93 protein-coding genes and 2 rRNA genes (1 of these 95 only partly in view) are annotated in these 89,049 nt (G+C 67.7%); 37 read left to right on the top strand and 58 right to left on the bottom strand.

Annotated elements, in window-relative coordinates; all coding sequences use genetic code 11:
- The 17 genes from G579_RS0104225 to G579_RS15800 all read right to left on the bottom strand — a co-directional run.
- Nucleotides 1-392 carry the 5' portion of a ferritin-like domain-containing protein gene (locus G579_RS0104225; protein ID WP_028989179.1) on the bottom strand. Its footprint begins 412 nt before the window's first position, so 392 of the gene's 804 nt are visible here — the first part of the coding sequence; it begins with the start codon at nucleotides 390-392; its stop codon lies off the left edge, out of view.
- Between the two features lie 82 nt (nucleotides 393-474).
- Nucleotides 475-1,071, bottom strand: a complete 597-nt coding sequence (locus G579_RS0104230; protein ID WP_028989180.1) for a CBS domain-containing protein — start codon at nucleotides 1,069-1,071, stop codon at nucleotides 475-477.
- A 106-nt stretch (nucleotides 1,072-1,177) separates the two neighbouring features.
- Nucleotides 1,178-2,371 (bottom strand): O-succinylhomoserine sulfhydrylase, encoded by a 1,194-nt coding sequence (locus G579_RS0104235; RefSeq protein WP_028989181.1) that lies wholly within the window; start codon nucleotides 2,369-2,371, stop codon nucleotides 1,178-1,180.
- Nucleotides 2,372-3,829 carry an amidophosphoribosyltransferase gene (gene purF / locus G579_RS0104240; RefSeq protein ID WP_230973787.1) on the bottom strand — a complete coding sequence of 486 codons (1,458 nt, stop codon included), beginning with the start codon at nucleotides 3,827-3,829 and terminating at the stop codon, nucleotides 2,372-2,374.
- Nucleotides 3,826-4,335, bottom strand: coding sequence for a CvpA family protein (locus G579_RS0104245; protein WP_028989183.1), 510 nt, complete (start codon nucleotides 4,333-4,335; stop codon nucleotides 3,826-3,828). The genes purF and G579_RS0104245 overlap by 4 nt, the downstream gene beginning before the upstream one ends.
- 125 nt (nucleotides 4,336-4,460) lie before the next feature.
- The gene (locus G579_RS18115) at nucleotides 4,461-5,405 is read right to left on the bottom strand and encodes an SPOR domain-containing protein (RefSeq protein WP_051180822.1); all 945 of its coding nucleotides are present in this window, start codon (nucleotides 5,403-5,405) and stop codon (nucleotides 4,461-4,463) included.
- 1 nt (nucleotide 5,406) lies between these two features.
- Nucleotides 5,407-6,738, bottom strand: coding sequence for a bifunctional tetrahydrofolate synthase/dihydrofolate synthase (gene folC / locus G579_RS0104255; RefSeq protein WP_051180823.1), 1,332 nt, complete (start codon nucleotides 6,736-6,738; stop codon nucleotides 5,407-5,409).
- Complete coding sequence (gene accD, locus G579_RS0104260; protein ID WP_028989185.1) at nucleotides 6,738-7,622, bottom strand: acetyl-CoA carboxylase, carboxyltransferase subunit beta; 885 nt, start codon at nucleotides 7,620-7,622, stop codon at nucleotides 6,738-6,740. The genes folC and accD overlap by 1 nt, the downstream gene beginning before the upstream one ends.
- Nucleotides 7,619-8,446: a tryptophan synthase subunit alpha gene (trpA, locus tag G579_RS0104265; protein WP_028989186.1), complete on the bottom strand. Its 828-nt coding sequence runs from the start codon at nucleotides 8,444-8,446 to the stop codon at nucleotides 7,619-7,621. Before trpA ends, accD begins: the two co-directional genes overlap by 4 nt.
- Nucleotides 8,443-9,645: a tryptophan synthase subunit beta gene (trpB, locus tag G579_RS0104270; RefSeq protein ID WP_028989187.1), complete on the bottom strand. Its 1,203-nt coding sequence runs from the start codon at nucleotides 9,643-9,645 to the stop codon at nucleotides 8,443-8,445. Before trpB ends, trpA begins: the two co-directional genes overlap by 4 nt.
- Before the next feature lie 51 nt (nucleotides 9,646-9,696).
- Nucleotides 9,697-10,323: a phosphoribosylanthranilate isomerase gene (locus tag G579_RS0104275; RefSeq protein ID WP_028989188.1), complete on the bottom strand. Its 627-nt coding sequence runs from the start codon at nucleotides 10,321-10,323 to the stop codon at nucleotides 9,697-9,699.
- Nucleotides 10,324-10,435: 112 nt separating this feature from the next.
- The gene (truA, locus tag G579_RS0104280) at nucleotides 10,436-11,209 is read right to left on the bottom strand and encodes a tRNA pseudouridine(38-40) synthase TruA (RefSeq protein ID WP_028989189.1); all 774 of its coding nucleotides are present in this window, start codon (nucleotides 11,207-11,209) and stop codon (nucleotides 10,436-10,438) included.
- Nucleotides 11,210-11,211: 2 nt separating this feature from the next.
- Nucleotides 11,212-11,895, bottom strand: coding sequence for a hypothetical protein (locus G579_RS18975; RefSeq protein ID WP_155989739.1), 684 nt, complete (start codon nucleotides 11,893-11,895; stop codon nucleotides 11,212-11,214).
- Nucleotides 11,896-12,079: 184 nt separating this feature from the next.
- A complete protein-coding gene (locus G579_RS0104290) occupies nucleotides 12,080-14,485 on the bottom strand; it encodes a FimV/HubP family polar landmark protein (RefSeq protein ID WP_081662576.1) in 2,406 nt (801 codons plus the stop codon).
- Nucleotides 14,486-14,633: 148 nt separating this feature from the next.
- A complete protein-coding gene (locus G579_RS0104295; RefSeq protein ID WP_028989191.1) occupies nucleotides 14,634-15,656 on the bottom strand; it encodes an aspartate-semialdehyde dehydrogenase in 1,023 nt (340 codons plus the stop codon).
- 63 nt (nucleotides 15,657-15,719) lie between these two features.
- Nucleotides 15,720-16,811, bottom strand: a complete 1,092-nt coding sequence (leuB, locus tag G579_RS0104300; protein WP_028989192.1) for a 3-isopropylmalate dehydrogenase — start codon at nucleotides 16,809-16,811, stop codon at nucleotides 15,720-15,722.
- Nucleotides 16,812-16,918: 107 nt separating this feature from the next.
- Nucleotides 16,919-17,482, bottom strand: coding sequence for a hypothetical protein (locus G579_RS15800; RefSeq protein WP_230973788.1), 564 nt, complete (start codon nucleotides 17,480-17,482; stop codon nucleotides 16,919-16,921).
- 157 nt (nucleotides 17,483-17,639) lie between these two features.
- Here G579_RS15800 and G579_RS0104310 point away from each other — a divergent pair, with 157 nt between their 5' ends.
- From G579_RS0104310 to queG, 7 genes are all read left to right on the top strand, one after another.
- Nucleotides 17,640-17,846, top strand: a complete 207-nt coding sequence (locus G579_RS0104310; protein ID WP_028989193.1) for a ChaB family protein — start codon at nucleotides 17,640-17,642, stop codon at nucleotides 17,844-17,846.
- A 327-nt stretch (nucleotides 17,847-18,173) separates the two neighbouring features.
- Entirely contained in the window at nucleotides 18,174-18,380 is a 207-nt protein-coding gene (locus G579_RS0104315; RefSeq protein ID WP_028989194.1) for a cold-shock protein, read from the top strand.
- A gap of 253 nt (nucleotides 18,381-18,633) precedes the next feature.
- A complete protein-coding gene (gene mobA / locus G579_RS0104320) occupies nucleotides 18,634-19,212 on the top strand; it encodes a molybdenum cofactor guanylyltransferase MobA (RefSeq protein WP_028989195.1) in 579 nt (192 codons plus the stop codon).
- Nucleotides 19,209-19,712, top strand: coding sequence for a molybdopterin-guanine dinucleotide biosynthesis protein B (gene mobB, locus G579_RS0104325; protein ID WP_028989196.1), 504 nt, complete (start codon nucleotides 19,209-19,211; stop codon nucleotides 19,710-19,712). The genes mobA and mobB overlap by 4 nt, the downstream gene beginning before the upstream one ends.
- A complete protein-coding gene (gene moeA / locus G579_RS0104330; protein ID WP_028989197.1) occupies nucleotides 19,709-20,953 on the top strand; it encodes a molybdopterin molybdotransferase MoeA in 1,245 nt (414 codons plus the stop codon). Before mobB ends, moeA begins: the two co-directional genes overlap by 4 nt.
- A gap of 75 nt (nucleotides 20,954-21,028) precedes the next feature.
- On the top strand, nucleotides 21,029-21,757 hold the full coding sequence (locus G579_RS15805) for a DUF2249 domain-containing protein (protein ID WP_051180825.1): 729 nt from the start codon (nucleotides 21,029-21,031) through the stop codon (nucleotides 21,755-21,757).
- Between the two features lie 26 nt (nucleotides 21,758-21,783).
- A complete protein-coding gene (queG, locus tag G579_RS0104340; protein ID WP_028989198.1) occupies nucleotides 21,784-22,869 on the top strand; it encodes a tRNA epoxyqueuosine(34) reductase QueG in 1,086 nt (361 codons plus the stop codon).
- Between the two features lie 6 nt (nucleotides 22,870-22,875).
- Here queG and G579_RS0104345 read toward each other — a convergent pair whose 3' ends face one another.
- Nucleotides 22,876-23,478, bottom strand: coding sequence for a GTP-binding protein (locus G579_RS0104345; protein ID WP_051180828.1), 603 nt, complete (start codon nucleotides 23,476-23,478; stop codon nucleotides 22,876-22,878).
- Nucleotides 23,479-23,602: 124 nt separating this feature from the next.
- On the opposite strand from G579_RS0104345, the gene G579_RS0104350 reads away from it, so the two are divergent.
- Nucleotides 23,603-24,187: a macro domain-containing protein gene (locus G579_RS0104350; protein ID WP_028989200.1), complete on the top strand. Its 585-nt coding sequence runs from the start codon at nucleotides 23,603-23,605 to the stop codon at nucleotides 24,185-24,187.
- 296 nt (nucleotides 24,188-24,483) lie between these two features.
- Here G579_RS0104350 and sixA read toward each other — a convergent pair whose 3' ends face one another.
- From sixA to phoB, 14 genes are all read right to left on the bottom strand, one after another.
- Nucleotides 24,484-24,966: a phosphohistidine phosphatase SixA gene (gene sixA / locus G579_RS0104355; RefSeq protein WP_028989201.1), complete on the bottom strand. Its 483-nt coding sequence runs from the start codon at nucleotides 24,964-24,966 to the stop codon at nucleotides 24,484-24,486.
- Nucleotides 24,966-25,364 carry a hypothetical protein gene (locus tag G579_RS18980; RefSeq protein WP_051180830.1) on the bottom strand — a complete coding sequence of 133 codons (399 nt, stop codon included), beginning with the start codon at nucleotides 25,362-25,364 and terminating at the stop codon, nucleotides 24,966-24,968. Before G579_RS18980 ends, sixA begins: the two co-directional genes overlap by 1 nt.
- Before the next feature lie 57 nt (nucleotides 25,365-25,421).
- Entirely contained in the window at nucleotides 25,422-25,964 is a 543-nt protein-coding gene (locus G579_RS15815; RefSeq protein ID WP_051180832.1) for a phosphatase PAP2 family protein, read from the bottom strand.
- Nucleotides 25,961-27,121, bottom strand: a complete 1,161-nt coding sequence (locus G579_RS15820) for a glycosyltransferase family 4 protein (RefSeq protein WP_051180835.1) — start codon at nucleotides 27,119-27,121, stop codon at nucleotides 25,961-25,963. Before G579_RS15820 ends, G579_RS15815 begins: the two co-directional genes overlap by 4 nt.
- Complete coding sequence (locus G579_RS15825; protein WP_051180838.1) at nucleotides 27,112-27,999, bottom strand: diacylglycerol/lipid kinase family protein; 888 nt, start codon at nucleotides 27,997-27,999, stop codon at nucleotides 27,112-27,114. The genes G579_RS15820 and G579_RS15825 overlap by 10 nt, the downstream gene beginning before the upstream one ends.
- Nucleotides 28,000-28,149: 150 nt before the next feature.
- A complete protein-coding gene (locus tag G579_RS0104380) occupies nucleotides 28,150-29,661 on the bottom strand; it encodes a Ppx/GppA phosphatase family protein (protein WP_028989202.1) in 1,512 nt (503 codons plus the stop codon).
- Nucleotides 29,658-30,383, bottom strand: a complete 726-nt coding sequence (gene phoU / locus G579_RS0104385) for a phosphate signaling complex protein PhoU (protein ID WP_038018099.1) — start codon at nucleotides 30,381-30,383, stop codon at nucleotides 29,658-29,660. Before phoU ends, G579_RS0104380 begins: the two co-directional genes overlap by 4 nt.
- 9 nt (nucleotides 30,384-30,392) lie before the next feature.
- The gene (gene pstB, locus G579_RS0104390; RefSeq protein ID WP_028989204.1) at nucleotides 30,393-31,166 is read right to left on the bottom strand and encodes a phosphate ABC transporter ATP-binding protein PstB; all 774 of its coding nucleotides are present in this window, start codon (nucleotides 31,164-31,166) and stop codon (nucleotides 30,393-30,395) included.
- Entirely contained in the window at nucleotides 31,167-32,006 is an 840-nt protein-coding gene (gene pstA / locus G579_RS0104395) for a phosphate ABC transporter permease PstA (RefSeq protein ID WP_028989205.1), read from the bottom strand.
- Nucleotides 32,007-32,014: 8 nt separating this feature from the next.
- Nucleotides 32,015-32,974 (bottom strand): phosphate ABC transporter permease subunit PstC, encoded by a 960-nt coding sequence (gene pstC / locus G579_RS0104400; RefSeq protein WP_028989206.1) that lies wholly within the window; start codon nucleotides 32,972-32,974, stop codon nucleotides 32,015-32,017.
- 112 nt (nucleotides 32,975-33,086) lie between these two features.
- Nucleotides 33,087-34,121: a phosphate ABC transporter substrate-binding protein PstS gene (gene pstS, locus G579_RS0104405; protein WP_081662580.1), complete on the bottom strand. Its 1,035-nt coding sequence runs from the start codon at nucleotides 34,119-34,121 to the stop codon at nucleotides 33,087-33,089.
- Nucleotides 34,122-34,525: 404 nt separating this feature from the next.
- Complete coding sequence (gene pstS / locus G579_RS0104410) at nucleotides 34,526-35,569, bottom strand: phosphate ABC transporter substrate-binding protein PstS (RefSeq protein ID WP_028989208.1); 1,044 nt, start codon at nucleotides 35,567-35,569, stop codon at nucleotides 34,526-34,528.
- A gap of 42 nt (nucleotides 35,570-35,611) precedes the next feature.
- Entirely contained in the window at nucleotides 35,612-36,916 is a 1,305-nt protein-coding gene (gene phoR, locus G579_RS0104415; protein ID WP_028989209.1) for a phosphate regulon sensor histidine kinase PhoR, read from the bottom strand.
- A 103-nt stretch (nucleotides 36,917-37,019) separates the two neighbouring features.
- Complete coding sequence (phoB, locus tag G579_RS0104420; protein ID WP_028989210.1) at nucleotides 37,020-37,748, bottom strand: phosphate regulon transcriptional regulator PhoB; 729 nt, start codon at nucleotides 37,746-37,748, stop codon at nucleotides 37,020-37,022.
- Nucleotides 37,749-37,870: 122 nt separating this feature from the next.
- Here phoB and G579_RS0104425 point away from each other — a divergent pair, with 122 nt between their 5' ends.
- Entirely contained in the window at nucleotides 37,871-39,553 is a 1,683-nt protein-coding gene (locus tag G579_RS0104425; protein ID WP_211218650.1) for a hypothetical protein, read from the top strand.
- A 20-nt stretch (nucleotides 39,554-39,573) separates the two neighbouring features.
- Here G579_RS0104425 and G579_RS18125 read toward each other — a convergent pair whose 3' ends face one another.
- On the bottom strand, nucleotides 39,574-39,945 hold the full coding sequence (locus G579_RS18125) for a DUF4398 domain-containing protein (protein WP_051180841.1): 372 nt from the start codon (nucleotides 39,943-39,945) through the stop codon (nucleotides 39,574-39,576).
- Between the two features lie 123 nt (nucleotides 39,946-40,068).
- Between G579_RS18125 and arsC the strand changes: the two genes are divergently transcribed.
- Both arsC and G579_RS0104440 read left to right on the top strand, forming a co-directional pair.
- Nucleotides 40,069-40,428, top strand: coding sequence for an arsenate reductase (glutaredoxin) (gene arsC, locus G579_RS0104435; RefSeq protein ID WP_028989212.1), 360 nt, complete (start codon nucleotides 40,069-40,071; stop codon nucleotides 40,426-40,428).
- On the top strand, nucleotides 40,421-40,840 hold the full coding sequence (locus G579_RS0104440; protein ID WP_081662582.1) for a DUF2069 domain-containing protein: 420 nt from the start codon (nucleotides 40,421-40,423) through the stop codon (nucleotides 40,838-40,840). The genes arsC and G579_RS0104440 overlap by 8 nt, the downstream gene beginning before the upstream one ends.
- Here G579_RS0104440 and hda read toward each other — a convergent pair.
- Genes hda through pgsA form a run of 3 tightly spaced genes read right to left on the bottom strand, consistent with a single transcriptional unit; the run spans nucleotide 40,818 to nucleotide 43,170 of the window.
- Entirely contained in the window at nucleotides 40,818-41,540 is a 723-nt protein-coding gene (hda, locus tag G579_RS0104445) for a DnaA regulatory inactivator Hda (RefSeq protein ID WP_028989214.1), read from the bottom strand. The genes G579_RS0104440 and hda overlap by 23 nt on opposite strands.
- On the bottom strand, nucleotides 41,537-42,622 hold the full coding sequence (locus tag G579_RS15835; protein WP_051180843.1) for an AI-2E family transporter: 1,086 nt from the start codon (nucleotides 42,620-42,622) through the stop codon (nucleotides 41,537-41,539). The genes hda and G579_RS15835 overlap by 4 nt, the downstream gene beginning before the upstream one ends.
- Nucleotides 42,619-43,170 (bottom strand): CDP-diacylglycerol--glycerol-3-phosphate 3-phosphatidyltransferase, encoded by a 552-nt coding sequence (gene pgsA / locus G579_RS0104455; RefSeq protein ID WP_028989215.1) that lies wholly within the window; start codon nucleotides 43,168-43,170, stop codon nucleotides 42,619-42,621. Before pgsA ends, G579_RS15835 begins: the two co-directional genes overlap by 4 nt.
- A 113-nt stretch (nucleotides 43,171-43,283) precedes the next feature.
- On the opposite strand from pgsA, the gene purM reads away from it, so the two are divergent.
- The 5 genes from purM (at nucleotide 43,284) to G579_RS0104480 (ending at nucleotide 46,909) form a co-directional block, all read left to right on the top strand.
- Complete coding sequence (purM, locus tag G579_RS0104460; protein WP_028989216.1) at nucleotides 43,284-44,324, top strand: phosphoribosylformylglycinamidine cyclo-ligase; 1,041 nt, start codon at nucleotides 43,284-43,286, stop codon at nucleotides 44,322-44,324.
- A 15-nt stretch (nucleotides 44,325-44,339) separates the two neighbouring features.
- On the top strand, nucleotides 44,340-45,002 hold the full coding sequence (gene purN / locus G579_RS15840) for a phosphoribosylglycinamide formyltransferase (protein WP_038018106.1): 663 nt from the start codon (nucleotides 44,340-44,342) through the stop codon (nucleotides 45,000-45,002).
- Nucleotides 45,003-45,034: 32 nt separating this feature from the next.
- A complete protein-coding gene (locus G579_RS0104470; protein ID WP_028989217.1) occupies nucleotides 45,035-45,781 on the top strand; it encodes a DUF3108 domain-containing protein in 747 nt (248 codons plus the stop codon).
- Nucleotides 45,774-46,526 (top strand): competence/damage-inducible protein A, encoded by a 753-nt coding sequence (locus G579_RS0104475; RefSeq protein ID WP_028989218.1) that lies wholly within the window; start codon nucleotides 45,774-45,776, stop codon nucleotides 46,524-46,526. The genes G579_RS0104470 and G579_RS0104475 overlap by 8 nt, the downstream gene beginning before the upstream one ends.
- Nucleotides 46,527-46,630: 104 nt before the next feature.
- The gene (locus G579_RS0104480; protein WP_028989219.1) at nucleotides 46,631-46,909 is read left to right on the top strand and encodes a hypothetical protein; all 279 of its coding nucleotides are present in this window, start codon (nucleotides 46,631-46,633) and stop codon (nucleotides 46,907-46,909) included.
- A gap of 143 nt (nucleotides 46,910-47,052) precedes the next feature.
- On the opposite strand, the gene G579_RS0104485 is transcribed toward G579_RS0104480, so the two are convergent.
- Nucleotides 47,053-47,487 carry an NUDIX domain-containing protein gene (locus G579_RS0104485; protein ID WP_028989220.1) on the bottom strand — a complete coding sequence of 145 codons (435 nt, stop codon included), beginning with the start codon at nucleotides 47,485-47,487 and terminating at the stop codon, nucleotides 47,053-47,055.
- Between the two features lie 154 nt (nucleotides 47,488-47,641).
- Here G579_RS0104485 and acs point away from each other — a divergent pair, with 154 nt between their 5' ends.
- The 14 genes from acs (at nucleotide 47,642) to G579_RS0104555 (ending at nucleotide 64,264) form a co-directional block, all read left to right on the top strand.
- Complete coding sequence (gene acs, locus G579_RS0104490; protein WP_028989221.1) at nucleotides 47,642-49,600, top strand: acetate--CoA ligase; 1,959 nt, start codon at nucleotides 47,642-47,644, stop codon at nucleotides 49,598-49,600.
- A gap of 152 nt (nucleotides 49,601-49,752) precedes the next feature.
- Nucleotides 49,753-50,148: an NADH-quinone oxidoreductase subunit A gene (ndhC, locus tag G579_RS0104495; RefSeq protein WP_028989222.1), complete on the top strand. Its 396-nt coding sequence runs from the start codon at nucleotides 49,753-49,755 to the stop codon at nucleotides 50,146-50,148.
- An 84-nt stretch (nucleotides 50,149-50,232) separates the two neighbouring features.
- Nucleotides 50,233-50,805 (top strand): NADH-quinone oxidoreductase subunit B, encoded by a 573-nt coding sequence (locus tag G579_RS0104500; RefSeq protein ID WP_456243244.1) that lies wholly within the window; start codon nucleotides 50,233-50,235, stop codon nucleotides 50,803-50,805.
- Nucleotides 50,806-50,807: 2 nt separating this feature from the next.
- Nucleotides 50,808-52,592 carry an NADH-quinone oxidoreductase subunit C/D gene (gene nuoC, locus G579_RS0104505; RefSeq protein WP_038018111.1) on the top strand — a complete coding sequence of 595 codons (1,785 nt, stop codon included), beginning with the start codon at nucleotides 50,808-50,810 and terminating at the stop codon, nucleotides 52,590-52,592.
- A gap of 9 nt (nucleotides 52,593-52,601) precedes the next feature.
- Nucleotides 52,602-53,066 (top strand): NADH-quinone oxidoreductase subunit NuoE, encoded by a 465-nt coding sequence (nuoE, locus tag G579_RS0104510; RefSeq protein WP_028989225.1) that lies wholly within the window; start codon nucleotides 52,602-52,604, stop codon nucleotides 53,064-53,066.
- Nucleotides 53,067-53,076: 10 nt separating this feature from the next.
- Nucleotides 53,077-54,372 carry an NADH-quinone oxidoreductase subunit NuoF gene (nuoF, locus tag G579_RS0104515; RefSeq protein ID WP_028989226.1) on the top strand — a complete coding sequence of 432 codons (1,296 nt, stop codon included), beginning with the start codon at nucleotides 53,077-53,079 and terminating at the stop codon, nucleotides 54,370-54,372.
- Nucleotides 54,353-57,079 carry an NADH-quinone oxidoreductase subunit NuoG gene (gene nuoG, locus G579_RS0104520; protein WP_028989227.1) on the top strand — a complete coding sequence of 909 codons (2,727 nt, stop codon included), beginning with the start codon at nucleotides 54,353-54,355 and terminating at the stop codon, nucleotides 57,077-57,079. The genes nuoF and nuoG overlap by 20 nt, the downstream gene beginning before the upstream one ends.
- A complete protein-coding gene (gene nuoH, locus G579_RS0104525; protein WP_028989228.1) occupies nucleotides 57,076-58,035 on the top strand; it encodes an NADH-quinone oxidoreductase subunit NuoH in 960 nt (319 codons plus the stop codon). The genes nuoG and nuoH overlap by 4 nt, the downstream gene beginning before the upstream one ends.
- 10 nt (nucleotides 58,036-58,045) lie before the next feature.
- The gene (gene nuoI, locus G579_RS0104530) at nucleotides 58,046-58,561 is read left to right on the top strand and encodes an NADH-quinone oxidoreductase subunit NuoI (RefSeq protein WP_028989229.1); all 516 of its coding nucleotides are present in this window, start codon (nucleotides 58,046-58,048) and stop codon (nucleotides 58,559-58,561) included.
- Nucleotides 58,562-58,578: 17 nt separating this feature from the next.
- The gene (nuoJ, locus tag G579_RS0104535; protein ID WP_028989230.1) at nucleotides 58,579-59,103 is read left to right on the top strand and encodes an NADH-quinone oxidoreductase subunit J; all 525 of its coding nucleotides are present in this window, start codon (nucleotides 58,579-58,581) and stop codon (nucleotides 59,101-59,103) included.
- Nucleotides 59,100-59,408 carry an NADH-quinone oxidoreductase subunit NuoK gene (nuoK, locus tag G579_RS0104540; RefSeq protein WP_028989231.1) on the top strand — a complete coding sequence of 103 codons (309 nt, stop codon included), beginning with the start codon at nucleotides 59,100-59,102 and terminating at the stop codon, nucleotides 59,406-59,408. The genes nuoJ and nuoK overlap by 4 nt, the downstream gene beginning before the upstream one ends.
- Before the next feature lies 1 nt (nucleotide 59,409).
- On the top strand, nucleotides 59,410-61,299 hold the full coding sequence (gene nuoL / locus G579_RS0104545; protein WP_028989232.1) for an NADH-quinone oxidoreductase subunit L: 1,890 nt from the start codon (nucleotides 59,410-59,412) through the stop codon (nucleotides 61,297-61,299).
- Nucleotides 61,296-62,804 (top strand): NADH-quinone oxidoreductase subunit M, encoded by a 1,509-nt coding sequence (nuoM, locus tag G579_RS0104550; RefSeq protein WP_028989233.1) that lies wholly within the window; start codon nucleotides 61,296-61,298, stop codon nucleotides 62,802-62,804. Before nuoL ends, nuoM begins: the two co-directional genes overlap by 4 nt.
- Nucleotides 62,801-64,264: an NADH-quinone oxidoreductase subunit N gene (locus tag G579_RS0104555; RefSeq protein ID WP_028989234.1), complete on the top strand. Its 1,464-nt coding sequence runs from the start codon at nucleotides 62,801-62,803 to the stop codon at nucleotides 64,262-64,264. Before nuoM ends, G579_RS0104555 begins: the two co-directional genes overlap by 4 nt.
- Here G579_RS0104555 and corA read toward each other — a convergent pair.
- The 3 genes from corA to G579_RS15845 are packed head-to-tail and all read right to left on the bottom strand — an operon-like array spanning nucleotide 64,261 to nucleotide 68,006.
- Entirely contained in the window at nucleotides 64,261-65,340 is a 1,080-nt protein-coding gene (corA, locus tag G579_RS0104560; protein WP_028989235.1) for a magnesium/cobalt transporter CorA, read from the bottom strand. The two genes, G579_RS0104555 and corA, sit on opposite strands and share 4 nt — an antisense overlap.
- 39 nt (nucleotides 65,341-65,379) lie before the next feature.
- On the bottom strand, nucleotides 65,380-65,586 hold the full coding sequence (locus G579_RS0104565; protein WP_028989236.1) for a heavy-metal-associated domain-containing protein: 207 nt from the start codon (nucleotides 65,584-65,586) through the stop codon (nucleotides 65,380-65,382).
- On the bottom strand, nucleotides 65,562-68,006 hold the full coding sequence (locus G579_RS15845; RefSeq protein WP_155989740.1) for a heavy metal translocating P-type ATPase: 2,445 nt from the start codon (nucleotides 68,004-68,006) through the stop codon (nucleotides 65,562-65,564). The genes G579_RS0104565 and G579_RS15845 overlap by 25 nt, the downstream gene beginning before the upstream one ends.
- Before the next feature lie 209 nt (nucleotides 68,007-68,215).
- On the opposite strand from G579_RS15845, the gene tal reads away from it, so the two are divergent.
- The 6 genes from tal (at nucleotide 68,216) to G579_RS0104600 (ending at nucleotide 72,319) form a co-directional block, all read left to right on the top strand.
- Nucleotides 68,216-69,304 (top strand): transaldolase, encoded by a 1,089-nt coding sequence (gene tal / locus G579_RS0104575; RefSeq protein WP_028989237.1) that lies wholly within the window; start codon nucleotides 68,216-68,218, stop codon nucleotides 69,302-69,304.
- 18 nt (nucleotides 69,305-69,322) lie between these two features.
- A complete protein-coding gene (locus G579_RS0104580) occupies nucleotides 69,323-69,787 on the top strand; it encodes a CBS domain-containing protein (RefSeq protein WP_155989741.1) in 465 nt (154 codons plus the stop codon).
- Nucleotides 69,788-69,840: 53 nt separating this feature from the next.
- Nucleotides 69,841-71,184, top strand: a complete 1,344-nt coding sequence (locus tag G579_RS0104585; protein WP_051180844.1) for an ArsB/NhaD family transporter — start codon at nucleotides 69,841-69,843, stop codon at nucleotides 71,182-71,184.
- 161 nt (nucleotides 71,185-71,345) lie between these two features.
- Complete coding sequence (locus tag G579_RS0104590) at nucleotides 71,346-71,741, top strand: hypothetical protein (protein ID WP_028989240.1); 396 nt, start codon at nucleotides 71,346-71,348, stop codon at nucleotides 71,739-71,741.
- On the top strand, nucleotides 71,738-72,001 hold the full coding sequence (locus G579_RS0104595; protein ID WP_211218651.1) for a DUF5985 family protein: 264 nt from the start codon (nucleotides 71,738-71,740) through the stop codon (nucleotides 71,999-72,001). The genes G579_RS0104590 and G579_RS0104595 overlap by 4 nt, the downstream gene beginning before the upstream one ends.
- 54 nt (nucleotides 72,002-72,055) lie before the next feature.
- Entirely contained in the window at nucleotides 72,056-72,319 is a 264-nt protein-coding gene (locus G579_RS0104600) for a DUF5985 family protein (RefSeq protein WP_211218652.1), read from the top strand.
- Here the strand turns inward: G579_RS0104600 and G579_RS15850 are convergent.
- The 7 genes from G579_RS15850 to G579_RS15855 all read right to left on the bottom strand — a co-directional run bounded on the left by G579_RS15850 (nucleotide 72,316) and on the right by G579_RS15855 (nucleotide 76,831).
- Nucleotides 72,316-73,059, bottom strand: coding sequence for an MIP/aquaporin family protein (locus G579_RS15850; RefSeq protein ID WP_051180846.1), 744 nt, complete (start codon nucleotides 73,057-73,059; stop codon nucleotides 72,316-72,318). The genes G579_RS0104600 and G579_RS15850 overlap by 4 nt on opposite strands.
- Before the next feature lie 26 nt (nucleotides 73,060-73,085).
- Nucleotides 73,086-73,748 (bottom strand): endonuclease III domain-containing protein, encoded by a 663-nt coding sequence (locus G579_RS0104610; RefSeq protein WP_038018116.1) that lies wholly within the window; start codon nucleotides 73,746-73,748, stop codon nucleotides 73,086-73,088.
- 105 nt (nucleotides 73,749-73,853) lie between these two features.
- A complete protein-coding gene (locus G579_RS0104615; protein ID WP_028989244.1) occupies nucleotides 73,854-74,339 on the bottom strand; it encodes a gluconokinase in 486 nt (161 codons plus the stop codon).
- Nucleotides 74,340-74,373: 34 nt separating this feature from the next.
- A complete protein-coding gene (locus G579_RS0104620) occupies nucleotides 74,374-74,796 on the bottom strand; it encodes a GNAT family N-acetyltransferase (RefSeq protein WP_028989245.1) in 423 nt (140 codons plus the stop codon).
- Between the two features lie 16 nt (nucleotides 74,797-74,812).
- Nucleotides 74,813-75,553: a DNA polymerase III subunit epsilon gene (dnaQ, locus tag G579_RS0104625; RefSeq protein ID WP_230973789.1), complete on the bottom strand. Its 741-nt coding sequence runs from the start codon at nucleotides 75,551-75,553 to the stop codon at nucleotides 74,813-74,815.
- A complete protein-coding gene (gene rnhA / locus G579_RS0104630) occupies nucleotides 75,550-76,047 on the bottom strand; it encodes a ribonuclease HI (protein ID WP_038018119.1) in 498 nt (165 codons plus the stop codon). Before rnhA ends, dnaQ begins: the two co-directional genes overlap by 4 nt.
- Nucleotides 76,001-76,831, bottom strand: a complete 831-nt coding sequence (locus G579_RS15855; protein WP_155989743.1) for a class I SAM-dependent methyltransferase — start codon at nucleotides 76,829-76,831, stop codon at nucleotides 76,001-76,003. The genes rnhA and G579_RS15855 overlap by 47 nt, the downstream gene beginning before the upstream one ends.
- Nucleotides 76,832-76,861: 30 nt before the next feature.
- Here G579_RS15855 and gloB point away from each other — a divergent pair, with 30 nt between their 5' ends.
- On the top strand, nucleotides 76,862-77,620 hold the full coding sequence (gene gloB, locus G579_RS0104640; protein ID WP_230973790.1) for a hydroxyacylglutathione hydrolase: 759 nt from the start codon (nucleotides 76,862-76,864) through the stop codon (nucleotides 77,618-77,620).
- 285 nt (nucleotides 77,621-77,905) lie between these two features.
- Here the strand turns inward: gloB and G579_RS0104645 are convergent, their stop codons facing one another.
- The 11 genes from G579_RS0104645 to G579_RS0104695 all read right to left on the bottom strand — a co-directional run.
- Nucleotides 77,906-79,171: a M16 family metallopeptidase gene (locus G579_RS0104645; protein WP_051180850.1), complete on the bottom strand. Its 1,266-nt coding sequence runs from the start codon at nucleotides 79,169-79,171 to the stop codon at nucleotides 77,906-77,908.
- Between the two features lie 80 nt (nucleotides 79,172-79,251).
- Nucleotides 79,252-81,276 (bottom strand): polyribonucleotide nucleotidyltransferase, encoded by a 2,025-nt coding sequence (gene pnp / locus G579_RS0104650; protein ID WP_051180869.1) that lies wholly within the window; start codon nucleotides 81,274-81,276, stop codon nucleotides 79,252-79,254.
- A 75-nt stretch (nucleotides 81,277-81,351) separates the two neighbouring features.
- Entirely contained in the window at nucleotides 81,352-81,621 is a 270-nt protein-coding gene (gene rpsO / locus G579_RS0104655) for a 30S ribosomal protein S15 (RefSeq protein ID WP_028989251.1), read from the bottom strand.
- A 68-nt stretch (nucleotides 81,622-81,689) separates the two neighbouring features.
- Nucleotides 81,690-82,583: a tRNA pseudouridine(55) synthase TruB gene (gene truB / locus G579_RS0104660; RefSeq protein ID WP_028989252.1), complete on the bottom strand. Its 894-nt coding sequence runs from the start codon at nucleotides 82,581-82,583 to the stop codon at nucleotides 81,690-81,692.
- 7 nt (nucleotides 82,584-82,590) lie between these two features.
- Complete coding sequence (locus G579_RS15860; RefSeq protein ID WP_051180853.1) at nucleotides 82,591-83,559, bottom strand: DHH family phosphoesterase; 969 nt, start codon at nucleotides 83,557-83,559, stop codon at nucleotides 82,591-82,593.
- A complete protein-coding gene (gene rbfA / locus G579_RS15865; protein WP_038018125.1) occupies nucleotides 83,546-83,938 on the bottom strand; it encodes a 30S ribosome-binding factor RbfA in 393 nt (130 codons plus the stop codon). The genes G579_RS15860 and rbfA overlap by 14 nt, the downstream gene beginning before the upstream one ends.
- Before the next feature lies 1 nt (nucleotide 83,939).
- A complete protein-coding gene (gene infB / locus G579_RS0104675) occupies nucleotides 83,940-86,516 on the bottom strand; it encodes a translation initiation factor IF-2 (RefSeq protein ID WP_028989253.1) in 2,577 nt (858 codons plus the stop codon).
- Nucleotides 86,517-86,575: 59 nt separating this feature from the next.
- A complete protein-coding gene (gene nusA, locus G579_RS0104680) occupies nucleotides 86,576-88,084 on the bottom strand; it encodes a transcription termination factor NusA (RefSeq protein ID WP_028989254.1) in 1,509 nt (502 codons plus the stop codon).
- A gap of 30 nt (nucleotides 88,085-88,114) precedes the next feature.
- Nucleotides 88,115-88,576 carry a ribosome maturation factor RimP gene (rimP, locus tag G579_RS0104685; protein ID WP_051180854.1) on the bottom strand — a complete coding sequence of 154 codons (462 nt, stop codon included), beginning with the start codon at nucleotides 88,574-88,576 and terminating at the stop codon, nucleotides 88,115-88,117.
- Nucleotides 88,577-88,721: 145 nt separating this feature from the next.
- A 5S ribosomal RNA gene (gene rrf / locus G579_RS0104690) occupies nucleotides 88,722-88,837 on the bottom strand.
- A 70-nt stretch (nucleotides 88,838-88,907) separates the two neighbouring features.
- Nucleotides 88,908-89,049: ribosomal RNA gene (locus G579_RS0104695) — 23S ribosomal RNA — on the bottom strand; the annotation flags it as partial.

Here is an 89,049-nt window from a genome sequence, read left to right on the forward strand (position 1 = left end):
ATGTGGTCGCGCAGCAGCTCGAAGTGTCGGGCCTCCTCCCGTGCCACGTTCAGCCAATCGTGATAGTAGTCGCGCGGCAGGTCCCGGAAGCGGTAAACCGCGTCCAGGGCCAGGTTGACGGCGTTGAACTCGATGTGGGCCAAGGCATGCAGCAGCACGGCGCGGCCCGCGGGCGTGTGCAGCCGGTTGCGCTTGGGCAGTTCCTTGGGCGGCACCAGCGGCGGGCGGGCCGGGCGGCCCGGCGCCGGCAGGGGCGCAATCTCGCCGCCGCCGGCCAGGGACAAGGCGCCGGCCGTCCACTGCGCCCACAGGGCCTGGGTACGGGCGCATTTCTGCGCGGGATCGGCGGTCAACAATGCACCGAGCGCCTGCTCGAAGAGGGATTCGCTCATGGATCAAGATCTGAGGGAGGTCAAACTGCCCGGCTCCTGCGGCACCCCACCAGGGACGGCACCGCAGGCCGGTCCTGGTGGGCTAGTGGTTTAGCACGGCTTCCAACTGGGCGAAATTCTGCACGATGCCGGTGGGCTGGATCTCCATCCCGAGCTGCCGGCCGATCTGCGTGGTGGAGAAGATGCCGCGGATCACCTGGCTCTTGTCCAGACCGTCGGGCTCCACCACCAAGGCGTGCTGGCGCCCGGCCTCGCGCAGGGTCATGATGATGTCCCCCACGCGGCTATGCAGCACATCCTCCATGTGCAGCACCTGAATGTCGGGCTGCGGCGTCATGATGTGCTCCACCAGGATGCGCTCGCGCGGCAGGCGCTCCTGGGAGGCGAAGTGCACCGGCTTTTCGCCCATGAGGTCGCGCGCGGTAATGAGGCCGACCACCTCGTGCTTTTGGTCGGTGACCAGCAGCATGCGCACCTCGGCATGGATCATCTTCTGCAGCGCCGCGTCGATGGGCACGTCCGGCGCGATGGTCACGGCGGTGACGCGCTTCAGGTCCGTCATCACGTCGATGGCCGGACTGTCCGGCGTCACGATCTTGGGAAGCTCCTGGGAAAACCGGTAAAAGCTGATGCCCTTGTCCAGCGTGCCAGAGCGCAGCACTTTGTATCTCTCGGCCATGGTCGCTCCTCCTGCGGAGAAAAGTGGTTCCTCTATTAGGAGTAATAGACCACGAACGGCGGCCATGCCTAGCCGGCCTTCGACCGAGCCGGCACGCCTCGCCCGTTCAGGTGCCGATGGCTGCCAGGCCGCGGGCGAGGTCCTGCCGCAGGTCCTCCACGTCCTCCAGCCCCACGCTGATGCGCACCAGGCCGTCGGTAATGCCGGCAGCGGCGCGGGCCTCGGGACTGACCCGGCTGTGGGTGGTGCTGGCGGCATGGGTGACCGTGGTCTTGGCGTCGCCGAGATTGGCGGTCAGGGAGCAGATCCGGAGGGCGTCCAGGAACGCCCACGCCGCCGGCTGACCGCCCTTGAGATCGAAGGACAGGATGCCGCCGGGCCCCTTCTGCTGCCGCTGGGCCAATGCGTGCTGCGGATGGCTGGCGAGGCCGGGATAGAACACCCGGTTGACCTGCGGCTGCGCCTCCAGCCATTCGGCCAGTGCCTGGGCCGAGGCGTTATGGCGGGCCATGCGCAGGGACAAGGTCTCCAGGCCCTTCAGGAAGACCCAGGCGTTGAAGGGGCTCATGCTCGGGCCGGCGGTGCGCAGAAAGCCGCGCGGCCCCTCCATCAACTCCCGGGAACCGAGCACGGCGCCGCCCAGGCAGCGGCCGTGGCCGTCGATGTACTTGGTGGCGGACTGGATGACCACGTCGGCACCAAAGTCCAGAGGCCGCTGCAGGACCGGCGTGCAGAAGGTGTTGTCCACCACCAGCCGGGCACCGGCCTCGTGGGCGATGGCGGCCAGCGCCGCCAGGTCGCCGATCTCGGTCATGGGGTTGCTCGGCGTTTCCAGGAAGAGCATGCGGGTGTTGGGGCGGATGGCGGCGCGCCAGGCGCCCAGGTCCGTCAGGTCCACGAAGGTGGTTTCCAGGCCGAAGCGGCCCAGAATGTTGCTTAGGAGCTGGACGGTGGTGCCGAAGATGGCGCGCGAGGCGACCACGTGGTCGCCCGCCTTCAAAAGGGCCATGAAGGTGGCCAGGCAGGCGGCCATGCCGGAGCCGGTGGCCACGCAGCTTTCCGCGCCTTCCAAGGCCGCCAGCCGCTCCTCGAAGGCGCGCACGGTGGGATTGGTGTAGCGGCTGTAGACGTTGCCGGGCTGGCCGGCGAAGCGCGCCGCCGCTTCGGCGGCGCTTTGGAACACGTAGGACGAGGTGGGAAAGATGGGCTCGCTGTGCTCACCCTCGGGCGTGGTGTGCACGCCGGCGCGCACGGCCAGCGTATCCGGTTGCCAGTCCTCCCAATTGTTGTCGTTGTCCACTCAACCCTCCTTGATCAGCCGCAGTTGGCGCTCCTCCGCACCGATTTCCTTGAAGATGGGGTAATCCCCGGAAAAGCAGGCATCGCAATATCCCGTCTCGCGGCTGCCCATGGCCCGGTAGAGGGCGTCCATGGTGAGGTAGCCCAGCGAGTCGGCATTGATCAGCTTGCGGATCTGCTCTTCCGAATGCTGAGCGGCGATCAGGTGCGAGCGGTCGGGGGTGTTGATGCCGTAATGGCAGGGGCCAGTGGTCGGCGGCGAGCTGACCAGGAAGTGCACCTCGCGGGCGCCGGCGTCACGCACCAGGTTGACGATCTTGGCGCTGGTGGTGCCGCGCACGATGGAATCGTCCACCAGCACCACGCGCTTGCCCTTGAGCACCGACGGCATGGCGTTCAGCTTGACCTTGACGCCGAAGTCGCGCACCGACTGGGCGGGCTGGATGAAGGTGCGGCCCACGTAATGGTTGCGGATCAGCCCCAGCTCGAAGGGAATGCCGGTGGCCTCGGCGTAGCCCATGGCCGCCGCCACGCCCGAATCGGGCACAGGCACGACGATGTCCGCGTCCTTGGGATAGAGCTTGGCCAGCTCATGGCCGATGCGCTTGCGCGCGTTGTAGACGTTGATGCCGTCCAGATTGCTGTCGGGCCGGGCGAAATAGATGTATTCGAAGACGCACATGCGCCGGCCGACGGGCGCAAAGGGGCGGCGGGATTCAATGCCTTTTTCGGAGATGATGACCATTTCGCCGGCTTCGATGTCGCGCACGAACTCGGCGCCGATCAGGTCGAGGGCACAGGTCTCCGAAGCCAGCACGTAACCGCCGGATTCCACCAGCCGGCCCAGCACCAGGGGCCGAAAGCCCAAGGGGTCTCGCACGCCGATCAGGCGGGTCTCCGTGAGCGCGACGATGGAGTAGGCGCCCTTGGCCTGGCTCAGGGCTGCGGCCAGGCGCTCGCCAGCGTCCTTGCCGTCCACCCGGGCGGCCAAGTGCAGGATGACCTCGGTATCCATGTCCGTGTGGAAGATGGAGCCGGCACGCTCCAGTTCCTCGCGCAGTTCGCGGGCATTCACCAGGTTGCCGTTGTGGGCCAGGGACAGGGCGCCGTGCCGGTAGTTGATGACCAGCGGCTGGGTGTTGCGCAGCACCGAGTCGCCGGTGGTGGAGTAACGCACGTGGCCGATGGCGCGGTTGCCCTTCAGCCGCTTGATGTCCTTGGCGCTGAAGACATCGGCGACGCGGCCCATGCCGCGGTGGTTGTAGAACTCCTGGCCGTCCGTGGACACCACGCCCGCCGCCTCCTGGCCGCGATGCTGCAGCGCGTAGAGGCCGAGATAGGCGAGATTGCTGGCTTCGGGATGCTCGAAGATGCCGACGACGCCGCACTCGTCGTGAAAGTGGTCATCGTCCAGCAGGGAGGAAAGCGGCTTCAAAGGATGGGCAGTGGAAGCGTTCAATGTGACTCCGCCTGTGATTTCGGTCGCAAATACTTAGACAACGACTTGGGCAAATAATTATACAACTTGGAAGCCACCGGGGTGAACCACGGCACGGTCATGGATTTGTGCCACCAGGGGTCCTTGGCCATGGGCGTGGCCTGGGCGATCAGGACCAGGAGGCCGGCCAGCAGCACGGCGCGCAGCAGGCCGAAACCGCCGCCCAGGGCGCGGTCCACGGTGGATAGGCCGGCCTTGTGCAGGATCTGCTGCAGCAGCAAGGCAAAGAGATTGCCGATGATCACGGTCACCAGGAAGAGCGCCAGGAAGGCGGCCACGATGCGCAGCGAGGGCGTGTCGATGAAGGGCTTGAGCAACTGGGCTGCCGGCGGGCTGTAGTGGATGGCCACCACGAAGCCCAGCAGCCACAGGAAGAGCGAGAACACTTCGCGCACCAGGCCCCGCAGCAGGCCCACGATCGTGGACACCAGCAGGATGGCGAAAATCAGACAATCAAACCACACCATTTTCGCGCTCCCGCCGCGCCCGGCTTCCGTACTGCCAACTCAACGTCTTCTCTCCAAAGATACGGCTGCAACAGAGAATGGGCGCCGGCCGCAAACGCTCCCCTGCCTCGCGGCCCTGCCGGTCGTCACTTGGCCGGCACGATGATCGCGGCCACCTGCGCCTTGCTCTGCACCGCGCTGCGGAACTGTTTGGCCTGCTCGTAGTTGGCGTAGGGGCGGCTTTGCACCTTGTACACGCCGCCGCCCTCCACCACCCGCAGCGCCAAGCCGGTCCCGCTCATTTCGGTGACGAGGTGATCGGCGTTGGCGCGAGTCTTGAAGGCACCCAGCTGCACCACGTAGGGTCCGGGGCCCGGCGCCGGCTCCGGCCGCGCCGCCTCGGCGCTGGCCGCGGGCTTGGCGGCAGCGGGTTGATGCGGCTGGGACGCGACCGCTGTTTTGGCGGCCGGCGCGGCCTCGGGGCCAGCGGGCTTGGCCGCTTGCTGCTCCTGGGCCAGTCTGGCCTGCAAGGCCTGTTCGCGCTCCGCCTGTCGTGCAGCTTCATCCTGGCCTTGGGGCGCGGCCGGGCTGGCTGCCCGCGGCGCCGGCGCCGCGGGTGCGGCGGGCTTCGGCACGGGCGGACTCACCCGGGTTTCAGCCGGCGGCGCCTCAGGCGCAACCGCCACCGGGGCCGGCTTGCCCGGCGCAGCGGCCTTGACGTCCATGGCGGACTGCTGGCCGGCGGGCGCGGCCGCCACCGGCTCGTCGCTGGGCGGGTAGACCGGACCGGTCTCGGCAGCCGGCGGCGTCACCGGTTCCAGCACCGGCACATTGTCCGCCATGGCGGGAGCCGGCTCGTCTTCCAGCGGAATCTTCAGCTGCACCGCGTCCTTTTCCTTCGGCACCTCCGGCGGCTGGCGGTCGCTGAACATGAAAACCAGGATCAGCACCACCACAATGGCCAGCACGCCGCCGATGATGATGCGATGGAGGTGCCCCTGGCGGGCACCGGACACTTCTTCGTAGTCCGCATCGCTCCAGGCGTTGTCCAACTCGTCGCTCAGTACGTCTTCCCGCTTGCGTTCGTCCACGTCACTCCTCCAGGAAACTCCGCATGGCAACCGCTTCCGGCAGGGCCGCCACGGTGTGAAACGATCCGAATACCAGCACAAGATCTTCCGGCCCGGCGCTGGCATCGGCGGCTTGCAGCGCCTCCATCACGCCGGCATGGGCGCTCACCCGCTGCGCACCCAGGTCCTCGAGCACCCCGGCCAGGGTGCCCGCATCGGTGCCGCGCGGCCCCGGCAGGCTGGCGCAGAACCAGGCCGTCACCTCGTCCAGCAGGGGCCGCAGCGTCGCTCGATGATCCTTGTCGGCCAGCATGCCCACCACCGCCAGCACCCGTCCCCGGGTGCCGCATTCGCGCAGGCCGGCCGCCAATGCCCGCGCCGCGTCCGGGTTGTGGGCCACGTCCAGCAGCCAGGCCGGTCCCTGATCCCGTTGCGGCGGCAGCAGCTGAAAGCGGCCCGGCACGCGGGCCCGACGCAGGCCCTCCCGCAGTGCCGCCTCGGGCAGCGGCGGCAGCACCCGCTGCGCGCGCAGGGCGGCGATGCTGGCCGCCGCGTTGTGGAGCTGATGCCCGCCGCGCAGGCTGGGCATGGGCAGCCCGCGCAGCACGCCGTCCGGTCCGAGCCAATCCCAGCGCGCCGCGTCGATGGGCGCGGCCCGGAAGTCCCGCCCCGCCTGCCACAGCGGCACTCCCAACCTGGCCGCCTCCGCCCCGATGACGGCGGGCGGGTCGAGATCGGCGCAGACCGCCGGCACGCCCGGCCGGAAGATGCCGGCCTTCTCGCGGGCGATGCTCTCGCGGTCGGGCCCGAGCCAGGCGCTGTGGTCCACGTCCAGGCGCATGATCAGGCTCAGGTCCGGCGTGAAGGCGTTCACCGCATCCAGCCGCCCGCCCAGGCCCACCTCCAGCACGGCCACCTCCACCCGCGCCTGCAGAAAGGCATGCACCGCCGCCAGGGTGCCGAATTCGAAGTAGGTCAGCGGCACCTCGCGACGGCCGGCTTCCACCGCCTCGAAGGCGGCCACCAGGACTTCGTCGGCTGCCGGCCGGCCGCCGATGCGCACCCGCTCGTTGTAACGCCACAGGTGCGGGCTGGTGTACGCGCCCACCCGCAGCCCGGCAGCCGCCAGGATGGCTTCCAGATAGGCGACGGCCGAGCCCTTGCCATTGGTGCCCGCCACCAGGATGGTCGGCATGGGCAGGCGCGCCGGCAGCGCCATGGCCGCCATCACCGTCCGCACGCGCTCCAGCCCGAGCTCGATGCGCTCGGGCTGCAACGCCTCCAGGCGGGCCAGCCAGGCAGCCAAAGGCCCAGCGGCGCCGCCCGGCGGCGACACGGAGGCAGCAGGGTCCATCAGGCGTTGGAAACGTGCTGGTGGGTCATGGTCGCCAGCAGGCTGGCAATGGTGTCGCGCATCTGGCGCCGGTCCACGATCATGTCGATGGCGCCGTGCTCCAGGAGGTACTCGGAACGCTGGAAGCCCTCGGGCAGCTTTTCCCGAATGGTCTGCTCGATCACCCGCGGGCCGGCGAAGCCGATGAGCGCCTTGGGCTCGGCGATCTGGATGTCGCCCAGCATGGCCAGACTGGCGGACACGCCGCCCATGGTCGGATCGGTCAGCACGGAAATGTAGGGCACGCCCGCCTTGGCCAGGCGCTCCAGCACCGCGGAGGTCTTGGCCATCTGCATGAGCGACAGCAGCGCCTCCTGCATGCGGGCGCCGCCGCTGGCGCTGAAGCAGACCAGGGGAATGCGGTATTCGAGGGCGGTTTCGGCCGCCTTGACGAAACGCGCGCCGACCACCGATCCCATGCTGCCGCCCATGAAGCCGAATTCGAAGGCGGCTGCCACCACGGGCACCCCCTTCACCTGGCCGCGCATGGCCACCAGGGCGTCGCGCTCGCCCGTGCTGTTCTGGGCGGCGGTCAGGCGGTCCTTGTATTTTTTCTGGTCACGAAAGCGCAGCGGATCCACGGGCACGTAGTTGGCCCCCAGTTCCAGGCGCGGCTCCGGGTCGAGGAAAAGATCCAGGCGGCGACGCGCGCCGATGCGGTGGTGGTGATCGCACTTGGGGCAGACCTCCAGGTTTTCCTCCAACTCGGTGCGGTACAGCACGCTCTGGCAGGTCGGGCACTTGGACCACAGCCCTTCCGGCACGGCGCGCTTGCTTTCCTTTTCCTCGCCCGCGGCCTTTTCCTTCTTGATCTTGGGCGGCAACAGCTTCTCGAACCAGCTCATACGGACTCCTGCAACGGCTCGCGCGCACCATGCACGGCGGCGGCCAGCCCCTTGACCAGGGCGCTCGCCCGGCGCACCGCGTCGTTGGCATCCCGGGCGGCGGCGATTTCCTTCACCACGGCGCTGCCCACCACCACGGCGTCGGCCATGCGGGCCACGGCGGCGGCGGTTTCGGCATCCTGGATGCCGAAACCCACGCCCACCGGCAGCGTCGTTTGACGGCGCACCGCCTCCAGCTTGGCCGCGACGGCGGCGGTGTCCAGGCCGCCCGCCCCGGTCACGCCGCGCATCGAGACATAATAGACGAAGCCGCTGGCCTGCTGCGCCACCAGTTGGATGCGCTCCTCGCTGCTGGTGGGCGCCAGCAGGAAAATGGGATCGATGTCGCGCTGGCGCAGCTCGCGCACCAGGTCATCCGCCTCTTCCGGCGGCAGGTCCACGGTGATCACGCCGTCCACGCCCGCCTGCGCGGCGGCTTCGGCGAAGGCGGCGTAGCCCATCACCTCGACCGGATTGAGATAGCCCATCAGCACCACGGGCGTGTCCTGGTCGCCCTGGCGGAAGGCCGCCACGGCGCCCAGCACCTGGCGCAGGTTGACGTGGTGGCGCAGGGCGCGCTCGTTGGCCTGCTGGATGGTGGGACCGTCCGCCATGGGATCGGAAAAGGGCACGCCCACCTCGATGATGTCGGCGCCGGCGGCCGCCAACGCCTGGAGCATGGGGACCGTCACGCCCGGCTCCGGATCGCCGGCGGTGAAAAACGGGATCATGGCGGCGCGGCGGCTCGCCCGCAGCCGGTCGAAAGTGTGCTTCAGGCGGCTCATTGCTTGTGCTTCTCCATGTATTCGGCGACCGTGTGGATGTCCTTGTCGCCGCGTCCGGACAGGCTCACCACGATGCTCTGCTCGGGCCGCAGAGTGGGCGCCAGCTGGAAGGCGTAGGCCAGGGCATGGGCCGTCTCCAGGGCGGGCATGATGCCCTCGGTGCGGGTCAGCAGGTGGAAGGCCGCCAGCGCCTCCTCGTCGGTCATGGCCACGTACTCGGCGCGGCCGATGTCCTTCAGGTAGGCATGCTCCGGCCCGACGCCGGGATAGTCCAGGCCGGCGGAGATGGAGTGGGTCTCGATGATCTGCCCGTCGGCGTCCTCCATGAGATAGGTGCGGTTGCCGTGCAGCACGCCCGGGCGCCCGGCGGTCAAGGGCGCGGCGTGCCTGCCCGAAGCCACGCCGCTGCCCGCCGCCTCTACGCCCACCAGGCGCACGCCCTCATCCTCGATGAAGGGATAAAAGAGGCCGATGGCATTGCTGCCGCCGCCCACGCAGGCCACGCACACGTCCGGCAGACGGCCGGTCTGCTCCACGCACTGGGCCCGCGCCTCCTCGCCGATCACCTTGTGGAAGTCGCGCACCATCATGGGATAGGGATGGGGACCGGCGACGGTGCCGATGATGTAGAAGGTGTCGTCCACGTTGGTGACCCAGTCGCGCATGGCCTCGTTCAGGGCATCCTTGAGGGTGCGCGAGCCGCTCGACACCGGCCGCACCTCGGCGCCCAGGAGGCGCATGCGGAACACGTTGATGGACTGGCGGCGCACGTCCTCCTCGCCCATGTAGACCACGCACTCCATGCCGTAGCGCGCGGCCACGGTGGCGGTGGCCACGCCGTGCTGGCCGGCGCCGGTCTCGGCGATGACGCGCCGCTTGCCCATGCGCCGCGCCAGCAGCGCCTGGCCCACCGTGTTGTTGATCTTGTGGGCACCGGTGTGGTTGAGATCCTCGCGCTTCAGGTAGATCTGCGCGCCGCCCAGTTGCCGCGACAGGCGCGCGGCGTGGTAGAGCGGGTTGGGCCGACCCACGAACTGGGCCAGATCCGCCTTCAATTCCGCCTGGAAGGCCGGATCCACCTGCGCCGCCGCATAGGCGCGGGTCAGCTCCTGCAGGGGCGCCATCAGGGTTTCCGCCGCGAATACGCCGCCGTAGGGGCCGAAATGGCCGCGGGCATCGGGCATATCGTATTTGGACATTACGCTTTCCTCAGCACTTGCTACGAATTCCGTGCCGCCACACGGCGGCTCTCAAACGTCTTCCGCGGCGCGACGCGCATTGGCCACGAAGGCCTGGATCAGCGCGGCATCCTTGATGCCCGGCGCCGCCTCCACCCCGCTGCTCACGTCCAGGGCATAGGGCCGCACCCGGCGCACCGCCTCGGCCACATTGCCCGGATGCAGTCCGCCGGCCAGCACGAGCGGGCGGGCCAGTCCACCCGGGATCAAGGACCAGTCGAAGGTCAGGCCCGTGCCGCCCGCGGCCGCCGGCGCGTAGGCGTCCAGGAGCAGTCCGCGCGCATCGTGATAGGCTCGCGCCAGCGCCTCGAGGTCCAGCGGCCCGCGCATGCGGATGGCCTTGATGTAGGGCCGTCCGAAAGCGCCACAGTAGGCCGGCGCCTCGTCGCCGTGGAACTGCAGCAGGTCCAGCGGGCAACGGGCCAGCACCCCGGCCACCGCCTCCGGCGCGGTGTCCACGAAAAGCCCGACGCTGGTCACGAAAGGCGGCAACGCCTCCAGGATCGCGCACGCCTGCGCCACGCTCACGGCCCGCGGGCTGGCCGGGTGGAACACCAGGCCGATGGCGTCCGCCCCCGCCGCCGCGGCCGCCCGCGCGTCCTCGGGCCGGGTAATCCCGCAAATTTTCACACGAATCATAGGGGTAAGCCAGCAATGCGTCACGAGTGACGAGTATAAACGCAAACTGCGCAAAATCTGCCAACAATTTCGCCAAAAGCGTGGAAGCGCCCTTCCCTGCTTTGCCCGCCACTCACCACGGTTCCGCCGGCTGGCACGGCAATCCGAAATGCGCCGGGTAGGTCACGCCGGTCAAATACAGGCCCTCCGGCGGGGCGGTAACGCCGGCCAGGCGCCGGTCCCGGCCTTCCAGCACCTCGCGGGCCCAGGCGGGCGGCTGCTTGCCGCTGCCCACGGCGATCAGGACGCCGGCCAGGTTGCGCACCATGTGATGCAGAAAGGCGTTGGCCTCGGCATCGATGGCCAGCAGCTCGCCCTGGCGGCGCACCTGCAGGCGGCGCAGTTCGCGCACGGGGTGCTTGGCCTGGCAGGCGCTGGCGCGGAAGGCGGAGAAATCGTGGCGGCCGATGAGCAGCTCCGCCGCCGCCTGCATGCGCGCCTCGTCCAGCGGCGGGTACACCCAGCTCACGAAGTGGCGACGCACGGCGGGACGCTGGGGGCGGTTCAGGATGAGATAGCGGTAGGCGCGGCCGGTGGCGGAAAAACGGGCATGAAAGTCCTCGGACACCGGCATGGCCCAGCGCAGGCTCACCGCCTTGGGCAGATTGGCGTTGGCGCCCATCACCCAGGCATGGACACTGCGTTGCGCCCCGGTATCGAAATGCGCCACCTGTCCCAGGCCGTGCACGCCCGTGTCGGTGCGCCCCGCCACCACCACCTCAATGGGCGCGTCGGCGACGCGGGACAGGGCCTCCTCCACCGCCGCCTGCACGCTCGGCTGGCCGTGCTGGCGCTGCCAGCCGCAGAAGGCCGATCCGTCGTATTCCACCCCTATCGCTATGCGCATCACTATCCGAGATTCCAATAAGCCAGCGTCAACGCCAGCAGCACTGCCATCAGAAAAAGCCGGTCCCGCCACCGCCACGCCGGCAAGGGCGACAGCGGCAGCGCGGACGCCGGCGCCGGCGCCTGCTCCGCCTCCTGGAACAAGCGCAACAACACCTCCGCCCGCAGGCGCAGCCCTTCCCCCCAGCTCCGCGGCGGCGCGGCCTGCAAGAGTTCCATGCGCAGGACGCGCGCACGCTCGCCGACCTGCTCCACCGCCTGCAGGGTGAGCGACAGGCGCCGGCCGAGGCGATCCGCGGGAAAACCCAAGGCCGCAAGGGGCCGCAGCATGGCCGTAATGGCCGCAGCCATCGCGGATGGGCTGACGTCCTGCATCAGCCAGACGGCCCAGGTCACCATGATCAGGAGCATGGCCGCGCGCTGCAGGCCGTTTTCCAGCCCGATGCTGCTGGGTGAGAGTTCGCCGAGGAGCGGCCAGGCCGCCTCTCCGGGCGTCAGGTAGCCGTGCAGCAGGACGATGGACAGCAGCAGCCAGCGCACGCGCCGCAGGGCCCGGCCCAGGGACGCCAGCTGCGGCACGTCGCACAGCAGAAGCAGCAACGTCACCAATGCCGCGCCCGGCAACAGCGGCCGCAGGCTCAGCGCCAGCCCTAGGCTGACGGCGATGACCGCCAGCAGTTTGGCCATGGGATGCAACGGTCGCATCCAGGTGCAGCGCATGATCAACAGATCCACCGGGCGGCAGGGAATTTATCGGAACAAGGGCGCATTTGCACGCGCGACCCAATAAAAAAGAGTGCCCGCCGTGGCACGGGGGCACTCCGCGAATGTATGCGAAATCAACGAAAATATAAAGGGCGGCCTTGCTCTGTCAGCCCAGAGCCGCCAGGAGCTCCTGGGCCTCGGCGCGAAGGCGGCCATCGCCCTGCTGGGCCACCTCCTCCAGCAGCTCCTTGGCGGATTCGCTGTCGCCCATGTCGACGTAGGCCTTGGCCAGGTCCAGCTTGGTACCCAGCATGTCCCACTCCATGGCGGAAGCCTGGTCCTCCTGCGGGGCATCCGCAGGCGCACTCTCCGTCGCCGTCGCGGCGGAAAACGCACTGAAGTCGAAGGACACCACGTTGTCCGCGGCCGCGGCCGGGGCGACCGCTTCAGGCGCCTCCTCCAAGGCCCGGAACTCCTTGTCCAGGGCGGCGAAGACCTCATCCCGCAACGCTTCGTTGTCCTGCTCCAGGGTGAAGTCCAGATCCATGCCTTCGGGCGCCGAAGCAAGCTCCGGCTGCTCCAGCGCCGCGGCCGGCAGCTCCGGGGCGGCCTCTTCCGCCGCCGGCTCGGGGCTGGTCACGGCCCGCCCGCCGCTGGCGAAGCTGCCATCGAAGGAGAGACCGCCGAAATCGAAGTCCATGAGATTGGACTCCTCTTCCGCTTTTTGCGGCTGAGCACCATCCAGGGACAAATCCAGCATGGGCTCTGCCGTTTCCAGCGCGGCGGCAGCCTGCGGCGCTGCAGTTTCCACGGCAGCGGTATCGGCCGCCTCATCCTGGAAGAGCGGATTGTCGGGGAAGAGCATCATGCCCTGGGCGGCCACGGCGCGCCAAGCGGCGTTGTCCTTGCCGAAACGGCCGCGCATGCGTTCGGCCAAGTCGAGATAATCGTCCATCTTGCCCTGCTGGGCATAGAGATCGAGCAGCTTGACGTAGATCTCCTTGCGGCTGGCCTGGCTGGTGAGGGCAGCCTCCAGCACCTCCTGGGCCTGCTGCACCCGGCCGTAGGTGAGATAGAGGTCTGCTTGATCCAACACGTCGACCTCGGCCGCTTCCGGGACCGGGGCTGGCTTGGCGGCGGGCGCTGCCGGGCTCGAGGCAGCCGGCGCGAAGGCTGCGCTCTCGCGGGCCGGCGCCGGGGTGGACGCGACGGTGATCGGCTGCACGGTATCCATGGACGCGGGCTCGGCCCGGGCACGCAGCAATCCCTCGTCCTCCATGGTTCGCAGCATGGCCTGGGTCAGGGCGACGTCCTCATTGGTCCGACGCACGCGCAGGAGCAGCCAGACCACCAGAAGCAAGGCCAGGGCATTGCTGCCCAGCATGAGCAGCATCAGGGGATTCTTGAGCAGCGAACTTTGCACCGAAGCGGCCATGGCATCGGCGCTCTGATTCTGAAGCTCCAGCAGCATCCGTTGCTGCTCCTGCACCTGCTTGCTCAGACTGGCCATGGACTTGGCCAGCAGCTCGCTTTCCTTCTTGTTGGCCAGATTGGCTTCCTGGAGGGATTGGAGCTGCTCGGTCAGCTCGGGGCTGGCGGCATTCGCCTGCGCATGGGAAGCAGCCGGCGCGGTGATGTACAGGGCGGGCTTGTCGGCGGCCGACGGGTGGCTCGGCGCCGCCGGCTGCATCCGGGCTTGGGAAGACGGCGCAGACTTGGCGGCGGCCGGCAACGGCTGCGCCCTGGCGCCATTTGGCTGGGCCGCCTGCTTGGCCTGGGCATTGGCGGCTGCCCCTGGCGACTGCACCCGGTTGCTCAGAATGCGCCCCGCCTCGGCCTCGCTGATGGCCGCCACCACGCTGCGCGGCGGCGCCGTCAGCACCGCGCCAGGCTTCAGGCTGTCCGGGTTGCCGGCGTTGAAGGCGCCCGGATTGCTCTGGTACAGGGCGGCCATGACCCGGCTGATGCTGAGGCTGCTGTCGCCACGCATGCGCGCGGCGATGCGGTAGAGATTGTCCTTGGCCGTTATCGGGCCGTAGGCGGGCACCCGCGCCCAGCTTTGCGCGGGCGTGGCGGGCGCCACCGCCGGCCGGTTGCCGCGCGGCGCGGCCGCCGGCGCCGGTTGCGGCACGAAGACGGGTGTGGATGCTGCGGGCAGGCTCACCACGGCGGGCCGATGGCCCTCGGGCGCATCCACGGCCGCCACGTATTCCTTGACCAGCTTGCCCCCGCCCCACTCCAGTTCCAGCAGGAAGCGCAGGGTGCCCTCCTGCAGCGGCCGGCTGCTGCTGACCAGCACCATGGGGGTGGGGCCGGGCTTGATGCGGAGATTCAGGGCATCGAGGCTGGCGGTACGGGGAATGCCGACGATTTCGAAGGCGGACGGCGATGCCAGATGCACCTGCAGGTCCGCCATCTGGTCCGGATTGACGGACCGCAAGGGAATCTGGGCACGAAAGGGCTCGCCAGGCCTCGACAGTACGCTGATATCGCCCAGGCCGAGAGCCCAGCCAGCCATCGGAGCCATGGCGCCCAGGCCCAGCAGGGCTCCTCCCAACCACTTCTTACGCATGCCGCCTCCAAATGATGGTGTGTTCCGAGGGCTTGGGATCGCCGCGCGGCGCCGAGACGAGGCCCTCCATCTTCTTATAGTTATCCCATATAGTCGCTGGCCCGGCGCAACGCAAGCAATGCCAAGGACGGAAATCGCGCAGGCTTGCTTACAAGTAGTCGCGGATCAGGATTTCGGCAATCTGGATGCTGTTCAAGGCCGCGCCCTTGCGCACGTTGTCGGCCACCACCCAGAGATTGATGCCGCGCTCGTGGGAGACATCCTCGCGAATGCGGCCCACGTAGACGGGATCGGCATTGGCGGCCTCGATGGCCGTCGGATAGCCGCCCGGCTTGCGCTCGTCCATGACCTGCACGCCCGGCGCCGCGGCCAGGAGTTCGCGCACCTGCTCGGCCGTCAGCTTCTTTTGGGTGACGATGTTGACCGCCTCGGAATGACCGTAGAAAACCGGCACGCGCACGCAGGTGGCGGTCAGATGGATGCCGGGATCCTCCATGATCTTCTGGGTCTCCCAGGTCATCTTCATCTCTTCCTTGGTATAGCCGTTGTCCTGGAAGACATCGATCTGCGGCAGGCAGTTGAAGGCGATGCGCTTTGGGTAGACCTTTGCCTCCACGGGCTTTTGATTGAAGATCGCCACGGTCTGGCTGGCCAGCTCCTCAATGGCCGCCTTGCCGGTGCCGGAGACGGCCTGGTAGGTGGCGACCACCACCCGCTCGATCCGGGCGGCGTCGTGGATAGGCTTCAACGCCAGCAGCATCTGGATGGTGGAGCAGTTGGGGTTGGCGATGATGCCGCGATTCGTGTACCGGGCGACGGCATGGGCGTTGACCTCGGGCACCACCAGCGGGATGTCGGGTTCATAGCGGAAGTGGGCAGTGTTGTCGATCACCACGCAGCCGGCGGCGGCCGCCTTGGGCGCGTACTCGGCGCTCACCGAGCCGCCGGCGGAGAAGAGTCCGATGTCCGCCTGGGACCAGTCGAAGTCGGCGGCGTTGCCGACGGTGTAATGCTTGCCCTTGAACTGGATCTTGCTGCCGGCGGAGCGCTCGCTGCCCAACGGATACAGCTCGCCCACGGGGAAGTCGCGGGATTCGAGGATGGACAGCATGGTTTCGCCGACGGCGCCGGTGGCGCCCAGGACGGCAACGTTGTATGCGGACTTCTTCACGATATGCTCCTCAAAGCAAATGGATGCATGCTGCAGCGAGGCGGAAGCTCGACTCCCGTCCCATTACCCCTGGCCGCCTTGGCGCAGGGCGGCCAGAATGGCGTCGCCCATTTCCGCGGTGCCGACCTTGCGCGTACCCTCCGCGTAAATGTCCGGCGTGCGCAGGCCCTGGTCCAGCACCCGGCTGACCGCCGCCTCGATGCGCTCCGCCCAGACCGGCTCGTTCAGGGAATAGCGCAGCATCATGGCGGCGGACAGGATGGTGGCGATGGGATTGGCGATGCCCTGGCCGGCGATGTCCGGGGCGGAGCCGTGGATGGGCTCGTACATGCCGTATTTGTCGCCCAGCGAGGCCGATGGCAGCATGCCGATGGAGCCGGTGAGCTGGCTGGCCTCGTCGGACAGGATGTCGCCGAAGATGTTGCCGGTCACGATCACGTCGAACTGGCGCGGCCAGCGGATGAGCTGCATGGCGGCGTTGTCCACGTACATGTGGCTCAGTTCCACGTCCGGGTAATCGCGGCGGCCGATCTCGGTGACCACCTCGCGCCACAGCTCGGTGGTCTCCAGCACGTTGGCCTTGTCCACGGAGCAGACCTTCTTCTGACGGCCGCGCGCCGCCTTGAAGGCCACGTGGGCGATGCGCGCGATCTCCGCCTCGGAGTACACCATCGTGTTGTAGCCGCGCCGGCTGCCGTCGGGAAGCCGCTCCACCCCGCGCGGCTCACCGAAATAGATGTCGCCGGTGAGCTCGCGCACCACCAGGATGTCGATGCCGGACACCAGCTCGGGCTTCAGGGGCGAGGCGGCCACCAATTGCGGATAGACCGTGGCCGGACGCAGGTTGGCGAAGAGATCGAGCCGCTTGCGCAGGCCCAGCAGGCCGCGCTCGGGACGCACGGCGTGCGGCAGCGGCTCCCACTTGGGCCCGCCCACGGCGCCCAGCAGCACGGCGTCGGCGTTGAGCGCCAGCTGCAGGGTGCTGTCCGGCAGCGGCACGCCGGTGGCGTCGATGGCCGCGCCGCCCACGGGCGCTTCCGCCATGCTGATGTCCAGGCCCTGCTCGTCGCGCAAATAGGCCAGCACCTTGACCGCCTCGGCCACGATCTCGGGGCCGATGCCGTCGCCGGGCAACACTGCGATTTTCTTGCTCATGGATCTCGTTCCAGTCAGGAGATGAAGCGGGCGCCGCGCCCGCCGGGGCGATCAAAACCAGCAAGCATAACCCAAATGCCCGCAAGCGAAAACAGCGGCGCCGCCGCTCAGGCCCGCTCGTCCAGGATCACGCGCACGTAGTATTTGGCGGCTCGGCCGGGATGGGGATTTTCCGGCAGTGCCTCGAAGGGATAGCCGCCCGGCCCGAGGCCGTGGAGGTCCGCTTCCACGATGGCCTGCTCCTCCGGACTGGCCGCCGCGCCCGCCGGCAGGTGGAAGCGGATGCCGCGCGCGCGCGCTCGCCGGCGGGCCGAATCGATGTACATCTGCCGGGTGATCTCGCCGTGCATCACGCCCAGGAAGCGCAGCAGGGCGTCCGGATCGACCGCCGCGCCGGCAAGCGGGCCGCCCGGGGCGAGCAGCTTGTGCAAAGTGCCGCGCGGCAGATCCGCCAGGAAGTCCGGATGGCGCAGCGCCTGCAGCAGCAACGAGCGCAAGCCCGCATCGTCCGGCAAGCCGCCAAAGCCATGGTAGTGGCGCAGGAACTGCGCCTCGGGCAGGGGCAGCTCATCCACCCGCTCCTCGGGCGGAATGCCCGCTTCCAGCACCAGCCCCTTGCGGGGGGAGGCGGATGCTTTGGCGGGCTTTTTCTTGAACCAGTCTTTGAACATGGCAGGCCGTGGGACGCGGATATGCGGCAAAAACCTCATTTTATCGGCTTTCGCCCGCCGTGTCTGCCTGGCCGCGGGCATCCGACCTTGGCTACATGCCGCCGGCCGGCTCAAGGCATGAAATGAACCCATCCGATGCAATGGCCAGGAGGAGCACATGCCTTACCGCAGCACGACGGACCTGCCGGACCGGGTCAAAAGCCACCTGCCCGCCCACGCCCAGGAGATTTACATGAAGGCCTTCAACCACGCCTGGGAGGAATACGCCCACAAGGAAGACCGGGAGGCCACGGCCCATCGGGTCGCCTGGTCGGCGGTGGAGAAGGCGTACAGGAAGGCGGGGGAACGCTGGGTGCCAAAGTAGGCGACGGACGCCGATCCGCTCATCGCCCCTGCCCCGCCCCCACCCAACTCCGACCTTGGACACATGCCACGGCCTGCGGACGGTAGTTAAATGGGCTCTGCACGGCATCGGCTGAAGGGAAATGGCTCTGATCCTGCGATACTGCGATGCTTGCTTTGTTTGAGGTCGTGTTCCATAATGGCGATGCAGGATTTTCAGGCAATGATTTGGCTCGTTCGTTGTAACCCTTCTACAGGTACTTCAGTTCGTCAGCTCCTCTTCCTTGATTCTCGTGCAAGCGGGCTTTCGCCCTATTTTTCAACATTCTCATATTAGGGTGCTTTAAACATGGCAACTGGTACTGTCAAGTGGTTCAACGAATCCAAGGGCTTCGGCTTCATCACCCCCGATGACGGCGGTGAGGACCTGTTCGCGCATTTCTCCGCCATCCAGGCACAGGGCTTCAAAACCCTCCGTGAAGGCCAGAAGGTATCCTTCGACGTCACCACGGGGCCCAAGGGCAAACAGGCTTCGAACATTCGCCCCCTGGACTGAAGGCTCCAGGACGCGAAAACAGAAAGCCCGGCTACGCCGGGCTTTTTGCATTTCAGGACTGGCGCACGCCCTTTCAACCACCCCCAACCCGGTCGAGCCGGCACATTGTAAAAATGCCCCGTCCGCCGCCCAGGTTGCGCGCACCGGCCGTTGCACCAGGCCGCCAGCCGCTCACCTCGCCATTCCCGAGCACGGTCCCGCCAGGCTGCGGCTGGTGCTGGAGAAGCCGGCACCGGCACGCTAGAATGCTTCCATGCCAGACGATGCCCATTCCCCGCCCCGCCCCATCACCGGCCTGATCCTGGCCGGCGGCGCGGGTCGGCGGATGGGGGGGCAGGACAAGGGGTGGCTGCCATGGCATGGCATGCCGCTGGTTCACCATGCCGTGGCATGCCTGCAGGATCAGGTGACGGAACTGCTGATCAGCGCCAACCGCCATCTGGGGGATTACGCCGCCCTCGGCTTTCCGGTGCTCGCCGACGAGACTCCCGACTACGGCGGTCCGCTCATGGGACTGCGGCAAGGTCTGGCGGCGGCCCGGCAACCCTGGCTGCTGAGCGTGCCGGTGGACGCACCCCGGCTGCCCGATGACTTGGTGCCGCGCCTGTGGGCACAGCACGAGGCGGCGCCCCTGGTGCTGGCACGCACGCCGGGCGGGCCGCAGCCGGTGGTCTGCCTGTGCCGCCGGGACCTGCTGCCCCATCTGGAAAGCTACCTGGCCGCCGGCGGCCGCCAGGTGCAGGGCTGGTACCGGGACCTGCCCCACGTCTGGGTCGACTTTGACGAGGACGCCTTCTTCAACTGTAATTATCCCGAGGATTTGCAAGCGTGATCGTACTGGGCATCGCCGGCTTCAGCGGCAGCGGCAAGACCACCCTGCTGACCCGGGTCATCCCCCTGCTGGTGCAGCGCGGCGTGCGCATCGCAGTGATCAAGCATGCCCATCATGATTTCGACGCGGACACGCCCGGCAAGGACAGCTACCGCCTGCGCCACGCGGGCGCGAGCCAGACGCTGGTGGCTTCGCACCGGCGCTGGGCGCTCTTCACCGAGTTGCCCGAGCCGCAGGAGCCGGCGCTCGAGGTGCTGCTGGCTCAGCTCGATCCGGCGCGCAGCGACCTCGTGTTGGTGGAGGGCATGCGCCACGGGGGACATGCGAAGCTTGAGGTGCACCGCCCCGCGCTGGGCCACCGCCTGCTGGCGGCAGAGGACGACTGGATCGTCGCGGTGGCCAGCGACGCGCCGGTGGCCAGCGGGCGCCCGCGCCTGGATCTCAACGACATCCCCGCCGTGGCCGATTTCATTTACCGTTTTTGGGAAGGACAACGATGAGCAAAGCGCCGAGCTGCTGTGATGATTTCGATCCGCAAGCCCAGACCGTGGACAGCGCCCTGGCCCGCATCCTGGAGGCGCTGACGCCCGTCGCGGGCCGCGAGCAGGTGCCGCTGCTGGGCGCCTACGACCGGGTGCTGGCCGCGGATCTGCTCTCGCCCGTGGACGTGCCGGCCTGGGCCAACTCGGCCATGGACGGCTATGCCTTGCGCGCGGTCGACGGCGACGCCCCGCGCCGGGTGGTCGGCACGAGCTTGGCTGGTCACCCCTTCGCGGGCATGGTGGATGCCGGCGAATGCGTGCGCATCATGACCGGCGCGCCCATGCCCGCAGGCGCCGACACGGTGGTGATGCAGGAGCACGTGACCCGCGACGGCGATCAGGTCCGGCTGAGCGGCGCGCCCAAGGCGGGCGACAATGTCCGTCATGCGGGCGAGGACTTGCGCCATGGCAGCTTGGCGGTGCCCGCCGGCACCCTGCTGCGGCCGGCCACGGTCGGCGTGCTCGCCTCGCTCGGGATCGGCGAAATCAGCGTTTACCGCCGCCTGCGAGTGGCTTTCTTCTCCACCGGCGACGAACTGCAGCCGGTAGGCGCGCCGCTCGCCCCCGGCCAGATCTACGACAGCAACCGCTATACCCTGCACGGCATGCTGCGCCGCCTGGGTGCCCAACCGCTGGATCTGGGGCGCGTGCCGGATGACCCCGCCGCCCTGGAGCAGGCGCTGCGGGAGGCGAGCAGCATGGCGGACGTGGTGATCACGAGCGGCGGCGTGTCCGTGGGCGAGGCGGACTTCGTCAAGGACCTGCTGGAACGCCTGGGCCGGGTCAATTTCTGGAAAATCAACATGAAGCCGGGCCGGCCGCTGGCCTTCGGCGAGATCAACGGCGCCACCTTCTTCGGGCTGCCGGGCAACCCGGTCTCGGTGATGGCCACCTTCTATCAATTCGTGCGCCCGGCCCTGCTCAAGCGCATGGGCATGGCGCAGGTGGAGCCGCTGCCGCTTTTGCGGGTGCGCTGCCTGGACACGCTGAAAAAGCGCCCCGGCCGCGTGGAGTTCCAGCGTGGCCGTCTGCAACGCGATGCGAACGGCGAATGGGTGGTGCGCAGCACCGGCAGCCAGGGCTCGCACGTGCTGAGCTCCATGAGCAGCGCCAACTGCTTCATCGTCCTGCCGCAGGAAAGCCCGGGAGTGGAAGCGGGCGGCGTGGTGGAAGTGCAGCTCTGGGAGGGGCTGGTGTAGCGGCACGCCGCCAGCGCCCTGCACAGAACGACAACCGGCGCTCAGCGCGCCCCCTGTTTGAGCCAAAGGACCCGCATGCAACTCATCGGCACTTTCGATCTCCGCAGCGAACCCAGCGCCACCCGGCAGACCCGCCTCTATTACCTGGCGGAGGATCTGCAGCCCGGCCAGTATTTCGAAATCCAGACCGACGACGATCCCGGCATCATCATGGAAAGTGTGGCGCTGCAGCTGCGCCACAAAATCATCTGGGAGATCCTGTCGGCCGCGCCGGGCGACTGGCGGATCAAGGTGCAGCACCGCGACGATGCCGAAAGTCTGAGCCTCACCGATTTCCTGCGCCAGGCCCAGGAGCGCCTCGACCGCACCCTGGCCAAGGCCATGCACGCCTGCAACGAGGGCCGGGTGGAACTGGCCCCGCCCTTCGTGCGCGAATACGACCAGGGCTTTCGCCGCTTCATGCACCTGGAATCCCGCTTCCTGCCCCAGCAGATCCCCCTGCCCGACGATCCGCGCATCCGTGACGCCGTCAGCGGCATCCTGGCCGAATATCCCAGGCTCCTGGAGGACTTCCTGGCGGTCGAAGCCGCCTTCGAGGAGGATAGCCTGCCGGAAGCCTGGGAAGTCGCACCCTTTTTCAGCCTGCTCTCCGGCGCACTGGCCAAGCACGAGGCGCGCAAGGAAAAATTCCTGTATCCGGTGTGGGAATCCATGCTGAACCGGCCTGAGAACGCGGCACTCAAGGCGCAGCTGGTGGAGCGCTGCAAGGAGATCCTGGCCGGCGCGGAGGACGCCCGGCAGTAACGCAGACGCCCCATGGGGGTGCCGCCATGCATACGATCGATCCATCCGCCTACGCCACCATGGACCTCCTCCGCCTCGCGCGCGACATCAAGGCCTGGGCCCGGGAGCTCGGCTTCCAGGCCGCTGCCATCAGCGACACGGAACTCGGGGAGGCGGAAGCCCGCCTGCTGGACTGGCTCGCCAAGGGCTATCACGGCGAAATGGATTACATGGCCCGGCACGGCGCCAAGCGCGCCCGGCCCGCCGAACTGCAACCGGGCACCCTGCGCGTCATCTCCGTGCGCATGAACTACCGCCCGCCCCATGCCCGGGACGGCTGGGAAGTGCTGGCGGACGGCAGCCGGGCCCACATCGCCCGCTATGCCCTCGGCCGCGACTACCACAAGGTGCTGCGCCGGCGCCTGCAGCAGCTTGCCGACCGCATCCAGGACGCCGTCGGGCCCTTCAGCTATCGCGTCTTCACCGACAGCGCGCCGGTGATGGAGGTGGAGCTGGCGCAGAAGGCGGGGCTCGGCTGGCGCGGCAAGCACACCCTGCTCTTGAGCCGCGAGGCCGGCTCCTGGTTCTTCCTCGGCGAGCTCTTCACGGACCTGCCGCTGCCCGTCGACCCGCCGGACGGGAGCTACTGCGGCTCCTGCCAAGCCTGCTTGGACATCTGTCCCACCCAGGCCATCGTGGCGCCCTTTGAGCTCGATGCCCGGCGCTGCATCTCCTATCTCACCATCGAGCACCCGGGCGCCATCCCGGAAGCCTTTCGCCCGCTCATCGGCAACCGGGTCTACGGCTGCGACGATTGTCAGCTCGCCTGCCCCTGGAACAAGTTCGCCCAGGACACGGGCGAGGCGGATTTCCGGGTGCGCCATGGCCTGGACGACGTCAGCCTTGTCGAGCTCTTCGCCTGGAGCGAGGAAGAATTCCACCGCAAGCTCGCCGGCAACGCCATTCACCGCATCGGCTACGAGCGCTGGCTGCGCAACTTGGCGGTGGGGCTGGGCAATGCGCCCGCTGGTCCCGAGGTGATCGGCGCCCTGGCGGCGCGGGCTGCGCACCCTTCGGCGCTCGTGCGCGAGCACGTGGCCTGGGCGCTGGCGCGCCAGCGGCGCCGCACCTAGGCCCGCTCAGGCGCCGGCGGCGACCTGGAGCAGGCGGGGATCGACGGCCCGCAACAGGGTGAGAATCAGCCGTTTGACGTGAATGGGATTGCGCACGTCCACCGTTTCCGCGCGCAGGGGCTGGCCGTGCGCCCGGACGCAGTCCCGGATGCCCTGCACCTGATCGAAGCCATGGCCGTCGGACTTGTTGATGCCGACGATGGTCGGCACGGGGCCGACGAGCGCGTGGAAACGGTCGAGAAAAAAGCGCAAATCCGCTTGCGGGTCCGGGCGGGTGGCGTCCACCAGCAGCACCAATCCCGTGCAATGCTGGCTCAGGATCTCCCACATGAAGGAAAAGCGCTCCTGGCCGGGTGCGGCGTAGAGGTCCACCTTGGCGCCCGAGTTCAGGACGAAGTAGCCGTAGTCCAGCGCCACCGTGGTGCTTTCCTTGAAATAGCGGATGTCCAACTCCGAGCTGCGGGCTTCGGTGCTGACCGGTGGAATGCTGCTGAAAGCCTTGATCGCGGTGGTCTTGCCCGCTCCCGGACTGCCGACCAGCAACAGCTTGGGACGCTTGCGTGGCGACTGCGGCGCTGCGAGCACAGCCTCGCCGGCCGAGAAATGCATGCGTTTACAACCCTTTCTTATTCAGCGTGGGATTCACGGACTATAGTTCTATAGTTCGCGCCGGCGGACTTGTCAAAATGAGCGGGTGCGCGGGAGATCCGCAGGCGACGAAGAGGAGCTTGGCATGAGCACGCTCAGGGCGGAACACCACACCGACGCCGGCCAGGCCATCCAGGTCCGGCAGGGGGATCTGACCCGGGAAACGGTCGATGCCGTCGTCAACGCCGCCAATGCCCATCTGGCCCACGGTGGCGGGGTGGCGGCGGCGATCGTGCGGGCCGGCGGCCAGGCAATCCAGGACGAGAGCGACCGCTGGGTGGCGGAGAACGGGCCGGTGCCGACCGGCCAGGTGGCGGTCACCGGGGCCGGCGCCCTGCCCGCCCGCCATGTCATCCATGCGGTCGGCCCGATCTGGGAAGGCGGCGACGCCGATGAGGACACCCTGCTGCACTCGGCGGTCTGGCAAAGCCTCCTCAAGGCCCACGCGCTGCGGCTCGCCAGCATCGCCCTGCCGGCCATCAGCAGCGGCATCTTCGGCTTCCCGAAGGCGCGCTGCGCGGCGATCCTGATCGGGACTGCCCTCGAGTTTTGCGAACGGAATCCGGACAGTCCCTTGCGCCAAATCCGCTTCGTGCTGCGCGATGCGGAAAGCGTCAGCCTCTTCGAAGCTCAGCTGCGCCGGCAAGGCAGCTCCAGGCCCGCCGAGTAGTCTGCTCCATCTTTCGGCCGCAGGCACAGGCATCGTCCTGGAAGAGCATGGACACTGGGACATGCAGAAACAGGAGGTTTTTATGTCAGGGAAAGACCAGGAAGTGCGCCACGGCGAACTATCGGCCCCTGCCGCAGATGCCCGGACGGACGAGCCCGATCATCCCCGGGGCTGGGGCGCGTGCTCCGTTTCCGGCTGTCCATGCAGCGGCTTTGTGCAGACCTGGGGCTCGGAACTCTGCAACAACTGCGGCCACAAGTACACCGACCACTGGTAGGCACGGATGCCGCAGCGACTCAGCCTCCCAAGCGCGCGAGCACGTCCGGATGCGCAAACCAGCGCAGCTTGCCCTCCTGGGGCTTGTCCGCCCTGACCTCCAGTCCCGCCACGGCGGCGGGCTTCATGGGCAGGACCACGCCGGCCATACGCGCCACCCAATGGCTCAGGTGCGGCTCATGGCCGACGATGAGCAGTTGCGCATCCTCGTCCAAGGCCGACCAGGCGCGCACCAGGCCGCTGAAGTCGCCGGCCGGGATGAGTTCGTTCAAGTCCACGGTCACGTCGCCCAATGCTTCGGCGACGAGTTCGGCCGTTTGCCGGGCGCGCGGCAACGGGCTGGACCAAATGCGCAGGTGCTGGGCGCCCAGCAGGCAACGCGCCAAGCCCCGGGCCGCCGCCTTCACCTTCTGGCGCCCCTCGGCGGTGAGTTCGCGCTCGAAGTCCGAGGGCCGGCTGGCGGGGTCCTCCGCCTTGCCGTGGCGCATGAAGATGATTTCCATCAGGGTTTTCCTCCGCCTGCGGTGTCGTGACGCGGCAAGCCCAGCCAGGGCGCACGCCACGACAGAGGCAAAACGCGCGCCAGGATCGCCACCAGCGCCAGCCCGATCAGCGCCGCCATCCATTCGTCGATGACGAACTTAAGTCCCAACTGGCGCGACCAGGCACCCACCTCGGCGGCGGCCAGGGCGCCGCCCAAAAGCAGCATGACCGGCCGCCAGATGAAGGGACCGGCCTCGGGCCGCCAGCGGGCCAGCGCCCCGAGCAGCACCACCGCCCAAACGCCATACTCCGCCATGCGCAGCCAGACCGGCGGCTGCGGCATGGCCAGCGCCAGATTGAGGACAACGATGACGAGATACACGAGCAAGGCCGCCACGCCCCATGGGCCGAACTTCATGCTGCTTCTCCTTCTATGCGGGCAAAGGCGGCTATTCTACACCGGGAAGCGGTCCCGTCAGTAGGGAAAGAGACTCAGCACGGCGTAGCTGCTGGCGCCCGCGATCAGCGCGCCGAGCGCCGCGCCCACCACCACGTCCGATGGATAATGCAGGCCCAGCGCCACCCGCGACACGGCGATCAGCACCGCCAGCGGCCAGATGACGAGCGCCAGGGCCGGGAAGAAGATCTGCACCACCACCGCGGCGCTGAAAGCATTCATGGCATGGCCGGAGGGGAAGGACCAGTCGTCCAGGGGCGGCAGGGCGGTATGCAGATCGGCCATCACCTCGAACGGGCGCGGGCGCGAGGTGCGCCGCTTCACCAGCTTGAAAAGGGCGATGCAGACGCCGGTGGCGATGCTGGCGGCCAGCAGGCCGCGCCAGGCCGCCAGGCCCTGCCACCAGAGCACCACCATGACCAGCGTATACCAGGCCACGCCGTCGCCCAGGCGGCTGGCGAAAACCATGGTACTGCAAAACAGGCTGCGCTCCAGCCCGTGGTTGAGCCAACGCAGGATGCGGCACTCGTGCAGAATCACCCGTTCTCCCAAGGCACTCATTTCGACGCTCCTTGCATGGTGGCGAAAGCATCCGGATCTTGCGTCAAGAGATGCAGGTACCGCTGTTCCAGACCATCAAACACGTGCTCCCAGCTCTGGCGCTCCGCCTGGCGGCGGGCGGCGAAGCCCAGGGCGCGGCGGCGCGACGGGTCCTGACAAAGCGCGGCCAAGGGTTCGGCCAGATCCGCCGACGGGGGCACCAGCAGGCCGTCCTGGCCGTGCGCCACCCGCTCGTTGACGCCGGGGCTGTCGAAAGCCACCACCGGCAGGCCGCTGGCCTGCGCTTCCAGCACCACGTTGCCGAAGGTCTCGCTGCAGGACGGAAAGGCGAAAATGTCGGCGCTGGCGTACCAGCGGCTCAGATCGGCGCCCCGCTGCACCCCCGCCAGCACCACGCCGGCGGGCGTGGCGGCCTGCAGGCGTGCCAGCAGCGGCCCGCCGCCCACCAGGGCCAAACGCAACTTGTCCCGCTGCGGTGCCGGCAGGCGTTCGCGCAGGCGCTGGAAAGCATCCAGCAGCACCGGCAGGTTTTTCTCGTAGGCGAGACGCCCCACATAAAGCAGCAGCGGGTCGTCAGGCCCCAGCCCCAGGCTGGCCCGCAGCGCCGCATCTCGGTGACGCGGATGGTAGAGCGCGCCGTCCACCCCGCGCGACCAGATCTCCACGCGCTGGAAGCCCTGGGACAGCAGGCGCGCGCGGGTGCTCTCGCTGGGCACGAGAGTGACCTCGGTGCGGTTGTGGAAGTGGCGCAGATAGGTGCGGGCCAGGGTTTCGAAGGAACCCAGTCGGTAGTGGCCCGCGTAGTGATCGAAATTGGTATGGAAACTGCTGGCGATGGACAGACCCAAACGCTCGGCGGCGCGCAGGGCGGCCCAGCCCAGGGGGCCCTCGGTGGCGATGTGCACGAGCTCCGTGGATGCCTGCGCCAGAAGACGGCGGAGGTGGCCCGCGCCGGCCAAGCCAATGCGCACCTCACGATAAAAGGGCAACGCCAAGCCGGGCACGAGCGTCGGCGCGGCCGCTTCGCCCGCCTGCCGGGGACGGATCACCTGGACGGCGTGGCCGCGCGCGCGGAATGCTTCCACCCAGCGCCCCAGCGTCATGGCAACGCCATTGACTTCCGGCGGAAAGGTTTCCGTCACCAGCGTCAGGCGCATTCCGCAGTACCCCCCTTTGCTTGTTCTTGCGGCAAAAATATAGTTATCGCATCAGGGCAGACAGCAATTCGACAGGGCGTGCGGCCCAGGAGTTCACCGTCCACCTGCACGTAGGCCGGCGGTTTGGCCTCTACTTCGAGCTCGGCGCAACGCAGGTAGGTGACCTCGGGATCCCGCAGGTGAACCCCCCGCATGATCTCCCATGCGTATTTCAACATTTTAAGCGGGCCTTGTCCCGAGAAGATACATACATCCAGCAAGGCGTCGTGGGTATCAGCCCTAGGTGTGATGGAGAACGGCCCGCCGTAGAGGCGCGCATTGCCCGCCACCAAGGCTCCCGCCGACCAGCAGTGCCCGTCGGCGATCACGCGCAGCGCATGCCCCTTGTAGCCCGCCAGGGTGCGCAGGCCCACCAGCACGTAAGCCCAGCGGCCCAGACGGCGCTTCAAGCCGAGGCTGACCCGGGATACGACCTCGGCGTCAAAGCCGATGCCCGCCATCAGCATGAAGTAGCGGCCGTTGATGCGCCCCAGGCTCAGTGCCCGCGCGCGCCCCTGCTCCAGCAGCGCCAAGGCCGCCAGCGGATCGCCGGGCAGCGCCATCTCGCGGGCGAAGACATTGGTGGTGCCGGCCGGAATGATCAGCAGGGGCACGCCGCTGCCGGCCAACCCGTTGATCACCTCATTGACCGTGCCATCGCCGCCGACGACGATCACCGCGCGCACCCCGAGGGCGGCGGCCTCGCGGGCGAAGGCGGTGGCCGCGCCGCGACTGCCGGTCTGCCGGCAAAGGCATGTCTCCCGGGATTCGAGATGGCGCCGGACCTGCTCGCCCACCTGCCGGGCGTGCCGGCCGGCCACCGGGTTGACGATCAGCATGACAAGCCCCGGGGTGGGATGAGGTTCAAGCCGCGCCGCAGTTTGCATGGGAAGATGTTAGCGCCTGGACGCTACATTTTTATGACAGGCGCATGAAGAATAAGTGACAAGCGGACACCTGCGCATGGACCACATGCCTGCGCGGCCAGCTTACCAGCGCAGTGCGAAATGGGGTGCCAGCAGTTCCCGCTCGGCGGCCAGGTCGGCGGCCAGCAGGGGCATCTGCGCCTCCCAATTGGAAGGCAGGTGGAGCCGCAGGCTGCGTTTGTCCGACAGACGCAGGCCGGGCTGAAAGGGCAGCACCCGCTGCCCGCGATGAAAGAGGATGCCCAGGCGCAGCAACACCGCCAGACGCTGCACGACGACGGCATCGGCCGCCGACAGCTCGCTGAAAACGTCGCTGTGCAGAGGCGGCAACGCCTTGCGCTGCAGGCGCGCCAGGGTCGCCAGCACTGCTTGTTCACGCCGCGAGAAGCCGGCCAGATCCGCGTGGCGCAGGATGTACTCGCTGTGGCGGTGAAACCCCGAATGGGCGATGTCCAGCCCGATATCGTGGGTCGCCGCCGCCCAGCGCAGCCAGTCCCAGTGCACCGGCTGCAGATCCCAGCGGTCGGCGGCATCGAAAAAGCCCCTCAGCGTGCCGACGATTTCCGCATTCCGGGCCGCATCGACGTGGAAACGCTTCTGCAGCGCCTGGACGCTGCTTTCGCGGGCATCCTCGTGATGGATGCGGCCGAGCAGGTCGTAAAGCACCCCTTCGCGCAGGGCGCCGTCGGCGATCTGCAGCTCCGCGAGCCCGAGCATCTGCATGAGACCATTCAGGATGCCGAAGCCGCCGGCCAGGACCGGCACGCGCTCCGCCTTCAGGCCCTTGAGCTCGGCCAAGCGCGCGAAGTGCCGGCTGCCCAGCAGCCGCTCCCGCAGCCAGTCCATTCCAGCCCGGGTGATGCACGGACCGAAGCCGTTCGCCTCCAACACCCGCCCGATGGCGCGCACCGTGCCGGAAGCGCCGATCGCCTGCTCCCAGCCCACGGCCTGCAGGCGCAGCAGGTAAGGCTCGACCGTCACCCGCACGCGGTCCTCCAGACTGCTCAGGGACTTGGCGGTGACTTCCGCCTGCGGGAAGTAATGCCGGGTGGCGGTCACGCAGCCGAGATGAAAGCTCTCCGCCTCGATGGGGGTAAAGCCGCGGCCCGCCACGATCTCCGTGCTGCCGCCGCCGATGTCGATCACCAGGCGCCGCTCGGCGGGCATTACCGCCAGGCTGTGCGCCACCCCCAGGTAAATCAGCCGCGCTTCCTCGCGGCCGCTGATGATCTCGATGGGGAAGCCCAGAGCCTGCTCGGCCTTGTCGATGAAACCCTCGGCCCGGGAGGCGACGCGCAGGGTATTGGTGCCCACCACCCGCACCCGGGCCGGCGACAGACCGCACAAGCGCTGGCCGAAGCGGCTCAGGGCCGCCAGGGCTTGCTCCGCCACGGCGGCGTCGATGCGGCCGTCGCCGGTGAGCCCGGCCGCCAAGCGCACGCCCTCGCGCAGCCGATCCACCAGCCGCAATCCCGCCGGTCCTTCCACCGCCAGCACCATGTGGAAGGAATTGGAGCCCAGATCGACGGCAGCGAGGGGCTCCGCGGACTCGGGGGCGCCCGGCGCGCTGCTCAACCCTCTTCCAGCGCCTCGTGGGTCAGGCGGTCCAGGGTCACGTGCCGCACATCCTTGCCCTTGACCAGATAGATCACGTACTCGGCCATGTTCTTGGCATGATCGCCGATGCGCTCCAGGGCCTTGACCACGAAGAGCACATCGATGGCCCGCCCGATGGTGCGCGGGTCCTCCATCATGAAGGTGACCAGGTGGCGCAGGGCGGAACGGAACTCCGCATCCAGCGCCGCGTCGCCTTTGGCCACCTCCACCGCCACCGCCACGTCCAGGCGGGCGAAGGCATCCAGGGCGTCGCGCACCATGCGCCGCGCCCGCTCGGCCATGATGCCGACCTCGCGGAGCAGATCCGGCGTGATGATGGCCTGGTTCTGCTCGCTGACGAGCAGGGTCATGCGGGCGATCTTCTCCGCCTCGTCGCCGATGCGCTCCAGATCCGTGATGGTCTTGATCACCGCCACGATCAGCCGCAGGTCGCTGGCCATGGGCTGGCGGCGCGCCACCACCATGGTGCATTCCTCGTCGATGCGCACCTCCAGCCCATTGACCCGATGGTCGTTGGCGATCACGGTGCCCGCCAGTTCCGTATCGCCCTCGCGCAGGGCCTGGGCCGCCATGGCGATCTGCTCTTCCACCAGGCCGCCCATCTCGAGCACCAGGCTGCGGATCCCCGCCAGCTCCGCGTCGTACCGCTGATACGTGTGTTCGCTCTCGCTGATAGTCATGGCGTCCCCCTAGCCGTAACGGCCGGTAATGTAATCTTCCGTCTGCTTCTTGCTTGGATTGGTGAAAATCGTGCCGGTTTCACCGAACTCCACCAATTCGCCCAGATACATGAAGGCAGTATAGTCCGAGACGCGCGCGGCCTGCTGCATGTTGTGGGTCACGATGATAATCGTGAACTTCTCGCGCAGCTCGCTCACCAGCTCCTCGATCTTGAGGGTGGCGATGGGGTCCAGAGCCGAGGTGGGCTCGTCCAGCAGAATCACTTCCGGCTGCACCGCGATGGCGCGGGCGATGCAAAGGCGCTGCTGCTGGCCGCCGGACAGGCTCAGGCCGCTGCGCTTCAGGATGTCCTTGACCTCGTCCCACAGGGCCGCCTGGCGCAGGGCCTGCTCCACGCGCTCGTCCATTTCCGCCTTGCGCAGCCGCTCGTAGAGCTTCACGCCGAAGGCGATATTGTCATAGATGGACATGGGAAACGGCGTGGGCTTCTGGAACACCATGCCGACGCGGGCCCGCAGGCGGTTGAGGTCCTGCCGCGGATCCAGAATGTTCTGGCCATCCAGCAGCACTTCGCCCGTGGCCTTCTGCCCCGGGTAAAGGGCATACATGCGGTTGAAGACGCGCAGCAGCGTCGACTTGCCACAGCCGGACGGCCCGATGAAGGCGGTGACCTTCTGCGCGGGAATGTCCAGGTTGATGTCCTTCAGCGCCTGGGACTTGCCATAGTGGAAGTCCAGATTGCGGATGCTGATCTTGGGGGTGTCCACAGCAGAAGCGTTCATCTAAATCTTACCTTTGCTGATGATGAAGCGGGAAAGAATGCTGAGCAGCAGAACCACCATCGTGATGACCAGGGCCCCGGCCCAGGCCAGGGCGTGCCAGTCCTCATAGGGGCTCATGGCGAACTGAAAGATCACCACCGGGACGTTGGCCATGGGTGCAAAGAGATTCGTGCTCCAGAACTGGTTGTTGAGGGCGGTGAACAACAGGGGCGCGGTCTCGCCGCTGATGCGCGCCAGCGCCAGCAGCACGCCGGTGAGAATGCCGGACATGGCGGCGCGGTAAGTCACCTTGGTAACCACGAGCCAGTATGGCGCTCCCAAGGCCAGAGCCGCCTCGCGCATGGTGCTCGGCACCAGCCGCAGCATTTCGTCGGTGGTGCGCAGCACCACCGGAATCAGGATGATGGCCAGCGCCAGCCCGCCCGCCAGGCCGGAGAAATGGCCGAGCTGCTTGACCACCAGAGTGTAGACGAACAGGCCGATGATGATGGAGGGCGCGCTCAGCAGGATGTCGTTGATGAAGCGGATGACGCCGCCGATGCGCTGCCGGCCGGCGAACTCGCCCAGGTAAGTGCCGGCCAGGATGCCGATGGGCGTACCCACCAGGACCGCCAGCCCGATCATGATCAGGCTGCCGACGAAGGCGTTGGCCAGACCACCCGGGCTGCCGGGCGGCGGCGTGATCTCGCTGATGAGCTGCCAGTTGATGGCCTCGATGCCGTAGTCGAAGGTGGTCCACAGAATCCAGACCAGCCAAAAAAGGCCAAACAGAGTGGTCAGCACCGAAATGGACAGGTTGAAGGCGTTGAAAAAGCGCCGCCGCAGATAAAGCCAGCTCATGGGATCTCCTAACTCTCCTCGCCCGCTCTCCGCCCCAGGCGCAGCAGCAATACTTTGGCAAGCGCCAACACAATGAAGGTGATCACGAAGAGGACGAAGCCCAAGGCGATCAGGGCGGACAGGTACATCTCCGAATCCGCCTCGGCAAACTCGTTGGCCAGGGTGGAGGCGATGGAGTTGCCGGGATTCAGCAGGGACAGGCTGAAGTCGTGCGCGTTGCCGATGACGAAGGTCACTGCCATGGTTTCGCCCAGCGCGCGCCCGAGGCCGAGAAAGATGCCGCCGACCACGGCGGTGCGGGTGTAAGGCAGCACTACGCTCCACACCACCTCCCAGGTGGTGGCCCCGAGGCCGTAGGCGGATTCCTTGAGCATGGCCGGCGTGACCAGGAAAACGTCGCGCATGATGGCGGCGATGAAGGGGATGATCATGATGGCCAGAATGATGCCGGCGGTGAGCATGCCGATGCCGAAGGGCGGCCCCTGGAACAGGATGCCGATACCCGGAATGGCGCCCAGACGCTCGTCCATCCATGGCTCCACGTGATCGGCGAAAAACGGTGCGAAGACAAAGAGGCCCCACATGCCGTAAATGATGCTGGGAATGGCTGCCAGCAGCTCGATGGCGGTGCCGATGGGCTGGCGCAGCCAGGTGGGCGCCAGTTCGGAAATGAACAGCGCAATGCCGAAGCTCACGGGCACGGCGATGAGCAGAGCGATGAGCGAGCTGACCAGCGTGCCGTAGATGGGGATCAGCGCACCGAAGTCCTGCGCGACGGGATCCCAGCTCTTGCTGACGAAGAAGTGCCAGCCGAATTGCTGCAGGGCATCCCAGCCCCCCCAGACCAGGGAAGCGGCAATGGCCAGCAACAGAATCAGTACGAAGTAAGCCGCGAAGCTCGTCATCCCGAGGAAAAACTTGTCCCCCACGGCTGCGCGGGATGAACCGGTGTTGCCTTCTGCTTGCACGCGACCTCCGAAACCGCAGAATTTCTTATGAGCTATGAATGCAAACTGAAACGGGGCCACAAGGGCCCCGCAAGTGTACCTCAAGTCTCCCGCAGGAGCCATGAGGCCGAGATCAGATTTTCAGTTCGGCCTTCCAGTAGCCTTCGATCTGCTTGACCGTCGTCGCCGGGAAAGGCACGTAGTCCAGGCTCTTGGCGATCTGCTGGCCGTTGTTCAGGAACCAGCGGGCAAAGTCGATGACCTCCTTGTTCTGCGCCGCCGGAGCATCCTTGCGCACCAGCAGCCAGGTGGTCGCGGTGATGGGCCAGCTGTCCTTGCCGGGCTGATCGGTCATGACCAGGAAGAAGTCGCGGGTCTTGGACCAGTCGGCGTTGGCGGCGGCCGCCTGGAAGGTGGTGTCATCCGGCCGCACCACGTTGCCCGCCTTGTTCTTCATCAGACCATAGGCAATCTTGTTCTGCAGGGCGTAGGCGTATTCCACGTAGCCGATGGCGCCCTTGATCTTCTGCACGTAGGCGGCCACGCCGGCGTTGCCCTTGCCGCCCACCCCGGTCGGCCAGGACACGGCGGTGCCTTCGCCGACCTTGCTCTTCCACTCCGGGCTCACCTTGGACAGGTAGTTGGTGAAGTTGAAGGTGGTGCCGGAGCCGTCGGAGCGGTGCACCACGTTGATCCGCATGTCGGGCAAGGGCAGGCGGGGGTTCAGGGCCTTGAGGGCGGGATCGTTCCATTGGGTGATCTTGCCCAGATAGATGTCGGCCAGCACCTGGCCATTGAACACCATGCTGCCGGGCGCGATGCCGGGCACGTTCATGACGGGCACGATGCCGATGATCACGCCGGGGAACTGGGCCAGGTTGTTCTTGTCCAGCTCGGCCGGCTCCAGGGGCATGTCGGTCGCGCCGAACGCCACGGTTTTGGCTTTGATCTGCGCAATACCGCCGCCGGAACCGATGGACTGGTAGTTGACGCTGTTGCCCGTGTTGGCTTTGTAGGTCTCCGCCCACTTGGACAGCACCGGGTAAATGGCGCTGCTGCCGGCGCCGGTCACCTCGGCGGCCTGCGCCAGGGAAACTGTGGCACCCAGGGTCAGGGCCACCGCGCCCATGCTCAGCGTGCGAACGATGTACTGCGTTGCTTTAGCCATGAAACATCTCCCTTGAAGAAGCAAGAATTTAAGTCGAAGGACGCTCCCTGAGCCGTTCGGGCTTCCTCCGGCAGGCGTATCCTATCCAAAACTTGTTACATTTTTATGACAGTTCAAAACTTTTTGCGCATCATCAGCGCCGCCTGCGCATGCGTCGCGCGCGCCGGGCGCGGCGCTGGGCGCAGGCGTTGGACAAATAAGGCATGGTCGGGATCTGGGGAGTCGGATCGGTGGAAGGCATGGGCGCGGTTCTCCTGGAGCGGTTTGCCGCACCACCCTATTCCGAAGATGTGTCAGCCTGATGACGGGTCTATTAAAGTTTTGTGACGAAAGCCCGGCTGGGCGCAAGGCGGGAATGGCCCGCCACGGTGCGCTGGACCCGGGCGGGCGACGACCAAGGGGGATTAGGCAGGCGACTGACCGGCTTTGAGCTCCGTCTTCCAGTAGTTTTCGATCAACTGCACCGCCGCGGGCGGCAGGGGCACGTAATCGAGCTGCGTCGCGATCGGCGCACCGTTGGCCAGGGACCAGCGGAAGAAGTCCAGCACGGCCCTCGTTTTTTCCGCGTTGCCCTGCCGGGGCACCAGAATCCAGGTGGCGGCCGTGATGGGCCAGCTGTCCTTGCCGGCCTGATCGGTCAGGATCAGATAGAAGTCGCGGGTCTTGGCCCAGTCGGCGTTGGCGGCGGCCGCCTGGAAGGTGGCCTGGCTGGGGGCGACCACCTGCCCCGCCTGATTTTGCATCTTGCCGTGCACCATCTTGTTCTGCAGGGCGTAGGCGTATTCCACGTAGCCGATGGAGCCGTTCAGGCGCTGCACGTAGGCGGCCACGCCCTCGTTGCCCTTGCCGCCGACGCCACCCGGCCAGGACACGGCGGTGCCTTCGCCGACCTTGCTCTTCCACTCCGGGCTCACCTTGGACAGGTAGTTGGTGAAGTTGAAGGTGGTGCCGGAGCCGTCGGAGCGGTGCACCACATTGATCCGCAGATCAGGCAACGGCAGGCGGGGGTTCAGGGCCTTGAGGGCGGGATCGTTCCATTGGGTGATCTTGCCCAGATAGATGTCGGCCAGCACCTGGCCATTGAAGGTGATGCCGCCGGGCTGGACGCCGGGCAGGTTGACCACCGGCACGATGCCGATGATGACCGCCGGGAACTGGGCCAGCTTGTCCTTGGCCAGCTCCTCGGGCGCGAGCGGCTTGTCCGTGGCGCCGAAGTCCACGGTGCCGGCCTTGACCTGCGCAATGCCGGCGCCGGAGCCGATGGATTGGTAGTTGACATTTGTCTTGGCTTGGGATTTGTACGCCTCGGTCCACTTGGACAGCACGGGGTAGATGGCGGTGGAGCCGGCGCCGTTGATCTGGGTGGCCCGCCCGCCGCAACCGACGAGACCTGCGCCGACGGCCAGCACACCGAAACCGTAAAGCAGGATTTGCTTCTTCTTATCCATGGTGCCTCTCCTTGCTGAGAAATGAACAGAATGCGGCGTCGATCAAGCCTGGCCCAGGCGCTGTGCCGGGAAATGCACGCTGAAGCGGCTGCCCCGACCTGGGGCACTTTCCAGCTCGAGCCGGCCATCATAGCGCGCGGCCGCATGCTTGACGATGGACAGTCCCAACCCTGTGCCGCCGCTGGCGCGGGAGCGCCCTTTGTCCACCCGATAGAAACGCTCCGTCAACCGGTGCAGGTGCTCGGGCGGAATCCCCTCACCCGTATCCTCCACGATAAAAACCGCCTCTTCGCCCTGCCGCCGCCAGACCACGTGGATGCGCTCGCCGGCAGGTGTGTATTTGACCGCATTTTCGATCAGATTGCGCACGATGCTGGTAATGTCGAGGCTGTGCGCCTGCAGGCAGAGCGCCCGATCCAGATCCGTGCTGAGCCGCAGCTGCTTGCTCTGCACCTGCTCTTGCATGGCCGACAGAGTCTGCTCCACCAAGCCGGCCGGACAGACGGCCTCACCCGGCTGGGGGGGCGCACCGGCCTCCAAACGCGCCAGCGTCAGCAGATCATCGACCAGATCCTGCATGCGCGCCGTCTGCTGCGCCATCAATTGCAGGTAGCCCAGTGCTTCGTCGTTGCCGCAGCCTGGCGTGTCCTGCAGGGTTTCGATGAAGCCGCTGACCACCGTGAGCGGACTGCGCAGCTCGTGCGACACATTGGCCACGAAGTCCCGGCGCACCTGCTCGAGCTGCAGCAGACGACTGATGTCGCGAAAGACCATGAGGCTATGGCCGTTGGGCAGCATATAGCGGTTGCCTTCCAGGGTGCGTTCCGGCAAGGCCGGTGCCGGCAGCTGGATGGTGCCGGGCGCGCCTGCCTCGAAAAAGGCCAGGAAGCGGGGATTGCGCACCAGATAGCTCAGGGGCTGACCCCGGTCCGTCGGCCAGCGCAGGCCGAGCAAGCGGGCGCAGGCGCGGTTGGCCCACAGGATCTGGCCAGCGGGATCCAGCAGCAAGAGGACATCCGGCAGGATGTCGATGGCCTCGCGGAACTGGGACATGGCCTCGTTCAACTGCTGGCGCTGCTGCTCTTCCCCTTTGCGCCAGCGATAGCCGAGGGAGAAGATCTCCTCCCATTGGCCGCTGGCGGGCGGCGGCAGGACGTTGTCCGGCGAGGCGAACCATTGGCGCAGCTTGTGCACTTGGCTGCGATGCCAGGCAACCCAGAAGACGAGCACCAACAGGGCAAGGATGGCCATGGCCCGGCAGATCGGATGCGCGCAGCCAAGCCATACGGGCGCAGCGCCCAGCCCCGCCAGCAGCGCCGGCGCCAGCCAGTTCCGCACGCTCAGCATGGCCGCCGGTGATGCGCGGAGCGCAAAATGTGGGAACGGGCCAGAAAACGGTGCCGCTGGCGACCGGCCCCCGCGCCGGTCGCCTCACGCCTGAGCGGTGGGGTCATGGTGCGGAGGACAGCAACGGGGTCTCGGCCCGGAAGCGATAGCCCGAGCCGCGCACGGTTTCAATGTAGTTTTCGCAGCCAAAGGGCTCCAGCGCCTTGCGCAAACGCCGGATGTGCACATCCACGGTGCGCTCCTCGACATAAACCTGCTGGCCCCAGACCCGGTCCAGCAGGGCGTTGCGAGTAAAGACCCGCTCGGGATGGGACATGAGAAAGCGCAACAGCTTGAACTCGGTCGGTCCCAGATGCAGCTCCACGTTGCCGGCGAAGACCCGATGCGATTGCAGCTCCAAGCGCAGGATGCCCACATTCAACGTGCGCTGATCCTGGCCCTTGTACGCGCGGCGCAGCACAGCCTTGACCCGCGCCACCATTTCCTTGGGCGAAAAGGGCTTGCTGATGTAGTCGTCGGCGCCCGACTCCAGGCCGCGCACCCGGTCGCTCTCCTCGCCGCGGGCCGTGATGAGCATGATCGGCAAGTGCTCGCTGTCCTCGTCCCGCCGCAAGGTCCTGCACCAAGCGAGCCCGCTCTCGCCGGGCAGCATCCAATCGAGGATGAGCAGCTGCGGGTGCCAACTCTTCAGGATGGGATCGGCCGCCTCCACGCTGTCCACGCACTGGACCACGTACCCTTGGCGCACCAGGGAAACCCGGATCAATTCCTGAATGCCCGGTTCGTCCTCCACCACCAGGATGCGAAAGGGCTGCTCCGTTTTTTCTTCCATGGCCACGTCCTGCTTTAGGCTTTCCACACGATTTCAGAGACTTGCGCGGCTCATATTAGCCTACCCTTCGGCCGACTGGCAAAGCTACTCTGCGCTTTCCCTTTTATATATACTTTTTGATCATGAAACACGTGCTGTCCGAGCCACGCATCTTCATCCCGCCCCAGCGCAGCGACTGGATACCCAGCCGCCTGCACATGCAGACCTTTCTGAACATGCGCCCCGGCGGCACGCCTCCCTACGCAGGCGACATGGACCGCTTCGCGGCGGCCGCGGCGGAAGCCAACCGCACGCGCCTGAAGGCCGCCCACCGCTTGGCGGTGGCGACGCATTTCCACAAGTGGTTCAGGGAGCGGCTCAACTACTGGTACGAATACGCCTGCGCCCAGGAAGCAAAGGGCCAGAACCAGGCGCGCTGGGACCTCATCCGCAGCGTGGAGGAATTGGCGACCGCCTTCAAGATCGTGGTCGCCCAGGGCGAGCAGGAGGAATCCCGGAACCGGCCGGGCATCCTGGCGACGGCCGTTCTGAACGCTCTGGAGATCCACGTGCTGCTCATGCGCCTGCTGGTGGAGCGCTACCGGGAAGTGCCGCCGCGCCTGTGGAAGGAAAGCCACGCGCTTTTCAGCATTGCCCGCGAGCACGGGCTGGCCTTGCGCGCGCAGGGCTCCAGCAGCGGGGACACGGTTTGCATCCAGCAGATCTATACCCAGCTGTGCCTCATCGGCATCGTCGACGCCTACCGCCAAGCCCCCGGCCTGCTGCCCTGGATGGTCGCCTACCTGCACAAGTATGCCGCCGCCCTGTCCCTCACCCCTTACCGGGAGCGCCCCATCCCGGTGGGCGCGGACAGCCTGCCCGCCATCTTCCTGATCGATCCGGACGCCGAGCGCGGGCCGATCGCGCCCTGGCATATGTACAGCGAGCACGGCTGGCTGTCCGAGGACCGGCTGCCGCACTGCCTGGTGCTGGACGCGGAGCCGCTGGAGGAACTGCTGCCGGAACACCTGCGCCTGCTCAACGAGGGCGAGGACCCGGCACTCATCCACGAAACCCTGGCGCAACTGCCGGCCGCCCAGCGGCAGGAACTGGTGGAGCAGATCTGGTCCGCGCTGTTGCCGGATGTCCGGGAGGCGGCGCGCAAGGACGTCTGGGGCATTCCGGTGCGCCTGTATCCGCAGATCCAGAACATCGTCCTGCGCCTGCGCCAGGGCGATGCCCCGCGATCCGACTACGCCCTGGCCGATGCCGCCGACGCGCAACCGGCGGAGTTCCGCACCGCCACCCAGGCCGCCTGCAGCTGGCAACTGGTGGATGTGAGCAACACCGGCATGCGCATCGTCTGCGATTATGCCACGGCCCCGGAAATCGAGGTGGGCCAGGTGGTGGGCATCGAGCCGGCCGACCCGGCCGACGTCGACTGGGATGCGGTGCTGAACGGGTTCGCCGGCGACCTCCCGCCCCTCACCCAGGTGACGGTCACCCAGGTGCGCTGGGTGCGCCAAAACCTGCGCGGCGGCATTCAGATGGGACTGCGCAAGCTGGGCAAGCAGGTGCGGGCGGCCGCCCTGGCGCTCGACGAGAGCCCCGTGGAAGGGGAAAGCATTCCCATCGTCCTGCTGCAGCAAGGCGGGCGGCACCACCTGCTGCTGCCCGGCACGGTCAACCCGCAGGGGGGCGCGACCGGCCTGCTCACGGAAACGGCAGACGGCGTGGCCGGTGCGCGACGCATCCGGCTCGGTCCGGTGGTCATCAAGACCCGCTATTTTCGGCAAATCGAGTTCACCTATCTGCCGCCGGCCTGAGCGCGGCAGGATCGCCGGCTCTAGAGCTGCTGCTCGCCGGCGGGCGGGGTCTGGCGTTGGATCGGCGCGTGCGGCTGCGCCGGTGCCTGGGTCTGGGTCTGCACTTGTGCCTTGATGCGGGCCTGCAAGGCGGCGTCCTTGGCACGCTGGGCGTAGTCCCGCGCACCGCTGTAGTTATGGATCTCCATCTCCACCTGCGCCTTGTTGAGCCAAGCTTCCGCCTGCCGGAAGGTATCCGGCGCCTTCTGCTCGGCGCCCGCGCGCTGAGCGGCAGCCAAGGCTGAACGCGCGTCGCTCATCTCCTGGACCGGCGCGCCGGCGCAGGCGGACAGGCCCAGGGCGACGGTTACGACAACAAGGGCGGCGGAAAAGGCGGATCGCCAGGCTGACATAGGCCGAGACTCCTGAAATACGGTATCATCCATCTTTTGCGGCGGCTGCTGATCGTGATTATTATAAGCCGCCGTGGGCGGAATTGTAAGAAACGCTCCGGTTGCTTGCGAAAAGGACTATCCATGCAGGTCAAGATCTATCATAACCCGCGCTGCTCGAAATCCCGGGAAGCGCTGCGGCTCATCCGCGAGCGGGGCATCGAGCCCACCGTGATCGAATACCAGAAAACCCCGCCGAGCGCCGAAGAGCTGGAGCGCCTCCTCACGCTGCTGGGCAAAGAGCCGCGGGAAATCATGCGCACCCAGGACGCCCTCTACCAGGAGGCCAGCCTGGATGACCCCGGCTTGGTGAGGGAAACGCTGGTGCGCGCCCTGGCCCAGCGGCCCGCCCTGCTCGAACGCCCGATCGTCGTCGTCGACGACCGGCAGGCGGTGCTGGCGCGTCCGCCGGAGAAAGTGCTGGACGTGCTGCCCGATGTCTGAGCCTGTCGCCGCCGGGCGGCCTGCGCCGCAGCTGAGCTCGCCCTCGCGCCTGGAGCACGCCGCCCAGGCGGCCGCCCTAGGCGGCTATCTTGGCCTGATCGCCCTCACCCTGGTCTGGGAGACCTGGTGGGCGCCCTCCCCCTATGCCCCGCCGGGCCTTTGGCTGACCCTCAAAGCCGTGCCGCTGCTCTTTCCCCTGCGCGGCATGCTGCACGGTCGCCTATACACCTATGCCTGGGCCAGCATGCTGTCGCTGGCCTACCTGGCGGAGGGCGTGACGCTGGCTCTCGCCGATCCCTACCAGCGCGCGCCCGCCATCCTGGAGATCGTGCTGGCCGGCGCCTGGTTCACCGGCTGCAATCTATACACCCGCGTGAAGGCGCGCCGGCTCAGAAGCGCAGCACCGATCTGACGAAGGGAATGGTCAGCCGGCGCGAGGCGGCCAGGGCGGCGCGGTCCAGTTGGTCCAGCATCCGGTTGAGGGACTGGATGTCGCGCGGACAGCGCTGCAGCAGGAATTCTCCCACCTCCCGGGGCAGCTCCAGACCACGAGCGCGGGCGCGCATCTGCAGAATCGCCAGCCGGTCCGCGTCCTGCAGGGACGGCAGTTGCAAGACCAGGCCCCAGTTGGCGCGGCTGCCCCAGTCCGGCAGCGCCCAGGCACTGGCACCCGGCGCCTGACGGCCAGCCATGAGCAGGCTGCCGCCCTGCAGCTGCAGGCGATTGTAGAGATGGAACAGCGCTTCCTCCCAGGCGCGGTCGCCAGTCACCGCCTCCATGCGGTCGAGGCAGAGCAGCCCGGCCCGTTCCAACCCCGCGAGCCACTGGTCCGGCGCACCGGCCGGCGTGCTCGCGCTCAACTCCAGCAGATCCAGATACGGCGCCCAGACCCGTTCGCTGGCTTGACGCGCGGCGGCCACCAGCAAGTGGGTCTTGCCGGTGCCTGCCGCGCCCCACAGGTAAAGATTCTGGGCCGCTGCCGTGCCCGCCGCCAGATTGCTGACCGCGGCAAAAGCCTCCGCATGCTGTGGCGAACGATAGAAGCCCTCCAGACGCAGCTCGTCCGGAAACGCCAAGTCCAGAGCCAGTTGGTGGCACGCCTGAAAGGTCATCGCGGCCCTTCGCTGCCGCCAGCGCCGGCCTCCCCCGCCGCAGCCGGATCGCCGTAGAGGCGGCTGGCGCGATAACGGGCGATGACCGGCCGCCACCAGACGGTGAGCACCGCCGCCAGGGGCAAGGCCAGCAGCATGCCCGCCACCCCATAGAGCCGTTCGCCGGCCAGCACGGCAAAGATGACGCCAACCGGATGCACGCCGATGCGGTCGCCAACCAGCAAGGGCGTCAGCAGCGTCGCCTCCACCACCTGGGCGCCGGCGAACACGCCCAGGACCAGCAGGGGATGATAGAAGTCGTGAAACTGGATGGCGGCCATGAGCAGGGCGGCCCCGCCGCCCAGGATCAGGCCTAGGTAGGGAATGAAGCTGACCAGTCCTGCGAAGATGCCGATGGGCAGCGCCAGATTGAGGCCCATCAGGCTCAGGCCGATGGAATACATGGTCCCCAGTCCCAGCATGACCAGCAGCTGGCCGCGCAGGAACTCGCCCAGCACCCGGTCGGACTCGGCGAAGAGCGCGCGCAGCCGCGGGGCTTGGGCGCGCGGCAGCAGGGAATCGGCGAGCTCCATCAGGCGGTGCCAGTCCTTGAGAAAGTAAAAGGCGATCACCGGCACCAGCACCACGTTGAGCAGCCAGGAAAAGAGCGTCATGCCCGAGCTCCAGAGGCTGCCCAGGCCGGCCGCCAGCCACTGGCCGATGCGGCCGATCTGGCCTTGCAGCTCCCGCAGCAGGGTCGAGGAGGACACCGGCCGGCCCAGCAGCCCGTACAGCTCGGCGAAGCGGCTCTCCAGGGCGGCCTGATAACGCGGCCAGTTGGCGATGAAGACCTGGACCTGCTCGCCGATGACCGGAACCAGCAGCATGACCGCGCCGGCCACGATGGCGACGAAGAGCCCGAAGACGATGCTCACCGCCAGCCAGCGCGGCAGGAAGCGGGCCAGCTTGTCCACCGGCGGCAGCAGCAGGTAGGCCAGCAGCGCCGCCACGACGAAGAGCGTCAGGATGGGCGCCAGCAGATAGACCAGCCAGGCCCCGAGGGCCAGCAGCGCCAGGTAGAGCAGCCGTTTCCAGTTCGTCATTGCGGGCCTTCTTTGTGGTACAGGGCGGCGCGGCGGCTCCAGCGCCAGACGTAATCCAGGCCGGACAGCACCGTGCTGGCGAAGACCAGGACGAAGCCGGCCGTCAGCACCGGTCCCAGCGCCAGCCAGCGAGCCGCCTCCGCCAGGACCAGCACGATCAGGATGAACTGGGCGGCGGTGTTGAATTTGCTGAGATAGCTGGGCTTGACCTCGACCGGGCCGATGAGCTTGTGATAGGCCAGGGCGCCGCTGACGATGACCAGATCGCGCAGGAGGATGGCCGCGGTCAGCCAATAGGGCAGCCAGCCGAGCCAGGTCAGCAGGATGACCACGGCCGCCACCAGCAGCTTGTCCGCCAGCGGATCCAGGATGGCCCCCAGGCGAGTATGGAGATTAAAGCGGCGGGCGATGTAGCCGTCCAGGGCATCGCTGATGCTCGCCACCAGGAAAATGGCCACGGCCCAGGAGTAGTTCTGGCGCAGCAGCGCGTAGATCATGGCCGGCACGAGCAGGATGCGGAATATCGTTATTATATTGGGCAGATTCATAGGCTTGACGCTAGGCCAGAGCCGCGCGCAAGTCAAGCCGCCGCGCGGGCGCGTTTTGACAGCAACCCTGCAGCCCCCTACCATTGGCGCAAGCATTCCTGAAGGAGCAATCCGTGGCCGAAGACAAGACCTCCCTTTCCTATCGCGACGCCGGCGTGGACATCGATGCCGGCAATGCCCTGGTCGAGCGCATCAAGCCCATCGCCCGCCGCACCCGGCGTCCGGGCGTGCTGGGCGGCCTGGGCGGTTTCGGCGGCTTTTTCGAGCTGCCCACGGAGCGCTATCGCCAGCCCGTGCTGGTCTCCGGCACCGACGGCGTCGGCACCAAGCTGCTGCTGGCCCAGCAGATGGACCGGCATGACAGCATCGGCATCGACTTGGTGGCCATGTGCGTCAACGACCTGCTCGTCACCGGCGCCGAGCCCCTCTATTTTCTGGATTACTTCGCCTGCGGCAAGCTGGACGTGGATGTCGCCGCCAGCGTCATCGACGGCATCGGCCGGGGCTGCGAGCAGGCCGGCTGCGCCCTGATCGGCGGCGAGACGGCGGAGATGCCCGGCATGTATCAGCCCGGCGAATATGATCTGGCCGGCTTCGCCGTGGGCGTGGTGGAAAAGGATGCCATCATCGACGGCAGCCAGGTGCGGGCCGGCGACGTGGTCCTCGGCCTCGCCTCCAGCGGGCTGCACTCCAATGGCTATTCCCTAGCCCGCAAGGTGCTGGAGCGCAGCGGCCTGGGCCTGGACAGTCCCTTCGGTGACGGCACCCTGGGAATGACGCTGCTGACGCCCACCCGCATCTATGCCAAATCCCTGCAGTCCCTGCTCCAGAGCGTGCCGGTCAAGGCCATGGCCCACATCACCGGCGGCGGGCTGCCCGAGAACCTGCCGCGCGTCCTGCCCGACGGCTTGGCCGCCCGCATCCAGACCAAGGCATGGCCGCGCCCGGCAATCTTCGACTGGCTGCAGGCGGAAGGCCGCATCGACGATGCCGAGATGTACCGCACCTTCAACTGCGGCATCGGCATGGCCCTGGTGGTGGCGGCCGAGCAGGCCGAGCCGGCCCTGGCCGTGCTGCAGAGCGCCGGCGAGACGGCCTTTCGGCTCGGCGAGATCGTGCCGCACCAGGGCAGCGCCGTGGAACTCGTGGCCTGACGGAGTCCGACGCCCTTGCGCATCGTCGCTCTGGTCTCCGGCCGCGGCAGCAACCTGCAGGCCATTCTGGACGCCGTCGCCGACGGCGCAGTGCCGGCGGAACTGGCCGCCGTCGTCAGCAACGTCCCCGGCGCCTATGCCCTGGAGCGCGCCGCGCGCAGCGGCGTGCCCACGGCCGTCCTGCGGCACCGCAATTTTCCCGACCGGGCGGCCTACGACGCCGCCCTGGCCGAACTGATCGACGGCTACCGGCCGGACCTGGTGGTGCTGGCCGGCTTCATGCGCCTGCTCACCCCGGCCTTCGTGGCCCGCTATCATGGCCGCCTGGTGAACATCCATCCCTCCCTGCTGCCCGCTTTTCCGGGCCTGCATACCCACCGGCGGGCGCTGGAGCAGGGCGTGAAACTCCACGGCGCCACGGTGCACTTCGTGAGCGAGGACGTGGACGCCGGCCCCATCATCATCCAGGCCGCGGTGCCGGTGCTGGACGATGACACGCCGGAGAGCCTGGCCGAGCGGGTGCTGGCCCAGGAACATCGCATCTATCCGCAGGCCCTGGCTTGGATCGGCCAGGGCCTGGTGCGCCTGGAAGGCACCCGCGTCCGCTTCGCCCGTCCCCTGGAGGCGGATTGCGCGCTGATCTGGCCGCCGTCAACAATAGCCGCGCCCGTGCGTTAAGCAAACAGCACTTTCAGCGAAAGGAGACAGAAATGCCCGGACTGCGCCGATCCCCCTCCCTGCAGCGGCTTACCTTTATCGCCCTCGGCCTGGCGCTGGCCGGCCAGGCCGCCGCGGTCTCCCTGCCCCGCTCGGAAACGCTGACCTACCAGGTCACCTGGAACGGCATTCCGGCCGGCACCATCCAGCAAACCCTGGAACGCCAGGGCGACGGCACCTACCGGCTGACGGCCAATGCCGAGACCAATCGCGTGGTCAACGTCTTCTACCGCCTGGACAGCGATCAGCAGTCCTTGTTCAAGGTCAACGACGAGCGCCTTCAGGTGCTGCGCTACGAGCACGTGAACCAGGGCAAGGAGCCATTCCCGCGCTCGGCCCGCTTCGACTGGAACGACAAGGTGGCACACCTGGACAACGAGGACGGCCGCAAGGACGTGCCCATCAACGCCTATACCTATGACCCCAACACCCTGATCCAGCAGCTGCGCTTCTTCCCGGACAGCATCCGCCACCCCTTCGTGGTGGTGGACGGCAAGAACAGCAAGAAGCTGCAGATCAAGGACCTGGGCACGGCCAGCATCAGCACCCGGGCCGGGAATTTCGAGGCGCAATGCGTGCAGCAGGTGGACCTGCAGCAGAACGACCCCAACAAGAAGCGGGTGGCCAGCGTGTGCTACAGCAACGACGCCCGCCGCCTGCCGGTGGAGCTGCGCTATCACACCAAGTACGGCGACATCATCGCCCGCCTGAGTTCGGTGAAAAGCCAGCCCGGTGAGTAGCGACAAGCCGGGCGCCGCTTTCGGCGCCGTCGTCATCGGCACCGAGATCCTGCGCGGCAAGCGCGAGGACCGGCACGTGGCCCACCTGCGCGCGGTGGCGGCGGCCCGCGGCTACGAGCTGGCCTACGCCCTCGTCCTGGCGGACCAAGCTGAGCAGATCACCGGCCAGCTGCGCTGGGCCTATGCCCGCCCGGAACCGCTCTTCTGCTACGGCGGCCTGGGCGCCACGCCGGACGACCTGACCCGCGCCTGCGCCGCCGCGGCCGCGGACCTGCCGCTGGCCCGTCACCCGGAAGCGGCGCAACTGATCCGCACGCGTTTCGGCGCAGGCGCCGAGCCGGTGCGCATCCGCATGGCGGACCTGCCCGCCGGGGCGGCGCTCATTCCCAACCCGGTCAACCAGATCCCCGGCTTCAGCCTGGGCAAGCATCATTTTTTCCCGGGCTTTCCGCAGATGGCCCAGCCCATGACCGAGTGGGTACTGGAGCAGCATTACCCGCCCCGCCCCGCCCGGATCGAGGCGCGCCTCCTGCTGCCCGGCAGCCGCGAAGGCGATCTGGTGCCGCTGATGGAGGCCTTCGTGGCCGCGCATCCGGCGGTGGACTTCTCCAGCCTGCCCCACTTCGCGGACAGCGGACCGCAAATCGAGCTGGGCGTCGCAGGCGAGGCGGCGGCCGTGGCCGCGGCCGCGGCGGATCTCAAGCAACGCCTGATCGGGGCAGGCGTGCCGTTTCGCGAGCTGTAGCCCCCCGCACCTCGCCTTTCCCGGCATTTGTACTATTTCCTCGGCTAGGTCCCGTGCGGGCCGCAAGACGATCCGATTTCAAGCAGTCAAGGTGTCAGCAGTCGATGCAGAACGTCATTCAGCTCAAAGAAGGCCCCGATCAGCACATCCGGGCCGCCCTCCGCCGCTCCGGCCTCGCAGAACAGTGGCTGGCCGAATTGAAATACGCCACCTTCCTCATGTTCGAGCCGGGCGAAGTCCAGATCCACCTGCCCCAAAGCCGCCTCGACCTGGCCAAGAACGCCGCCTTCCTGAAGGCGCTGGAACAGGCGCTGGACAACTACTTCGGCCGCTACACGCGGCTGGTGGTGACGGCGACGGTGGACAAGCGCAAGATGCACTGAGGACCAGAGGCCGTCATCGCGCACACCGGCGTTCGGCCCGCCGCCCTCACCTTCCCGCTCCCGCAGGGAGAAGCAGGGAGAAGGTATTCGGGGCTGGCCTACGCATTGTCCCGGGTGCAGGTCAGGCGTTCCGCACCAGCCTCTCAAGCACAGCCCGGCTGCGGCAGCTCTCCCCGCTCGCGAAAGCGCAGGTAATCCCCCAGAATCCGCGCGTGATCGAAGACCAGGTCGTCCGGCCAGGCCCCGGCCGCGTACCACTGCACGGACTTGGCGTCGTCGGCGGCCTGGGCCTCGCCGCGCGCGCTGGCGATGAAGACGGCGCTGATGGTATGGCCGCGGGGGTCGCGGCGCGGATCGGAGTAGCAGTAGAGCAGCCGCTCCAGCTGCACCGCCAGCCCCGTTTCCTCGGCCGCTTCGCGGCAGGCGGCGTGCTCCAGGGTCTCGCCGTAGTCCACGAAGCCGCCGGGGATGGCGTGGCCATGCGGCTCGTAGTGGCGTTCGATGAGCAGCACCGGGCGCGCCGGATCGTCGGCCTTTTCGATGATGATGTCGACGCTGATTCTGGGCCCTTTTTCCATGTCGCCTCCTGCTGAAATGTGGCGACCAGCATAACCGAAAACCGTCCGGCCGGGGGATCGGGCTTATGGGCGCGGCGTCCTGTCGAGGCTTGGCGAAAGCGCCCCGGCGCCTTAAGATGGACCCAAGCATAACCGCCAGCCCGAGGAGAGATTCATGAGCGGCATTCAACTGGAATCCATTTTGACGGAGGCGCGCGTCTTCCCCGTGCACGAGGACTTCGCCCGGCAGGCCAACCTGAACAGCGAGCAGTACGCCGCCCTGTGCCGGCGCGCGGAGGAGGACCCGTCCGGCTTCTGGGGCGACCTGGCCCGCCAGGAGCTCGCCTGGGACAAGCCCTTCACGCAGGTGCTGGACGACAGCCGGGCGCCCTTCTACCGCTGGTTCGCCGACGGCGAGCTGAACGTCGCCGCCAACTGCCTGGACCGCCACCTGAGCAGCCCGACCCGCAACAAGGCCGCGCTGATCTGGGAAGGCGAGGATGGCGAGGTGCGGACCTTCACCTACGGCCAGTTGCACCGCGAAGTCAGCCGCTTCGCCAATGTGCTGAAGAAGCTCGGCATCACCACCGGCGACCGGGTGGCCATCTACATGCCCATGGTGCCGGAAGCAGCCGTCGCCATGCTGGCCTGCGCCCGCCTCGGCGCCATCCACAGCGTGGTCTTCGGCGGCTTTTCCGCCGAGGCCCTCAAGGACCGCATCGAGGACACCCAGGCCAAGCTGCTGATCACCGCCGACGGCGGCTTCCGCGCCGGCCGGGTGGTGCACCTCAAGCAGCACGCCGACCAAGCCCTCATGCGCGACGGCCATTCGGTGGACAAAGTGGTGGTGCTGCGCCGCACCGGCCAGGAGGTGGACATGCTGGACGGCCGCGACCTGTGGTGGCACGAGCTGATGCAGGACGCCGAGCCCCAATGCCCCGCCGTGTCCGTGAACGCCGAGCATCCCCTCTTCGTGCTTTACACCTCCGGCTCCACCGGCAAGCCCAAGGGCATCGTGCACAGCAGCGGCGGCTATCTGCTCTGGTCCGCGCTGACCATGCGCTGGGTCTTCGACATCAAGCCCGAGGACGTGTACTGGTGCACCGCCGACATCGGCTGGGTCACCGGCCACACCTACGCCCTCTATGGCCCGCTGGCGGTGGGCGCCACCGTGCTCCTGTTCGAGGGCGTGCCCACCTATCCGGACGCCGGCCGCTTCTGGGCCATGATCGAGCGCCACGGCGTCAGCGTCTTCTACACCGCGCCCACCGCCGTCCGCGCCCTGATGAAGCTGGGCGAGGAGTGGCCGGGCAAGTACGATCTCAGCTCCCTGCGCCTGCTGGGCACCGTGGGCGAGCCCATCAACCCCGAGGCCTGGATGTGGTACTACCGGGTGATCGGCAAGGAGCGCTGCCCGGTGGTGGACACCTGGTGGCAGACGGAAACGGGCGGCCACCTGATCGCCCCGCTGCCCGGCGTGACGCCGCTCAAGCCGGGCTCTTGCACCCGTCCCCTGCCCGGCATCTTCCCCGACATCGTCGACGAGGAGGGCGATCCGGTGCAGGGCACGGAGGCGGGCGGCTATCTGGTGGTCAAGCGGCCGTGGCCGGGCATGCTGCGCACCGTCTGGGGCAACGACGCGCGCTACCTGGAAACCTACTGGGCCAAGTTCCAGAATCGCTACTACGTGGCCGGCGACAGCGCGCACCGCGACGCCGACGGCTATTACTGGATCATGGGGCGCATCGACGACGTGCTGAACGTATCCGGCCATCGCCTGGGCACCATGGAGATCGAGTCCGCCCTGGTCTCCCACCCGGCCGTGGCCGAGGCGGCGGTGGTGGGCCGCCCGCACGAGATCAAGGGCGAGGCCATCACCGCCTTCGTCATCCTGCGCCAGTCCCACGTGCAGGATGACCGCGACCGCTTGACCGAAGCCCTGCGCCAGCACGTGAGCGAGGCCATCGGCCCCATCGCCAAGCCCGACGACATCCGCTTCACGGACAACCTGCCCAAGACCCGCTCGGGCAAGATCATGCGTCGGCTGTTGCGCGCCATTGCCCGCGGCGAGGAGATCACCCAGGACACCTCCACCCTGGAAAACGAGGAGACGGTGCGGCAGCTGGGCCGCTGATCCCCGCCCCTCCATCCGCCCGTCGGCCGCCCGGGCCGACGGGCTTTTTCACGTCCGCAGCCAGCCTCGACTAACCTTAGGCTGATTGTTCCCCCCGCCGCCCTGTTCAAGTATGAGCCCTCGGCAGTCTTCTCCTCGGACGGGAGGCGGACATGGAATCGAACGGTCTGTGGCCCCTGGTGCTGTACGCCGCCATCGTGCTGGTCCTGGTGGCCGCCATGCTGAGCCTGTCCCACATGCTGGGTGCGCGCCATCCGGGCCCGCCGCCCCGGGCGACGGTGGAGCCCTTCGAATCCGGCGTCCTGCCGGTGGGCACGGCGCGCCTGCGCCTGTCCGCCAAGTTCTACCTGATCGCCATGTTCTTCGTGATCTTCGATCTGGAGGCGGTCTACCTCTTCGCCTGGGCCATCGCCGTGCGCGAGGCGGGCTGGGCCGGCTTCATCGAGGCTGCCGTCTTCGTCTTCATCCTGGTTGCCGCCCTCGTCTACCTGTGGCGCCTGGGCGCCCTGGACTGGGCGCCGCCGCGCAGCCGCACGCGCACCCGCTAGGCACAGGAGACCGATATGATCTGGTGGCTGAGCAATGCATCGGAATCTGCTCCCCGCCCGGCCGACGGCGATCTGGACGAGGACCTGCGCCGCAACGTGCTGCTGGCCAATCTGCAGGAACTGGTTTCCTGGGGCCGCAAGCACTCCCTCTGGCCCTTCAACTTCGGCCTGTCCTGCTGCTACGTGGAGATGGCCACCGCCTTCACCAGCCCCTATGACATCGCCCGCTTCGGCGCGGAAGTGATCCGCGCCACGCCGCGGCAGGCGGATCTCATCGTCATTTCCGGCACCGTCTTCATCAAGATGGCGCCGGTGATCCAGCGCCTCTACGAGCAGATGCTGGAGCCGCGCTGGGTGATCTCCATGGGCTCCTGCGCCAACTCCGGCGGCATGTACGACATCTACAGCGTGGTCCAGGGCGTGGACAAGTTCCTGCCGGTGGACGTCTACGTGCAGGGCTGCCCGCCGCGCCCGGACACCCTGCTGCAGGGCCTGATGCTGCTGCAGGACGCCATCGGCAAGGAGCGGCGCCCCTTGGGCTGGATGATCGGCCCACAGGGCGTGGAACGCCTGCCGAAGCCGCCCGGGAGCGTGCGCGAGCAAAAACGCGCGCTCAACCAGCGGACCACCGTATTGCGCAGCCCGGACGAGGTCTAGCCATGGCAATCCAGGAGCGCCAAGCGGCTGTGGCGGAGGCAGACGGCGCTCCGGACATCGCCGGCGAGCTCCACGCCCGCTTCGGGACGGCCGCTTTCACGGCCCAACCTACCCGCGACGCCATTCCCACCTTCTGGGTGGGCAAGGACCAGGTGCGCGCGGTGCTGCGCTATCTGAAGCGGGAGGCGCAGCCGCCCTACCAGGTGCTCTACGATCTCACCGCCATCGACGAGCGCATCCGCAGCCACCGCGAGGGCCAGCCGCCCAGCGATTTCACCGTTGTCTATCATCTGCTGTCCTACGAACGCAACGCCGACATCCGCCTGAAGGTGGCGCTGCACGGCGAGGCGCCGGCCATCCCGACCGTGACCGACCTGTGGCCGGCGGCCAACTGGTACGAGCTGGAAATCTGGGATATGTTCGGCATCCGCGTCGAGGGCCATCCGCACCTGCGCCGCATCCTGATGCCGCCGACCTGGGTGGGACACCCGCTGCGCAAGGACCACCCGGCGCGCGCCACCGAGATGGGGCCGTTCACGCTGTCGCCCGAGCGCTACGCGGCCGAGCAGGAGGCGCTGCGCTTCAAGCCCGAGGCATGGGGCATGCGGCGCGCCAGCGACGGCACCGATTTCATGTTCCTGAACCTGGGACCGAACCACCCCAGCGTGCACGGCGTCTTTCGCGTCATTCTGCAGCTCGACGGCGAGGAGATCATCGACGCGGTGCCGGACATCGGCTATCACCATCGCGGCGCAGAGAAGATGGGCGAGCGCCAGTCCTGGCACACCTACATCCCCTACACCGACCGGATCGATTACCTGGGCGGGGTGATGAACAACCTGCCCTACGTGCTGGCGGTCGAACGGCTCGCCGGCATCGAGGTGCCCGACCGGGTGAAGGTGATCCGCATCATGCTGGCGGAGTTCTTCCGCATCGGCAGCCACCTGCTCTTCTACGGCACCCTTGCCCAGGACGTGGGCGCCCTGTCGCCGGTCTTCTACATGTTCACCGACCGTGAGCGCGTCTACGACGTGGTCGAGGCCATCACCGGCTTTCGCATGCATCCGGCCTGGTACCGCATCGGCGGCGTGGCGGCGGACCTGCCGCGGGGTTGGGACCGGCTGGTGCGCGAATTCCTGGATTACCTGCCTGGGCGCCTGGACGAGTACGAGCGCATGGTCATGCAGAACCGCATCTTCAAGAAACGCACCCAGGGCATCGGCGCCTATACCCTGGACGAAGCCATCGAGTGGGGCGTGACCGGCCCCAACCTGCGCGCCTGCGGCTTTGCCTGGGACTTCCGCAAGCGGCGCCCCTACTCGGGCTACGAGCATTTCGACTTCGAAATCCCCACCGCCGCGCACGGCGACTGCTACGACCGGGCGGTGGTGCGCATCGCCGAGATGCGCCAGAGCCTGCGCATCATCGAGCAGTGCCTGGAGCAGATGCCGGACGGCCCCCACAAGGCCGATCATCCGCTGACCACGCCGCCGCTCAAGGGCTACACCATGCACGACATCGAGACCCTCATCACGCACTTTCTGAACGTGAGCTGGGGGCCGGTGATTCCGCCGGGCGAGGCCAGCATCGGCATCGAGGCCACCAAGGGCAACAACAGCTACTATCTGATCAGCGACGGCAGCACCATGTCCTACCGCACCCGCATCCGCACGCCGTCCTTCCCGCACCTGCAGACCATCCCGCTCTTGAGCCGCGGGCTGATGGTGCCGGATCTCGTCGCCATTCTGGGCAGCCTGGATTTCGTGATGGCAGACGTGGACCGCTAGGGGGCCAAAATGCTGAGCGCCGAGGAGCGAGAGGAAATCGAGGCCGAACTGCAGCGCTACCCCGACCGGCAGGCGGTGTGCATCGATGCCCTGCTCATCGTGCAGCGGCATCGCGGCTGGGTATCCGACGAGGCGGTGCGCGACATCGCCGAGGCGCTGGCCATGTCGCCGGCGGAGGTGGACGCAGTGGCGACCTTCTACAACCGGGTGTTCCGCCGCCCGGTCGGCCGGCACGTGATCTTTCTCTGCGACAGCGTGAGCTGCTGGATCATGGGCTACGGGCGCGTGCGCGCGCAACTGGCGGCGCGGCTCGGCATCGGCTTCGGCGAGACCAGCGCCGACGGGCGCTTCACGCTGCTGCCCGCCCCTTGTCTCGGCGCCTGCGATCACGCGCCGGCGATGATGATCGACGACACGCTGCACGGGGACCTCGATCCCGAGCGGCTCGACGCCCTTCTGGACCGATACTCCTAGCGGAGCGCCCATGGACACGCCGCTCACCCAGCACATCCGCCCGGACCGGGAGCCTTTGGACCTGCGGAGCTATGAGCAGGCCGGCGGCTACCAGGCCCTGCGCCAGGCGCTCACCCTGGCGCCACAGGCCATCACCCGCCTGGTCACCGAAGCCGGGCTGCGCGGCATGGGCGGCGCCGGCTTCCCCACCGGGCGCAAGTGGAGCGCCGTGCCCATGGGGCCGGACGCCCCGCGGCCCAAGTATCTCGTGGTCAACGCCGACGAGATGGAGCCCGGCACCTTCAAGGACCGCCTGCTGCTGGAAGGCGACCCGCATCAGATGGTCGAGGCCATCGTCGTGAGCGCCTACGCCATCCAGGCCGACGTGGCCTACATCTTCCTGCGCGGCGAGTATGTGCTGGCGGCGCAACGATTGCAGCGGGCCATCGCCGAAGCCTACGCCGGGGGCTACCTCGGCCGCGACATCCTCCATTCGGGCTACCATCTCGAGCTTTACCTGCACATCAGCGCCGGGCGCTACATCTGCGGCGAGGCCAGCGCCCTTTTGAATGCCCTGGAGGGGCGGCGCGCCATCCCGCGCGCCAAGGGGGTGCGCACGGCGGTGAGCGGCCTCTGGGGCAGGCCGACCATCGTCAACAACGTGGAAACCCTGTGCAACGTGCCGCACATCGTGCTGCATGGGGCCGAGTGGTTCAAGGCCCTCGGGCGCGGCCAGGCGGGCGGCACCAAGATCTACGGCGTGAGCGGCAAGGTGCGGCGGCCCGGCACCTGGGAGCTGCCCATGGGCACGCCCATGCGCGAGATCCTGGAAGCGCACGCCGGCGGCCTGCGCGACGGCCTCGCCCTGCGCGGGGTGCTGCCGGGCGGCGCCTCCACCGAGTTCGTGCTGCCGGAGCAGCTGGACGTGGCCATGGACTTCGATTCCATGGCCACGGTGGGCAGCCGCCTAGGCACCGGCACCATGATCGTGCTCGATGACCAGACCTGCCCCGTGGGCCTGCTCGCCAACCTGGAGCACTTCTTCGCACGGGAGTCCTGCGGCTGGTGCACGCCCTGCCGCGACGGCCTGCCCTGGGTGCAGCAGACCCTGGCGGCCATCGACGCCGGCCGCGGCGCGCCCGAAGATCTGGAGCTCCTGGCCATGCACACCCGCTTCCTCGGTCCGGGCTACACCTTCTGCGGCCTGGCGCCGGGCGCCATGGAGCCGCTGCAAAGCGGACTGCGCCACTTCCGGGAGGATTTCGAGCGGCACATCCGCGAGCGACGCTGTCCCTGGGGGGCCGACCATGGCGACCATCTACATTGACGGCCGGCCCTACGAGGCCGATCCGGCGGACAACCTGCTGCACGCTTGCCTGTCGCTCGGCTTCGACCTGCCCTACTTCTGTTGGCATCCGGCGCTGGGCTCGGTGGGCGCCTGCCGCCAGTGCGCGGTCAAGCAGTACCGGGATGAGCAGGACACCCGCGGGCGGATTGTCATGGCCTGCATGACCCCGGCCGCCGACGGCACGCGCATCGCCATCGACGAGCCCGAAGCCAAGGCCTTCCGCGCCGGCGTGATCGAGTGGCTGATGACCAATCATCCCCACGACTGCCCGGTCTGCGAGGAAGGCGGCGAGTGCCATCTGCAGGACATGACGGTCATGACCGGCCACGTCTACCGCCGCTACCGCTTCCGCAAGCGCACCTTCCGCAACCAGTACCTGGGCCCCTTCATCAATCACGAGATGAACCGCTGCATCGCCTGCTACCGCTGCGTGCGCTTCTACGGCGATTATGCCGGCGGCCACGACCTGCAAGCCCTCGGCATGCATAATCACGTCTACTTCGGCCGCCAGGCTGACGGCGTGCTGGAAAACGAGTTCAGCGGCAATCTGGTGGAGGTCTGCCCGACCGGCGTCTTCACCGACAAGACCCTGGGCAAGCGCTACGCCCGCAAGTGGGACCTGCGCGGCGCGCCGTCCGTGTGCGTGCACTGCGGCCTGGGCTGCAACACCCATCCCAACGAGCGCGGCAACGCCGTGCGGCGCATCCTCAACCGCTACAACGGCGAGGTCAACGGCTATTTTCTCTGCGACCGCGGACGCTTCGGCTACGGCTTCGTCAACGGCGACCGGCGCCTGCGCCAGTCCCGGCTGCGCCGGCCGGGAGAAACAGAGGCCCTGGCGGTGACCCGGGGAATGGCGGTGCAGCACGCCGCCCAGTTGATCGCCGGGCGCCGCGTCATCGGCATCGGCTCGCCGCGCGCCTCGCTGGAGGCCAATTTCGCCCTGTACCGCCTGGTGGGCGCGGAACATTTTTACAGCGGCCTCGCCGCCCGGGAGCAGCGCCTCCTGGCCCGCATGCTGGACATTCTGCGCCAGGGCCCGGCCCGCACGCCGTCCCTGCGCGACGCCGAGCAGGCCGATGCCGTCCTCGTGCTGGGCGAGGACCTTCTGAACACCGCCCCGCGCCTGGCCCTGAGCCTGCGTCAGGCGGTGCGCCATGCCGCCTGGGACATTGCCGACCATCTGCGCATCGACCGCTGGAACGACGCGGTGGTGCGCAACGCCAGCAAGGACGCCAAGAGCCCGCTCTACATCGCCTGCTTCGCCGCCACCCGCCTCGACGACATCGCGACCGGCACCTACCACGGCAGCCCGGACGAACTGGCGCGCTTCGGCCTGGCGGTGGCCCACGCCCTGGACCCGGCCGCCCCCGCCGTGCCGGATCTGCCGGACGCGGTGCAACAGCTGGCCCGCCAAGTGGCCCAGGCCCTGCAATCCGCCCGGCGCCCGCTCATCATCGCCGGCCCGAGCAGCGGCAGCGAGGCGCTGATCCAGGCGGCGGCCAACGTGGCCTGGGCCCTGTGCCGGGACGGCTGCGATGCCGCGCTGTGCTTCACCGCGCCCGAGTGCAACAGCTTCGGGCTCGCGCTCATGGGCGGCCGCCCGCTCGACGCCGCCCTCCAAGCCCTGCGCACGGGGGAGGCGGACACGCTGATCGTGTTGGAGAACGACCTGTACCGGCGCATGGACCGGGACAGCGTGGATGCCGGCCTGGGCGCGGCACGCCACGTCATCGCCATCGATTGCCTGACGCACGGGACCACGGAAGATGCCGAACTGGTGCTGCCGGCCGGCACCTTCGCCGAGGCGGACGGCACGCTGGTGAGCAGCGAAGGACGCATGCAGCGCTTCTTCCAGGTCTTCACGCCGGTGCCGCCCGCCGGCGACGTGCAGGAGAGCTGGCGCTGGCTGCGCGACCTGGGGGCGGCCGCCGGAGATGCGCGGGCCGCGGCCTGGCAGAATCTGGACGACGTCATCGCCGCCTGCGCCGAGGCGCTGCCCCAGTTCGCCCCGATCACCCAGGTGGCGCCCTCGGCCCGCTTCCGAATCGCGGGCATGAAGCTCGAACGGGAGCCGCACCGCTACAGCGGCCGCACCGCAGTCCTGGCCGACCTCACCGTCCACGAGCCCAAGCCGCCGCAGGATCCCGACTCGCCGCTGTCCTTCACCATGGAAGGCTACTACGGGCCCGAGCCGGCACCCCTCATCCCCTTTTTCTGGGCGCCGGGCTGGAACTCCATCCAGTCCGTGAACAAGTTCCAGGACGAGGTAGGCGAGTCGCTGCGCGGCGGCGACCCCGGGCGGCGCCTGATCGAGCCGGCCGCCGACGCCGTCCCGCCCTACTTCGCCGACGTGCCGCCGGCATTCCGGCGCCGCCCGAGGGAATGGCTGCTGGTGCCGCTTTACCATCTCTTCGGCTCGGAGGAGCTGAGCGCACTCGCGCCGGCCGTGGCCGAGCGCGCGCCGGCGCCCTATCTGGCGCTGAACGCGGCGGATGCGGCCGCGCTCGGCATCGGCGACGGCGGCCTGGCGACCGTGCGGCTTGCCAGCGGCCCGCAACGCCTGCCGGTGCGCATCCGGCCCGAACTGCCCGCGGGCCTGGCCGGCCTGCCTCCGGGCCTGCCGGGCCTGGTCGGAATCACCCTGCCGGCTTGGGCCCGCATCGAGGGAGGTCAAGCGCCATGAGCGAAAACGTGCGCGCCCTGCTGAACATCGGCGGCATCCTGCTGGTGATCCTGACGCTGGCGGCGCTGCTCATCTGGGTGGAGCGCCGCCTGCTCGGCCTGTGGCAGGACCGCTACGGCCCCAACCGCGTCGGCCCCTTCGGCCTCCTGCAGGTGGTGGCCGACATGATCAAGATCTTCACCAAGGAGGACTGGACGCCGCCCTTCGCCGACCGGGCGGTCTTCATCCTCGCCCCGGCGGTGGTGGTCGCCGTGACCCTGCTCGCCTTCGCCGTGCTGCCCTTCGCTCCGGGCGTCTGGATCGTCGACCTCAACATCGGCCTGCTCTTCTTCCTGGCCATGGGCTCGTTGGCCGTCTACAGCGCCATGCTGGCCGGCTGGGCCTCCAACAACAAGTACGCGCTGCTGGGCAGCCTGCGCGCCTCGGCCCAGACGCTGACCTACGAGGTCTTCATGGGCCTGTCCATCATGGGCGTGGTCATGCTGGCCGGCTCCTTCAACCTGCGCGAGATCGTCGAGGCGCAGCGGCATCTGTGGTTCGCCGTGCCCCAGTTCCTGGGCCTGCTGCTCTTCATCATCGCCAGCGTCGCCGAGACCCACCGTCTGCCCTTCGACCTGCCCGAATCGGAGGCAGAACTGGTGGCGGGCTATCACACCGAATATTCGGGCTTGAAGTTCGGCATGTTCTTCGTCGGCGAATACCTTGGCATTCTCCTGAGTTCAGCCATGATCGTGGTGCTGTTCTTCGGCGGCTGGCAGGGACCGCTGCTGCCGCCCCTGCTCTGGTTCGCCCTCAAGACCGCCGTGTTCGTGGGGCTTTTCATCCTGCTGCGGGCCTCGCTGCCGCGCCCGCGCTACGATCAGCTCATGGCCTTCGGCTGGAAGCTGATGCTGCCCTTGGCGCTGCTCAACCTCGTGGTGACGGGCGGGCTGGTGCTCGCGCGCGGGACGCCCTAGGAGGTCGCCGATGTGGAGTCAATTGCGCACCATGTGGGACATCTTCCTGCACCTCTTCCGCAAGCGCGTGACGGTGCAGTATCCCGAGGAAAAGCCCTACCTGCCGCCGCGCTGGCGCGGCCGCATCATCCTCTCCCGCGATCCCGACGGCGAGGAGCGCTGCGTGGCCTGCTATCTCTGCGCGGTGGCCTGTCCGGTGGACTGCATCGCCCTGCAGAAAGCCGAGCGCGAGGACGGCCGCTGGTATCCCGAGTTCTTCCGCATCAATTTCTCGCGCTGCATCTTCTGCGGCTTCTGCGAGGAAGCCTGTCCTACCTACGCCATCCAGCTCACCCCGGACTACGAGATGTGCGAGTACGATCGCCGCAATCTGGTCTACGAGAAGGAGGACCTGCTCATCAACGGCCCCGGCAAGTACCCCGACTACAGCTTCTACCGGGTCTCGGGGCTGGCCATCCGGGGCAAGGACAAGGGCGAGGCCGAAAACGAGGCGCCGCCCGTGGACGTGCACAGCCTGCTGCCGTGAACCCCGGAGAGGACACCATGGACATCGCCTTCTATCTTGCCGCGCTGGTTGCCATCCTGGCCACGGTGATGATGATCACCCGCCTGGACGCCGTGCACGCTCTCCTTTACCTGATCGTCTCGCTGCTGGCGGTGGCGCTCATTTTCTACATCCTCGGCGCTCCCTTCGCCGCAGCCCTGGAGGTGATCATCTACGCGGGCGCCATCGTGGTGCTCTTCGTCTTCGTGGTGATGATGCTCAACCTGGGCCGCGCCGCCACCGAGCAGGAACGGCGCTGGCTGCGGCCCGGCATCTGGGCGGGTCCGGCGCTGCTGTCCTTCATCCTGCTCGATGAGTTGCTGTACCTGCTGCTGCAGGAGCACGGCGGGCTGACGGGCACGCGGGTGGTGGAGGCCCGGGAGGTGGGCATCCTGCTCTACGGCCCCTATCTGCTGGCCGTCGAGCTCGCCTCGCTGCTGCTCACCGCCGGCCTGGTGGCCGCCTACCACCTGGGCCGACGCGACGAGCCGGACCAGCGCATGGACCAGGAGGCGCGCCGATGAGCGCCGTCCCCCTGGAGCACGGTCTCCTGCTCGCCGCCCTGCTTTTCGTCCTCGGCCTGGCGGCCGTGCTGGTGCGCCGCAATCTCATCTTCATCCTCATGGGCCTCGAGGTCATGTTCAATGCCGCCGGGCTTGCCTTCGTGGTGGCCGGCTCGCGCTGGGGCCAGGCCGACGGCCAGATCATGTTCATCCTGGTGATCACCCTGGCGGCGGCGGAGGCGGCGGTCGGCCTGGCCCTGATCCTGCAGTTGGACCACCGCTTCCGGACGCTGGACGCCGACAGCGCCAGCCGGATGCGAGGTTGAGATGCTGCGCCTCCTGTGGCTGGTGCCCGCCCTGCCCCTGCTCGGCTATCTCGTGCTGGTGCTGGCCGGCGGGCGCCTGACGCGGCGCGGCATCCAGCTCGTCGGCGTCGGCGCGGTGGGCCTGGCCGCGCTGGTCACCCTGCTCATCGCCGTCGACTTTCTCAACGCGCCGCCGCCGGAGCACGCCTACACGCAGGTCCTGTGGACCTGGATGGCGCTGGGGGAACTCGCGCCGCGCATCGCCTTTCATCTCGACCCGCTGGCGCTGGTGATGATGGGGGTGATCACAGGCGTGGGCTTTTTGATCCACCTCTACTCCACCGAGTACATGGCCGACGACCCCGGCCATGCCCGCTTCTTCGCCTACATGAACCTCTTCGTGGCGGCCATGCTGGTGCTGGTGCTGGCCGACAATCTGCTGCTCCTTTACCTCGGCTGGGAGGGCGTAGGGCTGTGCAGCTATCTCCTGATCGGCTTCTGGTATCAGGACCCGGCCAACGGCCTGGCCGCGCGCAAGGCCTTCGTGGTGACCCGGGTCGGCGACGTGGCCTTCATCATCGGCCTCTTTCTGCTCTTTACCCAGCTCGGCACCCTGGACATCCAGGCCCTGCTGGAGCGCGCGGCGCAGCAGTGGCCGGCGGGCTCGGGCCTGGCGGTGGCGGCGGCCTTGCTGCTCCTGGGCGGCGCGGTGGGCAAGTCGGCGCAACTGCCCCTGCAGACCTGGCTGCCCGACGCCATGGCCGGCCCCACGCCGGTGAGCGCGCTGATCCATGCCGCCACCATGGTCACGGCGGGCGTCTACCTCATCGCCCGCACCCACGTGCTCTTCACCCTGGCGCCCGACGTGCAGTTCCTGGTTGCCGTCATCGGCGCCGCCACCCTGCTGCTCGCCGGCTTCACCGCCCTGGTCCAGTGGGACATCAAGCGCATCCTGGCCTACTCCACCATGAGCCAGATCGGCTACATGTTCCTGGCCCTCGGCGTCGGCGCCTGGTCGGCGGCCATCTTCCACCTCATGACCCACGCTTTCTTCAAGGCGCTGCTCTTCCTGGCGGCCGGCTCGGTGATCCACGCCATGCACCACGAGCAGGACATCCGCAGGATGGGCGGCCTGCGCCAGCGCCTGCCGCTGGTGTTCTGGACCTTTCTCATCGGCAGCGCCGCGCTCGCCGCCCTGCCGCTCGTCACCGCCGGCTTCTACAGCAAGGACCTCATCCTGACGGCGGCCTGGGCCGCGCCCCGGGCCGGCCCCTGGCTGTGGGCGACGGGCTGGTTCGGCGCCTTCATTACCGGGGCCTACAGCTTCCGGCTGGTCTTCATCGCCTTCTTCGGCGAAGCGCGCGGTACGCTGGGCCATTCGCCGGGCCCGGCGATGCGCATCCCGCTCGTGCTGCTCGCCGTCCTGTCGCTGGTCGGCGGCTTCGTGGAGCTGCCGCCGACCCTGGGCGACCGGCCGCTCCTGTCCGATTTCCTGCGCCCGGTCCTGCCGGCGACCGCCGGGCACGTGGGACCGGGGCTCGAACTCACCTTGCAGCTGCTCTCTGGCGCAGCGGCCCTGGCCGGCATCGGGCTCGCCTATCTTCTCTTCCTGCGCCGCCCGCAGCGCGCCGCCGTCCTCGCCGCCCGGCCCGGCCTCAGGACCCTGTGGCGCTTCTGGCGCGGCGGCTGGGGCTTCGATTGGCTCTACGACCGCCTGCTGGTGCGCCCTTTCCTGTGGCTGGCGCGGGTGAACCGCCATGACCTAATCGACTGGCTCTACGACGGCACCGCCCAGTTCAGCCGCGTCGCCCACTGGGCGCTGAGCCGCAGCCAGGCCGGCCTGCTGCGCTGGTACGCCGCCGGCATCGCCGTGGGCGCAGTCCTCGTCATCCTACTGGCGGTGCTGCCATGACCCTGCTCTGGCTGCTCCTGGTCCCCCTCGCCGCCGGCCTGCTGGCCTGGCGCGCGGAGCGCTGGCATCCCGCATGGCCGGGCTGGATCGCGCTCATGGCCCTGCTCGTCGACCTGGCCCTGGGGCTGTCCCTGTGGACGGCGCACGCCGCGCCGTTGCGCAGCCCGCTACAGAGCCCCTGGCTCCTGGAGCTCAGCGCGCCGTGGATTCCGCGCTTCGGCATCGGCTTTCACCTCGGCCTCGACGGCCTGAGCCTTGTGATGGTGCTGCTCACTCTCTTTCTGGGCCTGATGGCGGTGGCCGCCTCCTGGCGCGAGATCCGCTCGCGCAGCGGCTTTTACTACTTCAACGTGCTGTGGACCCTGGCCGGGGTGCTGGGCGTCTTCCTGGCCCTGGACCTCTTCCTTTTCTTCGTTTTCTGGGAAGTGATGCTGGTCCCCATGTACTTCGTGATCGCCCTCTGGGGCCACGAGAACCGCCTCAACGCCGCCATCAAATTCTTCATCTTCACCCAAGCGAGCGGCCTGCTGATGCTGGTCGCCATCCTAGCGCTGGTGCTGGCGCACCAGCGCGCCACCGGCGTGCTCAGCTTCGACTACTTCGTGCTCCTGGGCACGCCCCTGGGCGCGCAGACGGCCATGTGGATCATGCTGGGTTTCTTCGTCGCCTTCGCCGTCAAGCTGCCGGCCGTGCCCTTCCACACTTGGCTGCCGGACGCCCACACCGAGGCACCCACCGGCGGCAGCGTCCTCCTGGCCGGCATCCTCCTGAAGACCGGCGCCTACGGCCTGTTGCGCTTCGCGGTGCCGCTCACCCCCGGCGCGGCCCTCGACTTCGCGCCGCTCGGCATGGCGCTGGGCGTCGCCGGCATCGTCTACGGCGCCGTGCTGGCCTTCGCCCAGACCGATTTCAAGCGGCTGGTGGCCTACACCAGCGTCAGCCACATGGGCTTCGTGCTGCTGGGCGTCTTCGCCTGGAACACGCTGGCCCTGCAGGGCACGGTGATGGAGATGATCGCTCACGGCATCAGCACCGGCGCGCTTTTCATGGTGGCCGGCGCCCTGCAGGCGCGCCTGCACACCCGCGACATGCGCCGCATGGGCGGGCTCTGGGCGCAGGCGCCGCGCATGGCCGCCCTGGCCCAATTCTTCGCCATCGCCTCCCTGGGCCTGCCCGGGCTCGGTAACTTCGTGGCCGAATTCCTGGTGCTGCTGGGCGCCTTCCGGGCGGACGCCACCTTCGCCGTGCTGGCGGCCCTGGGCCTCATCGCCGCCGCCGTCTACGCCCTGATCCTGGTGCAGCGGGTCTTCCACGGCCCACTGCGGGCGCAAACGGCGCTGGCGGACTTTTCGGCGCGGGAAATGGCCGCCCTGCTGGCCATGGCCGTCGCGCTCGTCTGGCTCGGCGTCTATCCGCAGCCGGTGCTGGACGCGGCGGCACCGGCTCTGGCCGGCCTGCAGCACGCCGCCAGCGGCCATCTGTCGCTCGTAGGAGCCGCGCCATGAGCGCCGCGGCCCTGCTGGCGCTCCTGCCCATCCTGGTGCTGGCCGCCGCGGTGGTCGGCGTCATGCTGCTGGTGGCCTTCTACCGCCGCCATCACTTGGCCACCGGCGCCTCCCTGGCCGGCCTCGGGCTCGCCCTGGCGGCCCTGCCGCTCGCCGCGCGCGCAGGCCCGCAGCAGGTCACGCCGCTCTTGGTCATCGATCCCTACGCGCTCTTCTACATGGGGCTCGTCTTCGCCGCGAGCCTGGCGGTGGCGGTCCTGTCCTACGCTTATCTGGAGGGCCGCGCCGGCCACGCCGGCGAGTTCTACCACGGCGAGTTCTACATCCTCCTGCTGCTCGCCACCCTCGGCGCGGCCGTGCTGGTGGCGAGCAGCCACTTCGCCGCCTTTTTCCTCGGACTGGAGCTGCTCAGCGTGTCCCTCTTCGCCCTGATCGCCTACGCCGTCAACGAAGAGCGCCCCTTGGAGGCCGGCATCAAGTACCTGATCCTGGCCAGCGTGTCCTCCGCCTTTCTGCTCTTCGGCATCGCGCTGCTCTACGCCGCGCTGGGCACCCTGGGCTTCGCCGCCATGGCCCCGCTGCTGGCCACCGACCAGGTCCTGCGCGATGTCTACGTGCTCGCCGGCCTGGCCCTGATCACGGTGGGCGTGGGCTTCAAGCTGTCCCTGGTGCCCTTCCACATGTGGACGCCGGACGTCTACGAGGGCGCGCCGGCGCCGGTGACCGCCTTCGTGGCCACGGTGTCCAAGGGCGCGGTGCTGGCCTTCCTGCTGCGCTACTTCGTCGAGGCGGATGCCTACCGGCTGGCCGGTCTCGGGCTGGTGCTGAGCTTCGTGGCCGTCGCCTCCATGCTGGCCGGCAACCTGCTCGCCCTGCTGCAGGACAATGTCAAGCGCCTCCTGGCCTACTCCTCCATCGCCCACATGGGCTACGCGCTGGTGGCCTTCCTGGTGGGCGGCGAGCTGGCGGTGGAGGCGGTGAGCTATTATCTGGTGGCCTACTTCGTGATGACCCTGGGCGCCTTCGCCGTCGTCACCTTGCTCTCCGCCCCGGCCCAGGGCCGCGAGCTGGACGATCTGGCGGACTACCGCGGGCTTTTCTGGCAGCGACCCTGGCTGGCCGGCGCCTTCACGGCCATGCTGCTGTCGCTGGCCGGCATTCCGCTGACAGTGGGCTTCATCGGCAAGTTCTACGCCTTCGCCGCCGGCGTCGAGGCGGCCCGCTGGGGCCTGCTGGCCACCCTGGTCACCGGCAGCGCCATCGGCCTTTTCTATTACCTGCGGGTGATCGTGGTCATGTACCAGGTGCCGCCCGCCGCCGCGCCGGCCGCCCACGACATCCGCCTGTCGCAGGCGGGCAGCCTGGTGCTGGCCGTGCTGGCGCTGCTGCTCGTGTGGCTGGGCGTCTACCCGGCGCCGCTCATGGAACTGATCCGGACCACGGCGCTGCGCCTGGCCTAGCGCCGGCCGAAGCCGCCGAGCCAGCGCTTGCGCCGGAAGAAGAGCAGCATGCCGCCGGCGATCCCGGCCATGACGAGCAGGGTCGCCGGGAAGGCCCATGGGTAGTCGAGTATCGGCATGTCCTTGAAGTTCATGCCGAAGACGCCGGTGATGAAGGTCAGCGGAATGAAAATGGTGGCGATCACGGTGAGGATCTTCATGACCTCGTTGGTCCGGTTGTTGATGCTGGACAGGTAGATGTCCAGCATGCCGGACAGCATGTCGCGGAAGGTCTCCACGGTATCGATGATCTCGATGACGTGGTCGTAGACATCGCGCAGATAGACCTGGGTGGCCTTCTGGAAGAAGGGGTTGTCCCCGCGCCGCAGCTCGTTGAGCAGCTCCCGCAGCGGCCACGCGGTCTTGCGCAGCAGGATGGCGTCGCGCTTGAGCCGCTGGATGGCCGGCACGCTCTGCGGATGACCGTGCAGCACCAGGCGGCTCTCCACCTCCTCGATGCGGTTGCCGAAGCGCTCCAGCACGACGAAGTAATGGTCCACCACCACGTCGATCAGGGCGTAGGCCAGGTAATCGGCGCCCAGGCTGCGAAAGCGGCCCTTGCTGTTCAGCAGGCGCGTCCTCACCGGCTCGAGGACGGCGCTCTCGTGCTCCTGGAAGGTGATGACGAAGTGGCGGCCGAGCACCAGGCTGATCTGCGCACTGGCAAGCCGCTCCTTGTCGTCGTGGTAGTCGAGGGCGCGCAGCACCAGGAAGAGGTAATTGTCGTAGTCCTCCACCTTGGGACGCTGCACCGTGTTCTGGATGTCCTCCAGCACCAGCGGGTGCAGGCCGCAATGCGTGCCGATCGCCTCCAGGGTCGCCGTGTCGTCCACGCCCTGCACGTCGATCCAGGTGACGGCCGCGCTGTCGTCGGCGAAGCAGTCCGCCAGGCGCTCCACGGCGCGCTCCTCGACGCCGTCGGCCGTATAGCGGAGCAGCCGGATCACGGCGGGCACTGCCGGCTGCTCCACCGCGCGGCGCAGGGTGCCCGGCGGCAACCCGGCTCGCGCCGCCCGGTTCTTCATCGGGTAAGCCATCGGCAGACGGTGCTTCCGGAAAGAAAGGGATGCCGGCCGCTACTGGACTTCGTAGCCTTCTTCTTCGATGGCCTTGGCCAGCGCGTCGCGCTCCACTTGGCCGGCGTCGTAATTCACCTTGACTTCGCCGCCCGGCAGGTCCACGAAGACCGCGTTCACGCCGGGCATGGGCTCGAGCGCGCCCTTGATGCTGCGCACGCAGTGTTGGCAGCTCATGCCTTTCACCTTGAAAGTGACTTCGTCCATGCATCGCTCTCCTGTGCTTGGGTGGGATGATTCTCGACCGGGGTGGGCAGCACGGGCGCGGCGGCCGGGCGCCAGCGGCGCAGCAGCAGCGAGTTGCTGACCACCGACACGGAACTCATGGCCATGGCGGCGCCGGCGATGATGGGGCTCAGATAGCCCAGCGCCGCCAGCGGGATGCCCAGTACATTGTAGATGAAAGCAAAGAAGAGGTTCTGGCGGATCTTCGCCAGGGTCGCCCGCGACAGGCTGATGGCGTCCACCACCGTCGAGAGCTCGGGCCGCATCAGGGTGACGTCGGCGGCGGCCATGGCCACATCGGTGCCGCTGCCGATGGCGATGCCCACGTCCGCCGCCGCCAGGGCCGGCGCATCGTTGATGCCGTCGCCCACCATGCCCACCACCTGTCCCTCGGCGCGCAGGGAGCTCACCCGGCCGCTCTTGTCGCCGGGCAGCATCTCGGCGAAATAGCCGTCCAGCTGCAGCTCGTCGGCAATGGCCGCGGCGGTGCGCACGTTGTCGCCGGTGAACATGAGCACGCGGACGCCCAGCTCCCGCAGCCGCGCCACCGTCGGCGCGGCGCTCGGGCGCAGCGGATCGGCGATGGCCAGGAAGCCGAGCAGCACGCCGTCGCGCAGCACGCCGACCACGGTCCGCGCCCGCGCCTCCCACTGCTCCAGGGTGGCGCGCTGCGCCTCGGGCACCGGCACCAGCCGGCTGGAGCCGACCTGCACGCGCCGGCCCATGACCTCCGCCTCGATGCCTTGGCCGGTGAGCGCCTCGAAATGGGTCAGCGGCTGCAGCCCCAGGCCCCGCGCCCGGGCCGTCTCCAGAATGGCCCGGCCCAGCGGATGCTCGGAGCCCTGCTCGGCGCTGGCGGCCCACTGCAGCAATTCGTCCTCATCCGCCGCCTGCACCGGCAGCAGATCCACCACCGCCGGCCGCCCTTCGGTCAGGGTGCCGGTCTTGTCGAAGACCAGCGTCTGGATCTGGCTGGCCCGCTCCAGGGCCTCGGCGTTCTTGATCAGGATACCCGACTGCGCGCCGCGGCCGCTGCCGACCATGATGGCCGTGGGCGTGGCCAGGCCCAGGGCGCAGGGACAGGCGATCACCAGCACCGCCACCGCGTTCACCAGCGCCGGCGTCAGCCCCGCCACCGCGTACCAGCCGGCGAAGGTCAGCAGCGCGACGCCCACCACCACCGGCACGAAGATGCCGGAAATCCGGTCGGCCAAGCGCTGCACCGGCGCCTTGGAGCCCTGCGCCGCCCGCACCAGGCGCACGATGGCCGCCAGCGCCGTGTGCTCGCCCACGCCGGTGGCGCGCACGACCAGCCGGCCGTTCTGGTTGCCGGTGGCGGCGTAGACCTTGTCGCCAGGCGCCTTGGCCACCGGCAGGCTCTCGCCGGTGAGCATGGACTCGTCCACCCGCGCGCGGCCCTCGACGATCTCGCCGTCCACCGCCACCTGCTCGCCGGGGCGCACCACGAAGAGATCGCCCTCGCGCAACTGCGCCACCGGCACCGTCACCTCGCGGCCATCCTCCAGGCGGGTGGCCGTGCTCGGCTGCAGGGCCAGGAGCTGGCGGATGGCTGCGGAAGTCTGCTGCTTGGCGCGCGCCTCCATGATCTTGCCCAGCAGGATCAGGGTAATGATCGCCACGCTGGCCTCGAAGTACAGGTGTCCGCCGGTGCCCAGCAGCAGCACCGCGAGGCTGTAGAAATACGCCATGCTGGTGCCCAGCGCCACCAGCACGTCCATGTTGGCGCTGCCGCCGCGCAGGGCGTGGTAGGCGCCGCGATAGAAGCGCCAGCCGATCCAGAACTGCACCGGGGTGGCCAGGGCCAGCTGCAGCCAACCCGGCATCAGCTCGTGCATGCCGAAGAGCATGCCCAGCATCTGCAGCAGGAAAGGCAGGGTCAGGAGCGCGCTGATGCCCAGGCGCCACGTCTCGCGGCGCAGGGCGGCGGCCTGCCGCGCCTCCTCCTGGGCCTGGCTGTCGCCCTCCAGCACCGTGGCCGTGTAGCCGGCGGCCGTCACCGCCCGCAGCATGTCATCCACGCCCACCGCGCCGGGCACGTAGGTCACGAAGGCCTGCTCGGTGGCCAGGTTCACCTGGGCGGACTGCACCCCCGGCAAACGCCGGAGCGCGCGCTCCACCCGGCCGGCGCAGGTGGCGCAGGTCATGCCGCCGATGGCCAGCTGCGCGCTGGCGCTCGGCACGCCGTAGCCGGCCTTCTCCACGGCCGCCACCAGCGCCTCCAGCCCGACCTGGGCGCTGTCGAAACGCAGGCTGGCGCGCTCGGTGGCGGCATTCACCGTCGCCTGCACACCGGGCAGCTTGTTCAACTGCCGCTCCACCCGCAACGCGCAGGCGCTGCAGGTCATGCCCTCGATGGGCAGTTCCAGTTCTTTGTCGCTCATCAGCGCCTCCTCCTCGCCCGAAGGCTCAGCTGCGCCGAGGTCGCGTGTCGCACAGACGGCATCTCCGCCCCAGCATTAGTAAATACTTAACATTAACATATAGACCCACCCTCCCCCCAAAAATTCGGGCACAGCCGCCCCAAGGCCGGAGGAACTTGTATCCCTGCACTCCGGGTCTACACGAGAGTGAGACTAGCATGGAGGCCCTCATGGCAAGCAATCCCCTGCAGTCCCTGAAAGCCCTCGGCCAGAGCGTCTGGCTCGACAACCTGCCGCGCCGCCTGCTGATCGACGGCAGCCTGCAGCGCCTGATCACGGAGGACGGCCTCTCCGGCATCACCTCCAACCCTTCCATCTTCCAAAAGGCCATCAGCGAAAGCGAGCACTACCAGGAGGACATCCTCCGCCTGCGCAACGCCGCGCCCGACTCGGAAAGCCGCTACGAAGCCCTGGTGGTGCCCGACGTTCAGGCGGCCTGCGACCTGCTGCGACCCGTCTTTGACGCCACTCACGGCGACGACGGCTACGTCAGCCTGGAGCTCAACCCGCAGCTGGCCCACGATCTGGAAAGCACCCTGAATGCCGCCGAACGCCTGCGCCGCGACGTGGGCCGGGACAACCTGCTGCTCAAGGTCCCGGCCACGCCGACCGGCATCCAGGCCTTTGAGGAACTGATCGCCCGGGGCTTCAAGATCAACGTCACCCTCATGTTCTCGCTGCACCACGTGCGCGACGTCTTCGCCGCCTACGTGCGCGGCATGCGCCGCTGGGTCGGCGCCCGGTGCGATCCGCGCGAGGTGAAGGCCGTGGCCAGCCTCTTCCTGAGCCGGGTGGATACCCTGGTCGACCAGCAGCTGAGCGCCATCGGCAGCGCCGAAGCCCTGGCCCTGCGCGGCCGCACGGCGGTGGCCACGGCCAAGGCGGCCTACCAGCACTTCCTCCATGTCTTCCACGGCCCCGATTTCGCCGACCTCCTCATCGCCGGCGCGCGCCCCCAGTACCTGCTGTGGGCCAGCACCGGCACCAAGCACCCCGATTACAGCGACCTCCTCTACGTGGAGCCCCTGATCGGGCCGCAGACCATCAACACCATGCCCGAGGCCACCCTGGCCGCCTTCCGCGACCACGGTCGCGCGGCGCCGACCCTGACCGAGGACGTGGCGGAAGCGGAGCAGACACTGGCGCGCCTCGCCGCTTTGGGCATCGACCTGGAAGGCAGCGTGGCCGAGCAGCTGCAGCAGGAAGGCATGCGGCTTTTCGAGGCATCTTTTGCTAGATTACTGGAACTGGTGTCCTGATCGAAAGGCAAGCACAAGGTGACCTGCAAATATGTCATGCAGAGCCCGGCGCCCAGCGTCGGCGCGGAAACCCCCATCGCGGCGGCGCTGGCCCGGCTGCAGGCGGAGAGCATCCCGGCCCTGGCGGTCCTCGACGGGGCGGGCCAGATGCTGGGACTCTTCAGCTGGCGCTGCACCTCCTGTCATCTGCTGCCGCGGGTGGCTCAACTGGAGGACATGGAAGCCCCGGTGCAGGAGTTGGACTTCTGGGAAACGGGCCTGGAGGACGCTCGCCAGCGCTTGGCCGGACTGGCCCGGCAGCCGGTCAGCGCGGTCATGCAGCAGGACTTCGTGGCGCTGCAGGAAGACAGCCCGGTGATGGAAGCCCTGCTCAAGCTGTGCCGCGGCCAGCCGGCCCTGCCGGTGCTCGATGCCGGCGGCCGCCTCGCCGGCATGATCTACCCGGCGTCCCTGCTGGCCCATCTGCATCCGCCTCGTCCGTAGCGGAGATTCCACCCTTGGCGAGACGGCCTCCACAACGATAACAATCCCAGCCCATGCCACACGATCCCACTTCGGCGCTCGCCCCGGCCCTGTTCGGCTGGAACCCCGCCGTCGTCGCCCTGACGCTCTTCATCGGCAGCTATCTCCTCATCATGAGCGAGCGCGTCAACCGCGCCATCGTCGCTCTGCTGGGCGCCTCCCTCATGATCCTCACCGGCATCCTCAATCAGGAGGCCGCCGTGGCCGGCGTGGACTTCAACACCATCGGCCTGCTGCTGGGCATGATGGTGATCGTCGGCATCACCCAGAAAAGCGGCGTTTTCCAGTACGTGGCCATCTGGTCGGCCAAGCGGGTCAGGGCCCACCCCTGGGGCGTGCTGCTCATGCTGTCCGGGGTGACGGCGCTCTTTTCCGCGCTGCTGGACAACGTCACCACCGTGCTGCTCATTGCCCCGGTCACCCTGCTCATCGCCGAAGAGCTGCAGATCCACCCCTACCCCCTGCTCTTCTCGGAGATCTTCGCCTCCAACATCGGCGGCACGGCCACCCTGATCGGCGATCCGCCCAACATCATGATCGGCTCCGCCGCCGGGCTCACCTTCAACGACTTCCTGCTGCACCTCGCCCCCATCAGCCTAGTCATCCTGCTGGCGATGCTGGTGCCCATCCACTTCATCTGGGGCCGCCGGCTCCAGGCCAGCCCCGAGCGCCGGGCCCGCGTCATGGCCTTCCGCGAGCGGGAGGCGATCCAGGATGTCCGCCTGCTCAAGCAGGCCGGCTTCGTTCTGGCCCTGGTGATCCTGGGCTTCCTGGCCCATGGCCTGCTGGGCCTGGAGCCGGCCACCATCGCCGTCTTCGGGGCAGCCCTGCTGCTTTTGCTCAGCAACTGGGGCAAGCGCGGGGAGGAGCAGTCGGAGGCGGTGCAGCACGCCTTCTCGCAGGCGGAATGGGTCACCCTCTTCTTTTTCGTCGGGCTTTTCATCCTGGTGGCCGGCGTGGAGCGCACCGGCATGCTGGATCTGCTGGCCCAGAAGACCCTGAGTCTCACCGGCGGCGAGCTGGGTGCCACCGCCTTCACCATCCTGTGGGTCTCGGCCCTGGCCTCCGCCTTCATCGACAACATCCCCTTCGTCGCCACCATGATCCCGCTGATCAAGGGCATGGGCGGCGTCTTCACCCCCGCTCAGCTCGAGGTGCTGTGGTGGTCCCTGGCTCTGGGCGCCTGCCTGGGTGGCAACGGTACCCTGATCGGCGCCAGCGCCAACTTGGTGGTGGCCGGCATGGCCGAGCGGGTGGGCTACGGCTTCCGCTTCCTGGACTTCCTGAAGGCGGCCTTCCCGCTCATGCTGCTGTCCATCGGCATCGCCACGATTTATGTGTATCTGCGCTACTTGTGAGCGCCGCCCGCAACAGGTGAGTGCAGCCGGGTTGGGTTAGCCGGGAAAATCATGTATTTTGTATAAGCACCCGGCCCTGGCCTTTCCGCCGCTGTCCGGAAATCGCCGCGGCAGCGCTCCGGAGGGAGCCACAACAAATCCAGTGCCCTCAGGGAAATCAAGTGACCTACGAAGATATCCCCCAGGAAATCAAAGATTTTATCGTCAAGCACATCAACTCGGTAGAACAGCTCGAGATCCTGCTGCTCCTCCAGGGAAGCCCGGCACGGGAATGGAGCGCCCGCGACGTGGCCCAGGAGTTGCGCAGCGACACCCACTCGGTGGCAGCACGCATGGCCGATCTGCACGCCCGCGGTTTCCTGCATAGCCAGGAAACGCCGGTTCCAACATACCGGTTCAACCCCGCCAATGCGCAGGAGGCGCAGCTCGTGGCCAAGCTGGCCAGCGTCTACGCCCAGCGGCGCATGGCGGTGATCAACCTCATCTTCTCCAAGCCCATCGACAAGATCCGCGTCTTCGCCGATGCCTTCAATCTCAGAAAGGACAAATCCGAATGAGCATAGCCGAACTCGTCTATGTCCTGTCCGCGGCGACCAGCCTCGCCTGCGCGGTGCTGCTCCTGCGCGGCTTTCTGCAAAGCCGCGTGCGTCTGCTGCTGTGGAGCGGCTTGTGCTTTCTGGGGCTGGCCGCCAACAACGCCCTCATCTATGTCGACCTGGTTATCATTCCCGACGTGGACCTGTCCGTCTGGCGCATCTCGGCCGCCTTGGTGGGCATGATGCTGCTCCTGTACGGCTTGATCTGGGATACCGAGTGACATCACCGGTAGCCGCGCTTTACGCAACACAGAGGTAACCGCATGTATGGTTTGATGACCGGTGCAATCGCCATGGCCAGCCTGATCGCCGGCCTTTTCTTCCTGCGCTTTTGGAAGAAGACCCGCGACCGCCTTTTCCTCTTCTTCGCGCTGGCCTTCTGGCTCCTGGCGGTCAACCGCGTCGGGCTGGCCTTCGTGGACGAGGCGCTGGAAGCCTACACCTTCCTGTACCTGCTGCGCCTGCTCGCCTTTCTGCTGATCCTCTTCGCCATCCTGGACAAAAACCGCGCCGCCCGCCAACCCAAGGGCAACGACTAACTGCCATCGCCGGTCGCGGCCTCGACTTCGTCGGGGTCCCGGCGCCCGTGCAGGATGGCCATGAACAAGACCGCCAACAGGGCGCCCAGCACGGGCGCCGCCAGATAGATCCACACCTGCTCCAGACTGCCGCTCACCAGGGCCGGCCCCAGGGAGCGGGCCGGGTTCATGGAAGCGTCGCTGACCGGCTTGGCGAAAAGCCCGCACAAGGCGACCGTTCCCCCCGCCGCCAGGGCCGCGTTGGGCCCGACCACCTTGAGACGGGTGGCCACGTTCAGGATCACGGTGATCAGCAGGCAGCTCAGCGCCAGCTCCATGAGGAAGGCCGAGGTCGTGCCGTAATGCGGCCGCGTGGCGCCCAGATGGTCCACGTTGCCGAAGAGGGCGAGCAGGAACAGCGCTGCCAGCACGGCGCCCCCCACCTGGGCCAACCAATAAAAAGGCCCAAAAACAAAAAAAGGCACCCGGCGCCAGGGAAAGTCCCGGCGCAAGGCAAAGGCGAAAGTCACCGCCGGATTGATGTGGGCGCCGGACAAGTTGCCGAAGGCATAGATCACCGCCATGACCAGCAGGCCGCTGGCGGCGGAGCGCGCCGCCAGGGTGACGGCATCGTGGCTCACGGCGGCGATGACGGCACCGCCCGCGTCCACGAAAGTGAGCGCAAAGGTGCCCAGCAGCTCGGCAAAGAGGCTGCGCAGCACCCCTGGCAGATCCTGCTGCGTCAGCAATACATCCTTCATGTTCCCTCCCGCTTTTTGTCTGTTCGTCAGCGATGCCGGGTCACCCCCACCTGCCGGCACATGTCCAACACCGGGCATTGCGAGCAGCGCGGCAGGCTGCCGGTGCAGATGTGCTTGCCGAAGGGCACCAGCAAGCGGTTGATCTCCACCCAATGCGCCGGCGGCAGCTTCGCCTCCAAGGCGACCATGGTCTGCTCCGGCGTGCGCGCCGCCACGTAGCCCCAGCGGTTGGTCACCCGATGCACGTGGACGTCGACGCCGATGCGCGGCTCCCGGCAGGCGATGCCGAGCACCAGATTGGCGCACTTGGGTCCCACGCCATGAAAGCTCAGCATCAAGGCCCCGTCGCACGGCAGCCGGTCCCCATGCGCCGCGGCCAGTTGCCGCGCGATGTCCTGGATCTGCCGGGCTTTGGCTTCGTGAAAAGTGCTGTCGGCGATGGCGGCATCCAGCTCGGCGGGCGGCAGTCGCGCCATCCGCGTCGGCGTGCGGGCCAGAGCGAAAAGCCGGCGCGCGCAGCGCAAGGTGGTGTCGTCGCGGGTGCGGATGGACAGGATGCAGGCGACCAGCACTTCGAAAGGCGCCGCGAAGCCTTCCGCCGCCAGCTCGAAGAGCGCCGCCTGCGGGAACGGCCGCACCGCCTCCCGGATGCGGGCCATCGCCAGATCGATGTCGAAGGGATGCTTCACACTGCCCCCGTCATTGCCAGTTACCGGATTGATGCTAAGGCGGGCAGGACGGCGGCCAAATCAGACCAAAAGGAATGTCGGGGAGAGCGAAGTGCGGCGGGGCGCTTACAGCCGCAGGCAATGCCGGATCGCGGCGATGATGGCCGGCGGCGGCAGCGCGGCATCTACCACCAGCGCATCGGGCGGCTCCTCCAGGGCGGCCAGTTGGCTGGCCAGCAGATCGGGGCCCAGGAAGTGTCCCCGGCGCTGCGCCAGCCGGCGGCGGATCAGCTCGGGGTCCGCCTTCAGGTAAACCAGGCGCACGGCGGCCCGATCGACGCGCAATCGCTCACGGTAACTGTGCTTCAAGGCGGAGCAGGCCAGGACCATGTCCTCGCCCGCCGCCACGCTGCGCGCCACCAGCCGTTGCAGGGCCGCCAGCCAGGGCTGCCGGTCCTCGTCATTCAGCGGGATGCCCCGGGCCATTTTTTCGACGTTGGCCCGCGGGTGGAAGTCGTCGGCATCGCAATAGCGCCAGCCCAGCGTATCGGCGAGCAGCCGGCCGACGGTGCTTTTGCCGGATCCCGCCACGCCCATGAGAATGATGACCATCGCCCCTCCCGGCCCGTTGCCACGGGCAAGGCAGCTACGCCGCGCCCTCCCGGCGCAGGAACAGGAGCTCTCCCGCAACGGCGCGAAACCCCCACTGGGCATAGAAGGCGGCCATCTCGGGCCGGCAGTAGAGCTCCACATGCCGCACGCCGGCCACTGCCGGATGCGCCAGGACCGCCGCCATGAGCCGCCTGCCCAAGCCCTGTCCCCGGCAGGCCGGGGCCACGATGACGTCCAGGACCAGCGCCTTGCACACCCGATCGGTGAGCACGCGCGCAAAGGCGGCCAAGCGACCGGAGTCGGCCTCGGCCAACGCCACGATCACATCGGAATGGCGCAACAGCGTGCGCACCTCGTCCAGCGTGCGCCCGGCCGACCACCATTCCGACTGGTACAACGCATGGAGTTCGCGAGTCTGCGCCTCGCTCAGCGCCTCCTGCCGGACTATCGCGACCACGCGGCGCCCCGGCAGCTCACTGCGGCGCGTCGGGCGCGGCCATCTGCAGCCACACGCATTGCCCCTTGCTCTCCTTGTCCAGGCCCTGCAGATAGGCTTCGTGGGCCGCCAGCTCCTCGGCACTGGGACGGATGACCCGCAGCGGCGGCCGCTGATTGCGCGCCCGATCGGGGCCAGCGGCCCGCAGCGCGCCGCCGCGCGCCTCGCCGGGCTGCTGTTCGGCCTCCAGCAGCATGCTGACCTGGCCGCCGGTCATGGCCAGATACACGGCGGCCAGGATCTCGGCATCCAGGAGCGCGCCGTGCTTGTCGCGGCGGCTGTTGTCCACGCTGTAGCGCCGGCACAGGCTGTCCAGATCGTTCTTCTGGCCCGGATGGCGGCTGCGCGCGAACTGCAGGGTGTCGAAGATGTCGCAGGCACTGGTCAACGGCGGCTGGCCGAGCAGCTCCAGCTCCCGATTGAGAAAACCCACGTCGAAGGGGGCATTATGGATGATCAGCTGCGCCCCCGCCACAAAGTCCAGAAATTCGCCGGCGATGTCCGCGAAGCGCGGCTTGTCCCGCAGCATTTCGTTGGTGATGCCGTGGACCTGGGTCGCGCCCGCGTCGATCTCCCGCTCAGGGTTCAGGTAGTGGTGGAAAGTGCGCTCGCTCAGGCGGCGGTTGACCACCTCCACGCAACCGATTTCAATGATGCGGTGTCCCTTGCCGACCTCCAGGCCAGTCGTTTCCGTATCCAGCACCACCTGTCTCATCATCGCGATCCCTGTGTTTCCGAACTCCGCCGCTGGGCCGCATCGATCGCCCGGTTGGCGAGCTGATCGACCCGCTCGTTCTCGTCGTGGCCGTTGTGGCCCTTGACCCAATGCCACTCCACGTGATGCTGCCGCGCCAGCTCGTCCAGGCGCTCCCACAGCTCCTGGTTCTTGACCGGCTTGTTGTCGGCCGTGCGCCAGCCGCGCCGCTTCCAGTTGTGGATCCACTGGGTGATGCCGTTGCGCACGTATTGGCTGTCGGTGGTCACCCGCACCCGGCAGGCGCGATTCAGGGACTCCAGCGCCTTGATGGGCGCCATCAGCTCCATGCGGTTGTTGGTGGTCATGGGCTCGAAGCCGGCCAGCTCCTTCTCCCGGCCACCCCAGCGCAGCAGCGCCGCCCAGGCACCGGGCCCCGGGTTGCCCCGGCACGCCCCGTCCGTAAAGACCTCAACCACGTTGTGCGACGCGGCGGCCGCCTGTTCCTTGTTCTTCATCCTCATCCTGCCAGACCCGACAAAAACCCTTGACCGCTCCCCGCTGCAATCCCTCGGTGGCCGGCATGGCCGGCGCATAGCGGCGCCACAGCAAAGCCGGCGGAATCCAGCCCGGCTCCCGCCTTTGCGCCAGGAGCATATACGCATTCGCCCCGGTGGGCCACCAGCGGTCGCCCATGAATTCCAGCCACTGCCGATGCGACTGCCAGCGCAGGGGCAGCAGCGGCAGGCGGTACTGGAAAAAGCGCCCCGCCCGCACCTCGAAATCCTGCTCGGATAAGAGGCGCCGCACCTGGCCCGCGGGCAGGAAGGGCTGCCGCCAGGGCCAGCGGGCATTGTGCCGCCACAATTGCCAGCGGCGCATCAGGCTGAACAGGCTGTGGGGATTGAAGGCCAGCACCAGCAGGTAGCCCTCCGGCTGCAGCACGCGATAGCACTCGCTCAGCACCCGGCTGGGATCGTCGCTGCGCTCCAGGACATAAGGCAGCAGCACCAGATCGAAGGAGTCCGCCGCAAAGGGCAACGCACCGGGGTCCGCCGCCGCCCGCACGCACGGCACCTGCATGGCGGCCAGCGCACTCCAGGCGGGGTCGCTCACGAACCAGGGAGCCGCCACGGGCAAGGTGTCCTCCCACAGACCCGGCATGCCGAGCTGCAGGACCCGGCGCGGGCGCAGCCGCTCCAACCAGGGCACCAGCGCACGCCGGGTGGCCGCGCTGAGGCCCAGGCCGGTCGGCGTTTGCCACCACCCGGAAACTATCCTAATGTTATCCGGTTCATTCATATGACCCGATCTCAAGCCCCCGGAGGGACCATGCTGTCAGTCCATCTCGTGCCGGCATTCCAGGATAATTACATATTTTGCGCGTCCGATGGAGCACACGGGATTTTCATCGTCGATCCGGGCGATCCGGCACCCGTGATCGCCTTTCTGGAGGAAAGGCAGGTGCGGCCCACCGCCATCCTGTGCACCCACCATCATGGCGACCACGTGGGGGGCAACGAGACGCTGGCGAGCCGCTATCAAATTCCAGTGTATGGCCCCAGCCAACGCATTCCCGCACTGACCCGCGCGCTTCAGGCAGGCACACACGAAGTCGAAGGCGCGGCAATGCAGGTCATCGCCGTGCCGGGGCATACCCGAGATCATATAGCCTACTTTTTCGAAAACAGCCTCTTTTGCGGCGACACGCTCTTCGCCGCCGGCTGCGGCCGCCTCTTCGAAGGCACGCCGGCGCAGATGTACCACAGCCTGCAGCGGCTGGCTGCCCTGCCCACTCATACGCAGGTATTTTGCGCCCACGAGTACACCCTGGGCAATCTGGCCTTCGCCGCGGCCGTGGAGCCGGACAACGCGGCCATCCAGGCCCGCCGGCAGGAAACCAGCGCCCGGCGGGCACGCCACCTGCCCAGCATCCCGTCCCGTCTCGACCTGGAGCTGGCCACCAACCCCTTCCTGCGCACCCGCATCCCTGCCGTCCAGAACGCCGCTCATCGCTTCGATCCCAATTGCGACCCCAATGATCCCATTGCCGTCTTTGCCGCACTGCGGCGATGGAAGGACGAGTTCTGAGCACATAACCAGCAGCATGTGAGTCGTCCGCCCTATCGGCCCTCTCCTGCCCGCTCCCGGCGGGAGCGGGTATGCCGGGCGGCTGCGGCGCCGCGCCAGGCCTGGCGGGTTGATATCCTGATTCGTAGGAGCGAGCTTGCTCGCGACCCGCTGTATCGACCAGCGAGCAATCGCGGGCAAGCCCGCTCCTACAAGCCAAGATGACGGTCCGCCAGGATTTGGCACGGTCCGCGCCTACCCGAACCCGCCGGGCTGCACGCCGCGGCTCGACCGCCCCTCAGCTCGTCACGCCGCACCGCCCTTTTCCGGCAAACACAAGAAGCGGTAGCGCCGCCCCCAGCGGTCCTCCACCAGACTCCGCACGCCCTCCGCATCCACGGCGGCGAGGGCATCCAGGGATTCCTCCGCCGGCACCAGCCGGCCGAGATAGATCCATTGGCGCGCCAAGCGCGTCATGCGCACCTCCACGTCCTCCAGGCTCATCAGCAGCTGAGCACGCAAATGGCGCCGGCCGCGCTCCAGCTCCTCGGGCGCCGGACCCTGGGCGGCCAGTTCCGCCAGCACCTGCTCCACTTCCGCCGCGCAGCGCCGCCAGTTGCTGCGCTCCGTGCCGGCGTAAAGGCGCCATTCGCCTGTATCGCGGTAGAACTCCAGGTGCGAATAGACGCTGTAGGCCAAGCCCAAGCGCTCGCGAATCTGCCGGAAGAGCCGGGAACCGCTGCTGCCCCCGAGGATGAGATTCGCCAGGCTGGCCCGGTAGTAGTCCGGCGTATCGACGGCGAAGCCTTCCGCCGCCCAAGCCAAGTGGGCCTGGAAGGTGTGCCGGTGCTGCACCTGCTCGCCGGCCTGAAATACGGGCGGCACGCAGGGCGGCACGCCCTCCCCGCGCGGCAGATCTCCCAGCTCCCGGCTCGCCAGCGCCACCAAGCCATCATGCGCCACCCGCCCCGCCGCCACGATCTTGATCCGGCTGCCCACGTAATGGCGGCGATAGTAATCCAGCAGCCGCCGGCGGCTGGCTCGCCGGATCACGCTGCTGCGGCCGAGAATGGGCCAGCCCAGGGGATCGTCGCCCCAGATGCGGCGGCTCAACTGCTCCTGCACCCAGTCCTCCGGGTCCTCCGCCACCATGGCCACTTCCTGGGCCACTACGCTCTTCTCCAGGCGTAGCTCGTCGGCGGACAGGTGGGAATGCAGCACCATCTCCTGCATCAGCGCGAAGGCCTCCGGCAGGTCTTCGCCAAGGACGGTGGCGTGATACGCCGTCAGCTCCCGGTCCGTGAAGGCGTTGATGTTGCCGCCCAGCGGCTCCATGGCGGCGCTGAGATCCGCCGCCGAGTAGCGCGGGGTGCCCTTGAACAGCATGTGCTCGAGCAAGTGGGCGAAGCCGTCCTCCGCGGCCGTCTGATGGCGGCTGCCGTTCTCGATCCAGAAGCCGAGCGCCACACTTTGGGTGTGAGGCAGCGCCAGGCTCAGGATTTCGACCCCATTGTCCAGGCGGGTCAATTCGACCGCCTCGCCTCCCACCGCGTGTTGTGCCTTTTTGAGCATGCCTCGTTCCTTTGGGCCCCAAAAACAAAGAGGCGCCGGGCATCAGCACCCGGCGCCTTCCATGACGGGATCGGCCGCCCTCAGGCGGGCTTGGCCGCCGCCTCCTTCATGCTGAGCTTGATCTTGCCTTGGCGATCCACTTCCAGCACCTTGACCTTGATCATGTCTCCTTCCTTCAGGTAATCATGCACGTCTTCCACGCGCTCCTGACTGATCTGGGAGATGTGCACCAGGCCGTCGCGGCCGGGCAGGATGTTGACGAAGGCGCCGAAGTCCATGATCTTCACCACCTTGCCCTCATAAATCCGGCCCACTTCCACGTCCGCCGTGATCAGCTCGATGCGCTTGCGCGCCGCCAGGCCGGCCTCGCCGCTCACCGAGGCGATGTGGACGGTGCCGTCATCCTCGATGTCGATGGACGCGCCCGTCTCCTCGATGATGCCGCGGATCACCTTGCCGCCCGGGCCGATCACCTCGCGGATCTTGTCCGGATGGATGCGCATGGTGATGATGCGCGGAGCATGCATGGACAGGTCCTGACGGGGCTTGGGCAGGGCCTCCTCCATCTTGCCGAGGATATGCATGCGCCCTTCCTTGGCCTGCTCCAGCGCCTGGGCCAGAATCTCCCGGGTGATGCCCTGGATCTTGATGTCCATCTGCAGCGCAGTCACGCCTTCGGCGGTGCCGGCCACCTTGAAGTCCATGTCGCCCAGATGATCCTCGTCGCCCAAGATGTCCGTCAGCACGGCGAACTGCTCGCCTTCCTTGATCAGACCCATGGCCACGCCCGCCACCGGGGCCTTCAGGGGCACGGCGGCATCCATGAGCGCCAGTGAGGCGCCGCAGACCGAAGCCATGCTGGAAGAGCCGTTGGACTCCAGGATCTCGGAAACCACGCGCAGGGCGTAAGGGAATTCCGCCTCCGAGGGCAGCACCGCGGCCACCGCGCGCCGGGCCAGCCGGCCGTGGCCGATCTCGCGGCGCTTGGGACTGCCCACCATGCCCGTCTCGCCGGTGGAGAAGGGAGGGAAGTTGTAGTGCAGCATGAAGCGCTCACGCGTCTCGCCTTCCAGGGCGTCGATGATCTGCTGATCCTGCTTGGTGCCGAGCGTCGCCACCACCAGAGCCTGGGTCTCGCCGCGGGTAAAGAGCGCCGAGCCATGGGTGCGGGGCAGGATGCCGGTGTCGATGCTGATCGGACGCACGGTGCGGGTGTCGCGGCCGTCGATGCGCGGCTGCCCGGCCAGGATCTGGCTGCGCACCACGGTGCTCTCCAGTTCCTTGAACGCTTTCTTGATCTTGTCGGCCCGGGCCGGATCCTCACCCGCCAGTTCCGTCACCACTTGGGTGCGGATCTCGGCCAGGCGCTCGCGGCGCTCCTGCTTGACATGGATACCGTAAGCCTGGGCCACGGCCTCGCGAGCCCGCTCGGCCACCGCGGCCTGCAGATCCTCATCTTCGGCGGCCGGCGCCCAGGTCCAGCGCGGCTTGCCCGCCTCGGTAGCCAGGCGCTGGATGAGTTGGATCACGGCCTGCATCTGCTCGTGGCCGAACAGGATCGCGTCGAGCATGACCTGCTCCGGCAACTCGCGCGCCTCGGACTCGACCATGATCACGGCCTGCTCGGTGCCGGCCACCACCAGATCCAGCTTGGACTGCTGCAGTTCGGCGTAGCTCGGATTCAGGACATACTGACCGTCCACGTAGCCTACCCGGGCGGCACCGATGGGGCCGTGGAAGGGCAGGCCGGAAATCGCCAGGGCGGCGGAAGCACCGATCATGGCGGGGATGTCCGGATCGTTCTTTTGATCCACGGACAGCACCGTCGCGATGATCTGCACCTCGTTCATGAAGCCGTCGGGGAACAGGGGCCGGATGGGTCGGTCGATCAGGCGCGAGGTGAGCGTCTCCTTCTCGGTCGGCCGGCCTTCGCGCTTGAAGAAACCGCCGGGGATCTTGCCCGCCGCGAACATCTTTTCCTGATAGTTCACCGTCAGCGGGAAGAAATCCTGCCCGGGCTTGACCTCCGGACGCCCCACGGCGGTGACCAGGACCACGGTCTCATCCAGGCTCACCAGCACCGCGCCGTCGGCCTGGCGGGCCATGCGCCCGGTTTCTAGGGTGAGGGTCTTGCCCCCGTAGGCAATGCTGTGGCGATGAACGGTCAAATGAGGTCCCCTTTACTTGCGCAGGCCCAGGCGCTCGATCAGTGCGCGATAGCGGTTCACGTCCTTGCGCTTCAGGTAGTCCAGCAGCTTGCGGCGCTGGCCGACCATCTTCAGCAGGCCCTGGCGGGAGTGATGGTCGTGAATGTGGGTCTTGAAGTGACCGGACAGATCCTCGATCCGGGCGGTCAGCAGTGCAATCTGCACCTCGGGCGAGCCGGTGTCACCCGCGTGGGTTTCATAGCTCTTCATTACTTCGGCTTTGTTTTCGGCGGTCAGCGCCATGGCAAATCTCCTTACACCGGGCAATCAAAAAGTTTTCAACGCATTATTGTACGTGCGATGGACGTGTCTCACAACCGCTGATTCGTGCTGATGAGGCGGCGGGGCGCCACGCGCCCGTCATCCAGCACGGCCCCGAGCCCCAGAAAGCGCCCGCCGGGGCCGTACAGGCGCACCAGGCCGGACGGCAAGCCGCGCGGCGCCGTCACCGCCTGCCCCAGCAGCAGGTAGGCGGCACTGCTGTCGCCCAATGCCGCTGCGGGCAGATGGCCGAGAGCCTGATCGGCGGGCAGGAGCGGACAAGCACCGCGCTCCAGCTCTGCCGCCAAGGTCTCCAGAGTGAGCGCCTGCTCGATCCGGAACGGTCCCGAAGCCAGACGGCGCAACGCACTCACGTGGGCTCCGCAGCCGAGCGCCTCGCCCAAGTCCACGGCCAGGCTGCGGATGTAGGTGCCCTTGGAACAGGCCACCTCCACCTCGAGCTCATCGCCGTGCAGTGCCAGCAGCTCGTAGCGGCTGATCTGCACGCGCCGCGGCGCCCGCTCCACGGTGCCGCCCTGACGGGCGATCTCGTAGAGCGGGCGGCCCTGCTGCTTCAGCGCGGAATACATGGGCGGAACCTGCAGGATCTCGCCGCGGAAAGCGGCCAGGGCGTGCTCCACCTGGGCGGCATCCACCCGCACCGGCCGCCGCTCCAGCACCTCGCCCTCCGCATCGCCGGTGGTGGTCGTGCTGCCCAGGCGGAAGCGGGCGCGGTAGACCTTGTCGGCATCCAGCAGGAACTGGGAAAACTTGGTGGCCTCGCCGAAGCACAGCGGCAGCAGGCCGGTGGCAAGCGGATCCAGGCTGCCGGTATGCCCCGCCTTCTTGAGGCGCAGCAGCCGCTTGGCCTGCTGCAGGGCCGCATTGGAGCTGACCCCTTCGGGCTTGTCCAGCAACAGAATGCCGTCCGTGCACGGGCTCACGGCACCCTCACCGCAACACCGGCTGGATGGCCCGGAGCAGCTGCTCCACAGCGGCATCGAGGCTGCCGTTCAACTGGCAGCCGGCGGCGCGCTGATGCCCGCCGCCGCCGAACTGCGCGGCAATGACCGCCACATCCACATGGCGCTTGCTGCGCAGGCTCGCCTTCCACGCGCCGCCGCCGGCAGGACGCAGCAGGATGGCCACTTCCACCGTATCCACGCTGCGCGGGAACTGGATCAGCCCCTCGGTATCCTCCGCTCCGGTCCCGGTTTCGGCGTACATGGCTTCGGTGACCACGATCAGGCCGATGCGGCCTTCGGCAAAGTAGCGCAGGCCGGCCAGGGCCAGGGCCGCCAAGCGCAGCTGCTGCGGCGGCACTGACTCGTAGAGCGCGGCGTGCACCGCCCAAGGCTCGGCGCCGGCCCGCACCAGCACGGCCGCCACCTCCAGCGCCCGCACGTCCGTGTTGCTGTAGCGGAACGACCCGGTGTCGGTCACCAAGGAAGTGAAAAGACAGGTGGCGATATCCCGGTCCACGGGCAAATTCAGCGCCTGCAGGAGGTCGAACACGATCTCCCCGACGGCGCAGGCATCCACGCGGATGACATTGCTGTCCCCGTAGGCCGTATTGGAAACGTGGTGATCGATGTTGAGCAGATGACCATAGAGCCGCCGCTCGCCCACCGCGCTCCCGAGCCGGCCGTAGTCGCCGCAGTCCAGGGTGATGAGCAGGTCCTGGGGCGACTGATTGGGCTGGCCGTGGCGGATCCGGTCGCTGCCGGGCAGGAAGCGCAGATAGGCGGGCACCGGGTCCTGCATGTGAAACACCACGGCCTTGCCCGCCCCGGCCAGGGCATGGTAGAGCCCCAGCCCGCTGCCGATGCCGTCGCCGTCCGGGTTGACGTGCGTACTGATCATGATGCGCCGGGCCCGGCCGATGAGCGGTTGCAGCTCGGCCAGATCAATCCCGGTCAACATCCTCTCCGTCTGCCTGTCCATCCTCTTCCAAGGCGCCGCGGATCAGGCGCGACATGCGCGCCCCTTCGTCGAAGCTGCGGTCATACTCGAAATGCAGGTTGGGAATGCGGCGCAGGTCCAGTCGCTTGCCCAATTGATGGCGCAAATAGCCGCTGGCGTGCTGCAGGATGGCGCGCACCTCCTCCGCATGTTCCGGCCCGCTCAGCAGGCTGAAGAACACGCGGGCCGACTTCATGTCCGGCGTCACGTCCACGCCGCTGATGGTGGGCGGGATGGCGTGCACGGCGCGCAGGTCCCGCAGCTCCGGCAGGAGGGCGGCAATCTCCTCCTGCAACAGATGGGCAATGCGCCGGGAACGACTGAAATCTCTGGGCATCTTACAGCGTACGCGCCACTTCGACGGTCTCGAAGGCTTCGATGATGTCGGCCTCCTTGAGATCGTTGAAGTTCTTCAGGCCGATACCGCACTCGAAGCCTTCCCGCACCTCGCGCACATCCTCCTTCACCCGGCGCAGCGACTCGATCTCGCCGGTGAAGATCACCACCGAATCGCGTAGCACGCGCACCTTGGCGCTGCGGCGGATCACGCCGTCGCGCACCATGCAGCCGGCCACCACGCCCACCTTGGGCACCCGGAAAAGCTGCCGCACTTCGGCATGGCCGATGACCTGCTCCCTGATCTCGGGCGCCAGCATGCCGCTCATGGCCGCCTTGACCTCGTTCACGGCGTCGTAGATGACGTTGTAGTAATGGACGTCCACGCCTTCCTGCTCGATCAGGCGCCGCGCAGAGGCATCGGCGCGCACGTTGAAGCCGATGATGATCGCCTGGGAGGCGCTGGCCAGGTTGACGTCGGTCTCAGTGATGCCGCCCACGCCGCTGTGGATCACGTTGACCCGGACCTCGCCGGTGGACAGGCGCTCCAAGGCATCGCGCAGCGCCTCGGCGGAACCCTGCACGTCGGCCTTGACCAGCAGGTTCAAGGTATTGACCTGGCCTTCCTGCATCTGCTCGAACATCTGCTCCAGCTTGGCCTTCTGACTGCGCGCCAGCTTGACCTCGCGGAACTTGCCCTGGCGGAACAGGGCAATTTCACGGGCCTTGCGCTCGTCGGCCACCACCACGGTTTCCTCACCCACGGCCGGCACATTGGACAAGCCGAGCACCTCCACCGGAATGCTGGGCCCGGCGCTCTTCACCGCCTTGCCGCGCTCGTCGTTCATGGCGCGCACGCGGCCGAACTCGGTGCCGGCCAGCAGCACGTCGCCCAAGCCCAGCGTGCCGCCCTTGACCAGAATGGTCGCCACCGGGCCACGACCGCGATCCAGGCGCGACTCGATGACCACGCCGTGCGCCACACCGGATACCGGCGCCTTCAGCTCCAGCACCTCGGCCTGCAGCAGCACCGCATCCAGCAGCTCGTCGATGTTATGGCCGGTCTTGGCCGACACGTGCACGAACTGGGTATCGCCGCCCCAATCCTCGGGGATGACGCCGCGATTGGCCAGCTCCTGTTTCACCCGGTCGGGATCGGCCGAGGGCTTGTCGATCTTGTTCACCGCCACCACGATCGGCACGCCTGCCGCCTTGGCGTGGTCGATGGCCTCGATGGTCTGCGGCATGACGCCGTCATCGGCGGCCACCACCAGGATCACGATATCCGTCACCTTGGCGCCGCGGGCGCGCATGGCGGTAAAGGCCTCGTGGCCGGGAGTATCCAGGAAGGTGATCGTCCCCTTGGGCGTATCCACGTGATAGGCGCCGATGTGCTGAGTAATGCCGCCCGCCTCGCCTGCCGCGACCCGCGCCTCGCGGATGCGGTCCAGCAAGGAGGTCTTGCCATGATCGACGTGGCCCATGACGGTGACCACCGGCGGACGGGGCAGCATCGCCTCCTCCCCGCCGGGCGCTTCGCGCAGCAGATCTTCCGGGCTTTCCAGCGATACCAGCACGGGCTTGTGCCCCATCTCCTCCACCACGATGGCGGCGGTTTCCTGATCGATCACCTGGTTGATGGTCGCCATCACCCCCAGCTTCATCATCTGCCGGATGACCTCGGCCGCCTTCACCGCCATGCGGTTGGCCAACTCGGCCACGGTAATGGTCTCCGGGAGGGGAACGTCGCGCACGATCGGCTTGGTGGGCCGCTCGAAGCCGTGCAGTTGCTCCTGCCCCCGGTCTTTGCGCCGGGCATCCTTGCGGCGCCGCGCACCGCCCATTTCATCGCCCAGATCCAGCATGGTGCGGCCGGTCTTCTTGCCGCCCTTGCGCAAGGCTTCCTCCTCGGCGGCGCTGCGGCGATCCAGCTTCTTGCCTTTGGCGGGCGCCGGAGCCTTGGGGGCCGGGCGCACCGGCTCGGCGGCGGCCGGCGCTCTCTCGGCGCTTGCCGCCGCTGCGGGTGCCGCGGGTGTTTCGGCAACAGGTGTCTCGGGTGCCGGCGCCTCCGCTGCGGGCGCGGCCGTCTCCACCGCCTCGACCGCCGCCTCGGCGGGCAGCTCTGCAGCGGCCGCTTCCTGCTGCGGCTGCTCCTCTGCCTGCCCGACAGGCGTGGGTGCCACGGCGGCAGCTGATGCCGGCTCCAGCGCGGCAGCCACCTCCTCGACCCGCTTCTCCTCGGCAGGCACGGCCTCTTCTTCCGGGTGCGCCGGCCCGCGCTTCACATAGGTGCGCTGTTTCCGCACCTCCACCTTCACCGTGCGGGCCTTGCCGGAAGCTCCCGTCTGCTTGATCTGCGTCGTGCTGGTCCGCTTGAGCGTGATCTTTTTGGGCGCCGCGATTTCGCCCGCCTCGCCGTGACTGCGCCGCAGAAAGGTCAGGAGTTGACGCTTGTCTTCTTCGGAAAGGGGGTCATCGGCAGTACGTTTTTCCACGCCCGCAGCCCGCAACTGCTCCAGCAGACGGGGGGCGGACATGCTAAGTTCTTCTGCAAAACTGGCTACTGTAACCAAAGACATGGCCCTTCTCCTACTTCAGTGTGAAACGACTGCTTGCCCGAACGACAGCACAACCGGCATCAGTGGCTGGAAGCATTTTCCTCGCTGTCGGCGAACCACGGCGCCCGGGCAGTCATGATCAATGCGCGCGCCTTGTCGGCGTCGATATCGGCCAGCTCCTGCAGCTCCTCCACCGCCAACTCGGCCAAGTCCTCCGCCGTCTTGACGCCCTTGCTGGCCAGCACATGAGCCAGGCTCGGCTCCATGCCTTCCAATGCCAGCAGGTCGGGAGCCGGCTCGCTCAACTCCACCTGCTCCTCTTTGGCAATGGCCTTGTTCAGCAGGACATCCCGGGCGCGCTGGCGCAGCTCGTTGACGATCTCCTCGTCGAAGCCCTCGATCTGCAGCATCTCCCCGATGGGCACGTAGGCCACCTCCTCGATGCTGGTAAATCCTTCCTCCACCAGCACCGTGGCCAGCTCCTCGTCCACATCCAGCTCATCCATGAAGGTCTGGCGGAAGGTGCTGAACTCTTTCTGGCGCTTTTCACCCGCCTCCGCCTCGGTCAGGATGTTGATCTCCCAGCCCGTCAACTGGCTGGCCAGACGCACGTTCTGACCGCCGCGCCCGATGGCCTGGGACAGCTGTTCCTGATCCACCACCACATCCATGCTGTGCAGATCCTCATCCACGACGATGCTGGACACCTCCGCCGGGGACAGAGCGTTGATCACGAAAGTCGCCGCATCCGGTGACCAGATCACGATATCGATGCGCTCGCCCGCCAGCTCATTGGTGATGGCCTGCACCCGGCTGCCGCGCATGCCCACGCAGGCGCCGACCGGATCGACCTTGGGATCATTGGACTTGACCGCGATCTTGGCGCGCACCCCCGGATCCCGTGCCGCGCCCTTGATCTCGATCAGACCATTGGCGATTTCGGGGACTTCCAGGGTAAAGAGTTTGATCAGGAATTCCGGCGCCGTGCGCGACAGAAAGAGCTGCGGGCCGCGCGGCACCCGCCGTACGTCCTTCAGATAGGCCCGCACCCGATCGCCCGGCCGCACGGATTCGCGAGGGATCATGTCCTCCTTGGGCAGCAGCGCCTCGGCCCGGCCCAGATCCATGATGGCGTTGCCGCGCTCCATGCGCTTGACCACGCCGCTGATGAAATCACCCCGGCGCAGGGCATAGTCGGCGACGATCTGATCCCGCTCGGCCTCGCGCACCTTCTGCACGATGACCTGCTTGGCCGTCTGCGCCGCGATGCGGCCGAAATCCACGGCCGGCAGGACCTCCTCCACGGTGCCGCCGACCTGTGCGTCGGGTTGCCGAGCCAGTGCGTCCTTCAGATGCATCTGCGTGTCTTCGTGGCTCAAGGGCACGTCATCCGGCAGCACCTCCCAGATGCGAACGGTACGATATTCGCCTGTTTTCCGATCGATGCTGACCTGGATGTTCAGCTCCTGCCCATACTTCTTTTTAGAGGCGGACACCAAGGCCGCTTCCAGCGCCTGGAAGATCACCTCCTTGTCGACCCCTTTCTCCCGGGCAACCGCATCGGCCACAAATAGAATTTCCCGACTCATTCCACGCTCCTGTCCAGACCGGACTTAGATTTAGAACTCCGGCACCAGCCGAGTTTTTGCGATATCCGTAAATTGAAAGCGTTTCACGTCATCATCCACGCGCAGCAACACCGCATCCCCCTCCACACCGACGAGCTCGCCAACGAAGCGGCGCTGGCCATCCATCGGCTGATGCAGGCGCAGATTCACCTTATGGCCCGCAAAGCGGACGAAGTCCTCGCGCCGTTTCAGGGGCCGGTCCAGCCCGGGGCTGGACACCTCCAGGCGATATGCGCCGGGGATCACGTCCTCCACATCCAAGAGGGCGCTCACCTGGCGGCTGACCAGGGCACAGTCGTCCACCGTCACCCCCTCAGGCGCGTCGATGTAGAGGCGCAGCAAAGGTTGACGACCCGCCCGCACGAACTCCACATCCACCAGCTCATACCCCAGGCTTTCCACGGTGGACCGGAACAGCCCATCCAGATCCGCGTGAGGTGTTGCTTCGGCCATATCAGGCTCTCTCCTGGACTCAACAAAGACTGAAACAAAAAAGCGGGCGCAAGGCCCACTTTTTAAGATGACGCAATTATAAATGCGCAAGCACAAAAAACAAACCCCCGGGCGTGGGCCTGGGGGTTTGTGGGGGTGATTGGGTGCCTGGCAGTGACCTACTTTCACGGGGGGAGACCCCCCACTATCATCGGCGCGGTTGCGTTTCACGACCGAGTTCGAGATGGGATCGGGTGGGTCCACAACGCTATGGCCGCCAGGCAAAAACAAAACAGGAAGAGTAGCGCACAAGTTTGCTGCTGCGCCCGACCCAAAGCCATTTTGGCGTTATATGGTCAAGCCGCACGGCCGATTAGTACGGGTTAGCTGCATCCATTACTGGACTTCCACATCCCGCCTATCAACGTGGTGGTCTTCCACGGGCCTTCAGGAGCCTTCCAGGCTCGGGAGGTCTCATCTTGAGGGGGGCTTCC

The sequence above is a fragment of the Thermithiobacillus tepidarius DSM 3134 genome, from assembly GCF_000423825.1.
GTDB lineage: Bacteria > Pseudomonadota > Gammaproteobacteria > Acidithiobacillales > Thermithiobacillaceae > Thermithiobacillus > Thermithiobacillus tepidarius.

Bases quoted from the DNA above. Each gene is read 5' to 3' on its own strand.
- G579_RS0104230 (WP_028989180.1), bottom strand. From the start codon at position 1,071: ATGGCCGAGAGATACAAAGTGCTGCGCTCTGGCACGCTGGACAAGGGC.
- G579_RS0104245 (WP_028989183.1), bottom strand. From the start codon at position 4,335: ATGGTGTGGTTTGATTGTCTGATTTTCGCCATCCTGCTGGTGTCCACG.
- folC (WP_051180823.1), bottom strand. From the start codon at position 6,738: ATGGACCCTGCTGCCTCCGTGTCGCCGCCGGGCGGCGCCGCTGGGCCT.
- accD (WP_028989185.1), bottom strand. From the start codon at position 7,622: ATGAGCTGGTTCGAGAAGCTGTTGCCGCCCAAGATCAAGAAGGAAAAG.
- trpA (WP_028989186.1), bottom strand. From the start codon at position 8,446: ATGAGCCGCCTGAAGCACACTTTCGACCGGCTGCGGGCGAGCCGCCGC.
- trpB (WP_028989187.1), bottom strand. From the start codon at position 9,645: ATGTCCAAATACGATATGCCCGATGCCCGCGGCCATTTCGGCCCCTAC.
- G579_RS0104275 (WP_028989188.1), bottom strand. From the start codon at position 10,323: ATGATTCGTGTGAAAATTTGCGGGATTACCCGGCCCGAGGACGCGCGG.
- truA (WP_028989189.1), bottom strand. From the start codon at position 11,209: ATGCGCATAGCGATAGGGGTGGAATACGACGGATCGGCCTTCTGCGGC.
- G579_RS18975 (WP_155989739.1), bottom strand. From the start codon at position 11,895: ATGGCCAAACTGCTGGCGGTCATCGCCGTCAGCCTAGGGCTGGCGCTG.
- G579_RS0104290 (WP_081662576.1), bottom strand. From the start codon at position 14,485: ATGCGTAAGAAGTGGTTGGGAGGAGCCCTGCTGGGCCTGGGCGCCATG.
- leuB (WP_028989192.1), bottom strand. From the start codon at position 16,811: ATGAGCAAGAAAATCGCAGTGTTGCCCGGCGACGGCATCGGCCCCGAG.
- G579_RS15800 (WP_230973788.1), bottom strand. From the start codon at position 17,482: ATGTTCAAAGACTGGTTCAAGAAAAAGCCCGCCAAAGCATCCGCCTCC.
- G579_RS0104310 (WP_028989193.1), top strand. From the start codon at position 17,640: ATGCCTTACCGCAGCACGACGGACCTGCCGGACCGGGTCAAAAGCCAC.
- G579_RS0104315 (WP_028989194.1), top strand. From the start codon at position 18,174: ATGGCAACTGGTACTGTCAAGTGGTTCAACGAATCCAAGGGCTTCGGC.
- mobA (WP_028989195.1), top strand. From the start codon at position 18,634: ATGCCAGACGATGCCCATTCCCCGCCCCGCCCCATCACCGGCCTGATC.
- moeA (WP_028989197.1), top strand. From the start codon at position 19,709: ATGAGCAAAGCGCCGAGCTGCTGTGATGATTTCGATCCGCAAGCCCAG.
- G579_RS15805 (WP_051180825.1), top strand. From the start codon at position 21,029: ATGCAACTCATCGGCACTTTCGATCTCCGCAGCGAACCCAGCGCCACC.
- queG (WP_028989198.1), top strand. From the start codon at position 21,784: ATGCATACGATCGATCCATCCGCCTACGCCACCATGGACCTCCTCCGC.
- G579_RS0104345 (WP_051180828.1), bottom strand. From the start codon at position 23,478: ATGCATTTCTCGGCCGGCGAGGCTGTGCTCGCAGCGCCGCAGTCGCCA.
- G579_RS0104350 (WP_028989200.1), top strand. From the start codon at position 23,603: ATGAGCACGCTCAGGGCGGAACACCACACCGACGCCGGCCAGGCCATC.
- sixA (WP_028989201.1), bottom strand. From the start codon at position 24,966: ATGGAAATCATCTTCATGCGCCACGGCAAGGCGGAGGACCCCGCCAGC.
- G579_RS18980 (WP_051180830.1), bottom strand. From the start codon at position 25,364: ATGAAGTTCGGCCCATGGGGCGTGGCGGCCTTGCTCGTGTATCTCGTC.
- G579_RS15815 (WP_051180832.1), bottom strand. From the start codon at position 25,964: ATGAGTGCCTTGGGAGAACGGGTGATTCTGCACGAGTGCCGCATCCTG.
- G579_RS15820 (WP_051180835.1), bottom strand. From the start codon at position 27,121: ATGCGCCTGACGCTGGTGACGGAAACCTTTCCGCCGGAAGTCAATGGC.
- G579_RS15825 (WP_051180838.1), bottom strand. From the start codon at position 27,999: ATGCTGATCGTCAACCCGGTGGCCGGCCGGCACGCCCGGCAGGTGGGC.
- phoU (WP_038018099.1), bottom strand. From the start codon at position 30,383: ATGACTATCAGCGAGAGCGAACACACGTATCAGCGGTACGACGCGGAG.
- pstB (WP_028989204.1), bottom strand. From the start codon at position 31,166: ATGAACGCTTCTGCTGTGGACACCCCCAAGATCAGCATCCGCAATCTG.
- pstA (WP_028989205.1), bottom strand. From the start codon at position 32,006: ATGAGCTGGCTTTATCTGCGGCGGCGCTTTTTCAACGCCTTCAACCTG.
- pstS (WP_081662580.1), bottom strand. From the start codon at position 34,121: ATGGCTAAAGCAACGCAGTACATCGTTCGCACGCTGAGCATGGGCGCG.
- pstS (WP_028989208.1), bottom strand. From the start codon at position 35,569: ATGGATAAGAAGAAGCAAATCCTGCTTTACGGTTTCGGTGTGCTGGCC.
- phoR (WP_028989209.1), bottom strand. From the start codon at position 36,916: ATGCTGAGCGTGCGGAACTGGCTGGCGCCGGCGCTGCTGGCGGGGCTG.
- phoB (WP_028989210.1), bottom strand. From the start codon at position 37,748: ATGGAAGAAAAAACGGAGCAGCCCTTTCGCATCCTGGTGGTGGAGGAC.
- G579_RS0104425 (WP_211218650.1), top strand. From the start codon at position 37,871: ATGAAACACGTGCTGTCCGAGCCACGCATCTTCATCCCGCCCCAGCGC.
- G579_RS18125 (WP_051180841.1), bottom strand. From the start codon at position 39,945: ATGTCAGCCTGGCGATCCGCCTTTTCCGCCGCCCTTGTTGTCGTAACC.
- arsC (WP_028989212.1), top strand. From the start codon at position 40,069: ATGCAGGTCAAGATCTATCATAACCCGCGCTGCTCGAAATCCCGGGAA.
- G579_RS0104440 (WP_081662582.1), top strand. From the start codon at position 40,421: ATGTCTGAGCCTGTCGCCGCCGGGCGGCCTGCGCCGCAGCTGAGCTCG.
- hda (WP_028989214.1), bottom strand. From the start codon at position 41,540: ATGACCTTTCAGGCGTGCCACCAACTGGCTCTGGACTTGGCGTTTCCG.
- G579_RS15835 (WP_051180843.1), bottom strand. From the start codon at position 42,622: ATGACGAACTGGAAACGGCTGCTCTACCTGGCGCTGCTGGCCCTCGGG.
- pgsA (WP_028989215.1), bottom strand. From the start codon at position 43,170: ATGAATCTGCCCAATATAATAACGATATTCCGCATCCTGCTCGTGCCG.
- G579_RS0104470 (WP_028989217.1), top strand. From the start codon at position 45,035: ATGCCCGGACTGCGCCGATCCCCCTCCCTGCAGCGGCTTACCTTTATC.
- G579_RS0104480 (WP_028989219.1), top strand. From the start codon at position 46,631: ATGCAGAACGTCATTCAGCTCAAAGAAGGCCCCGATCAGCACATCCGG.
- G579_RS0104485 (WP_028989220.1), bottom strand. From the start codon at position 47,487: ATGGAAAAAGGGCCCAGAATCAGCGTCGACATCATCATCGAAAAGGCC.
- acs (WP_028989221.1), top strand. From the start codon at position 47,642: ATGAGCGGCATTCAACTGGAATCCATTTTGACGGAGGCGCGCGTCTTC.
- ndhC (WP_028989222.1), top strand. From the start codon at position 49,753: ATGGAATCGAACGGTCTGTGGCCCCTGGTGCTGTACGCCGCCATCGTG.
- nuoC (WP_038018111.1), top strand. From the start codon at position 50,808: ATGGCAATCCAGGAGCGCCAAGCGGCTGTGGCGGAGGCAGACGGCGCT.
- nuoE (WP_028989225.1), top strand. From the start codon at position 52,602: ATGCTGAGCGCCGAGGAGCGAGAGGAAATCGAGGCCGAACTGCAGCGC.
- nuoF (WP_028989226.1), top strand. From the start codon at position 53,077: ATGGACACGCCGCTCACCCAGCACATCCGCCCGGACCGGGAGCCTTTG.
- nuoG (WP_028989227.1), top strand. From the start codon at position 54,353: ATGGCGACCATCTACATTGACGGCCGGCCCTACGAGGCCGATCCGGCG.
- nuoH (WP_028989228.1), top strand. From the start codon at position 57,076: ATGAGCGAAAACGTGCGCGCCCTGCTGAACATCGGCGGCATCCTGCTG.
- nuoI (WP_028989229.1), top strand. From the start codon at position 58,046: ATGTGGAGTCAATTGCGCACCATGTGGGACATCTTCCTGCACCTCTTC.
- nuoJ (WP_028989230.1), top strand. From the start codon at position 58,579: ATGGACATCGCCTTCTATCTTGCCGCGCTGGTTGCCATCCTGGCCACG.
- nuoK (WP_028989231.1), top strand. From the start codon at position 59,100: ATGAGCGCCGTCCCCCTGGAGCACGGTCTCCTGCTCGCCGCCCTGCTT.
- nuoL (WP_028989232.1), top strand. From the start codon at position 59,410: ATGCTGCGCCTCCTGTGGCTGGTGCCCGCCCTGCCCCTGCTCGGCTAT.
- nuoM (WP_028989233.1), top strand. From the start codon at position 61,296: ATGACCCTGCTCTGGCTGCTCCTGGTCCCCCTCGCCGCCGGCCTGCTG.
- G579_RS0104555 (WP_028989234.1), top strand. From the start codon at position 62,801: ATGAGCGCCGCGGCCCTGCTGGCGCTCCTGCCCATCCTGGTGCTGGCC.
- corA (WP_028989235.1), bottom strand. From the start codon at position 65,340: ATGGCTTACCCGATGAAGAACCGGGCGGCGCGAGCCGGGTTGCCGCCG.
- G579_RS0104565 (WP_028989236.1), bottom strand. From the start codon at position 65,586: ATGGACGAAGTCACTTTCAAGGTGAAAGGCATGAGCTGCCAACACTGC.
- G579_RS15845 (WP_155989740.1), bottom strand. From the start codon at position 68,006: ATGAGCGACAAAGAACTGGAACTGCCCATCGAGGGCATGACCTGCAGC.
- tal (WP_028989237.1), top strand. From the start codon at position 68,216: ATGGCAAGCAATCCCCTGCAGTCCCTGAAAGCCCTCGGCCAGAGCGTC.
- G579_RS0104585 (WP_051180844.1), top strand. From the start codon at position 69,841: ATGCCACACGATCCCACTTCGGCGCTCGCCCCGGCCCTGTTCGGCTGG.
- G579_RS0104595 (WP_211218651.1), top strand. From the start codon at position 71,738: ATGAGCATAGCCGAACTCGTCTATGTCCTGTCCGCGGCGACCAGCCTC.
- G579_RS0104600 (WP_211218652.1), top strand. From the start codon at position 72,056: ATGACCGGTGCAATCGCCATGGCCAGCCTGATCGCCGGCCTTTTCTTC.
- G579_RS15850 (WP_051180846.1), bottom strand. From the start codon at position 73,059: ATGAAGGATGTATTGCTGACGCAGCAGGATCTGCCAGGGGTGCTGCGC.
- G579_RS0104615 (WP_028989244.1), bottom strand. From the start codon at position 74,339: ATGGTCATCATTCTCATGGGCGTGGCGGGATCCGGCAAAAGCACCGTC.
- dnaQ (WP_230973789.1), bottom strand. From the start codon at position 75,553: ATGATGAGACAGGTGGTGCTGGATACGGAAACGACTGGCCTGGAGGTC.
- rnhA (WP_038018119.1), bottom strand. From the start codon at position 76,047: ATGAAGAACAAGGAACAGGCGGCCGCCGCGTCGCACAACGTGGTTGAG.
- G579_RS15855 (WP_155989743.1), bottom strand. From the start codon at position 76,831: ATGAATGAACCGGATAACATTAGGATAGTTTCCGGGTGGTGGCAAACG.
- gloB (WP_230973790.1), top strand. From the start codon at position 76,862: ATGCTGTCAGTCCATCTCGTGCCGGCATTCCAGGATAATTACATATTT.
- G579_RS0104645 (WP_051180850.1), bottom strand. From the start codon at position 79,171: ATGCTCAAAAAGGCACAACACGCGGTGGGAGGCGAGGCGGTCGAATTG.
- pnp (WP_051180869.1), bottom strand. From the start codon at position 81,276: ATGGCCCGCCAGGCCGACGGCGCGGTGCTGGTGAGCCTGGATGAGACC.
- rpsO (WP_028989251.1), bottom strand. From the start codon at position 81,621: ATGGCGCTGACCGCCGAAAACAAAGCCGAAGTAATGAAGAGCTATGAA.
- rbfA (WP_038018125.1), bottom strand. From the start codon at position 83,938: ATGCCCAGAGATTTCAGTCGTTCCCGGCGCATTGCCCATCTGTTGCAG.
- infB (WP_028989253.1), bottom strand. From the start codon at position 86,516: ATGTCTTTGGTTACAGTAGCCAGTTTTGCAGAAGAACTTAGCATGTCC.
- nusA (WP_028989254.1), bottom strand. From the start codon at position 88,084: ATGAGTCGGGAAATTCTATTTGTGGCCGATGCGGTTGCCCGGGAGAAA.
- rimP (WP_051180854.1), bottom strand. From the start codon at position 88,576: ATGGCCGAAGCAACACCTCACGCGGATCTGGATGGGCTGTTCCGGTCC.